Here is a 115106-nt window from a genome sequence, read left to right as displayed (position 1 = left end):
CTCGCGGTGATCTTCCTTGTGAACGCCGATCAGCTCTCGGCGCTTGCCACGCTCGCAAACTACGATAAGCGGACGCAGGACAACGTCAAGCTGCTCTTCGGTGCGGGCTGTGCACAGGCGGTGCTCTATCCCGTGACAGAAGAGCAGGAGGGCGGCACAAATTGCTTCATTGGGCTGACCGATCCGTCGGCCAGGAAGTGCATTCCGAAGGATGTGCTGTCCTTCAGCATACCGTACAGCCGATTCCTGGAAATGGAGCGCGAGGCGGAAGGAAGCTTCCTCACGAAAGAAACGTGGCAAAAGATTGCGATTCGCCTCGATGGATGAGGATTCTTGAGGAGAGGAGGCGGTTGATTCGCATGACGGCAGAAGAATTGAGTGGCGCGAGAAGTGGCGCTGAAGGCAGTTTCTCGCGGTTTGGCTGATGTGGTATAATAAGGGCGAGAATTGAGATTGCGAAGGAGCGATACTATGAAAAAGATTATTATGTTGACGGCATTGATGGCGCTGGCGCTTTTTGCAGGCGGCTGCGGCAGCGGGCAGGCAGCGCAGCCGCGCCAGGTGTCGGCGGCTGAGGCGCAGAAGATGATGGCATCGGAGAAGGACTATGTCATCGTCGATGTGCGCACAAAGGGCGAATACGCTACGGGGCATATTCCAAAGGCGATCAACATCCCGAATGAAAGCATCGACAAGACTCCGCCTGCAGAGCTTAAGGACAAGAATCAGCTGATCTTCGTCTACTGCCGCAGCGGCAAGCGCAGCCATGATGCGGCGCAGAAGCTTGCCGCCATGGGCTATAGAAACATCGTCGATTTCGGCGGCATCATGGACTGGCCGGGCGAAGTGGTGACGGATTGAACGATTTGCTGCGCAAAAGGCGAGATGGCCGCGCGATCATGTGATTTGAGGAGAACTAAGATACGATGACGATATTGGAAGCTGCACGCCGCAAGGCGGAGCAGGGGGAGAGGCTGAGCCTTGCGGATGCCTTGGCGCTCTACGAGGAGAACGACCTTCTTTTTCTCGCGGATGCAGCACGGCAGGCGAAGGAACGCGCGAGCGGCAGGAGCGTCTTTTTTAATGTGAACCGCCATATCAATCTGACGAATATCTGCACGTCGGGCTGCCCCTTGTGTGCCTTTCAAGTGGAGGAAGGCGAGAGTCGTGGCTACGTGATGGAGGAGGCGGACGTCGCGCACGTCCTTGCCGAGGCGAAGAAAGTCAAGCGGCTCGGCGAGATCCACATCGTCTCGGCGCTTCATCCGACGAAGCCTTTCGACTACTATCTCGGCGTTGTGCGCCAGGTCAAGGCGGCTCTGCCCGATGCCGACATCAAGGCGTTTACGCCCGTCGAGATCGTGCATTTTGCCGAGATGACGGGAAAGAGCGTCAAGGAGGTGCTCGCCCTTTTGCAGGAGGCAGGGCTTTCTTCGCTCCCGGGCGGCGGCGCGGAGATTCTCGCGGATCGCGTGCGCGCGATCATCTGTCCGAAGAAGGCTACGGCCGCCCAGTGGATCGAGACGATGAAGGCCGCGCACTCTCTCGGCATACGCACGAACGCGACGATGCTCTACGGTCATGTGGAGACGATCGAGGAGCGTTTGCAGCACCTCATCACTCTGCGCGACATCCAAGACGAGACGGGCGGCTTCCAGGCGTTCGTCTCCTTCCCCTTTCATCCCGCGAATACGCAGCTTGCGAAGGACTATGCGCTGGAGCGCGTCGGCTCGTGGGAGGACATGAAGATGATGGCGCTCTCGCGCCTCATCCTCGACAATATCCGTCACATCAAGGCGTTTTGGATCATGCTGACGATGCCCGTGGCACAGCTCGCCCTGGGCTTCGGCGCGGACGACCTCGACGGCACGATCGGCGAGGAGAAGATCATCCATGCGGCGGGCGCCAAGACGGGCACGGGCATCACGCGCGAAAGGCTCTGCCGCATCATCCGCGAGGCGGGCTACGAGCCTGTGGAGCGCGACACATTCTATCACGCGTTGGCGAGCACAGAGGGGGAAGCGTAATGCGCCTGACGGAAAAGGAGGGAGAGGCTCTTCTCCTCGCACAAGATCCGATCGCGCTCGGCCGCGAGGCTGATGCCGTGCGGCGCGCGCGCTACGGCAACCGCACGACGTTCATCGTCGACCGCAACATCAACTACACGAACATCTGCCGCAACGAGTGCAGCTTCTGCGCCTTCTACCGCCGCTTGGACGCGGCAGACGCCTATCTGCTCTCCTACGAGGAAATTCTCGAAAAGGCGCGTGAGACGGTCGAGGCGGGCGGCACGCAGCTGATGATTCAGGGCGGCCTGCATCCGGAGCTGGGTCTTGCCTATTACGAGGAAATGCTGCGCCGCCTGAAGCGCGAGTTTCCCATGCTGACGATCCACTCTTTCACGGCGACGGAGATCCTCTACTTCGCAGAGAAGGCGGGGCTTTCCGTCGAGGAGACATTGAAGCGGCTGCAGGCGGCGGGACTCGACAGCCTGCCGGGCGGCGGCGCAGAGATCCTCGTCGATCGCATCCGCAAGAGGATTGCGCCGAAGAAGATCATGACCGACGATTGGCTGCGCATCATGAAGACGGCGCACACGATCGGCATGGAGAGCACGGCGACGATGGTCATCGGCTTCGGCGAGACGATGGCCGACCGCATCGAGCACATGGAGAAGGTGCGCCGCCTGCAGGACGAGACGGGCGGCTTCCGCGCCTTCATCACATGGACGTTCCAGCCCGGCCACACGGAGCTTGGCGGCGAGAAGACAAGCTCGTGGGACTACTTGACGACGCTGGCTCTGACGCGCCTCTACCTCGACAACATCGCGCACATCCAAGGCTCGTGGGTCACGCAGGGCGAGCGCATCGGGCAGTTGACGCTGGGCTTCGGCGCGGACGACCTCGGCAGCATCATGCTCGAAGAAAACGTCGTCAAGGCTGCGGGCACGCGCTACGAGATGTCGATTCAAAAGATGGTGCGCCTGATTCAAGGCGCGGGCAGAGAAGCCGCGCAGCGCGATACGGAGTACCGTGTTTTGAAAACCTTCAGCGAAAGGAGCGAATAAATGGCACAGCAAGAAATTCCCGCCGCATCGTTCGGCGTCGTCGGCGGATCGGGCACGCTTTCGAGCGATTTTCCCGCGCGTCTTCCCGATGAGGATATAGAAATTCTCGCCGACAATCTCATCTTTGACACGCCCTACGGCAAAAGCCCCGCATTCCGCCTGTTCTCGGTCGGCGAGGTGCGTGCTCTCTCGTGCCGCATGCACGGCTGGCGCTCGGGCGTGACGCGTGCCGACGCTTCGCGCCAAGTCTTCTGGGTGTTCCGTGAGGCCGGCGTCGTGCGCGTCCTCTCCGAGGGCGGCGTCGGCACGGCGAATCATTTGCTCGATCCGCGCGATTTTCTGATTCCCGACGATTATCTCGACCTCTCGAACCGCAAGGACGTCATGCTCGACGGCAGGTATCTGCTCATCATGCGCGATGCCCTCTGCCCCGAGCTTCGCGCTTCGCTTCTGGCGGCGACGAAGAAGCGCTTTTCGGGGCGCATCTTCGACCGCGGCATTTATGCGTGCACCGACGGACGCCATTTCGAGAGTCCTGCCGAAGTCGCCATGCTCAACGGCCATGCCGACATCATCGGGCAGAGCATCTGCCCCGAAGTCTATCTCGCGCGTGAGATCGGCGCGTGCTACGCGGGGCTTTACTACGTAGTGAACTACGGCGAGGGCATCCGACCCAAGTGGTCGTACGGCACGATGAAGGACATCTTCTACGACGACGCGCCGATGATCGGCGAGGTGCTCGCAGAAACGATTCGGGAAACAGCGGCGAAGGAGCGCCATTGCGAGTGCCTCGCGCTTCGCAAGGAAACGCTTCTGAAGGACGTCTACAACGAGGCGTCGGCGAAGGGTTAGGGGCGTGCGGAATTTCTCCGCGCCTCCTCCAGGAAAGGGAGGGCTTCTCCTTTGGACATCAAGGTCGTGGCGTACTTTTTGGGGCGCATCGCGCAGGCCGAGGGGCTGATTTTCCTCGTGCCGCTCGCCGTTTCCCTGTGGTACGCTGAATCCTCTCGCTTGCCGCTCTTCGCTGCAGCCCTCTTGAGCGCGGCGGCGGGCACGGCGCTTCGCCGCGCCGGCAAAGAGCCGGGCGAGCGCCTGACGCTTCGCGAGGGCATCGCCATCACGGGCGGCGGCTGGCTTCTGGCGACCTTCCTCGGCATGCTGCCGTACCTTCTGGGCGGCTATCTCGGCTACCTCGACGGCGTCTTTGAGAGCATCTCGGGCTTCACGGGCACGGGCGCGACCGTCGTCGACGACATCGAGGTTCTGCCGCAGGGCGTGCTCCTCTGGCGAAGCCTCACGCATTGGCTCGGCGGCCTCGGCATCATCGTCATCTTCATCGCTCTTTTGCCCGCGACGGGGCAGAGCGCCATCACGATGTACAACGCCGAATCGAGCGCCCAGGGATCGGAGCGCGTGCTGCCGCGCCTCAAGAACCTCACGAGCGTGCTCTTTCGCATCTACGTCGTCCTGACGGGCGCGGCGTTCCTCGCCTTCTTCGCCTGCGGCATGAACGCGCTCGACGCCGTCAACCATGCGATGTCGACGATCGGCACGGGCGGCTTCTCGACGTACAACGCGAGCGCCGCGCATTTCAAGAGTCCTGCCATCGAGCTATGGATGTCGCTCTTCATGTTCATCGCGGGCGGCAGCTTCGGCCTCTACTACCGGGTTTACAAGAAAGGGCCACAGGTGCTGTGGCGCAACTCCGAGTTCAAAGCGTACCTCGGCATCGTCGGCGGCGCCGTGCTGCTCATCGCGGCGGATCTTTTCTACCGAGGGCTTTACAACGTGCCCGACGCGTTGCGCTTCGCGCTCTTTCAGGCGACGTCGCTCTCGACGACGGGCTTCGTTTCCGCCGATTACGAGCTTTGGCCGGGCTTTTCCAAGGGCATCTTGATTCTTTTAATGCTCACGGGCGGCTGCGTCGGCTCGACGGCGGCGGGACTGAAGATCGCGCGCATCCTCGTGCTCTTTCGCATGGTGCGCACGATCGTGCTGGAGAAGCTTCACCCGCGCGTCACGACGCCCGTGCGCATCAACGGCGCGAGCGTCGACGAGGCGACACTCCACCGCACGGCGGTCTTCTTCTTCCTCTACGTCCTCTCCATCGCCTTTTTCGCCGTGCTCATGACGGCGGACAACATCAAGACCTTCGACGCCATCGGCATCAGTGTGACGACCGTCGGCTGCGTCGGTCCTGCCTTTGGCATTGCGGGCGCGACGGAGAACTACGCGGGACTATCCGACTTTACGAAGGGCATCCTGTGCTTCGCCATGCTGCTCGGCCGGCTCGAATTCTTCACGCTGCTCGTCATGCTCTATCCGTCGTTCTGGCGGTCGAAGAAGAATTGGTGATGGGAGGAAATTCGCTGAAAAGCAAGCTCGAAGATTTCATGCCGGAGGCAAAACGACCTGCGATTGGACAATCCTTTCCAGCTCTTTCAGCTCGACGTCCTGCAGATACATCCATCGCCCTGCCCTTTTCGCTTCGGCGACGGACGTATCGACCTTTTGATAATAGGCTTTCACTTCTTCGTAGTAGTCGAGCCACGTATCTTCCATATCTTCCTCGCTGAAGATGTGCCACTTGCACCAGCTGGAAAGCTCCGGATGCTTTTCGGCGATCAGCGCGAAGCACGCTTGATTGTCCTTGATGACCTGCGCCTGTCGGCGTTCGTCCGTGCTCGTCGATATGCCGCTGCCGTACTCGTACCAGATGAGGTTGTGATTCCAGAAGCCGATGTCGATGCCGTCGGCGATCATGAGGGTGTAGGCGCGGTCTTCGAGATGAACGACCTTGCCCAGCAGGGGCTTCGTGTACTGCATGAGAAGCTTGCGGCGCGTCATAAAGGCGGCGCCGATCGGATAATCCTGACATAGAAGATGCGCCCTTCTTGCTGCGGCGAAGTCGTTCCTTTCATACGGTTCCAAATTCCGCGGATGCATTTCGTCCAATATATGATACTGCCCGCCCTCTTCACGATAATAGCAGGCGCGTCCGAAGGCGGCCGGATACCCGCTCGCTTCCATGAAACGGAACATGTCGGCCAACACATGGTCGCTGTACAGGTAGTCGCCGGGAGAGATGTTCTTGATGTACTTCCCTCGTGCATGGGAAAAGGCGCGGTACACATTGTGTACGACGCCTTGATTTTTGGGTGCTTGAAGAATCTTGTAGGTTGTGAACCCCCGAGAAGAAAAATAATCTTTGATGGCCTTCCTTGGGAAATCTTCCGAGCCGTCATCGGCGATGACGATCTCGAACGAGCAGCCCTTCTGCTCAACGACGGAGGCGAGCGTCCTTTCGAGCTTCAGAAAATCAGACCGATAGGTGAGAACGCAGACGGACACATCGAAATGCGCATCGTCCCCGCGCGCTTCGTCGCGGGAAAAGATTGCCGCATCGCCGCCGTAAAGGATTCGCGGCTGCGTTTCGAGGTGGTTCAAGAGGCGCAGCGAACGCTCTTCTCTCGTGAGGATCAAGACGTCCGCCAGACGAAGCGCGGCAGAAGACAGCGCCGCCTCACTTTCGAAGGTCAGTACCGCCGGCGCGTCGTCGCCGAGCGCGTCAAGCGCTTGACTGAACTGCGCCAGCGGCTCTTGAACTCCTTCTGCGGCGGACAAGTCAAGCAGCAGCGCCACGTTGTCTGCCGCGCAAAAGATTTTGACGTATCGATCGAATACCGTGCGCCATACGGCTTCCGGCGCTTGGAAGTCCGGCAGGAAATAGTAGAGCCGTATGCCTTCTTTTTTCAGGTTTTGAAGAGTTTCTATCATTTCGATTCCTTTCCCTGCAGGTTTGCCGCTCATGCAAGACGTTCTGACTTCCATCGTAATCCATACGGCGGCAGAAAGCAAGGGCGAAGTCAAAGGAGGATCTATGCAAAGCGTCATCTTGAAGAGCCGACTGCTGCGGCTTTACGATCATTTTGCAGCCGAGGGTGATGCGGCGAGCGCACGCAAGGTGCGCCAGCTTGCCGAAAAGCTCGTGCGCGGCGAATTCGGCGTCGCTTTCTGCGGTCATTTTTCGGCGGGCAAGTCGCGCATGATCAACCGCCTCCTCGGCGCGATGCTCCTGCCGTCGAGTCCTATACCGACGAGCGCGAACCTCGTCTACGTCAGGCACGGTGAAGAGTACGCCGAGGCACGCTTCCGAGAAGGCAGGCCGCGCCGCTACCTCGCGCCCTACGACTACGACCTCGTGAAATCGTTCTGCCGCGACGGCACGGCGATCGAGAGCATCGAGATCTCGACGGCGGCCGCATCTCTTCCTGCGGGCGTCGTGCTCATGGACACGCCGGGCATTGACTCGACCGACGCCGCGCACCGCCTGGCGACAGAGGAGGCGATCCACCTCGCCGACCTCATTTTCTACGTCATGGACTACAACCATGTGCAGTCGGAGGAGAGCTTCCTCTTCACGAAGTCGCTGACGGAAGCGGGAAAGCGCGTCGCGCTCGTCATCAACCAGATCGACAAGCACCGCGAGGAGGAGCTTTCCTTTGCCGCGTTTGCTGCCGGCGTCAAGGACGCTTTCGCCGCATGGGGCGTCGCGCCCGAGGCGGTCTTCTTCACCTCGATGAAGGACGAGGCGCATGAGCACAACGACTTCAAGACGATGCAGGCCTTTCTGCGCGATGCGCTCAAAAATCGTGCGGCGTCGCTCGAAGAATCGATCGCCCGCTCTCTCGAAAAGATCTGCGCCGATGCCGTAAGCCGCGAGGAAAAAGCAGAGGAGAAGGGGCTTGCCGACGCCCGCCACGTGCTCGAACCTCTGTCGGTCGCGGAGCGCGACGCGCTCCGGGCGGGCAGCCGCGCCTTGGAACAGGAGGCGCAGAGTCTGCGTGAGGACGGACGCGCCGCCTTCAACGAAGGGATCGAAAAGATCCTCGCCAACGCCTACATGATGCCGTACGAGGTGCGCGAACTGGCGCGTCTTTACCTCGAAGCCTCCTCGCCCGGCTTCAAGGTCGGCTTCTTCGGGCGCGGCAAGAAGACGGCGGCGGAGCGTGCTGCCCGCCGCGAACGCCTGTGGCAGGCTCTCGTGGAGAAGGTGCGGCTGCAGGTCGATTGGCACATCGCGACGTATCTGAAGGATTTTGCGCGCGACCGGCACATCGAGGGCGGGGTGGCCGCCGCCTTCGCCGAGAGTTTCACGGCTCTGCCTGAAGAAGATGTGCTGGAAAAGAATCAAAAGGAAGGCGCGAGCACGAGCTACGACGGCAGCTATGTGCTGAACTACACGGCCGCGCTCGAAAAGGCGGTCAAAGAGTGCGCGCGCGCGCGTCTCGCCGCCGTCGGTGACGATCTCCTCTCACGTATGGAGGAGCGGAACGGCGTGCGCCTCGCCGCCATCGAGGCAGAGCTTTCGGGCATGGCCGAAGAAGTCGCGGCGCTCTTCGCCGTGCGGCAGGCGAAGAAGCGCGTCCAGGCGAAGCGGGAAGCCTTGGCGAAGCTTCTCGCGAGCGAGGAACGCACGGACACGACAGACGCTGCGCTCTTCACGCTCGCGCCGCAGGCGGTCGAGATCGTAGAGGGCGACGGCACGCCGAGCGCGGCGGACAACGCGGCAGGGCGCGCGGTGCAAAAGGACGCGCCGGCCGAGGAAGCGTCTCTGGCGGCGGAAGCAGAGGAAATGCAGGCGGGCGCTGCCGCTTTGCCTGCCGATGACGCCGCGCGGGCAGACCTTGCGGCATGGGCGCCGCGCCTTCGCCGCGCGGGCGAACTCGTCGCGGACGTGCCGGGGCTTTCGCGGCTCGCCGAAGAGCTCTCCCTGCGTGCCGAGCGGCTCGAAGGGCACGGCTATCTCGTGACGCTCTTCGGCGCGTTCAGCGCGGGCAAGTCGTCCTTTGCGAATGCGCTCCTCGGCGAGAACCTTCTGCCCGTCTCGCCGAACCCGACGACCGCCGTCATCCAGAAGATCCTGCCCGTGACGAAGGAAAAGCCGCACGGCACGGTGCGCGTCCACCTGAAGGACGAAGCGATGCTGCTCGCCGATCTGAACCGCGCCCTCGCGCCCTTCGAGCGCGAGGCGAAGACTCTCGCGGAAGCGCCCGCTCTCGTCGAGGACGTACTGACGAGAGCGAGCGACCTGCGCCAGCAGCAGGCCTTCCTGCGCGCTTACGAGAAGGGGCGCGCGATGTTCGAGGGCAAGGCGGGCGCGTGGCTCGACTGCACGCTCGAAGACTTCGCCGCCTACGCGGTCGACGAGGACAAGGCGTGCTTCGTCGAGGAGATCGAGATCTATAGCGACTGCGACCTCACGCGTCCGGGCGTCACGCTCGTCGACACGCCGGGCGCCGACTCCATCAACGCGCGTCACACCGACCTCTCCTTCCGCTTCATCCGCCAATCCGACGCCATCCTCTTCGTCACGTATTACAACCACGCCTTTTCCCATGCCGACAGCGAATTCCTCGTGCAGCTCGGGCGCGTCAAGGACGCCTTCGAGATGGACAAGATGTTCTTCATCGTCAACGCCATCGACCTCGCTGAGAGCGAGGAGGACGCGAGCGACGTGCTCGCCTATGTGCGCGCGAACCTCTCGCGCTTCGGCATCAAGAGGCCGCGCCTTCATGCCGTATCGAGCCTTGCGATCCTCAAGGAAAAGCTCGCGGGCGAGCATCGCGGCACGCAGTTCGAGACCGCTTTCCACCACTTCATTTTCCACGACCTCGCAGGTCTTGCCGTACGTGCCGCCGAAGGCGACTATGCGCGTGCCCAAACGCTCTTGAGCCGCCTCATCGAAGAGAGCGAGGAAAGTGCCGAGAAGAAGGCCGAGCGGCGCGAATCGCTCGAAAAGAACGCGGCGCGGGCGAAGGACATTCTCGAAAAAGAGAGCAGCGAAGGCATCGAAAAACGCGCTGCGCAGGAGCAGGCGGAGCTTCTCTATTACGTCGCGGAGCGCGTCTTCCTGCGCTATGAGGACATGTTCCGCCTGAGCTTCAACGCCGCGACGCTCGGCCGCGAGCACGGCAAAGCGAGTCTCCAAAAGGCGATGAAGGAGCTTCTCGCGAGCCTTGGCTTCGACCTCGCGCAGGAGATGCGTGCGACCGCCGTGCGCTTGGAGCGCTTCCTCGCCAAGCGCGGCAAAGAACTGCAGGAGACGCTGGCAAAGACGCTCTCCGAGGGCGAGCGCGACTTCTCCTTCGGCGTGGAAGCGACGGAGTTTGACTTTGACCTCTCGTTTCCGGCGGCGTTCGCCGACGTCGAGCCGCAGGTCTTCTCTAAGGAGCTTGCACTTTTCAAGAGTCCCGCACAGTTCTTCGAAAAGGGCGGCAGCAAGATCATGGCGGAGGCGCTCAAGGAAAGGCTTCGCCCCATGGTCAGCGCCTATCTCGAAAGAGAGGGCGCACGCCTCGAAGAGCGCGTGCTTTCGGGCAGCCGCGCCGTATTCGAGGCGGCGCTCGCCCATGTGCGAAGGGAAGCGCAAGGCTACTACGAAGGCCACCGCGCCGCTCTGGCGGGCGGGCTTTCGGCGGCGAAACTGCGCGAGATCCGCGCGAAGCTCTGAGAAGGTGCGCGGCTCGTTTCGTGCAAAGCCCGCAGAAGATGCGAACATTCGCAAGGAGGTGCCAGTATGGCCAAGAAGGCAGTCCTGCTGATCCTCGCCGCCCTCGCGCTCCTTTTTGCAGGCTGCGGCGACGAGAAAGGCTTCATCGACTTTACGCGTCATGCGTCCGCGCCTGCCGCACCTGCTGCAGAGCGCCCGCTCGTCATCGCCTTCGCGCCTGTCATGAGTCCCGAGGAGACGCGCCGCCCCTATGAGCGCATGACCGCCTACCTCGCCGAGAAGCTCGGCCGCCCCGTCACCATGGTGCAGAAGCGCGGCGCGGCGGAGCTTGATCAGCTCGTCGCGGCGGGCGAAGCCGACGTCGCCTTCCTCTCGACGGGCGCTTATACGGCGTACCGCGGCCACGAGCCGATCGAGCTTCTCGCCATGGTCGAGACGAAGGGCACGATCCTCTACCGCACCTTCGTCATCGTCGCCGCCGACAGCGAAATCGAGGACTTCGCCTCGCTCAAAGGGCGCGTCTTCGCCTTCGTCGATCCGCTCAGTCATTCGGGCAGGCTCGCCGTCGATTACCGCCTGCTCGAAGAAGGGCTGACGCCCGAGCAGTATTTCGGGCGCATCTTCTACACGCACCACCACGACAAGTCGATCTGGGCGGTCGCCAATCACCTTGCCGATGGAGCGAGCATCGACAACCAGATCTATGAGCATATCGAGCAGACGAATCCGCAGCTCGCCGCGAAAGTGCGCATCATCGACGAGCTTGCCGTCGCTCCGACCGGCCCCGTCGTCGTGCGGCAGAACCTCGCGCCCGAGGAAAAGGAGCAGCTTCGCCGCATCTTCTATGAGATGGCGGACGACGAAGCCATGCGTCCCGTGCTGCAGTCGGCGGTCATTGACCGCTTCGTGCCGCCCGACGGCGGGCTTTACGAGCCTCTCAGGCAGAAGTTTCTCGCGCACGAGCGCCTTTCGGGAGAGTGACATGGAAAAGCAAAGCCTGACCGTCCGCTTCAACATCCTCCTCGTCGGCAGCGTGCTGCTCTGCGGACTCCTGCTCGGCGCGTTCTTCCTCGTGACCCTGCGGGCGACGCTGATCGAAGGGCTGAACCGCTCGGGGCGCGAGATCGCCTCGGCGCTCGGCGCGGTCATCGCGAGCGACATCCTCCTCGACGACCGCTTCACGATTTCCGACCAGTTGGAGCGCACGCTGGAAAAGAATCCCGAGGTGCGCTACATCCTCGTGACGTACCCCGACGGGCGCATCCTCGCGAGCACCTTCGCCGACGGCCTGCCCGAAGGACTGCTGCCGCTTCGTGAAAAGGACGATTTGGAGCCGCATATTTACAGCAGCACCGATGGGCCGATCCGCGAGATCCTCTATCCGATCGACGACGGCATCACGGGCTATCTGCGCATCGGCCTCACCGAGCGCGAGGCGCGCGCCCTCGTCGAGCGGCGCGGCTTCGAGCTTTTCCTCGTGCTTCTCGCGCTCGCGCTCCTCGCGACGTTCCTCGCGACGCGCTACGCGAAGCTCTTCGGCGCATTGCAGCAGAAGGAACGGCTTCGCCTCTGGCTCATCGGCCAGCTCTTCTCGGCGCGTGAGGACGAGAGGCGGCGCATCTCGCGTGAGCTGCACGACGAAACGAGCCAGTCGATGGCTTCGATCCTCGCCTACTTGCGCATCCTGCACGGCAAGCTCACGACGCCCGAGCAGCGGGAACTGCTGCAGGAGGCGCGGGAACTGACGAGCGAGGCGCTGCAGGGCCTGAAGCAGCTCGCCGTCGATCTTCATCCGCCGCTCCTCGAAGACCTCGGCCTCCTCGTTGCCATTGAGAAGTACATCGACACCCTGCGCCGCACGCACGAAGATCTGACCGTGCGATGGGAGACGCAAGGCGATTTCACAGGACTTGACCGCACGCTCGCACTCGTCATCTATCGCTCCGTACAGGAAGGGCTGACGAACATCGTGCGCCACGCACACGCACGCGAGGCGAGCGTGAAGCTTCGTGCGACGGCAAAGGAAGTATGCGTGGAAATCGCCGACGACGGCGTGGGCTTCGAGAAGGACACGGCGGAGAGGGCCCGTCTCGACCGCCACCTCGGCCTCGTGAGCATGAAAGAGCGCGCCGAGCTTCTCGAAGGCAGCTTCGCCGTCGAGAGTGCGCCAGGCGCGGGCACGCGCCTTTTCCTGTGCCTGCCGCGCAAGAAGGGAGGAGAAACGTGATGGAAAATAAGAACGAACCGCTGCGCATCCTGCTCGCCGACGATCATCGCGTGCTGCGCAAGGGCCTGTCGCTGCTTCTCTCGTCCGAGGAAGATTTCAGCGTCGTCGCCGAAGCGTCCGATGGCGAGGAAGCGCTCGAAAAGGCCGCCGAGACTCCTGTCGACATCGCGCTCCTCGACCTCTCGATGCCGCGCATGGGCGGCCTTGAGTGCCTGCGCCGCCTCAAGGCGATGCAGCCTGCCGTGCGCGTCCTCATCCTCACGATGCACAGCGAGCGCCAGTACGTCTGCGAGTGCCTGCGTGCGGGCGCGAACGGCTATTTGTGCAAGGACACGCTCGACGCCGAACTTTTCCGCGCCCTGCGCACCGTCGCTGCAGGAGGACGCTACCTCGGCGAGCGCGAGGCGGAGCTTCTGATCGACGGTGCGCTCGAAGAGCCTGCCGCCCCCGCCGCGCTTTCCGCCAGGGAGCGCGAAGTCCTCGAACTCATCGTGCACGGCTACTCGCTCTCGACTATTGCCGATAAACTCTACCTGTCGATCAAGACCGTATCCACCTACAAGACGCGCCTCCTGCAGAAGCTCGACTGCACACAGAACTCGGAACTCGTCGACTACGCTCTCAGGCACAATATATTGGGGAAGAAATAAAAAAGGCTGCGCATACGTCGGATTCGACGATGCGCAGTCTTTTTATATACCATGAGACTCGCATACAAAAAAGAGCCGCCGCACAGAATCCTGTGCAGCGGCTCTGCCGTTCGTTCCAGCTTAGAAGAAGTATTCGAGGCGGGCGAAACCTTTCTTCTGCCCGGTTTTTCCTTCAGGCTCTGCCGAGTAGATCTGATCGCCGTCAAAGTAGATGAGCGTGCCGACGATGTTCTTGGCAAAGGTGTACTCTGCACCAATCTCCCAGCCCTTCGTGTTCCACATCGCACCGTCGAAGGTCGGGGCGATTACTGCAGCACCGCCGAGGTAGCGGTATGCAAGGTGGAGTCCGAACGTACGCGGGTTCTCCGGCTCTGCACCTTTGTAGGCAAGCTCGATATTGTAAGCTTTCAGATGCTCGTCCTTGATTCCGACAGATTCATCGCTCGTGTTCTTCCAATAGCCGCCCGAAAGAGCGACCGTGCTCTCGGGGCGCCACTCTACGCCGAGTCCCCAGAAGTTGCACGTTTCGTCCAGTCCGGCGATGTTATGGATGAAATCCTTGTTCCTCATGCGCACATAGTCTGCGCCGACATGAAACTTCTCCGATGGCTTCCATTTGAGGTTCACCATCTGCACGTTCGCCCAGCTTCTGCCCGTAAAGCCTAAACCTCGTGCTTCTTCCACTTCGTCACCCCAAGCGGAATGTGCGAGGTCGTAGCGTCCGACGAAGAGCGTGCCTGAGAACGGCTGATCTGCGCCGAAGGTCACGGCGGCACCGGAAAGATCGTCATCGATGAGGACGCCCTGCTCCGTAAATACGGGCATCTTGCCGGCATCGATGACCGTCGTGCCGTATGTGCCTTCAACGTAGGCTTGCTTGAGCGACACACGGCTGTCATGGTCGTCATCGGACGAATCCGTACTGGGATTCCACATAGAATCGAGGCGAGCCTTGACCTTCCAATGGTCGTTGACCGTAGCTTCCGGCTCTAAGCGGAAGAGGAGTTCATTGTTCGTCTGCGCGCCGCCTTCATACTTACCCATGAATTCTCCGCCGGTCTTCTCATACGTATAGCGCAGTTCACCCGTCCACTTGACATTGTCGACACGGTCTTCGAGGTTCGCGACGCGCACGCCGAGGTTGTTCAACTCTTCGCTGAATTCAGCGGCGAGGCGGTCGATCATCGCCTTCTGCTGGGCGTTGACCTGGTCTTCCTTCGCCATGGCTTTGGCGACCATCTGCGCCATCTCGTAGCGCGTGATCTCGTTCTGGCCGCGATACGTACCGTCGCCGTAGCCCTCGATGACGCCGTCATCGGCGAGCTGTGCGACTGCGTCGTACGCCCAATGATCGGCAGGGACGTCGCTGAACGGGTTCGCCGCCGCAAAGGTCGTCGAGGCCGCACCGACGACGAGTGCCGTCGTCAAGGCGGCTGTCAGAGACTTCTTCATGAGAAACTCCTCCTTTGAAATAGATGGAACTCGACTGTGGTCAGACCATCCGGGGGAGCTTCCGAGTATCCACGTTCCCTCAAGAATATCCTCACCTACGGTCTACCTATTGATAATAATAATATATATCTTAAGTAGGTGCAAGAAAAATTTAAAAAATATTCATATTCTATCCTGAAGTCCCAAACTATGTCGAGAGTGCGACCGATGGAGCAGGTTTCGGCAAAATATGCGGCTGAGTATCCTTCCGAATAAGATGGCAGCAGCCCCCGACGTTGCTTTTCCAACGTCGGGGGCTGCTGCCGTGTGTCCGATCCTCACTCGGAGATCGCGGACACCCTGCTTTCCGCTGCCTGCATTTCTACCTCGTAATCCGTGACGCCCCGCGCGATGGCGCGTGCGAAGACGTCGGCCTTCTCCGTGAGCAGCCGCGCCTCGGGCAGATAGTCGATGAATGCCATTTCGACGAGGACGGCGGGCATTGCCGTCGCGTGCAATACGATGAGTTCGGGACGCTCCTTGACGCCGCGATCGGTCGTGCCGAGCGATGTCGTGATCTGCCATTCTATGGCGCGCGCGAGCCGCTCTGCCTTGCCGCCGCGCGCGTAGATGAGCGTCTCCGTGCCGTGCGCCTCGCCGTCCGCCGCGTTGCAATGCAGGCTGACGAAGATGTCGGCGCACCACTTGTTCGCCTCATCCGTCACGGCGGCATTCCAGCGCTCAAGATGACGGCTCTCCCAAGCGAGATTGTCACTCTGCATGAGGAAGACCTCGATGCCGACAAGTTCCAAATAGAGCTTCACGCGCTCGCCAATGTCGGCGGCGACGTCACACTCTCGGAGGCCGAGTTCCGAGTTGACGGCGCCGCTGTCGTACAGACGGTCGTGCCCTGGATTCAAAAATACACGCATCTTTCCCACTCCTTTTCTCATGGCATCTTTCGAGGCTTTTATCCAGCGAAAGTATCTTCTTGCGTTTCGCGGGCATACATGCAGCAGAAAAGGAGGATATATCTCTCTCCCTTACAAAAATTCCTAGATCTTTTCTTCGTATATAATATGCAGTATAGTCCTATATATTCTTCCCTCCTTGCATCAGCTGAAGGCCATGTGATCGCATACAGAAAGAGCCGCCCTATGAAAGCATTCTCGCTTTCATAGGGCGGCTCTTCTATTTCCCGTAATTTACGCTTCGTCCTGCGGCTTCGCGTTCCAGACGAGGAGTGCGAGCAGCGTCGAGAGGAGCGCTGCGCCAACCCAGAATTCGGTGGCATAGCCGAAGTCGTAGATCTTCTCGCCGCCGACGGTCGTGATCGTCATGAGCTTGCCCGTGACGAACTCCTGGATCGCGGCGCCCGCGTAAGACAGGAGACCGATCATGCCCATCGCTGCACCCGTGACGCGCTTCGGCACGATATCGACTGCCATGAGTCCGCCCATGTAGCAGACGAGCGCGCCCATCGTGAAGCCGTAGAAGGTCATGCAGAAGAGGTCGGTGTAGAACGACTGCGGCGCCCAGACGAAGCCCGCGATCGAGGCCGTGTAGAGAAGGCCGTAGATGAGCGCCGGCATGTTGCGCTTCGAGTGGAAGAAGCGGTCGGAGATCCAGCCGCAGAGAAGTGCGCCGAAGATACCCGCGACCTGCATGTACGCCATGACGCCCGCCGCGCCCATGATGTCGTAGCCCTTGGCACTCGTCAGATAGACGACGCCCCAGCTCTCGACCGCGTAGCGTGCGATGTAAACGCAGAGAGACGAGAGACCGAGAATCCAGACGGCGGGGTTCTTGACGACGGCGTTCCACTGCATCGAGCCGACGGAACGCGTCTTTTCCGCATCGACCTGCGCCTGCGTCTTCTCACCGTAAAGAACGGCGCCATTCGGCAGGCCGCGCGTTTCAGGACGGTCGCTCATGCCGAGGTAGATGAAAATGGTGCCGACGAGCGAGATGAGTCCGGCCGCGATGAAGCCCATCGACCAGCTGTAGGCGCTGACGATGGCCGCGATTGCGAAGTAGGCGAACGACGAGCCGAGGTTGTGGCTCGTGAACCAAACGCCGTAAAGCGTGCCGCGCATACGGTTGCTGAACCATTGGTTGAGCGAAACGATCGACGGTCCTGCGCCGTAGGACTGGAACCAGCCATTGATGCCCCAGAGCACGGCGAGCGGCACAAACGAGTTCACGAGGCCCATCGCCGCCATCGTCACGGACGACATGAAGAGACCAAAGGCGAAGAACCGCTTGTTGTTCATGCGGTCGGCAAGGAAGCTGTTCGTGAACTTGCCAAGACCGTACGTTACGAAGAAGATCGAACCGATGATACCGACCTGTGTGGGATCGACCGCACCCGACGCCAAAAGCGGCTTCTTGATGACGGAATAGCTCTGACGGATGATGTAGTAGAAGGCGTAGCCGATCGTGATGGAAGCGAAGACGCGCCAGCGCAGGCTGTAGAAGATGCTCTTCGCCTTCTCCGCATCCTGCATGGGCGGCGCATCCGGCGCCGTGAGGAAAATTTTGTTGAGGAAAGCAAGCATGAATGAATCTCCTTTCTTGGAATCGAAATGTTCTTGCTCAGTATTATTTCATATAGAGAAAGGGAAAAGTAGCGGAAAAAATCTGATTTTCTTGTAGGAATTCTGCTGACACGCAAAAAGTCCCCAAGGCTGCCGCCTTGAGGACTCTTCTTGTATCTAACATGGTATCGTTACAACTTTCCTGCTGCTTGCAGAACATCCGGCTGACGGTATGCAATCCGTCACCGCCCCAGAAGCCGTGCCTGCTCTTCGAGTCGAGCGACGCGCTCGGCAGTCGCGGGATGCGTGGAGAAGAGGTTCACGAAGGCCTGGCGCGAGCCGGCGAGCGGGTTGACGATGAAGAGATTGCTCGTCGCAGGCTGCGCCTCGGCCTCGCGCATCGGCGGCATGGACTGTACCGTGCCGGAGATCTTTTCGAGCGCCCGCGCGAGATAGCGCGGATTGCCGCAGATCTCGCCGCCCGACTTGTCGGCGTCGAACTCTCTAGAGCGCGAGATCGCGAGCTGGATGAGCGTCGCCGCGAGCGGCGCGACGAGGACGGCGAGAAGCGTGCCGACGATGCCGCCCGCCCCCTCGTCGTCGTCCGAGCGGCCGAAGATCGCACTCCACTGCGCCATGTAGGCGAGCATGGAAATCGCGCTGCCCATGGCGGCGGCAATCGTAGAGATCAGGGTGTCGCGGTGTTTGATGTGCGAAAGCTCATGCGCGAGCACGCCCGAAAGCTCTTCGCGGCTTAACATGCCGACGATGCCGCGCGTGACGGCGACGGCGGCGTGTGAAGGGCTGCGCCCCGTCGCAAAGGCGTTCGGCGTCATAGATTCGACCAGACAGACCTTCGGCATGGGCAGCCCCGCGCGCGCGGCAAGATCTGCTACAAGATGATAAAGTTCGGGCGCTTCCCTCTCCGTCAGCGGGCGCGCGCCGTACATGCGGAGCACAATGCTGTCGCTGAACCAATAGGAGAAGAAATTCATCGCCAAAGAGACGACGAACATCAGTATCGCGCCGCCCTTGCCGCCGATCGCGCCTCCCAAGACGACGAGAAGGATCATCATGAGCGCCATCAAGATCGTTGTTTTTATCGTATTCATAGAGAAGACTCTCCTTTCCCTATACGAAAAAGACCCCACCCCGGATACGGGACAAGGTCTCGCTTGCATATATATGCCGCGCACCGTGCGTCCGGCGGACGCCGCAGAATCGCGGCTGCTCCTCTGGAAGATACAAGAAGCGCTGATAAAATGAGAGCGCCCAGATATGTGAAGACGGGGGGCCAAATTTATCAGGGATTCCTATAGGACTATTATAGCAGAGGAGCAGGATTCTGACAAGCTGTTTTCGTCAATCCGTCACATATCGGTACGCGCCTCATGCTCGGCTTTGCCCGTGACGAGTTCGGCGGCGCAGTGCTTGACGACGAGGAGCGCGAGCGTCATCAGTGCGAGCGCGAGGAGGAGCTGCAGGCCGTCGACCAAGAAGACGAAACCACCGTTCATAAGTTTGCCGACGATGCCATAGACGCTCATGACGAGCGCCGACATCGTGACGAGGAACATGAAGGTCATGGGGACGTAGAGCATCCAGCCCTTGCGTTCCGTCGTGCGCAGAAAGACGGCGATGGAGATGAGGACGAGGGATGCGAGCAGTTGGTTCGCCGCACCGAAGAGCGGCCAGATGCTCATGTAGCCCGCGAGGCACAGCAGATAGCCGAGCGCGAGCGTGATTGCCGTCGCGACGTACTTGTTGCGCAGAAGCTTCGCGGCGGCGCCTTCCGACTCGCCCTCCGACGGTGCAAGAAGCTCCTGGAAGGACATGCGTCCGATGCGTGCGACGGAATCGATCGTCGTCATGGCGAGCGCCGAGACGCACATCGTCATGATGCAGGCGGCGACATGCTTCGGCAGGCCGAACTCCACGAAAAATCCCGAGACAGCGCCCGCGAAGATCTGGAACGGCGTGCCGTCCGGCAGATGCCCGCCCGTTGCCGCCGAGCAGACGATGACGAGGGCGACGACGCCGAGAAGCGATTCGACGAGCATTGCGCCGTAGCCGACGGGCAGCATGTCACGCTCGTTCTCGATGGATTTCGAGCTTGTGCCCGAAGAAACAAGGCTGTGGAAGCCCGAGACAGCGCCGCAGGCGATCGTGATGAAGAGAATCGGGAAGAGCGACTGCCCCTTGACCTCGAAGGCGACGAAAGCGGGCATCTCGATGACGGGATTGGCGATGAGCACGCCGAGGACGGCGCCTGCGACCATGCCGAGGAGCAGGAAGACGCTCAGGTAGTCACGCGGCTGCATCAAGAACCACATGGGCAGGACGGCGGCGATGAAGCAGTAGGCGAAGACGACGTAGCGCCAAACCGTCGCATCGAAGTAGAGCGGATAAGAAATGCCGACGGCGAGCATGGCGACGATGAGCGCGATAGCGACGAAAAACTTCACTGCGCCCGAGGGCTTCATGCGGCGGATGAAGAGTCCGAAGCCCATCGCCACGAAGATGTAGAGCATCGAGATTGAAGCCGCCGCCGCATTCGGTACGGCGAGGCTGCCGTCCTTGGCGAAGCCGTTGAACGTGTTCGCGACGATGTCGGCGAAGGCGGCGATGACGAGAAGCGTGAAGAGCCAGCAAAACAACAGGAAGAGGCGACGCCCCGTCTTGCCGATGTACTGCTCGATGAGCATGCCCATCGAGCGTCCTTCGTTGCGCACGGATGCATAGAGAGCACTGAAATCCTGCACCGCGCCGAAGAAGACGCCGCCGACGAGCAGCCAGAGGAACGCCGGAAGCCAGCCGAACATGGCGGCGATGATGGGGCCCGTGACGGGGCCTGCGCCCGTGATGGAGGAAAATTGATGCGCAAAGACGGTGAAGCGCGAGGCAGGCGCATAGTCCTGCCCATCCTCGAATCTCTGCGCCGGCGTCGCGGCGGTTTCATCGATGCCCCACGTTTTCACGAGCCACCGTCCGTAGATAGTGTAGGCGGCGAGAAAGACAACGATGGCGCACCCGACAAGCATCAGTGCATTCATGATGAATCCTTCTTTCCTTAAAGATGAATGAATATGTATGAAGGATAATATAGCACGCTTTGCTTCATGTGTCAACTTGTAAACTTTCCCAGCAGATATCGAAATCAACGATTCTTCTTAACATTCCCACCTTTACAATCTTCTTCCCTTTGCAGTATAATCAAAACGTAATATTTCTTCTGTTGGGGAGGTATGGCTGAATCCAGCAATTCCCCGGAAAGGAGGTTTTCGCTGTCATGAAAGACGAAATTTTCGGTGTACTCCAACGCGTCGGACGCAGCTTCATGCTGCCCGTTGCCATCCTGCCGATCGCCGGCATACTCTTGGGACTCGGCGCGTCGTTCACGAACGCCACAACCATCGAGACGTACGGCCTTACCGCCGTACTCGGTGCAGGAACGCCGCTTCACGCGCTTCTCTCCATCATGGCGAGCGCGGGCAGCACGATCTTCGGCAACCTGCCGATCATCTTCGCCGTCGGCGTCGCCATCGGCATGGCGAAAGCGGAGAAGGAAGTCGCCGCGCTTTCTGCCATGATTGCTTTCTTCGTCATGCACACGGCGTGCAACGCCATGCTGAAGATCGGCGGGCAGATCCTCGCGGACGGTACGATCGCACCCTCGGTGCTCGAAGGCACGATCGCGCCGAGCTGCGGTATCCTGTCGTTTCAGATGGGCGTCTTCGGCGGCATCATCGTCGGCATCGGCGTCGCTTGGCTGCACAACAAGTACCACAAGATCGTGCTGCCGAACGCGCTGTCGTTCTTCGGCGGCTCGCGCTTCGTGCCCATCGTCTCGACGATCGTCTTCCTCTTCGTCGGCATCGCCATGTACTTCGTCTGGCCGCTCGCACAGCAGGGCATCTTCGCGCTCGGCGGCCTCGTGACGGGCACGGGCTACATCGGCACGCTGATCTTCGGCATCATCAAGCGCGCTCTGATCCCCTTTGGCCTGCACCATGTCTTCTATCTGCCGTTCTGGCAGACGGGCGTCGGCGGCTCGATGATGATCGACGGCCAGCTCGTCCAGGGCGGTCAGAACATCTTCTTCGCCCAGCTCGCTTCGCCCGATGTCACGCATTTCAGCTCGGATGCGACGCGCTACTTCTCGGGCGAGTTCATCTTCATGATCTTCGGCCTGCCGGGCGCGGCGCTCGCCATGTACCGCTGTGCGCGTCCCGAGAAGAAGAAGGTCGCGGGCGGCCTCCTGCTCTCGGCGGCTCTGACCTCGATGCTCACGGGCATCACCGAGCCGATCGAGTTCTCCTTCCTCTTCGTCGCACCCGCGCTCTTCGCCGTGCAGGTCGCGCTCGCAGGCGCCGCCTACATGATCGCGCACATCCTCAACATCGCCGTCGGCCTGACATTCTCGGGCGGCCTCCTCGACCTCTTCATCTTCGGCATCCTGCAGGGAGAGGCGAAGACGGGCTGGATGTATATCATCCCGGTCGGCGTCGTCTACTTCTTCCTCTACTACTTCATCTTCTCGTGGATGATCCGTCACTTCGACTTCAAGACGCCGGGCCGCGAGGATGACGACGAGGAGACGAAGCTCTATTCGAAGGCTGACTATCAGGCGCAGCAAGGCGCGGCGGGAGCAGCGTCCGGCGCGGGCACATCCGATGCCAAGAGCGCGGCAATCGCGCGCGGCCTTGGCAGCAAGAGGAACATCACTTCCGTCGACTGCTGCGCGACGCGCCTTCGCTGCTCGGTCGCGGATTCCTCGCTCGTCAACGAGAAGCTCTTGAAGGCAACGGGCGCCGTCGGCATCATCGTCAAGGGCACGGGCGTGCAGGTCATCTATGGCCCGCAGGTCGCCGTCATCAAGTCGAATCTTGAGACGTACCTCGAAACAGCGCCCGATGTCGAGCCGGAAGCGATGGCCGCTGCAGAGCCGACGGAAAACGCCGCAGAAAAAGCTTCTGCGACAAACGTGCCTGAAGAAAACACCTCGTCGCAGGAATCGGGCGCGCAGGAAGCGTCTGCCAGTGAAACTGCCGCACACACGCTCTTCACGCCCGTCGCAGGCACGGTGCATCCGATCGAGGAAGCGCCCGACGAGGCATTTGCGGGCAAGATGATGGGCGACGGCTACTTCGTCTACCCGACGGAAGAGACGGTCTACGCGCCCGAGGACGGCGAGGTCGTTTTCGTCTTCGACACGAAGCACGCGATCGGTATGAAGGCCGCTGACGGCACGGAATATCTGCTGCACATCGGCGTCGACACCGTCGCGCTTGGCGGGCAGGGCTTCGAGGTCTTCGTCGAAGGCGGCCAGAAGGTCAAGAAAGGCGACCGCCTCATGACCTTCGATGACGCCTACATCAAAGAACATGCGAAGTCCGACGCTTGCCTCGTCATCTTCACAGGACTCGGCGAAGGAAGAGCCGTAAGCCTCACGAAGACAGGCGCAGCCAAGGCGCTCGACGAGGTCGGCAGCTGCTGAGCCAAATCAAAGATTCACTAAAAGACAAATGGACGCCGAGCGCGCCCTTCCACGGGCGCGCTTGACATCCATGCACGAAAATCTATAATGGCAAAAGAAAGGTTGAAATCATACGCAAAATACACGAAAGGCCCCGAAGAATCGCATGCGATTCTTCGGGGCCTTTCAATGACATCAAACGTCCTGCGCTGCGGCGTTCTCTACGGCCTGCTTCAGCAATCTGTCGAATTGGCGGCATTCCTCTGGGGAGAAATCCTGCACTAAGATCTTGTACCAGTCGTCCATCGTCTTCTTCAGCACCTGCTTCACGGTCTGTGCCTTCTCCGTCGTGCGCAGCACATAAGCGCGGCGATCCTTGTCGCTGACCGTGCGGCTCACATAGCCGGCACGGACAAGCCTCGCCACGGCGCGCGCCGCCGTCGTCTTGTCGATCTTCACCATATGCGCCAAAGTTTCCTGATTGATCCCCTCATGATCGAGGAGGTGCAGCAAGAATACATACTGCCCGTTGCCCAGACCATACTTCTTCAACTTCTCGTTAAAATAACTCTGGCTATACCGATAGATCAAAGCAATGATCGTTCCCATATCGCTTGGCTGCAAAGCAGACCCTCCCCTGCAGTAGGATATAATACCCATTTCTAAAAATCTACTTTTCCCACACCAGCGGAAAAGCACTATTCCTAAGTAGTATTATACTACGATTTTCCAAGAAAATCCACCTTGTCCCGCAAAGTTTTACGATCCTCTAAAATTAGCGTGAAAGTCCAAGAAATCAAGCCAAAGACGCAGACGGATGGGGGAACTTTGTCTTTACTCCCTATAATTTCGAGCGTTTTCAGCATCAACTTTCATCGCACAAGCATGATCTCCCAGGGTATCCGTGCGTTCCAACGGGTCGGGTACGACAAGAGACTCATAGAGGACGAACGGATCTATATCAATGCACTGCGCCGTATCGCGCGTCCCCGTGGCATCCCATGCCGCCGTGCCGTTCAAAAGCGGCGAATCCGATACCCTGCGGCCTTCTTGAGGCGGTTCATGATGGCGAGTCCCAGGCCGCTTTCGTCAAGAGCTTCGCCGAGGATGAAGTCAACCTTTTTTTCATCGAAGGCGCGAAGGGCCTCGTAGAGATGCGCAGCGATGGCACGCACGTCTTTTCTCGCACCGAGACGCACGACGAGGTTTTCTGCCGCCTCGCCTGCGAGCGCCGCCGCCGTCTCGTCCGTCACGATGAGGCCGACCGCCTTGCCCGCCGCTTCGGCGAGCGCCGCGCGGAAGGCGGCGGGCAAGGCGGCGGGCGGGGCGGCGAGCAAGGTCAGCGGCGCTCGCGGCGCATAGTGCGTGTACTTCATGCCGGGCGCTCGCGGTGCAGCGACCGTATGCACGCCAGCCGTCTCGCCCGCTTCCGCGCCGTTCGCCGCCGCAGGGCACACCGTGCCGACAGCCATCTGCGCCGCACGCTCCTGCGCGGCGAGTCCCGGGTCGAGGCGCACGTCAGCGACGACCTCTTCGAGCATCTCGCGCGTGATGGCGCCGGGGCGCAGGATGACGGCGGCCTCGCCCGTCACATCGACGATCGTCGACTCGACGCCGAAGCGACAAGGGCCGCCATCGAGGATCAGCGGGATACGCCCTGCGAGATCGTCGAGCACTGCCTCCGCCGTCGTCGGACTCGGCCTGCCCGACGTATTGGCGCTCGGCGCGGCGAGAGGAAAGCCCGCCGCGCGAATCAGCGCGAGTGCGGCGTCGTTTTCCGGCATGCGCACGCCGACCGTCGCGAGGCCGCCCGTGATGCGATCGGGCACAGCGGCGCGACGGCGCAGCACCAAGGTCAGAGGGCCGGGCGCAAACGCCGCCAGAAGATGCTCCGCCATCTCGGGCACGTCGAGAGCCACTTCGCCGAGCATGGCACGGTGCGCGATGTGCAGGATCAGCGGATTGTCCGAGGGTCGTCCCTTCGCCTCGTAGATCTTCGCGCAGGCGGCAGCGTCGAAGCCGTTCGCGCCGAGTCCGTAGACCGTCTCCGTCGGAAAGGCGACGACCTCGCCCGCGCGAAGAAGATGCGCCGCCTCCTCGATGGCGGCTGCTGTCGGCGGCAGAACCTTTGTTGAAAACACAGACATTTCCTCCCCTGTCCGGCGAATCGCGCACCTCGCCGCCGCACCTTCCACAAACGGTGCAAAAAGGCGTGCGCCTTCGCATACAAAAAGCGCCGCTTGCGCGGCGCAGCCTCATTTTCTCCACAGCACAACGACGCGCTCGATGCCCGCGAGATCCGGCAAGATCTCGACATCGCCCCAAGGCTCTTTCGCCAAGGCGCGAATCTTCTGCGCCTGGCCGATTCCCGCCTCCACGGCAAGGAAGCCGCCCGCCCGCAAATACTGCGGCGCCGCCTCGACAAGACGCGCGTAGAAGTCCATGCCTTCCGCGCCGCCCTTGAGCGCGGTCATAGGCTCATAGCTGCGCACCTCAGGCGCGAGGCTCTCAATGTCGGCATCGGGGATGTAGGGCGGGTTCGAGAGGATCGCATCGTATGCCGCATCGCCAAGCGGCGCGAGAAGGTCACCCTCATGGAAATGCACGCGCGCGGAGAGTCCCAGCCTCTCGGCATTCTCCCTTGCGACGGCGAGCGCCGCGCCCGAGACGTCAACGGCATCCGCCGCGACGTCTTCCGAAGCGTACTTGAGCACGGAGAGCGCAATCGCGCCCGTCCCCGTGCCGATGTCGGCGAAGCGCAGGGACTTTTTTCCATTCTCCGCCAGCCGTCCCAATCTCTCGATGGCCGCTTCCACAAGGATCTCCGTATCGGGACGCGGAATCAGCGTCGCCCTCGACACGGCGAAATCAAGCCCCATGAACTCGCGCCTGCCCGTGATGTAGGCTGTCGGCACGCGCCGCGCACGCTCGGCGACCGCCTTGCGAAACGCCGCAAGCTCTTCTTTTTCCAGCGGCTCATCGAAATGGACGTAGAGGTAGATGCGCTCTTTTTTGAGCACATGCGAAAGAAGCACTTCGGCATCGAGACGCGGCGTCTCGATGCCCTTTTCCGTGAAGTAGCCCTGTGTCCACGAGAGGATCGAGCCGATCGTCCAGACTTCGTGCGCCATCACTGGGCCTGCCTGAGCTTTTCCGCTTGATCCGCCGTGATCAGCGCGGCCAGAAGCTCATCCAAGTCCCCGTCGAGCACAGCCGCGAGCTTGTGCAGCGTCAGACCGATGCGGTGATCGGTCACGCGCCCCTGCGGGAAGTTGTAGGTGCGTATGCGCTCGCTGCGGTCGCCCGAGCCGACCTGGCTCTTGCGGTCAGCGGCGACCGTCGCCGCCTGCTCCTCGCGCGCCGCCTCCAAGATGCGTGCGCGCAGGACGCGCATGGCCTTCTCCTTGTTCTTGAGCTGCGACTTTTCGTCCTGGCACTGCACGACGATGCCCGTCGGCAGATGGGTGATGCGGATCGCCGTTTCCGTGCGGTTGACGTACTGGCCACCCGCGCCCGAAGCGCAGTACGTGTCGATGCGCAGATCGGCGGGCGCGATCTCGACCTCGACTTCCTCGGCCTCAGGCAAAACCGCGACCGTCACGGCGGACGTGTGGATGCGCCCGCTCGACTCCGTGACGGGCACGCGCTGCACGCGGTGCGTGCCGCTCTCGTACTTCAAAAAGCTGTATGCGCCCGTGCCGTCGACGGAAAAGGAAATCTCCTTGAAGCCGCCGATCTCCGTCGCGTTCTTGTCGATGACGTCGACGCGCCAGCCGCGCCGCTCGGCGTAGCGTGCGTACATGCGGAAGAGGTCGCCCGCGAAGAGCGCCGCTTCCTCGCCGCCGACGCCGCCCCGGATCTCGACGATGACGTTCTTCGCATCGTTCGGATCTTTGGGCAGGAGCAGGATCGGCAGCTCGCGCTCCAACGCCTCCAGGCGCGGGCGCAGTTCGGCGATCTCGTCCTCAGCGAGGCGGCGCATGTCTGCGTCGGGATTGTCGTCGAAGATCGCCTTCGCCTCCGCAAGCCCCTCGCGCACCTTCTTGTACTCGCGGTACTTCTCCACGACGGGAGCGAGCTGTGCGTGCTCGCGGCTCAGCTTTTGCCACTTCGGCATGTCGGCGAGCACTGCCGGATCGCTGATCAGCGACTCAAGCTCGCGATATTTTTCCTCTACGGCATGGAGCTTGTCCAGCACGTCGCATCTTCCTCACTTTCCTTCGCCCGCAGCAAAAGCGGCCGCAGGCGTTTCGTACACAGCCGTTTCCGAATCCGCCGTCTTGCGATAATCGGCGCTTCCCGCAGGAATCTTGTCCTCGGGCAGCGCCGCCTTCAGCGACTCGATCGCAACTTCGAGCATCGAAGCGTCCGGCTCGCGCGTCGTCAGCCGCTGCAGCCAGAGTCCGGGCAGAGAGAGCGCGTGCACGAAAGTGTTCTTACTTCTGCCTGCCAGGCGGATCGCCTCGTAGGAGATTCCCGCGACGACGGGCAGCAGCACGATGCGGCTCACGATGCGCAGCCAGAGATCGGGCCAGCCGAGGAAGGCGAAGACGAAAATGGAGACGAGCATGACGATCAGGAGGAACGACGTGCCGCAGCGCGGATGGAAGCGCTCGAACTTCTGTGCATTCTCCGCCGTCAGTGGAAGCCCCGCCTCGAAGCAGAAGATCGTCTTGTGCTCTGCGCCGTGGTACTGGAAGACGCGCTGAATGTCCTTCATGCGCGAAATGCCCCAGATGTAGGCGAGAAAGATGAAGAGGCGCAGGAAGCCCTCGGCGAGGTTCAAAAAGATGGGATCGTCCGACCACGCATGGAAGAGTTTGGCCGCTCCCGTCGGCAATGCGATGAAGAGCACGGCGGCGAGCACGAAGGCGATGGCAATCGTGCCCGCCAGCTCCTTGTCGGAAAGCTGCTCTTCCTCCTCGCCCGCCATCTTCGCCGACCACGAAAGCGAGCGGATGCCGATGACGAGGGACTCTACGAGCGCGACCGTGCCGCGCAGGAAAGGCTTCTTAAAGACGGGGAAGCGGTCGGAGAAGGATCGCACCTCCTTCGACTCGACAGAGATCGCACCGTCGGGCGTGCGCACTGCCGTCGCCGAACGTCCGGGTCCACGCATCATCACGCCCTCGATGACCGCCTGCCCGCCGACCATGAGTTTTTCGTCCAAAGAATTTCCTCCTCCATAGGTAAAGAAGGGGCAGGGCATTTCTGCCCTGCCCCAGCACCTTACTGCTTGCCGTAGCGCTTGTTGAACTTCTCGATGCGTCCGCCGGCAGCGACATCGCGCTGGCGCCCCGTGAAGAACGGGTGGCACTTCGAGCAGACATCCACGCGCAGTTCCTTCTTCGTCGACCCCGTCTTGAACGTGTTGCCGCAGCCGCACGTCACCGTTGCCTCGAAGAATTCCGGATGAAGCCCTTCCTTCATTCCTATACACCTCACTTTTTCCCAGACGGGTAATGCATTCAAGCGAACTATGCGCTCGCTTGGTCCGACCTTCCCCCATCGCTGGGTCAAAGCCTTCTGCGGGCATACGCCCACCGTTTCATCATTATAGCACAGCCTATCGTACGCCGCAAGCGAAAATCGCGAGAAACTTTCTCACGCGCAGGCGTGCAAGGTCGCTGTGCAACGCGGAACATTCTTAAATCGTGTAGACGCGGATCGCGTTCGTATTGCCCTCTTCCGACTTGATGCCCGACGTGATGATCGTCAGATCGCCGCGCTCGACGCAGCCCTGCTCGACCGCCGCCGCCGTCGCATTCGCGATCATCTCGCCCTCGTCAGGCCAGATCCCCGCCGCCTTGATGGGATAGACGCCCCAACGCAGATTGAGCTGGCGTACTGCCTTCGCGTCAGGCGTATAGGCGACGATGAGGGACTTCGGGCGGTAATGCGAGATGATGCGCGCCGTATAGCCGCTGACCGTCGGCGTGATGATCGCGTCAGCATTCAGCTCCATCGCCATCTGCACTGTCGCATGGGCGACCGCACGCGTGCGCGACTTGAGGTCTTCAAGGCCCGTGCCCTGATACATCTTCTTGTAATGCAGCGAGGACTCCGCGCGAAGCGCGATCGTCGCCATCGTCTGAACCGCTTCCGCCGGATAGTCGCCGCTCGCCGTCTCGCCCGACAGCATGATGGCATCCGTGCCGTCAAGGATCGCGTTCGCGACGTCCGAAGCCTCAGCGCGCGTCGGACGCGGGTTCGTCGTCATCGATTCGAGCATCTGCGTCGCGACGATGACGGGCTTGCCAGCCTTGTTGCACTTCGCGATGATCTCCTTTTGAATCAGAGGCACATCCTCGGCCGGGATCTCAACGCCGAGATCACCGCGCGCAACCATGATACCGTCCGAGACCTCCAGGATCGAGTCGAAGTTCTTCACGCCCTCAAGATTTTCGATCTTCGGGTAGATCTCCATCCTGCCGTTGTGCTCTTCGAGCAGCTTGCGGATCTCCTTCACGTCGTCAGCACGCTGGATGAACGACGCCGCGATGAAGTCCATGTCCTGCTCGATGCCGAAGAGGATGTCATTCTTGTCCTGCTCCGAGATCGGCGGCAGCCCGAGGGGAACACCTGGAGCCGCGACGCGCTTTCTCGTGCTCATCTTGCCCGAGTTCAAAATCGTCGTCACGATGTCCTTGCCCTGGATCTTCTCGACCTTCAGCTCGACGAGTCCGTCGGAAAGGAGCAGCTTGTCACCAGGCTTGACCTCCGTGTAGAGCTTCTTGTGATTGACCGAGCACTTCGTCTCATCGCCCGGCGCATCGTCGTACGTCAGCACGAACGGTTTCCCCGCCTCAAGCATGACCGAGCCGTCCTTGAATTCGCCGAGGCGCATCTCCGGCCCTTTCGTGTCGAGCAGCAGAGAGACAACGCGCCCCGTCTTCTTCGCCGCCTCACGCACACGGGTGATGCGCTTCAAATGCTCGTCATGCGTACCATGCGAAAAGTTAAAACGCGCGACATTCATACCGTTCTCGATGAGCTTCTCCACCATGCCCGGCGCATCCGTCGACGGCCCCTGCGTGCAAACGATCTTCGTCTTCTTGTTAAGCATACTTCATCCTCCATCCATGCATACAAGATATTTTCGTGCTTTTATTGTACTACGATTTCTTAGAGGCGGCAAGCCCAAAGGGCGCAGGCGCCTCTAAGAAATCGTTGTCCAGCGACGCTGGGCTACGAGTCCTTTCTCCTCAGCCCGGCAAGCCCGATAGGGCGCAGGCGGGCTTTAGATTTCGTTGTCCAGCTCCGCTGGGCTACGAATCCTTTTCCTCAGCCCGACAAGCCCCTATCCTTAAAACTTTCCAAGAATCTTCCTTCCCTGCCCCCATAGTCGCATAATATCAAAAACTATGCTATAATGGCGCAAGAAAATCGCGACCATCATCCCAGAGAAGAATTATCATCTTGCAAGAAAAGAGGCACACCGATGAACGAAGTCATGGAAACAATCAAGAAGCGGCGCAGCGTGCGCGCCTTCCTGCCGACAATGCCGCCTGCTGATATCGTGCGTGACATCGTCGAGGCGGGGCTGTATGCGCCGCGCAGCATGGGCAGCGAATCCGTACGCACGATCGTCATCACGGACAAGATCATGCGCGAAAAACTCGTCGAACTGAACTGTCAGATCGGCCATTGGAAAAAAGGCTTCGATCCCTTCTACGGTGCGCCTGTCATCCTTCTCGTCATTGCAGACAAGGACGATGTGAACTATCTGTGCAACGGCAGCATCGCCATCGCCACGATGATGCTCGCCGCCGAATCGCTCGACATCCATACATGCTGGATTCACCGCGCCAAGGAAGAGCTGGAGCAGCCGCTCGGCCAGGAGATTCTCTCTCGCGCCGGCATATTCTTCCGCCCCGGCCAATACGTCGGAATCGGCCATCTCGCGCTCGGCTACGCCGCGGGTGACGTGCCCAATCCCGAGCCGCGCAACGAGAGCCGCATATCCTACATTAGCTAGGAATCGCAGACTAGACGGCCATCCCGGCACGATCCCCCATCCTGCCGTAGGAAAAACATCCAAAACTCGCTGAATGGAGGAAATACGATCATGGTCAAACGTGAGAAGCGGGAGTTCTTGCTCCTGCTCATCTTTGGAGCAATCATCTTGCTGACGGCGAACGGCAGCCTTGCCATCACCGATCCCGTCGAATCGAACTACGCGCTGACTGCGAAGGAGATGGTCGCCTCCGGCGACTACCTCTCGCCGCGCATCTTCGGCAACTATTGGTACGACAAGCCCGCCTTCTTCTATTGGGAGATGATCGCCTCATGCCTCATCCTCGGCGTCAATGAGTTCGCACTGCGCTTCCCGAGTGCCGTCATGGGGCTTTTGAGCCTCGCGCTCCTCTACTTCTTCACGCGCCGCCTCTACGGACATCGGACGGCACTCCTTGCGGGCGGCCTCTTCGCCAGCTCCGTCGGTTTCTGGTACGTCGGCAAAGCAATCATCACGGACATGACGCTCTTCTTCTTCATGAGCGCGACGCTCGTCTTTTTCTACCTCGGCTACGATTCAGGAAAACGTGTGCGCTACTACGCTGCCTTCTTCTTTGCAGGGCTCGCCGTCCTCACGAAGGGGCCAATCGGGTTTCTCCTGCCAGGACTCCTGCTTGCCGTCTACCTCGTGCTCCGAAAGGATGCGAAAGAGCTTCTTCGCCTTCGCTGGGGCGGCGGCATGGTCATCTTCCTGCTCGTTGGCGGCAGTTGGTACTACGCCATGTACAGCCTGCACGGTGCAGACTTCCTCAGGACGTTCTTCGGCACGCACAATTTCCTGCGCGCGACCGTCTCCGAACATCCTGGACAGAATGTTTGGTACTATTACATCCTTCTTTTCCTCGCGAGTTTCTTCCCATGGTCCTTTCCACTCGTCTGGTATACGGCAAAAAAAATCTGGCAAGAGCGAGGAGCCGCCCTTCGCCGCGCCTTCGCGGAAAAGGACACGCTCTTCCTACTCGTCTGGGCGCTCGGCACGATTCTCGTCTATCAGTGCATGGCAACGAAGTATCCGACCTACACCTTCCCTTCGATCTTCCCCATCGCCATCCTGGCGGCGCGCCTCCTCGGCGGTTTCGACAGGAAGCGCATGAGCATCTTCATCGCTGCCTTCGGCGTCTTCTATCTGACCCTCTTCGTCCTCGTCGCCGTTCCCATGTGCCGAGAGAGAAGCGGCGCACCCGCCGCTGCTCTCGTACACGATCTTCCCGCGCACATACCCGTCATGAGCTACCGCGAACACACGTACAGCGTCGGCTGCACGTTCTATTCGGACAAGGCCATATATCTGCTGACAACGCGTGAAGATGTCGAGCGAAACACACCAAAGCCAGGCACGTGGACGGCGACGAACATCATGCCCTTTTACGCCGTCGAGGATCTTTCAGCACTCAGCGAATTCTATGTCCTATGCCCGAAAGGAACGCCCGTAAAAGAGGATTTCGCCGCCCACACCAATCTCGAAGGACACAAGTTCACGTTGTGCGACAGCAACGAGACGGACGAGCTCTGGCATATATCGAGCGTGAAATAGACGCGTCTTTATAGCGCATCTTACGAAAACAGCCCTGCGGCATGCCGCAGGGCTGTTTTCTGTTCCAGTGAAAGGAGACAGCACGAACTTGACCGCTGACGAATTCCTACGACACCCTTTCTCCTACGCTTCGACGATCTTCACGCCGCTCGATGTGCCGAGGCGCGTCGCTCCAGCGGCGAGCATCGCCTCAGCATCCGCACGGCTTCGGATGCCGCCCGCCGCCTTGACGCCCATCGTCTCGCCCACGCTCTCGCGCATGAGACGCACATCGGCCGCCGTCGCTCCGCCCGTGGAAAAACCCGTCGACGTCTTGACGAAGTCCGCGCCCGCCTCCTTCGCGAGAAGGCACGCACGGCGCTTCTCCTCGTCGGTCAAGAGGCACGTCTCGATGATGACCTTCGTCAGCGCCTTCCCTCCCGCCGCCTGGACGACGGCTTCGATGTCCGCTTTCACATAGGCGTCATCGCTATCCTTAAGCCTGCCGACCGCGATGACCATGTCCACCTCGTCCGCGCCGTCCGCGACCGCCTGCTTCGTCTCGAACGCCTTGACTGCAGACAGTGTCGCCCCCTGCGGAAAACCGATGACCGTGCACGTCTTGATCCCGGTATCCCGAAGCGCCTCAGACACATACGATACCCAGATCGGACTCACGCAGACCGAAGCGAAATGGTACGCCTTCGCCTCCTCGATGAGCTTCGCCACATCCGCTCTCTGCGCATCCGTCTTAAGCAGTGTATGGTCAATATACTTTGCCAATCCCATAATCTTGCCTCCCTATACAAAATCTCCCATATTCAGAGTGTACCATGAAGCCCCGAGAAGTCAAGCCGAAGGCGCAGGCTGATCGGCTAGGCTTCTGTAAGGGCGGCGCACAATGTCCACAAAGTGGACGTTTGTGCGTGTAGCTTACCATGAAGCCCCGAGAAGTCAAGCCGAAGGCGCAGGCTGATCGGTTAGGCTTCTGTAAGGGCGGCGCACAATGTCCACTTCTCATGCAGCCAGATCGAGCGGATGCCGGGGCTGTGCTCCTGGCAGATGTAGAAGGCGAGCACGGCGTCTGCGCTATTGTAGAAATAGCCGCAGACGGGCGGCGCATTGTGCCCGCATTCGGGCTTCGGGATATAGCCGTAGACGGCTTCCAAGTCCTTAAGCGTGCTGTCGAGATGGATGCCGCTCGGCGTCTCGATCATCTGCGCCTCATTGGATGGCCTTTGGCTGTACTTGTTCACGTTGTTCACGCCGAGATGCACGCTGATGACGCGGCAGGCATCGCCTTCATCGCGGTACTGCACGACGAGGGAATCGCCGTAGTCACAAGCGAAGATGTGGACGGTCGTGCCGCCCCACTTCTTCACGCCGTCCGCGATGTGATCGCCTTCGCCGTAGACGGCCTCGACATCCTCCATCGTATCGCCGAGGCGGATGCCGCCGAGCTCCATCTCCTCGTCCGAGAGCCTGGCTGCATCGCCTACGGCGGGAAGAAGGAGCAGTGCGAGGAGAAGCGTGAAAAAGACTGCTCTGATTTTCATGTTGTTCTTCCCCTTTCTCTGTTGAATCTTGACGAATCCTGGTCTTTTTATATTTTTCTATAAGGATAGCATAAAATCCTTTCGTGCAATCTGCTGCAAATGACAGTTCGATAAGATATAGTCAGAAATATTATCCATGACTATAAAATGTCAAAAGGGGAGATTCGCTGCAAGCAAAACTCCCTGCCGCCGCAGCAACTTTTTGCTGCGGCGGCAGGGAGCGCCTATTTCCTTCGCCAGCCCTGATAGTCGGCGACACCGAGGATCTCTTCGGCGCGTCGGATGTCATCGGTACGCGGCTCGCGCGTCTCGGGCAGCGGGTAGGGAATATGGAGTTTTTCATACTTCGCTCGCGCCATGGCATGATAGGGCAGAACCTCGAAGCGCTCGACGTTTCCGAGGCTTCGGACGAAGCGTGCGAGGCGGTTGAGTGAAAGCGCATCGTCCGTAAGGCCGGGCACGAGGACGTGGCGCAGCCATACGAGCTTTTTTTCTTCGGCCAGATAGCGTGCGAAGTCGAGGATGTTCTCGTTGCGTCTGCCCGTGAGCGCTTCGTGCTTCTCGGGATCGATGTGCTTGATGTCGAGCAGCACGAGGTCGCTTGCGGCCACGGCGCGAAGGACGGCGTCGTCCGTGCGCGAGAACGGTTCGCCCGCCGTGTCAAGGCAGGTGGAGACGCCCGCCTCTTTTGCGAGGCGGAAAAGCCCCGCGACGAAGTCCGCCTGCACGAGCGGCTCGCCGCCCGAGACGGTGATGCCGCCGCCGCCCTTCCAATAGGGGCGAAATCGCAGCGCAGCGGCGAGCACGGCTTCGGCGCTCTTCTCCTCCGCCCCCGCAGCGCCCCATGTCTCGGGGTTGTGGCAGTAGAGGCAGCGCAGGCGGCAGCCCGCGAGAAAGACGATGTAACGAAGGCCGGGGCCGTCGACCGAACCGAAGCTTTCGACGGAGCAGATGCGGCCGAGCGGCACGCCGTCACATAGCCTCATGGAAGGTACGTGCGATGACGTCCATCTGCTGCTCATGCGTGAGGCTGATGAACTTTACGGCGTAGCCCGAGACGCGGATCGTGAAGTTCTGATATTCTTCCTTCTCAGGATGGTCGACGGCGTCGAGCAATTTCGCGCGGTCGAATACGTTGACATTGAGGTGGTGCGCTCCCTGCGTGAAGTAGCCGTCGAGCACGCGCACGAGCTGATCGATGCGCTCCTCTTCCGTGTGGCCGAGCGATTCGGGCGTCATGCTCTGCGTGTTGGAGATGCCGTCGAGCGCCCATTCGTAGGGCAGCTTCGTGACGGAGTTCAAGGAGGCGAGCAGCCCCGACTTTTCCGCACCGTAGCTCGGATTCGCGCCAGGCGCGAGCGGCGTCCATGCCTTCCTGCCGTCGGGCATGGCGCCCGTGTACTTGCCGTAAACGACGTTCGAGGTGATCGTGAGGATCGAGGTCGTCGGCTCGGAGTTGCGGTAGGTGTGGCGGGCGCGAACCTTCTCGATGAAGGTCTTCAAAAGCCAGCGCGCGATGTCGTCGGCTCGGTCGTCGTCGTTGCCGTAGCGCGGGAAGTCGCCCTCGACCTCGTAGTCGACGACGTAGCCGCGCTCGCTGTAGACGGGACGCACGCGCGCATACTTGATGGCGGAGAGCGAGTCGACGACATGCGAGAAGCCCGCGATGCCCGTCGCGAAGGTGCGGCGCACGTCGGTGTCGATGAGCGCCATTTCCGCCGCTTCGTAATAATATTTATCGTGCATGTACTGGATGAGGTTCAGCGCGTTCACATAGACGGAGGCGAGCCATTCCATCATGCGGCTGAACTTCGCCAGCACATCGTCGTAGTCAAGCACGTCCGCACGCACGGGCGCGAAAGCCGGCGCGATCTGCTCGCCCGTCTTCTCGTCGATGCCGCCGTTGATGGCGTAGAGCAGGCACTTTGCAAGGTTGGCGCGCGCGCCGAAGAACTGCATTTCCTTGCCCGTCTGCGTGGCGGAGACACAGCAGCAGATCGAATAGTCGTCACCCCACGCGGGCTTCATCACGTCGTCGTTCTCGTACTGGATGGAACTCGTGTCGATGGAGATCTTCGCCGCATAGCGCTTGAACGATTCAGGCAGAGCCTCGGAGTAGAGCACCGTGAGGTTCGGCTCGGGCGCAGGACCCATGTTCTCGAGCGTGTGCAGGAAGCGGAAATCGTTCTTCGTGACCATGGAGCGCCCGTCCATGCCGATGCCTGCGACTTCGAGCGTCGCCCAGACGGGATCGCCCGAGAACAGCTCGTTGTAGCTCGTGATGCGCGCGAACTTCACCATGCGGAACTTCATGACGAGGTGGTCGATCAGCTCCTGCGCTTCAGCTTCCGTGAGCTTGCCTTCCTTCATGTCGCGCTCGATGTAGATGTCGAGAAAGGTCGAGATGCGCCCGACGCTCATCGCCGCGCCGTTTTGCGTCTTGATGGCTGCGAGATAGCCGAAGTAGAGCCACTGCACGGCCTCCTGCGCCGTCTGGGCAGGACGCGAGATGTCGAAGCCGTAGATCGCCGCCATCTCCTTCATGCCGCCAAGCGCACGGATCTGCTCGGCCACTTCCTCGCGCAGGCGGATGACGTCGTCGGACATGACGCCGTCCGCACCGATTTCTGCATGGTCGGCCTTTTTCGCCTCGATGAGGTGATCGATGCCGTAGAGCGCGACGCGGCGGTAGTCGCCGACGATGCGCCCGCGGCCATAGGTGTCGGGCAGTCCCGTGATGATGTGGCTGTGGCGTGCGCGGCGAATCTCCGGCGTGTAGGCGTCGAAGACCGCCTGGTTGTGCGTCTTGTGGTACTTCGTGAAGATTTCGTGCAGGCGCTCGCTCGGCTCGTAGCCGTAGTTCCTGCACGACTCCTCCGCCATCTTGATGCCGCCGTAGGGCATGAAGGCACGCTTCAAGGGCTTGTCCGTCTGCAGACCGACGATTCGTTCCAGATCTTTGAGTGACTCGTCGATATATCCCGCGCCGTGCGAGGTCAGTCCCGAAACGATGTCCGTGTCCATGTCGAGCACGCCGCCCTTCCGGCGCTCGGCACGCTGCAGCTCCTGCAGCTTCTGCCAGAGGCGGTTTGTCGCCTCCGTCGGCGCAGCGAGGAAATCTTCCGCGCCGTCATAGGGCGTGTAGTTCCTCTGCACGAAGTCGCGAACATTGATCTCCTCCTGCCAAAGTCCGCCGTTGAATCCCTGCCACTCTGCCTTGGTCATTGGAAAACCTCCCGTCTGCGCTGCCGGCTTTCCTGCGGCAGCCACACATCAGTGTTACATTCCATGTTCTAATCATACTATAACGGGAATTTTCGCGCAAATACATTTTATACACAGTTGCATAAATTATGCTTATGTCTCTGAATACAAAAGAGCTTCACGAGATTCTCGGGAACACAGGAGAATACTGGATTTTCCAAGACCGAATCATTATGACAAATGCAGGATGATAGATATTCCATTTAGCAGAAACCTATGGTAGAATAAATATGAATAATCCATTCGCTCGAAGGGAGCGTCTCGAATGAACATCAAGTACATCGACCACATCGTCATCACGACGCAGGATCTCGCGCAATGCCTTGCCTTCTACGAAGGCGTGCTCGGCATGGAGCATCGCGAAAGGAACGGCCGCCATGCGCTGCATTTCGGCAATGCGAAGTTCAACATCCATGTGCAAAAGGGCGAGTTTCAGCCTGCCGCAAAGCATCCGACCTGCGGCAGTCTTGACCTCTGTCTGATCGCCGACGGCCCGATTGACGACATCTGGCGCGAGCTTGAGGCGAAGGGCGCACCCATCGAACTCGGCATCGTCGAGCGCACAGGCGCAAAAGGGCGCATCGACAGCATCTATCTGCGCGATCCCGACGGTAATCTCGTGGAGATCAGTGTATATCCGCAGGGATGAGCGGCAAAAAATAAAACTTTTTCTTTTTGACCTATTGACTTTTTGACTTTTATGTGTATAATAAGAATCAGAAGGTGAGCAAAGAACACCTTCGGTAATGAAAACAATAAACGACGGCACAGAGAACCGTGCCGCCGCATGAATTTCAAGGAGTTGATTGTTATGTTTGGACTGGTACCTTTTGCCGGACGTCATGATCTCGCAGAGCGCAGCAGCGCGAATCCGTTCGCACTCTTCGACGCGATGCGCGATTCTTTCTTCCGCGACGGCTTCCCCGCCGCGAACTGGGGCGCTGCCGCTTTCAAAGTGGACGTCAAGGAGATGGACGATCACTACGAACTGACCGCCGATCTGCCAGGCATGAAGAAGGAGGACGTCGCTCTGCACTATGAGAACGGCTATCTGACCGTCGCCGCCTCGCACGACGAATCGAAGGACGAGAAGGATGAGGCGGGCAATTACATCCGCCGCGAGCGCCACACGGGCGAAGTCAGCCGCTCGTTCTACATCGACGGCATCGACGAAGCGAACATCCACGCGGAGTTCAAGGACGGCGTGCTGCAGGTGAAGCTGCCGAAAGCGGCGGGCGAGCCTCAGCGCAAGCAGATTGAGATCCACTGACGCAAGGATCTGCTTCGGTTGATGTCCGAACGTGCGTCCTGAAGGTTTAGCGTAAAAGGCGATCCGTCGACTCGAAAGAGTCGGCGGATCGCCTTTGTTATTTAGAGACGTGTTATTTCACATCCCCTTTTCCTATATCATTTTGCATCCGTACTCTTTTCACGCGGCTTGTCGATCCAGTCCTTGACGGGAAAGAGCGTCGAGGAAAAGTTCGCCTCGTCCATCAAACGGTCAAGTTCAAAGAGCGCGAGGATGCGCGCTGTGCCGCTCCTCGTATACTCACCGTTGTAGCCGCGCGAAGCAGGCAGATCGATGACGAGATCGCGCTCGCGGTCGTAGCCGATGAGCTGCAGACTGACGTAGCTGTGCAGGATGAGGTCACCCTTCCAGTTGCGGTAGGAGGACTCCCCGTAATTTGTGACGACGAAACCCGCGATGTAGTCGGCGTCCGTCGCCTTCGCAGCCTCGCGCACACACTCCTCAAGCTTTCCCTTGCCGTCGTAGATGATCTTCATCGCCTGCTGCACGCCGGCGTCGTCTGCATAGACCACGGCGTGCAAAGTCTCATTGAGTGGCACATGAAAGTCGCGCACAAAACGTGACTTCATCTCCTCGATGACCTCGGGCGGCATCGAGCGCGGCACGACAGGACGCAGCAGCACGATATGACGCTGGCCGACCGGCGCGGGAAGCATCTCTTTCCCGGACGCCGCCTTTGGGGCGGCCGCGCTTTCTGTCGGAGATTTTGCGTCAGACCCCTTTTCGGCGGCCACAGCTTTGGCAGCCGCATTCTCGCTGGCTGCGACCTTGACGGCAGAAGCCGCCGCACTCTCTGCCGCATTTGCAGGCAAAGGAAGAAGCGCCGTGAGAAGGACGAAAAGAAGAACGCGCGTCAGAATCCTTGCAAGACCGTGCCGCATGGCATTCTCCTCAGTCCCTCGATGAGGAATGCTCGCCTTCGGACGCCGCGACGACGACAGCGACAGCGCCATCGCCCGTGACGTTGAGGCATGTGCGGATCATGTCGAGGATGCGGTCTATGCCGGCGACGAGAGCAAGGCCTTCAAACGGCAGCTGTGCCGCCTGCAAAACCATCGCGAGCATGATGAGACCCGCGCCCGGCACGCCTGCTGTACCGATGGAGGCGAGCGTACCCGTGAGGACGATCATCGCCATCTGCTGGAACGTGAGATCGATGCCGAAGACGTTCGCGATGAAGAGCGAGCACACGCCCATGTAGAGCGCCGTGCCGTCCATGTTGATCGTCGCGCCCAGAGGCAGGACAAAGGACGAGATCTTGCGCGAGACGCCGAGCTTCTCCTCGCAGTTCTTCATGTTGACCGGCAGCGTGCCCGAACTGGAACACGTCGTGAAGGCGAGCATCATCGCTTCCGACATGCCGCGGAAGAACTTCACGGGGCTCATCTTGCCGAAGACGGAAGCCATCGTTGAGTAGACGAGAACCGCGTGGATGACGCTGCCGATGAAGGAGCAGACGATGACGGAAAGGAGGGGCAGCAGCACCTTCGGCCCGTTCTTTGCGACAACGGGCAGGAGGAGCGCGAAGACGCCGTACGGCGCAAACGACATGATCATGCCGATCGCCTTGTAGCAAACCTCGGCGCAGGCGTCAAAGAAGTGGATGAGCTTCTCGCCGCGTTCGCCGCCGACCTGCGTGATAGAGACGCCGACGAAGAGCGCAAAGATGATGACGGGCAGGATGTCGCCCTTCGCCATCGACGCGACAGGATTCGTCGGGATCATGTTGACGAAGACCTGCATGATGGACGGCGCTTCCTTCACCTCGGGTGCCGTGCCGCTCATCTCAAGCCCTACGCCCGGATGAATGACGCCCGCCACGGCGAAGCCGATGACGATGGCAACCGCCGTCGTAAAGAGGTAAATGCCGACAGTCTTGGCGCTGATGCGCCCGAGCGTCTTCGTGTCGCCGAGGCTCGTGACGCCGACGATCAGCGACGAGAATACGACGGGCACGATCATCATCTTGATGAGGTTGATGAAGATCGTACCAATCGGCGCAATCCACCAGTTGATGAAGCCGATGTACTCTTCGCCCACGGCAAGTCCGACGACGACCGCGAGGATGAGTGCGATGAAAATACGTACAGAAAGATTCAAGGTTTCCACACCCTTTCATAAAATATAGATATTCAAGAGCAATTCCTCCAAGAGGGTTTCCTCGTGGAAAAGCGCGGAACTGTCTTCGTGCCACTTCATTATAACAAATTCTGTCGCCTGCGTCTAATCGACCGGGAATACCATCGTACCGCGTCTTGCAGGGCGAATCACCTAGCCTGGAGCCAGCTGCAGGACGGCGTCTCTCCCGCTTAGGCGATATTGACGCCCGTGACGCCCTCGATGCGGCTCACGGCTTCAACGAGCGCGACACCCTTGACCTTCGCGTGGTTGAAAAGCTCGAATTCCAGCACGAGAGCATGATCGCTGTCATGCGAGCGCATCGTTTTGACCGTATGCACGGTGAGGCTCATATCCTCCAGGCACTCGTTGATGTGCACGATCTGGCCGGGCAGGTCGCGTGTGAAGACCGTCAAGAGGATGTGGTTATCGTGCAGCACCCACTCGTCGATGCGCGAAAGCGCGCCGAGCGTCACGAAGACGAGCCCCGTCGCCAGAAGAGCCGCCGTGTAGTAGCCGCCGCCAACGGCGAGGCCGACGCCCGCGACGACCCAGAGGCAGGCGGCCGTCGTCAGTCCCGTGACCGTCAGCCCCTCCTTCATGATCGCGCCCGCACCTAAGAAACCGATGCCAGAGACGACCTGCGCCGCAAGGCGTGCAGGATCGGCATTCGTCCTGCCCTCGACGCCCTGATAGATCGCCGTCGAGATGAGCATGACGAGGCACGAGCCGAGGCACACGAGCATATTCGTACGAAGCCCCGCCGACTTGCGGCGCGACTGCCTCTCGTAGCCAATGACACCGCCGAGGACACACGAGAGCGTCAGCCGCAAGAGTATTTCCCATTCGGATACCATAGGCCCTCCTTCCAAGATGGATGTTTCCCCGACTTATCCCCAGTTTTGTCCACTTTGTGCATAAACCCTGTGGAAAATTCGCCGATTTCTCAAGAAAATCAACAATCAATCGCTCTGTGCAAAACTTATCCACAAGATTGTGGACAGTGTGGATAACGAAGTAGGCACAAGATATGTCCATGCCGTTTGAAAAAACGCCGCTTTCCCGTATACATTCCAGCCATCTTTTTCTGCAAACGTGTATCAGATGATGCCGATGAAATGCTGCACGATGAGCGAGACGACGGCGACGGCGATCCAGCAGAAAAGCCCGAGCGTGATGGGGCGCACGCCGTTCTTTAAGAGAGCGGCGAAATCCGTATTGAGACCGATGGCGCTCATGGCGAGCACGATGGCGAACTTGCCCGCTTCCCCGAGGAAGTGCGAGAGCGCTTCGGGCAGGACGCCCGTCGTATTGACGATGGAAGCGACGACGAACCACAGGATGAACATGGGGAAGATGCGCTTGAGGCTGAATCCCTTGCCCTCCGACTTGGAATCGCGTGCCGCTAAGAGCGCGAAGGCGAGGCACACGGGTACGATGCACAGCGCACGCGTGAGTTTGACGATCGTCGCATAGCTGCCTGCCTCGTGGCTGTAGGAGTAGCCAGCCGCAACGACGGACGATGTATCGTTGATCGCCGTGCCCGCCCACATGCCGAAGCCGAGGTCACTCATGCCCATGAAGTGCCCGAGGAAAGGGAAGATGAATACGGCGATCACGTTGAAGAGAAAAATCGTCGAGATGGAAAAGACAATATCTTTGTCCTTCGCGCCGATGACGGGCGCGACCGCCGCGATGGCCGAGCCGCCGCAGATCGCCGTGCCCGCGCCGATGAGCGTCCGCGCATCACCCTCGACACCCAAGAGCCTGCCCGCGCCCCAAGCGACGAGAAATGCCGTCGCGAGCGTCGATGCCATGACGGCGAGCGACTGCGAACCGACCGACAGAACATGGTAAAGGTTCATCTCGAAGCCCAAGAGGATGATGGCGTACTGCAGGATCTTCTTTCCCGTGAAACTGATGCCCGCCTCGAAGTTCTTCGGGCGCGCAAGGCGCGCGAAGCACATACCGAGAAGAATACCGAAGACAGGGCCACCGATGATGGGGAAGAACTTCCCGAGGACATAGGCGGGAACGGCGAAGAGCAGAGCGTAGGCGATTCCTCGCAAATATTCGCTTTTCATGATGGAAAAACATCTCCTTTAACTGAGAAAACCAAGCGGTCAAGCCGAAGGCAAGACCGTGCAGCTTGCAAAAGTCGCCGCACGATTCGGAAAACACGGCATCTTCTTTAGTGTACTATGAAAGTCCAAGAAGTCAAGCCGAAGGGCAAACTTTCATTAAAAGCAGCGCACAATATCCACGAAGCAGTATTTTCTTCATTATTGCTTCTTTCTATCTGGAAAAGATTGCAATTTGACACTCCCAGTCAAAGATGTTATTTCGGCTGGCTTGATGTCGTCGTGGGAGGACTCAATGCGGCTTCTGGCTACACAGTCGTGCGCGATATGTTCTTGACAGCCGGAGACAATCCCGTCGTGCAGAATGCCATGTACGGCAGGCAGAACGACACGGCTGACCGCCCTGTAGATGAGCGTGCGGTCGAGTTGGTCAACGATGTACTCACGTCTTTGATCGAAAAGGGCGACTACGTCCTACGCAACAACTCCCTGCCCTTCCGCGCCAAGGTGACAGCAAACGAGGCATTCAACGCCAACTGCGACTTCAGCAATTTCATCTGCGTTTTCGACGGCGCTGTGAAGGCCTGCGGCTACAGCCGCGACGAGGTCGCCGCGCTGCTCGGTCACGAGATGACACACGGATACGACCAGCACATCGCCAATTCGCAGGCCAAGCATATCCTCTCCGGCTTCATCAACGACATGGCAGGACAGGCTCTCGCAAACAGCAATCTCGGTGTCGGTGCGGTGCTTTCTGACGATTGGCTGAACTTCCTCGCCGTCAAAAATATCGATCTGCCGAACGAGAAGGCTGCCGACCGAAATGGTTTCTATGTCATGGCGAGTGCCGGCTTCAATCCTGGCGGTGCGGCAGCTCTGATGGCACGCATGTCATACTACACGGAGCACAGGAGTCAGTTCGAAGACTTCTTCCGTCCTGACGAACATCCCGATACGCGCAACCGCCTCAAAGACATGGCGGCCCTGCTCACGACGTACGGTCTTGGTCACACGGAAGTCAAAAATGTCAATGACGTCTATTTTGACAACCATCTCTTACTGATCGCCGAACCAAGCGGCGCACAGGACGCTGAGGAAATGGCCTATCTGATCTCTGGTGGCATAGCCAAAGGCTTCCACGATCATCGTCTCTTCGCCGATTGGAATTTCCGCACAACAACGGACGGCAAAGTCGATTTCCTCGATGATAATCCCGTATACAAGCCGCTGAAGGACGCCCTGAATAACGAACTAGGACTTGGCGAGCATTTTCGGAGCCTAGTAGAACGCGCTTACAATAACGACAGCAAAAACGGCGCGCGCGAGAAATTTCTCAAGGAGGAGATGGATCGCAAACGCAAAAATGAAGAATTCCGTCAGAAACTGGCTGCCCAAAAGCAAGATTCCCCAGACAAGGCGCTCAACGGCACAACATATATGAAGCTCGGGCTCACGGATCTGGCGGAAAAAGAGTTCTTGCGGTCAGGAAAGCTCGATGCGCAGAATCCCGCCGCCAAAAGCGGCATGGCGACCGTCCTGAGCAAGCGTGGCGACTTCGACGGTGCCTTGCGCTTAGCAAACGAGGCGATCGCGATGAATCCAAATCTCGGTTCGAGCTATGTATCACGCGCTTTGGTCTATAAGGATCAAGGCGACATGGACAGTGCCCTCAGTGACTGCAACCAAGCATTGAAAGCCGGCCAGAAAGACTCCTACGCCTATAAGGTAGCGGGCGATATCTTCAGTGCGCAGGGAGCAACGGAGAGCGCATTGATCGAATATAAAGCCTATCATGAGGCCGTATCCAAGGCGATGGATATTCCTGCCGAGTATATGGCGCGACTGAAATAAGAGGAATCCTTATGCGAAAAAAGAAACTTTGCGGCTTGGGACTGACCGCGGCATTCTGCACCCTTCTCCTCGGCGGTACGTCCGCACCTGCATCTGTCGAGGCAAACCAGAAGGTCTTCCGCACCGTGACGCCCGAGGACAATGCGCGTGCACAAGCCTTACAAAGTCAAGCTGATGAGGCGCGTCTCGCCGGCGACTATGCGAGAGCCATTGACCTCTATACGAAGGCGATCCATATCAACGAGCGGCTCGGCGGCTATGACGGACGCGCCTATTGCCGTTTTCTGCTCGGCGATTACGATGCCGCCGAGCGCGACGCCTTGACGGCGCTCTACAATCGGAGCGCGGACGATCTCATGAAAGCAGGCATCAGCGGTCTCGCCGAGTATGTGCACGGCATGTGTCTCTATAAAAAGGGGCACTACGAGGAAGCCGAGCACGACCTCAAAGCGGTGCTCGGCACACGCTACGCGAGCGATGAGGTTACGACGGCCTATGCAGACTGCCGAGAAAAGGCGGAGGCAGCGAGAGAAGCCGCCATGCTAGAAAAGTTCCGCACCTCTTCCGCCGCCTTTGCCGCGAAAGTACAGACCGAACTGTCGAACGGCAGCCTGCGCGCCTACGATGCGACGCGCGGCGAAATAGGCTGGTGGCGCGACGACGCATCGCGCGAGCTCTTCGAGACGACGATGATGCGCCCGGACGATGTAAGTTCAGACGAATTCCTGCACAGCTTCACACAGTACCTGTGGATCCTCACCTTTGAAAAAAATACATATCCCGACATGGTCGTGGCGTTCATTCCTCGCCATAGTGTATATAGCACAGCGGATCAAGAGATGCGCAAGGATGACGTCTTCGTGACGGAGGTAACGGGCGCAGGAAGCAGCCAGACGATCGATACGCTGCATGCGAATACACGCTTGCAGTATCGCTACAGCATAGGCAAGGGGCGTTTCCTCAACAATATGAACACGGATTCGTTTACTTGGGAGTCTCTCGCAGCGGAGAAAGAGCGCCGCATCAACGAGGAGGGCTTCCATTTCGGAGTAAGTATCGGCGAGCGTTGGGACATCCAAGTTGACCGGAGAATCAGCCCGACCGAATACTATGTTTCCATCAACTATGGAAATCCTGTAGAGGTTGGGTATGTCACAAGGTTGAATCCAGACGGTCGAGCCAGTCAGCCCAGCGAAGTCACCCAAGTTAATGAAAATTGGCGACCGCCTACGCACGGTTATTTGCGCCGCATAGACCAACGTCTTCCTCCGCTGTAGATTCGACCCCCTTCGCCAACACCGCCGCGCACTTTCACCGCTCACCTTTCATAGCGGCGAAAGTGTGCGGCTTCTTCTTTGCTCAGACGGACGACGACGCGCGTGCCGCGCTCATCGTAATCCGTCTGAAGGACCCGCCCCGCCTCGTGCAGGCGCGTGACGGCTGCGTTCTCCGTAAATGGGATATGAAGCGTAAGCTCAACCTCGCCCGTGCGGAAGAATGAGGCGATCTTTTCCTGCAGGTCGGCAAGCCCCGCGCCCGTCCTCGCAGAGATGGCGCAGCCCTCGCGACCGCGCAGGAGGCGCGGGACGGCGGGCGGCAGAGGCGCTTCTTTCAAGCATGGCGTCTCGCCTCCAGAAAAACCTCTCGTCGCGTCGCCTCCCGCAACCTCGTGCCTCGCATCGCTCATCGTATCGACATGCGCCGTCTCGCTACTCGTGTCACCCGCGCCGTTCGTCAAGCGATCGAGCTTGTTCAGCACATAGAGCATGGGCTTTTCGGCGACGCCAAGCTCCTTGAGGACTTCAGTGACAGCCTCGATCTGGAACTCTGCAGCCTCGTTCGACACATCGACGACATGCAGCAGAAGGTCGGCTTCGACGACCTCTTCGAGCGTTGCGTGAAAGGCCTGTACGAGCGTATGCGGCAGCTTCTGAATGAATCCCACGGTGTCGGTCACGAGGATTTCGCGGCCGTCCGCAAGCCGAAGAGAGCGCGTCGTCGGGTCGAGCGTCGCAAAGAGCTTGTCCTCAGAGAAGACATCTGCGCCCGTCAAGGCGTTCAAGAGCGTCGACTTACCAGCGTTCGTATAGCCGACGAGGGCGGCGACGGGGATGCGTGCGGCGCGGCGGCGCTCGCGATGCAGCAAGCGCTCCTTCTTGAGCCGCTCGATCTCGCCCTCGATGTCGTGGATGCGACGACGGATGCGGCGACGGTCGACTTCGAGCTTCGTCTCGCCGGGGCCGCGCGTGCCGATGCCGCCGCCAAGCCTTGAGAGCACGAGTCCCTGCCCCAAGATGCGCGGCAAACTGTACTTCATCTGCGCCAGCTCGACCTGCAGTTTGCCCGCCGCCGTGCGCGCTCTTTGCGCGAAGATGTCGAGGATCAGCGCCGTGCGGTCGAGAATCTTCACGCCGAGCGCCATTTCGAGATTTCTCTGCTGCGACGGCGTAAGCTCATCGTCAAAAATGACGAGCGTCGCACGCTCGTTCTGGATGAACATCGCCATCTCCTCGACCTTACCGCGCCCCAAAAAGAGCGCCGTGTCGGGCTTCGCCTTCTTCTGGATGAACGTGCCGACGACGGTCGCTCCCGCCGTGCATGCAAGCTCCGCCAGCTCGGCGAGCGAATCCTCCGTCGTCCACAGAGCGCCGGTCATGGGCGCCGCGATCCCAGCGAGCACGGCGCGTTCCTCCTCATCGTCCGTCGCCTGCGTACGCTCCCTTGAGAGACGCTTGTTGATGCTCTGGATGAGCGGCGTCAGCCGGATGCGATTCAGATGATCGGCGCGCATAGGGCCGAAAAGCTGCACTTCGAGCGTGCCGTCCTCTTCCTTCTCACCCGTGAAGAAGCCGAGGCAGCCGACGCTCTCGCCCGAGAGCCGCCCGATGGCCGCCATCGCATCGAAGCGCAGGCGGCGAAGCGACGAGATGTCGGGATCGCTGAGCTCCGTATCGCCGCTCGGGTGCGTATGGATGCAGCGCACGCCCGAAAGACGCACCTCCGAGCGGGCATCGACGGCGGGCAAATCGACCGTCCATGTGTTGCCGACAGAAATTTCGATGATGCGCCCCTTGCGGTCGACGTAGACGGCGACCTCACGCCCGATCTCCTCCGTAACGGCGATGAGCCTCTCGTTCAGCTCCTTCGTCGAGAGCTGCCCGACCGGCACGCTTAGATCGTAGAGGCTCTGCAGTTCTCGCATGATATGCGGCTTGAGATTCTGAATCTCGCCCTGGATTCTTTTGTCCTTCATGACGCCTCACCCTCGATTGACGATATTCTGGATCTGCTTGAGTGTAATGGAGATCGTGCCGTCCTCACCGCGGCGGAACTCGACGAATTCCGTGTTGTCGAAGTAGTCCGTCGGGATCACAAGCTCGATGCCCGTGTCCGTCTTGAGCTTGTGATTCTTCATCTTCTTGAGGATGGATTCCTTGTCCATCTCCACGGGCGCAGCGAATCCCGCTTCCTCGATCGCCCGCTCGTAGTCCGCCTGCATGGCGGGATTGCCCTTGAATACCTCACGGCCGACCTCGAAGGGATTCACTGCATCTTTTTCGGCAAGCTCTCCCGCGACGAAGGATTTGACGGCAGCCGCTGTCTCCACGGCATCGCCGCCGTAGGCTTCGGCAACCTTCTTCGCCGTATCGCTCGCCTTCTTCAAAGCCTCGCGCGCCGAAGGCGCCTGTCCGCATTCCAAGACAAGCTCGGGCAGAACGAAGATGGCATTGCCGTCGACGCTGTAGCGCTTAGCGCGCACATGGGTGGCAAATGTCGAAAGATCGATGAAGGCGAACTCATCCATCGTCGCCGAAGCGCTCGGCAAAAGGGAGCCGCATGCCGAAAGCTCTGCCGAAAGCCCGCTCTCCGTATCGACGACGGCAGGCGAAAAGCCTGCATGGCTGCGGCAGAGGAAAATCACAAGCTCGCGCCGCTCATCTTCGTGCACCTCAAGCACGAAGAGCAGCATGCTCGCCGCCTCCGCCGCATGGGAAAACGCACGCAGAAAGGATTCCGCCAGCGTGCGCGAAAAGGCGAGGAAATCCTTCTCGCCTGCAAGGTAAGCGACGATCTCCTTCCTGCATTCGCTGTTCTCGTAAAATGTCCCCGCCTTCTTATCAGGACTCTTGCAGCTCTTCTCGATGTGCGCGAGAAGGTATTCGCTCGTCTCGCCCGTAAGCGGCAGCTGCGCCGCCGAAAGAAGCGAAGAGCCCGCCGCGTCGAGGATATGAAGCGCCGCCTTGTCGATCGTGGTCATATTGCACCGCCTTTCGGAGAACGACCCGAATCCCTCTGGCCTCCCCCTTTATCGTCCATCATCATTCTATCAGAAAATCTTAGCATCGCCTATAGAAAAAAGAAGGATTTCCAATCATCGACGGGGAATTATAATAAAAGGGTTTTCTCTGCAGAGCGTACGGCAGAGAGCGGGCGGTCGTGGATTCGCCCCGCACACGATACAGCGATTCCAGGGAACGGGAGAGATTATGCCATGGAAAAGGAGCATGTGACAACAGGCAGGAAGGTCTACCTGGGCAATCATTCCATTGAATATGAAGCGTTCATCGCCGAGCCACGTCTGATCGAGGTCGATCCGATGGAGTGGCAGAAATATATGTCGGAGCAAGCGAAGCGGCGCTTGAAGAAGGCCGAGGCGAAGGCGCGCAAGAAAGCTGAAGCGGAAGAGGCAGCGCGTCGAGCGGAGGAGGAAGAGCGAAAGCGCGAGGAAGAAGCGGCAGCCAGGGCGGCAGCAGGGGAATCTGCATCTGCTGAGGAATCGCCTGAAGACATCGCCGCACGCATCGCGGGAGACAGGACGCAGGCGCAGGAAGACATCCTGGACATCGCCAAGCATACGGTCGAAGAAGAGCCTCAGGCGGAAGACGTCGCTTCGCGCATCGAGCGCGAGCGGCGCGAGCGTCAGGCGGCGCTCCTCGATCTGGCGAAACAACAGCAGCAGTTGGCGGCAAAGCGAAACCGATGATCGAAAAGCAGCCTTTGCAAACAGAGCGCTTGGACTCTTCTTCAACCAACTACACGCGCAGATGCCCACTTTGCAGGGATCGTGCGCTGCTCTTACATGAAAAGTCCATCGATCTGCCTCCCTGGGCACGATCTCTTTGATTTTCACGGCAAATCATCAGAAAATCTTGACAAGTCAAACCATTTGCTGTATAATGAAGGCAAGCAAAGGGGGAAAAGGAAGCCGGCGGATGAAGTGACCGGTACCTGCGCTTGATGGGGGCGGTCAAAGAAAGCCTCCGCGGACTTGGAAAGGAGGAGAATCCGATGGGACGGTGAGTCTCGAAAAAAGTCGGATGAGAACTGAATGATGAAAGAATCGTGCCTGAACGAATAACCGCCGCGCGAAAGCGCGGCGGTTATTCGTTCTTTGCATTTGCATCAATAAATCGCAACAATCCAGGCAGGCACAGCGCGATGACCGCCATCTTTTCACATGTCGGCCATGCGTCCAAGGAGGTTCAATCCCGCTTCGCTATTCCAGCAGTTCGCCAAGATTTTTCATGATCTTCACATGCGGCAGCGCCTCGAAGGCAGCTCTTTCCGTCGTACCCGTGAGCACGGCGGCGAAGTCGACGCCAGCAGCCTGCGCCGCTTCGGCATCAACCAAGTTATCCCCCGTGTAGATGACCTCGGACTTTGCCGCGCCGAAGCGGCGGCAAGCGGCGAGAATGCCTTCGGGCGAGGGCTTGAACGTCTCGACGTCCTCGCAGCCGATGACGAAGTCGAGAAGATGCGTGACATTTTCAGCGATGAACTTCTCCATGATGCGATGGCGCGTCTTCGTCGAGATGATGGCGGTCTTCGCGCCTGCCGCACGCAATTTTTCGAGGAGCGGCAGCGTCTCGGGATAGAAATGCGTATTCGGCGTCATCTCCTTGTCGGCCTCTTTGCGGTAGCTGACGAGGAAACGCTCGCATTCCGCCGCCTCCTCGATGCCCGCGATGCGACGGATCGCTTCGTCCATCGGCAGCCCGATCGTGCGGCGGATCGCCTCGTCGGGCACGTCGTCATAGCCGAGCCGCTTGAGTGTCGTATGAAAGCAGCCTGTGATGCCCTTTTCCGAATTTGCAAGCGTATAGTCAAAATCAAACAGATAATAGTGGTATTTCATTCATTCACCTCAAGCTCTTTCTGCAGCCGCCTCTTCCTCGGGGTACTTGACGCCCCAGGCCTCCCGCAGCTTCGTCATGACCTCCATGACGCCCCGCGTATAGTCGAGGCGCATCTCGTTTCCTTCCCCGCGGACGGCGCGCTCCATCGCGAGAACCTCGTAATCCAATGCTTTTTCTGTCTCGCCCGCCGCAACATCTTCTCGGCGTCCATCCGCCGCCCAGATGATAGAAGCGCGATCGGCACGCGGATAGTCGCAGATCTCGATATATGCGTCGTCGAAGGAGAACACAGCTCGCTTGGGCTGCTTGGCATGAAGGGACAGCGTGATGGCGGCCATTTCCTCGACGCTATTCTTAAGCACAATGACCGCCTGCTCGTCGACGCCGCTCGGTGCAAGACGCGCCACAGAGACGATTTCCTCAGGGTTTTCCGCGAGGAAAAAACGTGCGCAGGACAAAGCGTAGACACCGATGTCAAGGAGTGCGCCGCCCGCGAGACGGAGATTGAAGAAGCGGTTTTCCATATCGTAGGGCTTATAACTGCCGAAGCTCAGCTGCGCGAGACGAAGCGCGCCGAACTCGCCCGCCTCGATGCGCGAGGCAAGCGCACGATAGAGCGGCATGTGGTAGATCGTCATCGCCTCGGCAAGGACGAGTCCCTTCTCCTCAGCGAGGGAGGACGCCGCCGCAAGCTCGTGCACGTTGAGCGTGATGGCCTTTTCCGCGAGCACATGCTTGCCCGCGGCGAGCGCCTGTATGATGTAGGGCGCATGCGTATTGTGCGGCGTCGAGATATAGACGATGTCAATGTCCGGGTCGGTGAGGAGAGCCGCCGGCGTATCGTACTCTTTTTCTATGCCGAACTCTGCCGCGAAGTTCCTCACCTTCTGCGGCGTGCGCCCCGCTGCAGCGCAGAAGCCGCATCCGAGCCGCTGCAGCGCCTGCGCCATTTCATGCGCGATCGTGCCGCAACCGATCGTCGCCCAGCGGCAAGTTCTCTTCTTTTCCATAACATACACCCCTTCAAACGAGCATTTCCAGCAAACGCGCAATCCATAGTCCGAGCGGTGTGCCGATGATGTGTCCGATGATCGCCAGGAATATGCCGACGGGGATCAAAGCGCCGGAATACAGGCTCGCGAGGATCGGCGCTGACGCTGCGCCCCCGATGTTCGCCATCGAGGATATGCACAGCGTGAACATGTCGAGCCGGAAGATGCGTGCGATCAATGCCATGAGAAGAAAGTGCACGCCGAGGATGATGAAACCTGCGAGCACCCAGGCGGGCGCATCGCCGAACTGCAGCAGGGATGTGCGCGAGGCGATGAGCGCGATGAGCGAGTAGAGCATCACGTTTGCGACCTCCATGGAGGCGGCAATGCGCCCAAGCGGAGAAAAGGCGGCGATGAGTCCGGAGGCCGCGATGAAGAGAATCGTCCAGATGGATTGCGTGAAAAAGGGCATGGCAACGTAAAGCAGGGGGCCGAGATCTGCGCCGACAGAGGCGACGAAGAATGACGTGCCAATGATCAAAAAGATTCCTTGAAAAGAAATATCTCCCGTCCGCCTCGCATCATCGTCCTCGATCGCCTGCGATACGGCGTCCAGCTTCGCCGTATCCGCGCCTATCCAGCGATTGAAGCGCGGGGCAAGCGTGACGAGCCATAAGAGGAACATGACCCAGATCGTATAGTCGATAGAGTCGACAATGAACGCACCCTCCATGTCGATCGTTGGAATGTGCAATGCAGTCTGGATCTCCATGATGTTGTCGTAGCCGCCGATCCATGAGCCGGAGAGTGCACCGAGCGTCATCCACGCGTTGACGCCGAGCTTCTCCCCCATGATGAGGAAGGCGACAACGAACCCGGCGGCTATCGTGACGGTCGCAGAGAAGAAGCCAAGGAGCATGCGCGGCCCGATGCGAAAGATCTTGCGGACGTCCGAGCGCAGGAGCATCGTGAAGATCATCGCATAGGTCAGGATCGCCGAAAGCTCGCGATAGACGGGCTTCGTCGCCGTCATGTTCCAGATGCCGAGCGTAGCGAGCAGCATCGAACCGATGTAGATGAAGACGACGCCGGGGACGAAGCGAAAGACCGCCCACCCCGTCACCCTTTCGGCAGCAAGAATCACGGACGCGAAGAACACAAGGACGGAGACATAGGAAAGTCCGTCGGTGATCATCAAATCCCTCCCTTTTTGCAAAAGCGTCGGTATACAGAACTCCCTGCCAGTATACCATAAGGAAAGCGCCCGGACTACTCGCCTTTCGTACAAATCCAAAAAAAGCGCCGCACAGGCGCCTCTTTTGGTCAAGTATTGAGAATTCATGCACACCCCGCACATGCGGGAGACGTGCCAGACAGCATCAAGAACGTACGGGAAGCTTCAACATCGCCGAGCAGCGCTTCCTTGAGAGTCTCACTGCAGGTTGATTCCGTGAATCTCTTCGGCAAGGCGCTTCAGTGCCTCGACCGTGCGCACGCCCGGCGTGATCTCCGAGAGTTTCACCTTGAGGAAGTGGTTTTCCTTGACGGCCTTGACATTCGCAAGCTGAGGATTTTCCTTGATAGCGGCGACCTTCTTCTGGAAGTCGTCATCGTTCCGTATGCCGTTGCTGTAGTCGGCAATGATGATGTACTCGGGATCTGCAGCGACCACGCTTTCCCATGTCGTCGCCGCCCATGTCTTGTCAACGCCGGCGTCCGCCATGACATTTTCCGCGCCGATAAGCTTGAGGATATTCGTCGTGTAGCCCTTGTAAGCAGTGAAAGGCTTGCCGTCCGAGGCGTCGTAAATGAACACGCGCTTTTTCGGCAGATCCTTGATCTTTTCCTGCACGTCTGCGAGGATCTTCTTCTGCCCGTCAACCCATTCCTGCGCCTTCGGCTCGACACCGAAAATCGCGCCAAGCTTCATCATGTCGTCAAACACGGTATCGAGGCCAGCATCGAGCTTCTGCATCGAAGACGGGATATAGATGGGCACGCCCTGTGCCGTAATCGAATCTGCGGGAATGCCGCGCTTCGTGAAAGGCACCTCCCAACCCGTTGCGAAATCGGGCTTTTCTGCCATGAAGGTTTCGTAGGACGGCCACTTTTCCGCGAGCACCTTGACCTTGTCATAAGACGCCTGCAAGGGCGGGTAAATGTCTTCCTCCTTCATCGCCGTGCCGACCATCTTGTCCTCAAGACCGAGCGCGAGCATCATTTCCGTCGTCGCCTGCGACATCGAGATGGCGCGGCTCGGCGCCTTTTCCACCGAAGCCGTCACTTCCTTCCCGTCGAGCGTTTCCGTCCATGTGACGGGATAGCCCGCCGCCTTTCCTTCCTCCGCCTTCTTGGCGTCATTGCCGCAGCCGGCGAGCGATGCGAGGAGCAGGGCGGCGAGTCCTGCCGCAGCCGTCTTCTTCAGCCATTTCTTCATAAAGATCCTCCTTTGATATATACCCTTGACGCAGCACTTGCCGCGACCATACGACTCATGCAAGGAAACGCTGAATGTATCAGTGATTCTTCAATAATTCAAATAGACGCGCCCGTTCTTCTCAAATCGCACGAAGGGCACGCCGAAGATCTCTTCCAAAAGCTCCGTGCGCATGACGACCCCCGTCTCCCCTTCTTCTCGTATGCGACCGTCCTTCATGACGACGACGCGGTCGGCGTACTGGGCGGCGAGCGACAGGTCGTGCAGCACGAGGACGATCGTTCCGCCGTAGGCGCGCAGCGTATTCATGAGCGCGACCTTGTAGCGGACGTCGAGGTGGTTCGTCGGCTCGTCCATAAGGATGAGTTCAGGCTTCTGCGCGAGAACCTTGGCGATCATGACGCGCTGGATCTCGCCGCCCGACATGCTGCCGATACGGCGCTTCGCCATCGCCTCGATGCCGACCTCGCGCATGGCAGTGCGAGCGATCTCGTAGTCGGCTTGCGTGTAGTCGCGAAACTGCCGCTTGTAGGGGAAGCGCCCCATGACGACGACGTCCTCGACAGCGAAGTCCGCGATGGTTTCGCGCTGCTGCGGCAGCATTGCCGCCTTCAAGGCGTAAGCGCGCGGCGAAATCTCGCTGATGTCTTCGCCGCAGAAGAAAACGTGACCGGGCGCAGCACGATTCTTCCCGAGGAAGGACATCAAGGTGCTTTTTCCCGATCCGTTTGCACCGAGGATCGCCGTGATCTTTTCCGCAGCGAAGTCGATGGACACATCATCGAGAATCGTTTTTGCGCCGACAGCGAAAGACAAGTTCCTGACCGAGAGCATGTCAATAGCCTCCGTACTTGCGGCTGATGATCCACAAGAACACGGGCGCACCGAGTCCCGCCGTCAAGATGCCGATGGGAAGCTCTTCGGGGCGGAAGGCGCTTCTCGCGAGCACATCGGCCCAGACGAGGACAATGCCGCCGAAAAGAGCCGTGAACCACAGGAGCACGCCGTGCTTCGGCTCGCCGAAGAAGCGCGCCGCATGAGGGATGATGAGCCCGATGAAGCCGATGATGCCCGAGAGCGCCACGACGACCGCCACGACGGCGGACGAAAAGAGCACGATGAGCCGCTGCAGGCGCATGACGGACATGCCGAGATGACGCGCTTCCTCCTTGCCGAGCAGGAGGATGTCAAGCTCATGGCGCAAGAGGTAGATGAAGAGCATGAGCGCCGCAAGCGACGCCGCCATGACAGGCACCGCCTTCCACTGGATGCCCGTGAGGCTGCCCATGAGCCAGAACATGGCGCTTCGCACCTGCGCCTCGTCCTTCGCCCCGTAAATCGCGAGCATCGTCAGGGCGGAAAAGAGCGCCGAGACGCCCATTCCCATGAGAACGAGGCGCACGGGGCTGCCGCCCCTCCCCGTCAGAAAGATCACGAGCGCCGTCGAAAGCGCCGCGCCGAAAAAGGCGCCGACGTAAATGCCATAGCCAAAAAGCTGCTGCGCCAGTCCCGAGACGATGCAGACGACGGCGCCTGTGCTCGCTCCCGCCGAAACGCCGAGAATATAGGGGTCAGCAAGATAATTCTGCGAGACCGTCTGCATCAAAAGCCCCGTGAGCCCCAAAGCGGCTCCGGCAAGCGCCGCGAAAAGGATGCGCGGCAGGCGGATGTCGAAAAGAATCATCGCATTCTTCGACGACTCTCCCGAAAGAGCCGCAGAGATCTCGGCGAAGAGCGTATCCGTCGGCAGCGTCACCGAGCCGAACCCCAACGCGAGCACAATGCTGCAAATGAGCACGAGAAGTAAGAAAGCCGCACGCAGTTTCAATGATTTCATCGGTATCCTTTCGTGTTGCCAAGCATCGAAGTCCTATCGCTTGGCAGAACGCTCCGCTGTCTTTAACGGCGGAGCGTATACGTTTCATTTCGCTAAGCTTAATCATACCTAAGAAGAATAGTCTTGTCAATACGAACGTGTCGACAGCACATACTTGCGCCCGCGCTTCTGCCCGACAGCTCGCAGCCGGTCTTCGGCGATAATATGGCGCAACTGCAGGATCCGGGCGCTGCTTAAGTCAGCGAAGTCAGCATTCGGTATCATCTGCGCAGAAAAATGGTTATTTGCAATGATCGCTTCCTTGACGAGCAAGCCATATCCGCACTCCCGCAAAGCAAAAGCCTCACCTACTAACACAAAAAAAGGAATCGGCAAACAGCCGATTCCTCACTTGTCGAGATGGTGGAGACGAAGGGGATTGAACCCTCGACCTCTCGGATGCGAACCGAACGCTCTCCCAGCTGAGCTACGTCCCCATGTCGTACTACGCAATTGTACTGCATATCAAAAAAAAATGCAAGAAGAAAATCATATTTTCCCAATATACCCAAGAAAAAATAATATATTTCCCGATGAAGCAGGAGAATTTTATTAGAAGTCGAAGAAGATGTAGAGCTGAAGGACTATATTGGAGTGCAGAGATGCGGAAGGAATCGCAGCTCTGCAGGAAAGGACGTGAAACCATGAGTCTGACAAGAAAATGTCTGCTCTTTCTCCTGACCGCCTTGGGGTGTCTCCTCTTGGCGGGCTGCGGCTCTTCCAGTCTCGGGGGATCGGGCAAGGTGATCTACGCGAACCACAACGATGACGACGCCTTCGCCATGCAGCTCAAGAACACTTTTGCCGAGAAGGCGAAATCGGCAGGGCTTGATGTGGAATTTCTCGACGCCAAAGGGGACAGCAATCTGCAGATCGACCAGCTGAACGAGGCGATCAGCAACAAGGCGGCCGCCATCGTTCTCCTCGCGATGGATGGAACGAGCATCGTGCCTACGGTCGAGAAGGCGCGTGAGGCAGGAATCCCCGTCGTCATCATGAACCGCGACGTGAACGATCCGAAGGTGATCGGCGCGCTCTCCGATGACCGCGAGGCCGGCCGAATGCAGGGTGAGTTCATGGCAAGCCATCTGCCGCCGAACGCCAAAATCGTCTACCTGATGGGAGAAAGCTCCTTGCCCGTCGCCGTCAAGCGCTGGGAAGGCTTCAAGGAAGCGTGTCTCGACAAGCGCCCCGATATCAAGCTCCTCGCCTCCGTTGACGGAAGTTGGAGCAAGGCGGAAGGAATGAAGGCCGTGACGCTCTGGCTGAACTTCTTCCCGGAGATCAACGGCGTCGTCGCGGCAAACGATGAGATGGCCTTGGGCGCGATTCAGGCCTTGAAAGCGGCGAACCGCCTCAACGGCTGCCTCGTGACGGGCGTCGACGCTACGCCTGCAGGCCTCGCAGCAGTCGAGGCGGGCGAGCTTTCGCAGACGGTCAAGCAGGACGCCGAGGGACAGGCGGCGGGCGCAGTCACGCTCGTCCAAGGCTTCCTAAACGGCAAGGCGCCAACCGAGAGCCTTGACATTCCGTTCACGTCCATCACACGCGAAAATGTCGCGCAATTCGTGAAGTAAGGGGGCTGGGAAATATGAGCAATTTTACTTTGGGCAGCGAAATCCTGAAGGATTACAGCGTAAAGACGAAGGTCGCGATCCTTTCCGTCTTCCTCCTCCTCACCGTGGCGCTCGTTGCCGTCGTCGGCATCTATTCGAGTCATTCGGCAAAGCAGGCGCTCGACGAGATGTATCACCACAACTTGATGACGACACAGTATCTGAACGATGCGAACAACCGACTGCGCAGCATCAACGTCAACGTATCTTACATCGTGCAGCAGAACTTCACGCAGGAGAATCGTCAGATCCTCCTCGATGACATCGCGGGCAACCTCGCAGGCATCCGGCACGATGTCGATGAAATCAAGAAGATGAAGCAGAGCGATCGCACGAAGGAAGCACTCTCCGCGCTCGACAAGGATCTCGATGCGGCGGACGCCGCGGTCAAGGCCGTCGGCACACTCGGCACAGCGCCTGAGGACAAGGCCGAAGCGTACAATCAGCTCTCCTCCTTGACGGCGATCAGCGCCAACATGCAGGTTCTGACACCGGACAACGTGTTCCAAGGCAAGCAGCTCTTCGAGGAGAACAACATCCAGTATGCACGCACGCTGAAGATTTTCGCCGCGATCATTCTCATCAGCTTGATTCTCGGCATCCTCATGTCGCGCATCATCTCGAACAACATCTCAGCGCCCTTGAATACGTCGATCGACCACCTCAATGCTGTCGCGACAGGCGACTTGGACCGCGAAATTCCGGCCGCACTGTCGAACCGCGCCGATGAGATCGGTGTCGTCGTCAAGGCCCTGATGAAGATGCAGGGCTTCATGAAGCAGGTACACGAGGAAGCCGAGAAGACGGACGCTGTCGTTGGCGAACTCGAAGCGATGATCAACGCAATGAACAACGAAACGCAGGACATGTCCGCCGTGACAGAGGAGATGTCAGCAGGCATGGAAGAAACGGCGGCCTCGACGGCGAGCATGCAGCAGGTCAGCGGCCACCTGAGCGAAGAGATCCAGCACACCGTGCAGGAAATGAAGAAGAGCGAGGCGTACACGCGTGAGATCGCCGTGCGCGCGACCGATCTGAAGGCGAAGATGGAGCAGTCGCAGGAAGCTTCAAACCGCGTCTACGGCTCGACGAAAACCTCCGTGGAAGACGCCATCGAAGCCGCGAAGGTCGTGCAGGAGATCGAGACGCTCACGCAGGCCATCACGGACGTCGCCGAGCAGACGAACCTCCTCGCGCTGAATGCGAGCATCGAGGCAGCGCGTGCCGGCGAGCAGGGACGCGGCTTCGCCGTCGTCGCCGGCGAGGTCGGCAAGCTTGCCGAACAGTCGCAGGAAACGGCGGAGAGAATCAAGAACCTCACAGGCCAGGTCATGGGCGCGATGGAGGCCCTATCGAAAGGCGCCTTCGACCTCCTGCACTTCATCGATGAAGACATTCGCAAGGACTATGAACAGATGGACGAGACTGCCGTGCAGTACAAGGAAGACGCAGAATTCTTCCACAGAACGGCCAAAGGCAGCACAAAGAGCTCCGAAGAACTTCTCGCTTCCGTGCGCAACATGAACCAGTCGATGGACGAGATCGGACGCGCGACGCACGAGAGCGCCGACGGCAACACGCGCATCGCCGAGAACATCGTCGGCATGGCGGAACGGTACGCCGACATCCTCGAAAAGGTCCAGGGCTTCAAGGAAGGCACGGAACGCCTCAAGAATCTTGTGACGGCGTTCTCCAAGTGATTTCTGAATCTGCAGGCAAAAACCCGCTCTTTCAAAACCTCCACTTCGTTTCTCCCCAAAAGAACAGCAAGCAAAAAGACTGCCGTGCACCGAAGCGCGGCAGTCTTTTTGTGCGTGTGATTTGCGCGAGTTGGAGTTGGTAAGGGACGCTTCTCAGAGCGCCTTGGCGACGGCTTCGCCGAGATCTTCGCAGGCCTTCACGCCGTCGTCATCGGGCGCATTCTCGACGATCACGCCGTCGGAGACGAGCTTGGCACCGGCAGCTTTCGTGCGCTCCACCCAAGCTTCCATCCAGGCGCCCGAACCCCAGCCATAGGAGCCAAAGAGTCCGACAGGAACGCCCGAAAGCTTCTTCTCCGCTTCCGTGAAGAACGGCTCGAACTCGTCCTCCTCCAAGACCTCATCACCCATGGCAGGGCAGCCGAAGAGGAAGCCGTTGTAGTCGGCCATCTTGTCTGCGCTGAAATCGCCGACCGTGAAGAGCTCTGCCTCAGCGCCGCCCTTCTTCGCGCCCTCAAGGACGGCTTTCGCCATCTCTTCCGTGTTGCCCGTGCCGCTCCAATATACAACCGCTACTTTTCCCATGTCAAAGACCTCCTGATGATTTTTTCTTGCTGTAAAGAACTGCTGACCGTCCCTGCGCACTAGACCGCTTCCAAAAGCTCCGCCATCGGCGTGCCGCGCCCCAGACGCGCACAAAGGCGCTCCGTGCAGTCCGTGTATCGCTGGAAGAGAGCGCGCGTCTCCTCCTCGTTCGCGTAGACCTTCCAATAGCCCGCGCAAGCGAAGTCGCGTCCCTTGTTCTCGATGAAGCCCTCCACGTCCTCCGGCGGATAGCCGAGGAAGAGGCCGACCTCATGCGGGAAGCTCTTCTGGAGTTGGATGCGCATGGAAAGATACTCCAAATGCGCTTCGATCGCATCACCTGCACGGTAGCCGAATCGCGCCAAAAGCGCAAGCACCGCCGGCTGCTCCAAGATACGTTCGAGGAGCTTCCTGCGGTAGAAGAGCATGAGGACATACTCCTCACCCTCCGTCAAGCGGACGGGTGTGATGCCTTTGCACTCGAAGCATGTCGCATACGATTCAAGAAGCGCATCGAAATCCTCGAATCGGCTCTTCTGAAAAGAAACAAGGCTCGCAGGCTTGATTCCCGCGAACGTCGGCGCACAGTGGAAGCAGAGCATACGCTCGAAACCATCCTTACCCAAAATCATCACCTCCAGCAATGTATGTATAGAATAGCACATATGGTAATGATTTTCAATACATAAAATAAAACTTTTCCCAACAAATGAAAAAGGCGTCTCTGCACCATCCTTCTATGGTGCAGAGACGTCCATCTCCATGACTTTGTCCCGTCCAAAGAAACACGGACGGATAGGCTTAGAGCGACTTCGCCAGCGCTTCGCCAAGTTCCTCGCATGCCTTGAGCCCGTCATCATCGGGCGCATTCTCAACGACAAGGCCGTCACTTACGAGCTTCGCGCCCGCCGTGCGCACGCGTTCCGCCCACGATTCCATGAAGGCGCCGCCGCCCCAGCCATACGAGCCGAAGAGTCCGACCGGCACGCCCGAAAGCTTCGACTCCGCTTCAACGAAGAACGGCTCGACATAGTCCTCCTGCAGCTCCTCCGAACCCGTCGCTGGGCAGCCAAAAAGGAAACCGTCATAGCCCGCCAGATCGTCAACTTTGAAATCCTCGAAGCGCTTGAGCTCCGCGTCCGCGCCGCCCTTCTTCGCACCCTCAAGGACAGACTTCGCCATCTCTTCCGTATTACCGCTGCCGCTCCAATATACTACCGCAACTTTTTTCATGAAAAAACCTCCCATGTTCTCTTTGCTAAAAAATTTTATAAATAATCATTCTCATATAAGTATAGCATCTTTATCTGCTGTCGTCAACTTCTCCCAACCCTTTGGATTTCCGAGAGAAGCTTCCATATCTCTCATATACATATATGGTCAGAAAAAGAACAGCGTATCCAGCAAGACAAAAGATCCCGAAGCCATCGCGCGATGGCTTCGGGGCTTTTCTGCGAACGTCTCAGTCCTGCGTCTCGTCTTTTTCCACATGCTCTTTCCAGCTGTCGCTCTCGGCGCTCGGATCAGCTACGGCTTCCGCCACATAGGCGCTGACGGCGTCGAAGTTCCTGCGCACGCCCGATTTCGTGTTGCGATAAGTCACAGCGTTCTTCTTGTTTACGCCGATATTTGCCGCTTCCTTCTCCGCGTCGATGTTCGCGCCGAGGTAGATGAAATCCCAGCCCGCCTTCTCTTGCTTGTCGGAAATCATCTGTTTGACTTTCTCGCGCGTGAACTCCTCGCTGGCGTTCTCCAGGCCATCCGTGATAATGACGAAGACGACCTTCGTATCCTTGTTCTCGATGCCCTCCGTGCGTGCAACCTTGAGGATCGTCGAGCCTACGGCGTCCAAAAGCGCCGTCGTGCCGCCGACCTCGTACTCCTTGTCCGTCAGTGGCTTGATGCGCCGGATATCTTCACGGCTATAGATCGTATCGATCTTGTCGTTGAAGAGAACTGTCGTGACATTGACCTTTGCATCGAGCTTTTTCTCCTTCTCGATCATCGAATTGAAGCCGCCGATCGTATCCGACTCCAACCCCGACATCGAGCCGCTCTTGTCGAGCACCATCACGAGTTCCACGCGCGCAGGCTTCTCCTTGGCCGCCGCTTCGGCGGGTAGAGCAGATCCCAGGAATGCACAAAGTGCAAGCGTGAGAAAGGAAAGCGTCCATTTTTTCCACATGTTCAAGGCCTCCTCTTTTCCTATAGTCTTCACTACTTTCATTATAGCGTATTTTCCTTTGAGGCGATACTGCCCTATATAATAGACTGGTGAGAAATCCCCCGCTGCAGGCCGGTGCCTGCGGCGGGGGATTTCTACTGTCCGTGAATCGCGTCAATCGAAGTCGGTATCGCTCTTCAAGATCGTGCCGTCGGTGGCGCGCAGGTCATACTCGTACTCTTTAGCGCCGCTCTTCAGCTCGATGGAGTAGACAAGCTCGCTCCTCTTTGTGTGCAATTCCAACTCATAGCGATCAAGATCGTCCATGGAGAGACCTGCGTCTTCCAGTGCGATTCCCATCGCCTGTGCGTCGTCGATCACATTGTAGTCGCTGATGATGAGTTTCGTGCGCGTGTGCTTCCACGACTTTTCCCGCACGTCGATGATCTCACCCGTCTTGGCGTCGAAATCGATGTCCACGCCACCCGCGTTCGTCTCAAGCTCCACGCGGTAGGTCGGCATGTAGCCGCGCCCGTCGAATTTGATCTCATAGTTCGTGAGATCGCCCTCGTGAAGTCCCGACTCGGCAATCGCCTGAACCTTGATCGTGTCGTAGCTCACGAAGTCGGCCGTCGCTGCTTCAGCGACGGAAAGGAGCAGCGAATCGCTCCCCTTCGCTACGGGAGCAGCGACTGCAGCAGTCCGCAGTGCAGGTGCGTGAAGCGTTGTCTGCATCTCGAAAATCCCCACGCCGAGCGCGGCGAGCGCACCGACGGTCAGAGCGCCGGCTATGGGAGCCGCGATCCACCATTTTTTCATCTTTATCGTCTCCTCTCATCGTATCCATTCACTTTCGCTATTTCAACATGTTCAGTATACCATGCTGCGCTAAAAGGACGATAACAGACAGATAAACAAAAGATAAACTATTTGTATCGATTCGCTGCGTAAGCGTCGTGCAGCTTCTGCATGAAAATACCTGGCTGCAAGCTCAATGGTTCGCCGCCGTGTAGATCTTCAAGGCGAACGCACGGTCGACGGAGTGGAATGTGCCTACCGTCTTCGTGCCATTGGCCGTCACATTGTCGGCGAGTGCTTCCAAGGCGCCGTGCTCCAAGATGCCCGTCGGAAGTTCTCCGAGCGAGATCGGCAGCTTGAGCGAGCGGAAGAATTCCTCCGTCCTGCGGATGCCCGCACGCGCCCGCTCCTCGGCAGAGCCCGCATCGACGCTCCAGACCTTCTCGGCAAAGCGCGCGAAACGCTCAGGGCGATCTTCGTAGACGGCACGCGCCCACGCGCCCCAGAGAGCCGTCAGGGACTCGCCGTGGTTCGTGTCGTAGCGTGCCGACAGCGCATGACCGAGCTTGTGCACGGAGAAATCCTTGTCGCGGCCGAGTCCCGTAAGTCCGCAGTGCGAGATCGTGCCGCACCACATGATCTCGCTCATCGCCTCGTAATTTTTGTGATGTGCGAGGACGATGGGCGCATACTTCGCGACACTCTGCAAGAGCGCTTCGGCGAGGAGATCGGTGAATTCGTTGCCTTCCGTATGCGTCATGTAGCGCTCAAGCGTGTGCATGACGATGTCGGCGATGCCCGCCGCAAGCTGCGGCGAGGATAGGGAAAAGGCCAGCTCGGGGTTCAAAATGGCGAAGGCGGGGCGGTTGAAGGGCGACGGCAGTCCCGCCTTCTCGCCCGTCTCTTCGTTCGTCAGCACGGAGGAATCGCTCGTTTCGCTGCCCGCCGCAGGAAGCGTCAAAATGACGCCAACAGGCAGGCTCTTTTTGAGCTCTTTCTTACCCGACCAGAAATCCCAGATGTCGGTATCAGGATTTGCCGTGCCATGCGCGATGGCCTTCGCCGTGTCGATGACGCTGCCGCCGCCGACGGCGAGAAGGAAATCCGCCTCGAAGTCCATCGCTTCGCGCACGGCCTCACGCGCAAACGAAAGGCGCGGATTCGGCCGCACGCCGCCCCGGACGGAGAAGGCAAGACCCGCCGCCGTGATGACGCGTTCGACGCGCGCGAGCAGCCCGCTCTTGATGACACTGCCGCCGCCGTAAACGATGAAGACGCGATGTGCGCCGTACTTTCGAAGAAGCTCCGCCGTGCGCTCTTCGACGCCGCGGCCAAATACGATCTCTGTCGGACAATGAAAAGAAAACTCCTGCATGTTCGTACCTCCCCATCTTCAATGCTGCAAAATTCCTGCACGGTGCAGGCGGTCAGAGATAAAAGCTGCACGCCTCTGACCTCGAATCAGATCCAGCTCGGCTCTCGGCGCGAGGGAGAGATGGGCGGCGTGAGGAACTCCGGGCGGTCGCTGTCTTCATCGCTCCAATCATCCCAGCCATCCCAGTCGCTCCAATCGCCCCAGTCATCCCAAGGCGTTCGGTCATCGGGCGAGCCGAGAGCGCCTGAATCGCCCGGACTGCTCTGGCCCATGCCGATGCCGTCCGCGGCCTTCTTTTTCGCCCGCCAGGTCTTGTCCTGCCAGCCGCCCTTCAACCGGAGCAGAAAAGGCTCCGCCTCGCTCTTGCTGTTTGAGACGATATAATCCGGGATGCCGTTCGCATCATAGACGTCCCGCTTGCCACGCAGATACAGGACGCAGACGAGCTGCGCCTTCTTGAGATCCGTCTCGCCCGACGGCAGATAGCAAAAGGCGATATCGCGCCAAGCGCCCTGTTCGCCAAAGCGCGCCACGTCGTAGATCTGCGCGATTTCGAGGAACAGCTCCGCCGCATCCGCGAGCTGCTTTTCATCCGTCAGGAAAACGGTATCGACATCGCCTTGGTAGCCGAGATGCACCGCCTTCTCCTCGGGCGTGATGAAGCGCAGGCCGCGCTTTTTCGCGCACTCCTGCACCTTGTCGTTGAGCCGGTCGAGGCAGCGCTCTGGGTAGTCGGTATAGTAGGAGCGTCCGCCCGGCAGGAGGATGAAGGGGATCGACGCATTGATGGGCGCAACCTTCGCATGCGCGGTGAACGTGAAGTCGCGCTCCTTGTCACGGAAGGCGTAGTCGACCCGCTTCCACGGCTTCTCCTGCGTGACCGTCTCGCCCAGATATTCAAGCTCGACGGGAAAATCGTACTCCGCCTCAATTTTTTCGCGCACCTCGTAGGCGGAATAAGGCTCGCTGTTCTCATCACAGCCGCCCGTGAAGAAATAATATATGCCGTAGACTCCCAAGCCCACAAAGAGGAAAAACGCCGCAAAGCCGATCGCAATCGCCAGCTGCGCGTCCTTTGGCACATTCATAGGCTTCCTCCTCTCCATCGTTTGTGAATTGTTGTCTCCATTATACGTTTTCTTATGGTGCAGCGTCAATATACGGCTTGTCCGCTGCAGGCACCTGTTGCTGTACGCAGGGCGGCAAACCGCAGCTTACATATAAGCAACAAATATAGCATACGCTGGGCGGCAAAGACGATGAACGGCAACCCGATATGCAAAAAGCCCCTAAGCTGCAAGCTTAGGGACTTTTCACTTTGCCGTCTCAGAATGTCATATTCACGCCGCCGCGCCAAATCCTGCCATCGTAGGCGAGAGCATCGCTCTCTTTGTCGAAGATGTTGTCAACGCCGAGGTAGGCGCTGAAATGATCGTTGATCTTCTTGCTGACGACGAAGTTCAGGATGCTCAGGGAAGCGTCCTTGGAAATCGTCCTTGCCATCCTACCGCTGCCGACCTGCTCCTTGTAACGGTATCCCACTGTCCAATCGTTCCAAAGCGTCGCGTTCCAACCATGCTTCTGATCTTCGTAGCTGAGCTGCAGGCTCGCCTTGTGATAGGGACGATAATCCAGACGCTTGCCATCGCCATCACGTGCATCAAGGTAGGTGTAGAGACCGCGCACGGAGAAGCCATTGCCGAGCGCTTGCCTTGCTTCCAGTTCGATTCCTTGTAAAATCGCCTCTTTTACATTTTGATATTTTATGTGCATAAATCCAATCGGAGGCGGTCCCGGATGGATGAGCGTATAGTGATCGAAGGTGCCGTTGATCAAATCACGGACTTTGTTATGGAAATAGGTGATCTTACCGAAGGATTTGTCCTTTTCCAGTTCAAATCCCAAATCAAAATTCAACGCTGTTTCTGGTTTAAGGTTGGGATTGCCATGCAACCAAGGTTTATTAGTTCTGCCGCCTGGCATACCTGGCCAATCCAAGTAAAGTTCGCTCGCTGTCGGTGCGCGGTACGCCGTACCGATGTTCGCCTTGAAGCGCAGATCTTTATTGATCTTATATGTGGTACCGAGTTTTCCCGTCACTTTGCTGCCGAAGGAACTGCTGTAATCCCAGCGTATGGACGGAATGAGCAGCCAGTCAGGGCTTGCGAGCCACTCGTCCTGTACATAAAGCGCGGCGTATCGCACGGAGTTTTTGCCAAACGGGCTTATGATACCTTGACGTGATATGGAACCGCTGCCCGTCAAGCGCGTACTATCGTAGTCCTCTTTGCGATATTCACCGCCAAAGGTCAGCAAGTGATTGTTCGTCAGCTGCAAGGAGCGTCTGCCATCGAAAATCAAGGATTTGAAGGTCATATCATCAAAGCCGAGAAAGTTGCTGTTCGCTCTGTCCCGCCGTTCTTGATCCTTATGAAAGCGGGTGTAGTAAACTTGCGCCTCATAGTCGCCGCGCTTGTCGCGCCCCGCGTACTTGACGCCTGTCGCTACGCGCATCTGGTCATAGTCTGCACCTTGGTTATCCATCTCTCTGGCGTAGAGGTCTTCTTTCATGTAATCGAAGAAGACATCCAGCCACTTGTCCTTTGCCACGTCCATGCGGCCTTCAATGTTGAAAAAGTACCTCTTGCCAAACTGATTGCTTGTGGCATTGGTGCCACGTTCGCGATAATCCGAGAGCTTGAAGCTCGTCGAGAGATTCCATTTGCCTTGCTTTCCCGTGTCGTAGCGAATGCCGCCATCTGCGCGGCGCGTCGTCCAATCTGCCGTGACGGTGGTCTTCTGCTCGTCCGCTTTCTTGCGGATGATATTGATGACGCCGCCGATGGCTTCCGAGCCGTAGAGTGAGCTCGCCGCGCCACGTACGATCTCGATGCGTTCGACATCGTCTATATTGATACGATCAAACTCATAGGCGTTCATCGTGGACGATGTATCTTCTGATCGCACACGCCGCCCGTCGATGAGGATTAATGTTTGATTTGTCTGTGCGCCGCGAATGGAAACTTGATTTCCCACCATACCCGTCTCCGTTGTATCGAGGCCGATGGCGAGCTGCAGCGCCTGTCGCACGGATTCTGCGCCCATCTTGTCGATGTCCTCGCGCGTGATGACTTCGACGGAGCTCGGCGTTTCCTTGACTTCCTGCTTCGTCCTCGATGCCGTGACGACGACTTCATCCGTCTTGATGTGCGTCGTTTCCTCCTGCTTCTTCTCCGCCGCCTGCACGGGGACGCTCATAGCGGCGAGGATGGCTGCTGTCAGCAGCAGGCTTTTCTTCTTCGTAATTCTCTTCAGCATTACTCCATCTCCTTATCCTTGTATTTCTATGAGACATATAGATACAAAGGTCGCAAGGGGTGAAAAATATCTCTACCCTGGCAAGCCCAGAAAAACCTTCCTTATTTCGACTGTGGATACATGATGTCAGCGAGTACCTCAAGTGCATCCGCCGCACGCACGCCTGGATTGATGGCGAAGAGTTCGTAGGGCAGTACATAGACGCGCCCGTTCTTCACGGCATCGACGTCCGCCCATGCTTCGCTCTCCTGCAAGTCACGGCGCATCTTCGGCTCAAGCGTTTCCGTTGGGCCGTGCACGATGGCGAAGATGATCGAGGGGTTTTCGCGTGCGACGAACTCCATGGAAAGCGGCAAATAGCCGCCGTCGCCTTCAGCGTGGTCGGCGATGTTGCCGCCGCCGAGCAGCTCGATGAGTCCGCCCGTGAAGCATTTCTTCGTGCCCATGTTGAAGCTCTCGGGCGAGCCGAAGACGAGCAGGCTCTTGGGCGGTGTGCGCCCTGCGGCGCGTTTTTCAACCGTCGCGAGCTTGTCCTTGATCGTCTGTACTTCTTTGGCAGCCGCTTTCTCATCTCCCGTGAGCTTGCCATAGAAGGTCAGCGCATCGAAGAGCGAGGGCACATCGTCGAGTGCCTGAATGTAAATGGGAATGCCCGCATTGCCGAGCGTCTCTTCGAGATCAGTGTGGAAGGGAACGTTCGTGCCAATAACGAGATCGGGCTGCAGGGAGAGGATCTTCTCGATGTCGGGCTGGTGGATGATGCCGACTTCCTCGGCCTGCGCCGTCTTCTCCTTGACCGTCTCCGACAATGCCTGCGAGGTCGGCTTGCCAACGACGAAGTCTGCGCCGCCCGCTGCGACGAAGAGATCGAGGTTCGAAGCGTTTAATATGACGACGCGCTTCGGGTGGGCGGGCATGGTGACTTCGCGCCCCATGCTGTCCTTCGCCGTCAAATCCTTGGGCTGCGGCGCTTCCTGCGCACGCGGCAGGAAGATGAAGACGACAGCCGCCGCGAGGCACAGGAGCGCGATGATGATACCAAACTTTCGCATAGAAACCTCCTTGATGTAGAATCGTAGAAATCAACTCGAGAAAGCAAGAATAAAGCCAGCGTTTCCCAAGGAATCACTGATAAATTCAGCCACCCATCTTCACGCATCTGCGCTGTCCTCTCGTCGTCGACAAATCCTCGACGTAGCACCGCTACGCCTCCGGTTTACACTGAAACCCCAAGAGGTCAAGCCGAAGGCGCAAATCGATTGGCTGGTTTCAGGTAAGGGCGGCGCACAATGTCCACAAAGTGGACGTTTGTGCGTGTAGCTTATCTCCTCGATAGATACAGCGCATCTGCGCAAATCTGGGCGACTTCATTTTATCAGCGGTTCCTAAAATTCCTGATACCGTTTCATGCGCCAGACGCCCCAACCGAAGGCAAGCGCCGTCAAAATCGCAAGCACGACGAACGACGAGAGCGCACCGCCGTCCCAGCCGTCTGCCTGCAGCAGCGCATTCGTATGGGCAAGCGGCAGCAAGGAAACGAGCCTCTGTACGATCTCGGGCAAATTGGCGATGGGGAAGAACGAGCCACAGAAAAACGTCATCGGCGTGATGAAGAAGTTGATGATGACGGAAAACTGCTCCTGCCCGCGAATGGAAAGGCCTACAGCGACGCCGAACGCCGCAAAGCAGAACGCCGTGAGCACGAGTCCCACGAAGCCCGGCACGGCGAGCAGCCGAATGTCGAAGAAGAGCCAGGCAGCAAGGAAGACCGCCGCCCCTGCGAGGATCGCTCGCACGGCGCCCGCAAGTGCGATACCGAAGACGATCGAGGCATCGCTCACGGGACTCATGCGCAGCACCGAGAACGTGCGAAAGTAGAAGCGTGCGGCGCTGACCGAGATCGCCGTCTGCTGGAAGCCGTTCATCATGACGGTGATGGCGAGCATCCCTTTGGCGAGGTAGGCGATGTAGCCGCCCGTGACTTCGACGGCGCTGCCGAGTCCCCAGCCGAAGGCGAGCAGGTAGATCATCGGAAAGAGCAGCCCCGAGAACAGGTAGCCCAAGCCGCCGATACGATGGACGAGCATCGCCATCTCGCGCCGAAATACTGGCCAGAAATCAAGCGCAGTCACGAACACTCCTCCTCATGTGAGAGGCGCAGGAACGCCTGCTCAAGATCTTTTGCATCGCCTGCCGCCGCGCGTATGCCCTCTGCCGTATCGAGGGCGCGCAGTCTGCCCGCGCGCAGGAAGGCGATGCGCCCGCAGAGTCTCTCCGCCTCTTCCATGTAGTGTGTCGTGAGGAGCAGCGTCTTTCCTGCATCGCGCAGCTTGCGTATGAGCGCCCAGACCTCGTGCCTGAGATCGGGATCGAGTCCCGCACTCGGCTCATCGAGGAGCAGAACGCCGGGATCGGTCATCGCCGCACGCGCGATGACGGCGCGCCGCTTCATGCCGCCCGAGATCTCTTCAGGACGCTTATCAAGAAAGTCCGAGAGGTGATACCGTTCAGCTGTCTGATGAACCATTTCTTTGGCATCGTTGATACCATAGAGCCGTGCGTAAGCGAGCAGGCTCTCTCCTATGGTCAGCTCGCTCTCCAGCGTATTCTCCTGCGGCACGAGTCCGATGAGACGGCGAAAGCGCACGCTGCGCTTCGCCGCATCCTCGCCGCATACATGAATCGTGCCAGCATCGGGCCTTGCCAGTCCAGCGACGAGGCGGATGAGCGTCGTCTTTCCCGCGCCGTTCGGCCCCAGAAGCCCCATGACCGTGCCGCTTTCCACGTCGAGCGTCACGTCTTCGAGGATTTTTTTCCCTTTGCGGCTGCATGAGACGTTCGCGATGACGACTGCCGTATCCTTGCTCATACGGCTTTCGCTCCATCGGCAACGCGCTCGGGCAGACAGAGCTTCGTGCACCTGCCCGCAATCGTCACGTCGCGAACGACGCTCTCGACGCCGTAGAGCTCACGCACGAGGTCTTCGGTGAAGACCGCCTCGGGCGCACCGTCGGCGAGCACTCGCCCATCGTGGATGGCGATGATGTGGTGGCTGTAGCGCACGGCTTGATTGAGATCGTGCAGCACCATGACGACAGTCAGCCCCAAGGACGCATGGAGTTTTTCCACAAGCTCCATGAGCGCCAGTTGGTGACGAATGTCGAGATATGTCGTCGGCTCGTCGAGAAGCAGCACTTCGGGCTGTTGCGCGAGCGCCATGGCGAGCCGCGCACGCTGGCGCTCGCCACCCGAGAGCGCGAGAATCGGTCGCTGAGCGAACTTCTCCATTCCCGTTCGCGCCAGGGCCTCGCGACACGCCTCGCCGTCCTCCTTGGAAAAGGAATCCCAGAACTTTCGATGCGGCAGGCGTCCCATGCGCACAAGCTCCATGACCGTGATGTCGCCGGGCGGCTCAGCGCTCTGCGGCAGGAATGCGACCTTCTGTGCGACCTCGCGCTCCGTCTTTCGCCACAGATCCTCGCCCATGAACTCGACGCGCCCCGCACGCGGCTCCAAAAGGCGGGCGAGCGCCTTCAGAAGCGTCGACTTGCCCGAGCCGTTCGGCCCGATGATCGCGGCGATTTCCGCACGGCGTATGGAGGCCGTGACTTCATGGACGATCTCCGCCTTGCCGTAGCCGAGCGAAAGGCCGCATGCCTTCAAGATTTCTGCCATCGTCTCACTCCCTTCGAAGCCCCTTCTTGAGCAGATAGAGGAAGAACGGCGCACCCAAAAACGACATAAAGACGCCGATGGGGATCTCGACGGGGGCAAACGCCATGCGTGCCGCCGCATCGGCGCCTGCTACAAGAACAGCACCCCAGATGGCGGCGGCGGGCAGCAGGTAGTCGAAATCCGATCCTGTAAGAAGCCGCACCATGTGCGGCACGACGAGCCCGACGAAGCCGAGCATGCCCGCCGCGCTCACGGCAGAGGCGGCGAGCAGGGCGGCGAGCACGAGCAGCACGAGCCGCGCACGCGCCACATGGACGCCAAGGCTTCGCGCCGTCTCCTCGCCGAGCTGCAGGGCGTTGAGCCAGCGGCTGCCGAGGAGCGTGCCCGCGATGCCGACGAGCGTGTAGGGCAGAACCATTTCCACATGGCTCCAGCTGCGCCCCGCGAAGCCGCCCGCCATCCAGTTCACCGTGCCCTGCACGCGGTCGGAGTAGAAGACCATCAGAGCCGTCATCGCCCCGCCGAAGAACGCCGCGATGGCGACGCCCGCGAGCACCATGCGCATCGGATGCACGCCGTTGTCCCACGACAGCGCAAAGACGAGCGCGACGGCGATCATCGCGCCGACGAAAGCGCCGAGCGGCACGAACTTGACCTCTGCGGGGAAGAGGATCATGATGCACATGGCGGTCAGTCCCGCGCCCGCCGACACGCCGATGATGCCGGGATCGGCGAGCGGATTCTTCAATATGCCCTGCAGGATGCAGCCGGCGAGCGCGAGGTTCACGCCCGTCAAAGCGCCCGTGATGATGCGCGGCAGGCGGATGTGGTAGAGGATGCGATAATCCTCGGGCGTGCCGTTTCCCATGAGTGTCGGCACGATGGCCTCGGGCGCGATGTGCACCGCACCCGCCGAAGCGCTGACGATGAGCGCGGCGACGAGTGCGACAAGACCGAGGGCGATGGCGATTCGCCTCTTTTTTGCCCGCGGATGCACTTCTGCCGGAAGGATTTTTTCCAATACTTCCATTAATTCACCTCATTTATATATATTATTATTCTCATTAGTAGAAGAAAAGAAAAGGAAGTCGTAACACGAACTTCCTATAGTTATTTTCATATTTAATAACATTTTGCATTTACGTTGGTATCTTATCATGAAAATATCAGGAGGTCAAGCGAAATTGCAATCCGCTCAGAAACTAGCTGCGCCCCCTTCTCTGCATCGAATTCCCTATCTGCGAGACTATGGTGTGACGCAGGGAAGTATGCTATACTTGATGCGTTGCCGCCCCTAGACATGGCAATGGAAAGGGGGTGTACTGGTGACTCTAACCGCGTTTCTTCTCTCCATCATGGCTGGCGTGATCGCCAATCGCATCAGCAAATGGCTCGATGAGAGAGCGCATGACGGCGACGAGCCTAGGGATTAAGCCCACCTGCAATAAGGGAATAGAAAAGCCCCCAAGACCGCAACTTGGGGGCTTTTCGTGTACTGGTTGTGACTCTAATCACGTTTGCCGACCTTAGTATAGCATATTCAACTGTTCATGTGCAAGGTAAACTTCCAGGACATATGTTCAGCCCTTCTTTGCATCAGAAAATATCGTTCGCACAGATGATTGTCTGATCGCGGTTCGGGCCGACGGAGACGATGCCGATGGCGACACCTGTGACGGCGGAGAGGCGTTCGAGGTATCTCCTTGCCTTTTCGGGCAGCTTCTCGTAGTCACGGCAACCCGAGATGTCTTCCTTCCAACCTTCGAATGTCTCGTAGACAGGCTCGACCCGCGCGAGGACGTTGAGGCTCGCGGGGATCTCGTTCAGCGGCTTGCCGTCGAGCTTGTAACCCGTGCACATCTTGATCTCGTCAAAGCCGTCGAGGATGTCAAGGCGCGTGATCGCCATGTAGTCGAGACCCGAGAGCTGACCCGCATAGCGCACGACGCAGGCATCGAGCCAGCCCGTGCGGCGCGGCCTGCCCGTAACGGTGCCAAACTCATGGCCGGCTTCACGGATCTTGTTGCCGATGTCGTTGATCTGCTCGGTCGGGAAGGGGCCTTCGCCGACGCGCGTGCAGTATGCCTTGACGACGCCGACGACCTTGTCGACGCGCCTGGGCGCGACGCCCGCGCCGACACCTACGCCGCCTGATACTGGGTGCGAGGCCGTGACGTAAGGGTATGTGCCGTAGTCGATGTCGAGCATCGTCGCCTGCGCACCCTCGAAGAGCACCTTCTTGCCAGCGTCAAGTTCCTCGTTCAAGAGAGCGATGGTATCGCAGATGTAGGGTTTCAGGAGATCTGCATAAGCTTCGTATTCTTCGAGGATATGCTCGTAGGAGAGCGGCGCATGACCGTAGATCTTTTCCAGTTCCTCGTTCTTGATCGCGAGGTTTTCCTTCAGGCGCTTCTTAAACTCCTCCGGCTCGATGAGATCGCAGACGCGGATGCCGATGCGGTTCATCTTGTCCATCGTGCACGGGCCGATGCCGCGCTTTGTCGTGCCGATCTTCCCCTCGCCGCGCGCTTCCTCGGCGAGACCATCCATGATGCGGTGATACGGCAGGACGAGGTGCGCGCGGTTCGAGATGCGGATGCCCGACGTGTCGATGCCGCGTTTCTGCATCTCGTTCATCTCTTCGAGCGCGACTTCGGGATCGAAGATGACGCCGTTGCCGACGACGTTCGTCTTGCCGTGGTAAAGGATGCCCGAGGGCAGGAGACGCAGCTTGAACTCCTCGCCCTTGACGCTGACGGTGTGTCCGGCATTGCTGCCGCCCTGATAGCGCACGACCGTATCGGCCTTCTCTGCGAGGTAGTCGACGATCTTTCCCTTGCCCTCATCGCCCCATTGCGTGCCTGTAACTACTACTGCTGACATAGCGATTCTCCTTCTCTATACGAGGTTTCAGCTTCCGATGTGTGCGCTGAAGCCGTAAAAACGCCTTCGGCTCAGAGTCCGAAGCGCTCGAAGATCTTGTCGATGTGGCGCAGGAAGTATTGATAATCGAAGCAGTTGTCGATTTCTTCCTTCGTCAGATACTTCAAGATGTCCTCGTCCTTCTCGACATTCGTGCGGAAGTCTTCGCCTTCCATCCAACGCTTCATGGCATTCCGCTGCACCCACTTGTAGGCATCTTCACGGAGAACGCCCTTGTCGACGATGGCGAGCATGAGGCGCTGGCTGTAGATGAGACCGCCCGTCTTTTCCATATCGGCGAGCATGGCCTCGGGATAGACGAGCAGCTTGTCGATGATGTTCGTGAACTTCTTCGTGCAGTAGTCGACGTTGATCGTGCTGTCGGGCAGGATGACGCGCTCGACGGACGAATGCGAGATGTCGCGCTCATGCCAGAGCGTGATGTCTTCGAGCGCCGCGACTGCATTGCCGCGCACGAGACGCGCCATGCCCGAGATGCGCTCGCAGGTGATGGGATTGCGCTTGTGCGGCATGGCGGACGAACCCTTCTGGCCGGGAGCGAAGTATTCCTCCGCCTCGCGGATGTCCGTGCGCTGCAGGTTGCGGACTTCCGTCGCGAACTTTTCGAGCGAGCTTGCGACGATGGCAAGCGTCGTCATGTACTCGGCATGACGATCGCGCTGAATGACCTGCGTCGCGAGGCGCACGGGCGTGATGCCGAGCTTCTTGCATGTGATCTCCTCGATGCGCGGGTCGATGTTTGAATAGGTGCCGACGGCGCCCGAGAGCTTGCCGACGGCGACGATCTTCTTCGCGTGCTCGACGCGTTCGATGTCGCGCTCGACCTCGGCGCTCCACAGAAGCAGCTTCAAGCCGAAGGTCATCGGCTCTGCGTGGATGCCGTGCGTCCTGCCGATGCACGGCGTGTGCTTGAACTCGACGGCGCGGCGGCGCAATACTTCGAGGAGCTTCTTAAGATCATCGATGATGATGTCGGCAGACTTCTTCATCATGATGCCAAGTGCCGTGTCCTTGACATCGCTCGACGTCAGTCCCTTGTGGATGTATTTCGAGTCCTCGCCGACGTATTCCGCGACGTTCGTGAGGAAAGCGATGATGTCGTGGTTCGTGACCTTTTCGATCTCCTTGACGCGCGGCAGGTCGAACTTCGCCTTGGCGCGGATGTTCGCGGCGGCTTCCTGCGGGATCTCCCCAAGCTCCGCCATGGCCTCGCAGGCTGCGATCTCGACTTCGAGCATGGTCTCAAACTCATGCTGCAGCGTCCAGATATTGCCCATTTCAGGATTCGTATAGCGTTCTATCATGGATGCGATTCCTCCTGTCATAGAAAGCGTGCTGAACCTTTGCAGCACGCCGATTCTCCTTGCCTATCATAGCATTTTAATCGCTTCACTGTCAATTCCGCCAGCGCGAGAAAGGCAGGCGCATGAGGCTTGCGTTTAGGTAGCGGCTGTCGTCGGAGACCTCTTCGCCGAGCCAGGTCGGATGCTCGAACATCTCGTCCGCCGCAGAAAGCTCGATCTCGGCTACGACGAGGCCTTCATTCTCTCCCCTAAAGCAGTCGATTTCCCATGTATGCGCACCGCATCGCTCCAGATAGCGGCGCTTTTCAATCCATGGACGCTCGCAGAGGGCGAGCATGGCGCGTGCGTCCGCCGTTGGGATCTCGTACTCGAATTCCAGTCGTTCGACACCCTTCGTCGGCCCCTTGACGGTCAGATAGGCGCGGTCTCCCGCCAGGCGCACGCGCACGGCGCGCTTCTTATCCGCTGCGAGGTAGCCCTGCGCGATCTCGATTCCTTCGCCCTTCGGCTGCCAAAGCTCCCTATGGACGAGGAACTTGCGCTCGATTTCTTTTGCCATATTGCCTCCCAACTCAAAGGAAAGAGCCGCTGCAGGAAGTCTCTCGGACTCGTGCAGCGGCTCTTTTTGCATTACATCAGGCTGAACTTATGTCCAACCACAGGCTTGCTGCAAGCGGCAAAGTCCCGCCTTCAGCGCGCACCAACGATGAACTCGACGAGGTAGAGCACGATCGGGATCGTCACGCAGAAGATGCCGATGAAGTCGATGTAGACGCCCGTCTTGATCATCTTCGTGATGGGCACATAGCCCGACGCGTAGACGATGGCGTTCGGCGGCGTCGACACCGGCAGCATGAAGCCGAGCGACGAGGAGAGCGCGATGCCGACCGCGACGGGAATCGGGCTGAAGCCCGCCGCCAGGGCGGCCGTGACACCCAAGGGACCGATCATGTTCGTCGCCGCCGTGTGCGACGAAAGCTCCGACAGGAGAAGCGCCATGACGGAGAAGATCGCGACCATCATGAAGAGCGACGGCTCGCCGCCCATCCAGCCGACGATGCAATCGCCGACCCACGTCGAAAGACCCGTCTTGTACATCATGCCACCCATCGCGAGACCGCCGCCGAAGAGGATCAGCGTGCCCCACTCGATGCCGGCGGCTGCGTCCTTCCAGTTCAGCGTGAACTCGCGCTCCTTCCAGTTGACGGGCAGGAAGAAGAGCAGGAGAGCACCCGCCATCGCGGCAATCGCCTCGGGGAAGAGCTTGCTGTACATCTTGAGAATCGGCGAATCGGGGCCGAGGGCAATGTTCAGGATGCCCGGCGTGACCCAGAGGATGACGGCGACGCAGAAGCCGACGAGCGTATTTTTCTGCGCACGCGTCCAGCCGCCGAGAGCGCGGCGCTTCTCGGCGATGAATGCCTCTGCACCGTCGATGCGCTTGACGTCGGCGGGGAACATGTTGACGAGAATCAGGTATGCGATGATGAAGTAGACGACCATGGCGACGAAGCCCCAGATCATCCATTCAAAGAAGGAGATGTGGATGCCGGCCATCTGGTCGAGGAAGCCGAGCATGATGATGTTCGGGGGCGTACCGATCGGGGTCAGGACGCCGCCGATGGAGCACGCATAAGCCGTCATGAGCATGAGACCCGTGGCGTACTTGTATTCGTGCAGCTCGATCGTCTTGCCGTTCGCAGCGAACATCTCCTTGATCGCTTCCAGAAGGCCGAGCGCGATCGGGAACATCATGGCCGCCGTCGCCGTGTTGCTGACCCAGCCCGAGCACAGTGCGCAGGCGAGACCGACGGCGAGGAAGATGCGCCTGGGGTTCGATCCGACCCAGGACATCGACAGGAGCGCGAAGGCGAATTTTCGGTCGAGTCCGTGCATCATCATGCCCTTGGCAATGATGAAGCCGCCCATGAAGAGGAAGATCATGGGGTTCGCGAATGCCGCATAGGCGTCCTTCGCCCCCACGACACCGCAGATGACGGCGAGCGTCGGCCCGAGGAGCGACGTCACCGGGATGGGGATCGGTTCTGTGATCCACCAAAGAGCGATCAGCGTCATGATCGCCAGGAGCTTGTGCGCCGGAAGCGGCAAGTCGGGAATCGGCGTGATCATGACGAGAATGGCGCAGATCGGCCCGCAGATCATGCCGAAGGTACGCCTTTTCCGGTCAAACGCCAGTTCGGCCTCGTGAATCTTGTCGCTTTGGCTTTTTGTTTCCGTACTCATTTACTAACACCTCCATTGCTGTTTGGGAAGCACTGATAAGATGTACTGGATTTATCAGCGCTTCCTTTCGAAGAACGGCATGGAGCACCCGTTCCATAACCAAAGGCTATTGACGCATAGCACTCTGGAATCGTCACGCTTTTATGATAATATAAATTAGATGATTTTACAATAGGAAAGAGCGACTTCGAGAGGAAATAATAACCAAAAAAATCCTCTGCTTCACGTTCACATGCTCATGCGCGGGTGTCGCCCCTCCTTTTTCGTGAAATCCTCCTAATTCCGCCCAAAATGGAAAAATATCATTTGCGTAAAGAAACAAGACCTTTTATAATAGGAGAAACACCTTGCAGGCGAGGAATCGCCCCATGCGTGCCGCGTTCCTTTTGCTCGGCGCCTGTACGGACGTCCGCTTTGTAAAAAGCGGACGCCGCCTTGCTGGAACTTGATATGAAAAATGCTGAAAAGAAGGTATGATCTTGCAGAAAAATTCTCCGCCTCCTGCCGTGCCGAAAAAGAAGCGGCGCATCTGGCCTTATGTCGCCGTCGTATTCCTCTTTTTTGCCGCCGCTGCGGCGGGTGCGCTCTTCGCTTCGACGAGCCTCCTGGACAAGGAGAAGCCAAAAGCGGACGAGGAGCATCTCCTGACCGCAAAGGACAAGTCGACCATCATGATCATGGGCGTCGACCAGAGAGAAGACGACGTCGGCCGCTCCGACACCTTGATGGTCACGATGATCGATCCGAAGAAGAACAAGGCAGCGCTCCTTTCCGTGCCGCGCGACACGCGCGTGAAGATCAAGGGGCATGGCTACGACAAGATCAACGCCGCTTACGCCTACGGCGGACATAAGCTCAGCGAGAGCACGGTCGAAGACCTCTTGGGCGTGCGCATCGACCACTACATCATCATCAACACGCACTCCTTCCAACGCATCATCGATGCCTTGGGCGGCATCGACATCAACGTGGAGAAGCGCATGTACTACGAAGATCCGTGGGACGACGACGGCGGCCTCCTCATCGACCTCAAGCCCGGCATGCAGCACATGGACGGCAAGACGGCTGTGACCTATGTGCGCTACCGCGACGAGGAGGGCGACATCGGGCGCATCGAGCGCCAGCAGAAGTTCATGAAAGCGGTCATGGAAAAGCTCACGTCACCCGCCATCATCACGCGCCTGCCCTCCGTCATCAAGGAGGTCATGGATTCCATCGAAACCGACCTCTCCTTCCGCCAAATGCTTGAGTTCGCGGGCACTCTGAAGGAGGCGCAGAAGAATGGCCTCAAGACCGACATGGTGCCAGGGCGTCCGCTCTACATCTCGGGGATCAGCTATTGGATTCCCGACATCATGAAGCTTCGCCAGACGGTCGCCAACACACTCGACATCGATGTCAACGCCTCGATGCGCGCCGCCATGGAACGTGAGAGCCACGAGTACGAAAGCTCGATCCCCGCGGGCGCAACCGAAGTGCCTGCAAGCGACACCTCCATCGGCCGTCCCAAGCGCGAAAGTTCGGGCAGAAGCGAAAGCTCCTCGAAGAGTTCGACAAGCCGCGAGGACGCGGACGAGAAGGAGTCGAAGAAGGGCGGCAGGGATCGCTCGTCGTCCGCTTCGTCAACAGAGAAGAAAGGCGCGGCACAGGACGCAGACGATTCGCGCACGCGTACGGAGGCGAAGTCTTCGGGCGCATCGCCCGCGGCGACGCCCTCTGCTGCACCCACCCCCGGTGCCGAGACGCAGAAAACGCAATGATGCTCCCCATACGAAAGGGGCTGTCGCACAAATCATGTGCAACAGCCCCTTTTTCGTGCGCAAAAACGCTTTTATTGAACTGCGCGATTCCCCTCACCGTACAATATGCTTGCCGCCGTAATAATGCGTATTCCAGTAGTCGCCTGAAAGTTCGTCGATGCGCACGCCCTTGCTCGTCGATGCGTGGATGAACTTGCCGCCGCCGAGGTAGATGCCGCAGTGCGACGCGCCCTTTTCGTAGGTCTCGAAAAAGACGAGGTCACCCTCTTCAAGCTCCGCCGTCTTCGCACTTTTCCCGAGCTTGAACTGCTCATCCGCCGTGCGCGGCAGCGTCATGCCGTTCTCCTTGAAGACGTACTGCAGATAGCCCGAGCAGTCGAACGCCTTCGGTGTTGTACCACCGAATTTGTACGGCGTGCCGATGTACTTCTTCGCCGTCGCTATGACGGCCGCCACCTTGGCCCGCTGCAGGAACGGAGCGCTCTCGGGCGCTTTTTTTATGCGCGGTTCGAGCGCGGGGACATTCTCTTTGCCCGGCGTTTCCGCCGCTGTATTGTCGGCAGGTTTCGCACCAGGAAAGGCGATAGAGCCGCCCTGCGCGGGCTTTGCGGCGGGCGGCGCAGGGGCGGGTGAGGCATCTCGTGCAGGCTGCTTCTGCAGGCGGCTCCATGTCTCACGATCGACGACGCCCGTTTCCTTGAGGCTCTGGGCGCGTTGGAACGCAAGAACCGCGCTCTTCGTGCGGCTGCCGAAGATGCCGTCCGGTTCATCGCTGAGATAGCCCGTGCGCTTCAGTTCCTTTTGCAGTTTGAAGACGTCGTGCCCATGGGAGTTTTCCGAGAGGATCGGCGCGGCCAAGGCCGTGCCCGCCGACAAGAATACGGCAAGTCCAAAAGCAAGAAAGACTTTGCGCAAACGACGTAGACGCATACCATCCCATCCTTTCCACGCAGCGACAATCGCCTAAAATATGTCCGTTACGTCTTTTCATATCTGTGCTTTCAAGTATACTGTAAAACTCCGAGAAGTCAAGCCTGAAGGGTATCGGTCGAATGAAAGTCCTTTGTCCTTAAAGGAAAGAATTCTATAAGATTTACAAAACGTGTGGCACGTGTTCCAGCGTCTCTGTCCCAGGCTTGACGGATACGCAGGCGAGTGTTACGATTCACAATGAGAAGTCTTGGACGCATGGCAGTATTTCAAGGAATCGGAGATGAAATAGCTCTATCTGATCGATGCTGTAAATTCCCATAGAAAAGCCGGAGAAGAATTTTCTTTGAAAAAATCTTTTTTTGTTCTATAATGGAAGAAAGGCTGTTTCACAGCGGTAGGGATTTATACTCGTCTCAAACTGCAGCGGCCGGATAGGAGTTTTACCGATGAAAAGCACCGACATGAGAAGAAAGCGCTCGCTGAAAGTCAGCGGAGCGCACCCTATGGAAACTTTGGACATTCCTCAGCCGATGCCGCAAGAAGCGAGGAAAGATACAAAGGAACGGGAGGAAGCGTGCAGAGAGGCGATACTGCGTGTCTTCTTGGAAACGACAAACATGATCGCTTACCGCTACGAAGTAGCGAAAGACGAAACGACGCTCTGGCAGGCCGCTCCTGGAGAAGAGATGAAAGAAGCGCACAGGGCGAATTTCTACGACTATTTTACCAATGAAGTGCTCGCCGATGCCGACCAGAGCGAGGAAGTGCTCGCACGCTTGACAGACGCCTGCCGGAGGATTCGCGACGATGTCGTCGAGTATCGGGTCAAGACGAAAGACGGCAGTCCGCTTTGGCGCCGTACCTCGTATCACAGCTTAGCGACAGAGGACGGACAAGTCTATGCAGTCGTCGGGCTCATGGAGGACCTACACGATACTACACATATGATGGAACGCCAGGAAGCGCAGCTGAAACGCGATCCGCAGACGAGACTCTTTGACCGCGAGGGGCTGGCGCTTCTCATCAATCATCAGCTCATGAATCTCTTGCGCGGCGAAAAGGGCGTGCTCTTCATCGTTGGTATCGACGACTACGAGAAGCTTTGTGAAGCGTTGGGCGAGTCGGCATGCAACGGCTACATCGGCACGCTCTCAGACTCCGTTCGTGCAGATTTCCGAGGCGTCGATATCTTCGGGCGCGTCAAAAGAGATGAGATCGCCGTCTTCATCTCGGGCCGCATCTCCATCGATATCATTGAAAAGCGTGCGCAGCGCATTCTCGATCTCTTTCTGCGCGTACAGCCGCAGGATCATACGCCGGTATCATTCAGTATGGGCATATCGGTCACAGGATCGCCTACAGAGACGTTTGATCATATGGTCAGTGAGGCAGAAGAGGCTATGCTGTCAGCGCGCAGGTTCGGGCCAAACCGCTGCCGCATGTACGACGAAATCAAGGGATGAGGTTTATTCTTGACATGAAAAAAGAGGGGCTTCCCAGCGGAAGCCCCTCTTTTTCTGTCAGATCTGCTGGCGTTCGTTTGTGATCGGCATGCCCGAGATATGAGCGTGCAGGATCTTCCAGCCTTCCTGCGAGGTGCGGCGGTACGTCTGGCTCGTGCGTCCCTTATGCTCGATCTCCGTGCCATCGGAGCGCAGCTTGCCGTGAAAGTCCCATGTGTACATGGCAATCGCCGTATCGCGGTAGACTTCGATCTCGAGGTCGCGGAACTCGAAGTGACGCTCCGTGTAGAGCTTCTGCAGGCGATCAATGTAGAAGTGCTGCCGGATGTTCTCCCAGCCGATGTCATCCCCGCGCGGGTGCATCATGGACGTCTTCGGTCCTGATTGCCAGATGCTGTCTGCAAGCGCCGTGTTTGCATCATTCAGCGTCTTTTTGTAGAGATCGACGAACTGCTCTACGATCGCGGCGTCTCCTTCACGAACTGTCATGGACGATTCCTCCTTTGGATGGGGAGAGTGACCGTATGGAGTAAGAACCCCGTTCGGGGCAAAGGGTCACACTTCCCGCTGTTGAAATTTTCCACAATCATCTGTTTTTATTTTACCATGAAAATCCAAGAGGTCAAGTCCGAAGGGCGCAGACTGATTGGCTAAGCTTCGGTAAGATATGTTATACTAGCATTGACGTGTCTAGCCCTCTATAGACTTTAGCGCAGAAGAATCATTCCCATGGTCATCATCCAGGTTGCTGATGAAGAGCCATTGCCCGAATGCGCCACATGAAGGAAAGGGAAAATCTCATACAATGAAAACACCGCTTCACTATCAAATTTCCGAATACGACTGCGGACCAACATCCATGCTCAACGCCATGAGCTTCCTCTTCTCGCGAGAGGAACTGCCGCCCGAGATCCTGCGCAATACGATGCTCTACTGCCTCGACTGTTACGGAAAGGAAGGGCATCCGGGCAAGAGCGGCACCTCGTGCATGGCGATGATGTTCTTGTCGAACTGGCTCGACAGTTTCGGCAAGGCAGGTCTGCTCCCTGTATCGAGCTGCTATCTCCGCGGTGAAGAAGTATTCATCGGCGAAGGCAGTCGACTCAACGACACACTGTGTCGCAAAGGCGTCGCCGTCGTGCGCCTGTGGTTTGAGGTCGAACACTATGTACTCATGACGGGCATCGAGGATGAGGAAATCCTGCTCTTCGATCCCTATTATCAGGAAGAGCCATTCAAGGGTGCAGAGTCTTCTGTGCGCATAGATCTGAAGCATCCCCTATGGTACAACCGCCGCGTCCCTTTCTCCTTCTTCAACCGTGAGACGCAGGAGCTGTACGCACTCGGGGAGAAAGATACGCGCGAAGCCGTACTGCTCTTCAACAATACGACGAAGCTCACGGCAGAAAAATCCATCGAATACTTCATCTGAACGACTGTCCGACCGCATCAAAAAAAGCCGCTGTATGTCCGAAAGGTTCATGCAGCGGCTTTCTTTACGCTAAGTTCTGAGAAGCCATGTCATAAGGGCGCAGGTTTTCATTTTTTCTCCGCCTTCGTCGGTGGTTTTAGCTGCGCCGCCATCTTCGACGGCGATTTCGCCGAAGCGTCTGCGGAAGACACCCGTTCCTGCAGCGGTTTTGCCGCGGGCTGCGGGTGCACTTTCAGCTCGATGCCGGCGCGCGGATTCATCTCGCTGCGCCCCTTGAAGATGCCGCCGTCCTCGATCTGGAAAGCGTTGACCTTGACATCGCCGATGAGCTGCCCTGCGCTGTGGATCGTCAGTCCCTCTTCCGTCTGCGCGTTGCCATGCACCGTGCCCGATACATCAAGTGAGCGCGCAGAGACGTTGCCCGTGACCATGCCCGTCTCCCCGACGATCACGGAGCCGGAGAGTTTCAGCTCGCCCTCGATCTCTCCGTCGATGCGCAGATTCCCTGTGCCGCTGACCTCGCCATGAATCTTCGTGTTCTTGCCGATGATCGTTTCTATATCGCCTGAGGCGGAACTGTCATCGCGCCTTTTCATCACACCAAACATAGACTCCCCACTTCCTATAGATAGCTTGCCGGATTCACCGTCTCGCCATTGACATGGATCTCATAGTGGACATGCGGCCCCGTCGAAAAGCCCGTGCTGCCCATATAGGCGATCACATCACCGCGCTTCACATGCTGTCCCTCGTGCACTACGACTTCGGACGCATGACCGTAGCGCGTGAGGATGCCGTTGCCGTGGTCAATATCGACCATGTTGCCGTAGCCGCCTCCATTCCAGCCAGCCGTCGTCACGACGCCGTCTGCCGTCGCCACGATGGGCGTCCCCATATCGTTGGCGATGTCGATGCCTGGATGAAAGTCCGTACCGTTCCAACGCCAGCCGAAGGGTGACGATATATCGCCCGATGTCGGCCAGCCCGAAGGGACATTGCCCGGCACGCTCGTTCGTGCCATCTTATCCTTTTCGGCCGCTCGCTCCGCCGCTTCTCGCTGCTGCTTCTCATATCTCGCTTCAAGCTTCGCGAGGCTTTCGCGCCTCTCAGGCAAACCGCGCGACACCGCATCGAGTGCACGTCGCACCTGCGAGACTTCCGCTGGCACAGCTGGCCCACCTTGCCCCGTATGCTTGGCAGACTCGTCCGCCGCCCCCTCATCGAGCAGACGGCGCAGCGTCTTCTCGCGTTCTGTGAGCTTTTCCATCTCGCTCTGCAGATTTTGCGCCTCCTTGGCAAGCTCCTTCAGCTCCGCCTGGCGGCCCGTCTCAGCAGGCGTCTCCGCCTTCGCGTCCGACACGCTGCTCCAAAGGCTGTACGATACATAGCCGAATCCCGCCAGCAAAACCACACCAAGAGCTGCCAGAGCGCACGCCAGAAGCTTCAGCCTCCGAACCGAGAAGCTGTAGCTTCGCACTGTCTCACCCTGGTGCGGGATGACCTTCAGCGTATACTCACGCTTGTCCGGCTTCTTTCCTTTCGTATTCAAGCCATGATCCCCCAACAATTTTGAAGAATAATACTACTTTTACTATGAAGCCCCAAGAGGTCAAGCCAAAGGCGCAGACCGATTGGCTAGGCTTCTGTAAGGGCGGCGCACAATGTCCACGAAGTGGACGTTTGTGCGTGTAGTTTTCTCATACAGTTATCATTATAGCATAGAAGAAAAGAGAAGATCAAACGTTTTAGGTCGCAATTTGGAGAAGGAAGCCGCATGAGCAACATCTATGGTTACATTCATGTATCTAGTATGAAGCCCCAAGAGGTCAAGCCGAAGGCACAGACCGATTGACCAGACTTCAGTAAGGGCGTGAGGACATATGTTCGGCATACCTCCTTGATGATGCCATTGCAGGAAACGAACAGAAAATAAAACAGGCATAGCCAGTTTTACGGACTGGCTATGCCATATTTTTTTTGCAAAAGCGGTATCCGTAAAGGAAGTTATCAAACGTTCACTTTATGGACACTGTATGCTGCCCTTAATGAAACGGAAAACTGTGTAGGCAGACATGACGTATAGGTTGCATCCTATGGTATAATAGAGAAAAATCGTTGAACTGCGACAAAGGAGGCGCCATGAAAATTCTGATTGCCTTGAGAACAAACGAGCATCATAAGGAACAGCTGCAAAGAAATGCGACGGGGGCGGAGCTTCTTTTCGTGCCTGCTGATCAGGTGCGTGAAGAAGACCTCGCCGATGTTGATGCCATCATCGGCAACGTACCGCTGGAGCTTCTGCCTGCAGCGAAGAAATTGCGCTGGTTGCAGCTCAATACGGCAGGGGCAGACACCTACTGCAAAGAAGGCGTGCTCAGGGACGATGTCCTCCTAACGAATGCGACGGGAGCCTATGGCCTTGCGCTTTCCGAGCATTTGCTCGCACAGCTCCTCGCGATGATGAAGAAGCTCTATCCCTACTATGACAACCAGAAGAAGGGAATCTGGCACGATGAAGGGAGCGTCACCTCGATCGAGGACGCGACCATCTTGATCCTCGGCGCAGGCGACATCGGTCGTGCCTTCGCGCGTCGCGTCAAGGCGCTCGGCGCTTACGTCATCGGCGTGCGCCGCCGCGAGGGAGCGAAGCCCTTTGGCATCGACGAGATGGGCACGATGGAAGAACTCGATTCTCTGCTCGCACGTGCGGATGTCGTCGTATCGGTTCTGCCAGAGACAACGGCGACGAGGGGCGTCTTTGACAAAAAGCGCTTTACTGCGATGAAAAAAGGCTCCTACTTCCTGAACATCGGGCGCGGCAACGCCGTCGTCACGGAAGATCTCATCGAAGTGATGAAGGAAGGGCATCTCGCAGGCGCGGCGCTCGACGTCACAGATCCCGAGCCCCTTCCCGCCGATCACTCGCTCTGGCATACACCGAATATTTATATAACGCCGCATATCTCGGGCGACGATCACCTGAGCGCAACACAGGACAAGATCGTTCAGATCGCTGCGAGAAATCTTGCAGCATTCATGCAGGGCGTACCACTCGAAAACCTCGTCAATCGCACGACAGGATACAAGGACTGAGGAGGGATACGATGCGTCAATGCATGGACATGGAGAACCTGCACCGCAGGCTCAGAAAGATTCGCGGACAGGTCGAGGCTCTCGACCGCATGGTCGAGGAGGAAATTCCATGTGAGGATCTTCTCTCACAAATCAATGCTGCAAAGGCTGCGCTGCACAAGTGCGGTCAGATCGTGCTCGAAGGCCACATCCAACACTGCGTGAAAGACGGCATCGCCCACGGCGATGCGGAAAAGACGGTCGAGAGCTTCACCAAGGCGGTCGAACGCTTCGCCAATATGGGATGAGGCTTTGTGAACGTCAGCTGTACCCTATGGGCTTGATTTGCGGAACGTTTTCACATACGACTTTGGCATACGGATTAAAGCGAATACCGAGAACGACCAGTTGTTTCTACTTCTTCTCGCCGAATTGCGCGAGAGCTTCGGAGAAGTCCTCTACGAGTTCGACCGCGCCCGTGTATTCGCCGTTCTCGTCGTAGATGGCGAGATAGCGCACGCCGACAGGCTTGCCCTTGATATAGCGGTAGATCTCCATGCGATCGCGCTTCTTCGCCTTGAAATCGGCGACGAGCTGCTCGATGATCGGCACGATGTTGGCGGGATGGCAGTTGTAGACCTTGCTGCCCAAAGCGATGCGCGGGCGCGCGAAGACCTGCCCGGGATTCGAGAAGAAGCGCAGCATCTCGTCCTTGTCGATGTAGGTGATGTCGACGGGCAGGAGGTTCAAGATGGCTTCCAGTTCCTTGCAGCCGATTTCGCCCGTCGATAGCCGGACCTTGCCCGAGGCGATCATCTTGCGCTCTTTCGCTTCTGCCTCCGCAACATAGGCATCGCCCTCCGCCCACTTCGGTGCATCCTTGATGAACGCGATGCCGAATTCCGGCATGTCACGGTAAATCATGAGCCAATCTTCTTCAGAGAAGAAGCGCAGCGTCAGCGGGAAGAGGATCTTCTCTTCCTTGTAGATCATGTCACGGATGCGCTGGAAGAAGGCCAAATAGCGCTCCTCCTCGCCGCCGATTCCATCGCCGAGCGACTTCATGAGTGCGCGAAGCTCCGCCTTGATCTCGTCGTCGACGCCCCACATGACGCCCGAAGGACCCGTCACACCGTAGCGGTAGAGAAGTGTCATGAGCAGCGATTCCTTCTTGCCGTAGTGCGAGTAGATTGCGTGCAGTTCGCCGAGGCCACGGCTCAAGCCGGGGACATCGTTTGCCTCCAAAGTGGCGACCAGGCGATCAAGGAGTTCGGACAATCCCTTGTTTTCGAGGTTCAATACCGTAAGCGGATGCCCGTCGGGCAGATCCTGCACTTCGGGTGCGGCGTCCGCAGCGGGCGCTGCGCCGCCAATATGCCCGTGGAAGAGCGCCGAGTGTACATCGCAGAGCTTCTGCACCTCGTGAATCGGCGTGCCGCCTTCGATGAGCTGCTGCTCGGCAGCGGAAATTTCCTCGGCCGAAACGCTCGCGAAGTCCTTGATGAAATCTTTCCGTACCGTCTCCAGCGACTCGCCTGCCGAAAGGCGCTGCAGGAAACCCTTGAGCACAGCCGCGCGTCCCGTAGCCTCTCCGTCCGCCACGCCTGCCGCAGCAGCCGCATGGGTGCAGCCGCAGCCGCCTTCGCCGTGCACATGGGGATGCGTCTCGTGCGTACCGCAAGAGCTGCACGCGTGCGCCGCAGCAGCTTCATCCTGCTTGATCGTGAAGCCGCGCGCCTCCAGTTCGCGCACGACATCTTCCAGCTTCATTCCTTTGATCGCCACACCCTTGGGCACGGTCATGACGCGACCCATGACATTCAAGACCATCGGATTCGTGATCTCCTTGAAGCCGATCTCCGCCATTGCCTGCTGAAACTCCGGAAACTCCTCGACAAGTTCCGCCACCGTTTTATTGAAGTCCAATTCCTTTTTCATATCGATCTCTCCTGTTCCAAATCTGAATGCGTTTCTCATTGCTGTCATTATAGCAGATAGGGATTGCGCTTGTCGTCATATTTGTTACGGGTTTGGGAGCAGCATTGGCTTAGTTTGATATTGACAATGCCTATGATGCATGATATCCTTTCCAGAAGGATTGTTATGAAAAAATAAAAATTCTATATTTGGGTCAGGTGTCGCAAGACTTAATAGAGAAGCCGGTCGAAGCCGGCGCGGTCACGCCACTGTAACAGGAAGCACACTGCAAAATGCCACTGAGGAAACTTGGGAAGGTGCAGCCGTGCGATGAACTGGAGCCAGGAGAACTGCCTGATCAGCAATCACCGTTTGAACCTGCGAGCGATGGGGAGGAGATTTTGGCGGTAGCAAGCCCACGGCCTTTTGCTAGGCCGAGGCACAGCGTACAGCCATTGACGGAAGTTTTTGCGCAGCCCCTCCTTTTGCGCACGAAAGGAGGGGCTGCGTTTTATTTTTGGAAATTGTGCGTGTAGTTTACTAGATGAGGAAAGGGAGTTCTGCAAAATGAATCCATGGAAAAAGAAATGCCTGACGCTTGCCGTCATCTGTTCCGTTGCGGGAACAACCCAAGTGTATGCGGCGGAAAAGAGTGCTGAGGCGACGAACACAGCAGTTGATTCGACGACGGTATCTACGGAAGCTTCATCTGCGGCGGAGGGGCATGACCTCGGCGAGACGACCGTCACGGCGACGAGGGTCGCGGAACCTGTCAACAAAGTTCCCGCCAACGTCACCGTCATCACGGCGAAAGAACTTGAAAAGAGGCATGTCTTCAGTTTGCGCGAAGCACTTGCGAGGGAGGCAGGCGTCTATGTTGCGCCGACGGCAGAAGTGAAGGATGGCTTGGATCTGCGTGGATTTAGCAGTCCGAACATCCTTGTCATGTACAATGGACAGCAGCTCAACACGGCCTTTGACGGCGGCGTCAATTGGGATTCCATCCCGCTCAGTGACATCGAGCGCATCGAGATCGTGCGCGGCGCCAGTTCTTCGCTCTACGGTGGTCATGCTGTCGCCGGCGTCATCAACATCATTACGAAGAAACCGAAAAAGCCGGAGAATCCCGAGCAGCAGCTCCTTCATGGCAAACTCGAAGCCTCTCACGGCAGCAACAACACATGGCAACGTGGCATGCAGGTCACGGGCGGCGACGGTAAGCTCGACTTCCGTCTCGGTTACGAAAAACGTACATCGGATGGCTGGGTTGGGCACTATGCCACGACGGACGAGTGGTATGATACAGGCGTTACTCCAGATGCGACGGGCGTATTTCCGAAGCTTTCTGATGGTGAATATATCGTAGGCAGCCGTGGTGCAAGAAAAAAATCAAGTGAAAATGTCTTCTTTGACATGAATTACGACTTTGATGCCAACCGTTCGCTCAGCTACACCTATATGCACAATTCTTATAAGTATTCTTACCATGACCCCATCACTTATTTGCGTGATGCGAGCGGAAATCCTACATTTTCTGGGACGGTACTCTTGCCGAATGGCAATTATATCAGCGTCTCGCCAGGGGATTTTCTCGGCTATATGGGAAAGCGCGAGCAAGACGTCCACAAATTGCGCTATGAGGATAAGAAAAACTCTTTCACGGCGAACATCGGCTACAGCGACACCACGAAGGATGGTTATTCCGGTGCCTCGCGGCGCGCTACAAGCATCGATTGGACGGGATTGGGAAACCGAGCGGAATATCCTACGAAGAACTACAATATAGAAGCGCAAAAGAAATGGACGATTAAGAATCATACGCTGCTTGCAGGCTTTGCATGGATGAAAGACAAGATGCGCTATCGTGCCGTTGATCTTCATCATTGGAAGGATTGGAGTTCAGAATATGGCGATCCATACGCACAGAGCGGTGGATCCATCATCTCCACAGCTCTTTTCGTGCAGGATGAGTTAGAGCTTGATCCGCGTTGGCGGCTGCAGGTCGGTCTGCGTTATGACCGCTTCGATAAGAAGGATGGCTATTCCTACATCGATGATGTACGCAAAGATTATGAAGACACGGCCTTCAATGCCTGGAGTCCAAAATTCGCTGTGACCTATGAGCCGCAAAAGGACACGATGATTTATGCCAGCTTTGGCAAATCATTCAATCCGCCGTCGATTTATCGTCTTTATCGCCGTGCGGGAGACGACCCGCGTTCCATCAAGGCCAATCCTGATCTGACGCCGGAAAAATCTACGACGTACGAACTGGGAATGAAACAGAAGATCAACAAGAACACCTCATATGGTTTGACGTTCTTCCGCGTGGATACGAAGGATAAGATTGCCATCGCTACGCGCAACGGTATCAGAGCCTATTACAACATGAATGAAGCGATGATCAAGGGGATAGAGTTCGACGTCAAGCATCGTCTGAGCCGCGATTGGCGGGCATATCTGAACTACACCTTTGAATCAGGCGAATATACGAGCGGCGGCGATACGTACCGAGATTGGGATTTGCCGAAGCACATGGCAGGCTTCGGTATCGACTATACGCGCGGGAAGTTCGGCGGTGTCCTTGATGCAAGGTATGTGGCCGCAAGGCAGGATGTTGATACAACTACTGGTGAATACGGCTCAGAGGACAGTTTCTTCACTACGAATCTCTACTTGACGTATAAGTTCGACGACAGCTTCAGACTGCAGTTCGGCATCGATAACCTCTTCAATCGGCACTTCTACGCGAATGAAGCAGCGAGCGATAGAACCTACTCTCTCGGTGCGATGTATTCCTTCTAGAGAAGCGCGGATAAACCCAGCAGGGCTTATCATATCTGCACCACGAAAGGACACTTCATGAGACTCATCTATCGTCTGCATCGCTGGATCAGTGCCGTATGTGCGTTCTTCTTCCTGCTGCTCGTCTTGACGGGACTGCCGCTGCTCTTCAACGGCGATATCGCGCGCTGGAATGCGCTTGAAAAACGACCTGCCTTCGGCGAGACATCCTCTCGTGTGCTTTGGGCAGAAGCGGCAAAGGGATTGGAGCGGATCGAGCGCGAGAATCCCGGGCGTAGGGTGCAGTCGATTTCCGCCTATCCCGAGCGCGGGCTTCTCGTCTATCGATTCTCGCGCACCGGCGGATACGGCGTGTCTGCGCTCGCCTATGCGCCGCAGCAGGACGCGCTTGTGCCTTGGCGGAGCGGCGGCGTCAAGTCGCCTGCGCTCGCTGCCTTCATGGGCTGGATGCATCACCTGCATCTGCGCCTCGCCCTGGGGCAGGGCGGCATGATCTTCCTCGGCGTCATGTGCTTCTTGAGCTTCCTGTCGATCCTGGGCGGCATATTCCTATATCCGTCCTTCATGAAGCGGCGGCTTTTCGGCGGTATGCGAGGCGGCACATCGGCGGGCAGTTTTTTCGATTGGCACATCTTCCTCGGCATCATCACGGCAGTCTGGGCGGCGCTCTTGACCTTGAGCGGAATCGCCATCGTCTTCGGCATGCTCGACTACAGCAGCTATGCTGAGGATGTGATGGCAAGTGTGCCGCAGAGGGAAAGTGCGCCGCCCGCCATAACCTTCGCTGAGATGATTGCTTATGCAGAGGAGCATTTTCCCGCCCAGGAGATTCTCTACCTCGACGCTGCCGAAGGATCGACACCCGCCGCATTGACGCTGGCGGATGCCGAGAGACCGCAGATGTTTCGCGGGCAGGACGTCTACCTGCTGCGCACGGCGGGCGGCGAGATCGAGAACTTCACGAAGCCCTTGCCGCGCTGGCTCGTCTTTTGTGATGCCGTGCGCGATCTGCACCTGCACAATCATTCGACGATGTTCCTGAAGATCATCTGGGCGGTTCTCGATCTGCTTTGCGCCGCCGTCATCGTCACGGGCTTTTGCGGCTGGCTGCAGAGAAGCCGCCGCAAAAAGGAGAGACCGCCCGTGCTCGCGCCCCATGCGGCGGCGAAGGCTGTGCCGTGGAAGGCGCCTGCGCTCTTCGTCGCGCTCTCCCTCGTCGCCATGGCCGCGCCGCTTGGCGATACGCTTGCGGGCAATATCGTGGGATCTGCCGCGTGGCTCGCGCTCTTTGTCGGCGCTTTCGTGCTGTGGCAGCGCAGCAAGCGGTAGAAAGAAAATGGCAACTTCGTCCATGCGGCGGAGCTGCCGTTTTTCATTTGGAACAGAATATGTGCGACTGGACCCATCTTTTTCTTAAAAACACTTGACAAACTTTCTCGACCTCGCTATAATGGCCATAACGATTAAATAATCACTTAATCATTAAGGAGGAACTCCCATGAAAAAGAGCTACAAGATCGAAGTCGAGTGCGCGAACTGCGCTCAGATGATGGAAGACGCAACGAAGAAGATCGAGGGCGTAAAGGACGCAACGGTGAACTTCATGGCGCTGAAGATGAAGGTCGAATTCGCCGACGGCAGCGAGCCGGCTGAAGTCATGCCGCGCGTCTTAGAGGCCTGCCGCAAGATCGAAAGCGACTGCAATATTGAATTCTGAGCCGTCCAAGAGGCAAGTCCGAAGGACGCAGACGATTGGGAAACGGCTCGAATGCGAAAACGTCCCAAGAACGCGAGCTGCAAGCGAAGCGTGATTGGTTGACGTTGACCGCTTCTGAGCCGTCCAAGAGGCAAGTCCGAAGGACGCAGACGATTGGGAAATGGCTCGAATGCGAAAACGTCCCAAGAACGCGAGCTGCAAGCGAAGCGTAATTGGTTGACGTTGACCGCCCAGAGTAGGATTCAACATCACGTCGCCAGAAAGCAGGTATTTTCGTGAACAAGAAACAAAAAAGAAATCTCATCCGCATCCTTCTGGCGGCCGCCTTGATGATCGTCTTGAGCCAGCTGCCCGTGGCGGGTCTGCCGCGCTTCTTCCTCTACGTCGTGCCGTACCTCATCGTCGGCTATGACATCATCATCAAGGCAGCGAAGGGCGTATGGAATCGTCGTCCGCTCGACGAAAATCTCCTGATGTCGATCGCGACCATCGGCGCGATGGGGCTTGCTCTCTACGAGGATGGCGACTATGTGGAAGGCATCGCCGTCATGCTCTTCTACCAGGTCGGCGAATGGTTTCAAAGCTATGCCGTCGGCAGAAGTCGCAGAAACATTGGCGAGCTCATGGACATCCGCCCCGACTACGCGAATGTGGAAGAGGATGGAAAGCTTATACGCCATGACCCCGACGAAATCGAAATCGGCACGGAGATCGTCGTGCAGCCGGGCGAGAAGATCCCCATTGACGGCATCATCACGGATGGCGCATCGACGCTCAATACGAGCGCACTGACGGGCGAGAGCCTGCCGCGCGACGTAGAGAAGGGGCACGCCGTCTTCAGCGGCTGCATCAATCTCACGGGCGTCTTGAAGATTCGTACGACGAAGGAGTTCGACGAATCGACCGCCTCGAAGATTTTGGAACTTGTCGAGGATGCCAGCGCGCGCAAGTCGCGTTCGGAGACGTTCATCGCACGTTTTGCGCGCGTCTATACGCCGATCGTCGTCGCGGCCGCCATCCTCCTCGCCATCGTGCCGCCCGTCGTGTGCCTCGCCGCGCTCGATGCCGCGCCCGACTGGGGTACATGGATTTACCGCGCCCTGATCTTCCTCGTCATGAGTTGCCCATGCGCACTCGTCGTCAGCGTTCCCCTGAGCTTCTTCGCGGGCATCGGCGGTGCGAGCCGCGAGGGCGTGCTCGTCAAGGGCGCGAACTACCTCGAAATGCTCGCCGAGGTCGACACCGTCGTCTTCGACAAAACGGGTACTTTGACCCGTGGCGTCTTCGAGGTCAACGCCGTGCATCACAGCACGATGGATGACAAAAAGCTTCTGGAGCTTGCCGCGCTCGCCGAGAGCGCTTCGTCGCATCCCATCAGCCGCAGCCTGCAGCAGGCTTACGGCAAGGAGATCGACCGCTCGCGCGTCACGGACATCGCGGAGATCGGCGGTCTCGGCGTGACGGCGAAGGTCGACGGTATCGAAGTGGCCGCTGGCAATGGCAAGCTCATGGAGCGTCTCGGAATTGAGTACCGCCCGTGTCACCATCCGGGCACAATCGTGCAGATGGCAGTCGCAGGTGAGTACGCCGGACACATCGTCATCTCCGATGCGCTCAAACCGACGTCGGAGGCGGCGATCAAAAGTCTGCATGAAGCGGGCGTGAAGCGCGCCGTCATGCTCACAGGCGACGCGCATGCCGCCGCTGAGAAGGTCGCGGCGGAACTCGGCATAGACGAGGTCAAGAGCGAGCTTCTGCCTGCCGACAAAGTGCAGGAGGTCGAGCGCCTGCTCGCGGGGAAAACGGCGAAGAAGCTCGCTTTCGTCGGCGACGGCATCAACGACGCGCCCGTCCTCAGCCGCGCCGACATCGGCATCGCCATGGGCGCGATGGGCTCCGACGCTGCCATCGAGGCCGCCGACGTCGTGCTGATGGACGACGATCCGCTGAAGCTGCCGAAAGCGATCCGCATCGCGAGAAAGTGTATGGCGATCGTGCATCAGAACATCGTCTTCGCCATCGGCATAAAGCTCCTGTGCCTCGTGCTCGGCGCCGTTGGCATCGCCAACATGTGGTTCGCCATCTTCGCTGATGTCGGCGTCATGGTTCTCGCCGTCTTGAACGCGCTGCGCGCTCTCTTCGTGCGCAAGATGTAAGCCGTGAGTATCGGGCGATCGGAACGAGAATCATTCATATTAAATAAATAGGGATTGACGGTATTTACCGTCAGTGTTATGATACAGGAAAATACATATCTACAAACTATTCTATGAGGAGGAATTGCCATGGAATTGAAGGGTTCCCAGACCGAAAAGAATCTTTGGGCGGCATTTGCCGGTGAGTCACAGGCCTATACGAAGTACGGTTACTATGCATCGCGTGCGAAGAAGGACGGCTTCGAGCAGATTTCGGCGCTTTTCACGGAGACTTCGGGCAACGAGAAGGAGCATGCGAAGATCTGGTTTAAGCTCGTCGCGGGCATCGGCACGACAGCGGAGAACCTTGAGGCGGCCGCTGACGGCGAGCACGAGGAATGGACATCGATGTATCCCGAGTTTGCCAAGGTCGCAAGGGAGGAGGGATTCACGAAGATCGCGAATCTCTTCGAGGCCGTCGCAAAGATCGAGAAGGAGCACGAGGAGCGCTATCGTCTCTTGCTCGCGAACGTCAAGGATGAGAAGGTCTTCAAGAAGGACGAGAAGATCATCTGGCAGTGCCGCAACTGCGGCTACGTCTGCGAATCGCCGCAGGCACCGCAGGTCTGTCCTGTCTGCGCCCATCCGCAGGCATATTTTGAACAGCTCAAGAAGAATTATTGATTCAGCGCGTCCTGCAAAAGGAAACGGGGCTGCTGCACGTCCATTTCGTGCAGCAGCCCCGTTTTTTAGCTGTATGATCGCGCGCCGACTATACCCGCGTGCTGAAGTTTGCCACATAGCCGAGCTGAGCGGCGTGGTCGTGGAAGAAGTCGAACATCGTCGTGAACATATCGCGGTTCTCCTTCTTCATGGCGTTCGTCATGATCTTCAACGCGCCCTTCGCGCCTTCGTCGTGCAGGATGCCAGGTGGGTCGAGGAGCGTCATATCGCCATGCTTCTGCTCCGTACGGAAAGCATGCTTCTCGATCGTTTCCTTCCAGCCTGCAAGCGTCAGCGGCTCGACGTGGACGTTGATCGCCTTGGAAAGCCCGGCCATAAGCTCGTGCTGCACCTTCGGGTCTTTCTCTCGGAAGACGACGTCGTGCGTCAGAAGGACGCCGCCGGGCTTCAGGACGCGCGAATACTCCTTGAGCGCGCGTTCCTTGTCCTCACCGATGAGCATCGTAAGCATCGCCTCGTTGATGACGACATCGAAGCTCGCATCCTCGAAGGGAAGCGCGAAAGCGCTACCGTTGACGACGGAGAGTTTGTCTTCGAGCTTCTTTTTCTTGATATTTTCACGCGCTTTTTCGAGCGCCGCCTCATCGAGGTCTATGCCGACGACTTCGCAGCCGTACCGCTCGGCGACGAGGATCATCGTCGTCCCCATGTTGCACGCAACTTCAAGAACTTTGGACGACGGCTCGATCTTCGCCTTCTCCAAGAGCCAGTTCGTTGCGTCGATGCCGCCCGGGCGCAGCTTCGTCTTCCCCATTCTCGCCAAAAAGGTATGTCCTGCTTCACGCATGATCGTCATCTCCTTTATATAATAGGCAGTTATCTCTATTGATTCTCATTATAGTAAGGAAAAGACAAAAAGTCAACAGTTTTCCTATTGAATTTATATGATTTTTACATCTGTGCCGAAAGCGCGGCGCAGAAGCTGTCCGCTTTTTACGACAGGACTCAAGCGCGTGCAGTAGACGTTCTTTCTTGCTATAATAAACACAGCGTTTTCTCAAGACGAGAGAATGGTGTGCGATACAGGGAGGAGTACCCCACAATGAAACCATACGAACAGTACATGTTGATCAGCGACCTTGACGGTACAATCGTGCCGCATGGGAAGGCGATTTCTGCGGCGAATGCGGAGGCGATTCGCGCTTTTGTCGCGGGCGGCGGCCTTTTTGGCATCGCGACGGGGCGCACGCCCGAGGCGGCAGGCGGCTATGTCCGTGGACTGCCGATCACGGCGCCGAGCATCTTCTTCAACGGTTCCATGCTCTACGACTGGCAGGCGCGGAAGGTTCTCGCGCAAAGAAATTTGCAGGGCGCAGAAGACTCGCCCAATATCTGGCCGCGCTTCGCCGCCGAGTGCTTGAAGATGTTTCCGCAGGCGTGCGTCGAGGTCTATACGGAAGAAGCCTGCTGCATCGTCAGCCCTGAAGAGAACGACGATCCGCGGCTCGTTCGGGAGTTCTATCGCTGCCGGCATATACCTCTTGCCGACGTTTCCGACATGCAGCGGACACCGTGGCTCAAACTCCTCGTCTGCGATGCGCCGCCCGCACTGCACCGTGTGGAGCGTCTTGCGAAGAACTTCGGCACAGCGAGTCTCAGCCACCACTTCTACTCCGAGGCCAATTATTATGAGTTCGTCGCCCAAGGCGTATCGAAGGGCGCCATGATCGAAGAGATTCGAGGGCTTCCCATCTGCCGAGGAAGGCGCATCATCGCCCTCGGCGACTACCTGAACGACCGGGAGATGATCGAGCTTGCCGACATCGGCATCGCCTCGGGCAACGCGCATGAGACCATCAAGCAGGCTGCCGACTTCGCGGGCTGCCGGGCGGAAGATGATCTCGTCGTTTGGCTGCTCGCGCATTTCGCTGAAATCACGGCACAGAAAAGCGCGGATTGATGCGCCGGCGTCCTTCCGCCTTCCTGCGCTCCGCGCCGATCATCTTTGCACAGGTCGTGCTGCAAAACTGCCGCATCATGCAAAAATCCCTGCCGTCAATCGGACGGCAGGGATTTTTCTTCAAGGGTGACCTTTGAGAGTAAAGGCGAAGGGCAGCAGTTCCTCTTTGGTCACGACACGACGCTTTCCCGCGAGGTTGGCGAGGACGATGCGCTCGACGGCGAATTCGGCGATGACCTGGCGGCACGCGCCGCACGGCGAGCACGGCAGCTCGCCGTCTGCAACGACGGCGAGCGCCGCAAAGCGCTGGACGCCCGCAGCGACGGCGCTGAAGATGGCGGTGCGCTCGGCACAGTTCGTCAGGCCGTAGGAGGCGTTTTCGATGTTGCAGCCCAAGAAGACGCGCCCGTCGGGCGCGAGCGCCGCCGCGCCGACGGCAAAGCCCGAATACGGCACATAGGCATGGGCGCGCGCTTCCTTGGCAAGCTCGATGAGAGATTCATCGTCCATCTGCGCCGCCCTCCTTCTCTTCACGTCTTGCCATGGCGGCGCGGATCTCAGCGAGGAGCGCGTCGCTCATGACGTCTTTTGCCGCTTCCTCATGCGCCCTTTCGGCGTGGCCGAAGCTTTCCTTCGTGACGCGCGCGAAGATGCGCGGGCGCTTCTCGGGCGGCTCGGCTGCGATCTCAAGGGCGCGGGTATAGCAAGCGGCTGCAGATGCGAGCCGGCTTTCATCGTTCGTGCAGAGCACGGCAAGCGCCTCTTTGGTTTCGATGGCTTCGCCCGTCTTTTTCAAGATGCAGATGCCTGCCGCATGGTCGATGACGCTTTCCTTCGTCTCGCGCCCCGCGCCGAGCATACAGGCGGCCTGACCGATCATTTCGGCGTCCATGTGCGTGATATAGCCCGCCCTCTCGGCGAGGATTTCCAATTGAAACGCCGCCTGCGGCAGTTTTTTGGGATCGTCGAGGCAGGAAGCGTCACCGCCCTGCGCCTCGACCATCGCGGCAAAGGTGCGAAAGGCGCTGCCGTCCTCGATGGCCTTCTCTGCAAGCTCTTGGCACTCGGCGAAGTCGCCGCGCCCGATGAGGCGCAGCATGTCGGCGGCGAGCGCGAGGCTGACCTCCCTGAGGTCGGCGGGGCCTCTGCCCTTGAGCACTTCCATGGCTTCGGCGACTTCGAGCGCGTTGCCGACGGCAGATCCCAAGGGCACGTCCATGTCGGTGATGATGGCAGATGTCTTTCTTCCCGCACCCTCGCCGATGGCGACCATGGCACGCGCGAGGGCGAGCGCGTCGTCGAGCGTCTTCATGAAGGCGCCGCTGCCCGTCTTGACATCGAGCACGATCGCCGCGCTGCCCGCCGCGAGTTTCTTGCTCATGATAGAGGCGGCGATGAGCGGAATGGAGTCGACCGTCGCCGTGACGTCGCGCAGCGCATAGAGCTTTTTGTCGGCGGGTGCAAGCTCGCCCGACTGCCCGATGAGGGAAAGCCCCGTCTGTTCTATGACGGCGAAAAAGTCTTCGCGCGAGAGCGTCGTCTGAAAGCCCGGAATGGATTCGAGCTTGTCGACGGTGCCGCCCGTGTGGCCGAGGCCGCGCCCGCTCATCTTGGCGATGCGCCCGCCCGCCGCCGCGACGATGGGGCAGGCGATGAGCGTCGTCTTGTCGCCGACGCCGCCCGTCGAGTGCTTGTCGACCGTGGAGCTGCCAAAGGCCGAGAGGTCGACCTCGTCGCCCGAGGCCGCCATGGCGAGCGTAAGCGCGCGCATCTCCTCCTCCGTCATGGAGCGAAAGCAGATCGCCATGAGCATCGCCGCCATCTGATAGTCGGGAATCTCGCCTTTCGTGAATCCCTCGACCATGGCGCGGATCTCGCTTGCAGCAAGCGGCTCGCCGCGCTTCTTCTTCGTGATGAGATCATACATGCGCATGGAGATTCCTCCCGGAAACTAGAAAGAGAACGGCACGAGGCCGGAGAGCCAGCCCATGAAGCGCATCGTCCAGCCGAACCACATCATGACGCCGAGCGCGACGAGCGAGACGCCCGCGATCTTTTGCACGGCAGGCAGGAAGCGGTAGAGCGTGCGCACGCGCTTTTCGAGTCGCTGCCAGAGGAGCGCGAGCACGAAGAACGGCAGGGCGAAGCCGAGCACGTAGAAGCCGAGCAGCCAAAGCCCCTCGACGACGGTCGCGCGGCTTCCCGCATAGATGAAAATCGCCGCAAGGATCGGCCCCGTGCACGGCGTCCAGCCGACGGTGAACGACATGCCCAGGAGGAACGAGCCGACGACGCCCTCCGACGGGCGATGCAGGAACGGCCGCCACTCACGGTAGAGGAAGCGCGGGCTGATGAGTCCCGAGAGGAACAGCCCCAAGAGCGCGAGCACGACGGCCCCCGCCTTTTCCAAAAGCGCGAGATGACCTGTGAGAAACTGCCCGAGCACCGTCGCCGTCGCGCCGAGCGCGAGAAAGACGACGGCGAAGCCTGCGAGGAAGGCCGCGACGTTGCGAAAGAGCGCACGTCCTGCCGCAGCGGGCGGTGCCGAAGCGCCTGCCGCGCTGCTTGGAGCTGCTGCACCGCTTGAAGCCGCCGCGCCGCTTGAGCCTGCGAGGATCAGCACGAAGGTCGGCAGCATCGGCAGCACGCACGGCGAGACGAAGGAGATGACGCCGGCGAGAAACGCCGCGCCGAAGGAGATTGCTTCCAAGGGAAAACCTCCTACTTCGCCGCGCGCGTGAGCGCCGTTTCCAGCTCCGCCGCCGTCGTTCCGCCGATCTTCTTCAGCAGGATCTTGCCGTCCCGGTCGATGACGTAGGTCGTCGGAATGGCGCGAACCTTATAGGTGTCCGCCGCCTCTCCCTTGAGGTCGAGAAGCACGGGCATCGTGTAGCCGTTGTCCTTGAGGAACTTGTCGACCGTGTCCTTCGGCTCCTGCAGGTTGACGGCGTAGAATGTGACCTCGCCTTCATGCTTCTTGGCGAACTCGTTCAGTTCGGGCATCTCGGCGCGGCACGGCGGGCACCATGTCGCCCAGAAGTTGATGACGTAGAGCTTCTTGTCCATGGCGGCGTTGATCGCGACCTCCGAGCCGTCGAATGATGTCGCCTTGAAAGGCGGCGCCGTCCCGTCCACGCCCTCTGCATCCATCGCCTGCTCCGCCTTGGCTTCCGCCGACTTGCCCGATTCCTCCGCCTGCAGGCCGCAGCCCGTCATAAGAAAGAGCGCGAGAAGAGCGCCGATCAGACCTTGCATCGTTCGTCTTGTTTTCAAAGTAAATTCCTCCCTTGTGATTCCATAGGCTCACAGTCCCGAAACAGGACTCTTCTCAGCGACCTACGTCGCGCCGATGTTTCCATTTCTCTCCATAACGTTCATAGTACTATTCTACGGAGGAACGTTCTCAAGGTCAAGGCGAAGAAGATGAGAATAGGAGATTTCATATACTTTTCATGTACTCGTATGCTACAATAGCTTTAGGAGAATTCGTTCCGTAAGAAAGAACGTGTCTGCAAGAGAAAAAGGAGCAATACCATGGCAGAGAAAGCAAAAGTTTATTTCACTGATTTCCGCACGGACGTCGGCACGAGCCTGACGAAGAAGCTGCAGCGTCTGTGTCTTGCGGCGGGCCTCAAGACGATCGAGCTTGAGGGCCGCTTCGTCGCCATCAAGATGCACTTCGGCGAACTCGGCAACCTCGCGTTCCTACGCCCGCAGTATGCGAAAGCCGTCGCCGACCTCGTGAAGGAGGAAAAGGGCATCCCTTTCCTGACGGACTGCAACACGCTCTATCCGGGCAGCCGCCGCCATGCGCCCGAGCATCTCGACTGCGCGAACATCAACGGCTTCAACCCGACGACGACGGGCTGTCAGATCATCATCGGCGACGGTCTGCGCGGCACGGACGAACTCGAAGTGCCGATCAAGAACGCCCGCGTGTTGAAGACGGCGAAGATCGGCCGCGCCGTCATGGACGCCGACGTCTTCATCAGCCTCACGCACTTCAAGGGGCACGAGCAGACGGGCTTCGGCGGCGCGATCAAGAACATCGGCATGGGCTGCGGCAGCCGCGCGGGCAAGATGGAGCAGCATTCGTCGGGCAAGGTCGGCGTCCACGAGGAGCTTTGCCGCGGCTGTCGTCGCTGCGCGAAGGAATGCGGCTCGGACGCGATTTCCTACGTTGAGAACAAGGCGGTCGTTGACAAGGAGCTTTGCAAGGGCTGCGGTCGCTGCATCGGCTCGTGCACGTTCAACGCGCTCTACAACGAGGTCTGGGACGCCGCCGACATCCTCGACCGCCGCATGGCGGAGTACGCGCAGGCCGTCTGTCAGGACCGCCCGTGCTTCCACATCAGCATCGCGCGTGACATCTCGCCGAACTGCGACTGTCATGGTGAAAATGACGCGCCGATCCTGCCCGACATCGGCATGTTCGCCTCGTTCGATCCCATCGCGCTCGACCAAGCATGCGTCGACATGGCGCTCAAGGCGCAGCCGATCCGCAACAGCAAGCTCGGCGACCACCTCGCCAAGCCCGATTGGCATCATCATCACGACCATTTCCTCGACTCGAATCCCAACGTCTGTTGGGAAGAAACGCTCGTGCACGGCGAGAAGATCGGGCTCGGTACGCGCGACTACGAGCTCATCACACTGAAATGATTTGCACCGCCGCGCCGAATGCGTTAAAATAAGGCAAAGGGTGCAAAAAGCCAAGGGAAGCCCGTGCAGATTCGCACGGCGGCGGCTCCCTTGGCTTTTTTTGTGCATACATCTCAAGAGGAGGAGTTTCCTTGCGCATTGTCATAGTCGGTGCGGGAAAGCTCGGCTACAGCATCGCCGAGTTGCTCGCGAACGAGGAGTTCGATGTCGTGCTCGTCGATCAGGACGAGACGCGGCTCGAAGCGGCGAAGAACACGCTCGACGTGCTGACGGTCACGGCGAACGGCGCCAGCCCCATCACGATGAACGATCCCGACATCCGCTCGGCAGACATCCTCATCGCCGTGACGGCGGGCGACGAAGTCAACATGGTCGCGTGCATCCTCGCGAAGAAGCACGGCATCACGCACACGGTCGCACGCATCCGCGACATGCAGTTCCTTTCGGAAGAGAAGGAATACCTGAAGGAGAACTTCGACATCGACCTCATGCTGAATCCCGAACTGATTACGGCGCGCGAGGTCTATCGCATCCTCATGACGCCCGCCGCACTCGACGTCGAGGATTTCGCAAGCGGCAAGGTGCGCCTCTTCGAGACGAAGGTGACGCGGCATTCGCCCCTGGCAAACATCCCGCTGAAGGATCTCGAAATGCCCAAGGCGATCCTCGCGGGCATGATCTTCCGCGACCAGCGCATGATCATTCCGCACGGCGACGACTGCCTGCTGCCGCACGACAACGCCTATTTCATCGGCGATCCCGTCGAGATCCAGAAGTTCAGCCAGACGTTCGTGCATCGCGATGCGAGGCGGCTTGAGCACGTCATGATCATCGGCGCGGGGCGCACGGGACGCTTCCTCGCCAAGATGCTCGACGAGGCGGACGTCGCCGTGAAGATCATTGATACCAATCGTGAACGCAGCCGACTGGCAGCGGAGTCGCTCGAAAACGGCCTTGCCATCTGCGGCGACGGCACGGACATCGATCTCTTGACGGAAGAGGGCGTCGCGGACGCCGATGCCGTCGTCTGCCTGACGGAGGACGACAAGCTGAATCTCATGCTCGCGCTTTTAGCCAAGCATCTGGGGGCAAAGAAAACGGTCGTGCGCGTCGCGCGCGGCGAATACGTCGCCCTCATGGAAAAGGTCGGCGTCGACATCGTCCTGCCGACGCGCCTCTTGTCCGCCTCCGAAGTCCTCGCCTTCGCGCGGCGCGGCGGCGTCGTTTCGGTATCATTCCTTGAGGGCGCGAAGGCGGAGGCGGTCGAGGTCATTGTGCAGGAAGGCGCACCTGTCGCGGGGATTCCTCTGATGAAGGCGCATCTGCCGCGCGAATGCCTCGTCTGCGCCTATGTGCGCGGCGATGAAGCCGTGATACCAAACGGCGCTTCGATTCTTCTGCCCGGCGACCGAACCATTCTCTTCATCCGGACGGGATTCGCGCAGAAGGTCATGAACTATTTCAAGGGCAAGGATTGATATGGACGCGCGCATCGTTTCTTTCCTGCTCGGGCGCATGGCATTTTTAGAGGGCGCGGCTCTCTTTCTCGCCTTCGGCCTCGCGATCTTTTGGGCGGACGAACACCCGCTCGTCTTCGGCGTGCCCGCGGCGCTCTCCTTCGTCCTCTGGCGCGTATTCTCGCATCTATCCAAGGGGCATCGTCACACGATCGGCGTCACGGACGGCGCCGTCTTCCTCTTCGCCGCATGGCTCCTGAACTCGCTTCTGGGTGCGCTGCCCTTTTTCCTCACAGGCGAGCTTTCCGCCGCCGATTCCTTCTTCGCGAGCGTCGCGGCATTTACGACGACGGCGCTCCTCTTCACGCCGACGGGACTCGAAAGCTCCCTCGGCTTCTGGCAGATCTTCCAAGGATGGATCGGCGGCATGTACTTCCTGTGCCTCCTCGTCACGATCATGCCGCAGGTCGGCGGCTGCTTCGGTCTGACGCTCTCGGTGCAGCAAGGCACGAACTTCAGCCCTCTCCTGCGGCGCATGAATGCGGCGGCGCGAAAGATGGCGCTCCTCTACGCCTGCCTGACGCTCCTCACGCTCGGACTCTTCCTGCTCGCAGGCGAGAGTTTCCTGTCGAGCACCGTGCTCGCCTTGACTTCCATATCGACGACGGGACTCGACCCGCGCGGCCTCGTGCTGAAGGGAAGCGGCATCACGACGGAGCTCGCGGCAGAAGCCGCGATGCTGCTCGCGGGCGTGAACTTCCTCCTGTGGCAGCGGGCGGCGGCGCGGCGCAATGTGCGTGCACTCTTCGCCGATGCGGAACTGCGCTTCTTCCTCCTCGTCGTCTTTTTGGGGGGCGCGGCGCTCGCCTGCTACCTCGCCGTCGTCGGCGTCTACGATGTCGAGCACAGCCTTCGCATGGGCTTCTTCCATGCCATCTCATTCGCGACGACGACGGGCTTTGCCGCCGCGCCGCTTGCCTCATGGCCGACCTTTCCTCATGCCGTGCTTCTTCTTCTCGCCACGCTCGGCTCTTCGGTCGGTGCGGTCGGCGGCGGCTTCAAGGTGATGCGCCTCCTCGTGCTCATCAAGATGGCAAAGGCGGAGATTCTGCGCACAATCCACCCGCGCATGATCGTCAACATCAAGATCGACGGCAAGTCCGTGCCGCACAAACTCTACGGCAGGATCTTAAGCTTCTTCTTCCTCTATGTCGTCGTGCTGATTCTCGCGACGCTCGGCCTCGCTCTCGCTCACATCGACACCCTGCCCGCCATGGGCTTCGCCGTCGGCTGCCTGTCGGGCACGGGCACCGTCGTGACTCTCCTCTACGGCGGCAAGGACTTCCTGCTCCTGCCCGGCTGGGTCAAGGTCTTCGCGGGCTTCTTGATGATCCTCGGGCGGCTTGAAATCTTCTCCTTCTTGATCCTGCTGCGTGCAGGAATCGATCGGCTGCACAGGCGGCAGTGGTGAATTCACTCGAACGCGCGTGCCAAAGCCTCAAGACCCTTCGTGAGCGTCGCCTGCGGGCAGGCGATGTTGATGCGCTGGAAGCCTGCGCCGCTCTTGCCGAAGATCGCGCCGTCGTCGAGCCAGAGGCGAGCCTCGTCGATGATCTTTCGGTCGAGCGCCTTCGCTTCAAGACCGTAGGCACGAAAATCGAGCCATAAGAGGTAGGTGCCCTCCGGCTCGACAAGCTGCACCTTGGGCAGGCGTTCGGCGAGGAAGCGCTTCGTGTGCGCAATATTCTGCTCAAGGTAGGCGAGAAGCGCATCGAGCCACGCGCCGCCCTCGCTGTATGCCGCCTGCGCGGCAAGAAGGCCGAAGATATTCGGTTCGTCATAGCCTGTGCTGTAAACTTCCTTGCGGAAGGTATGGCGCAGGCTTTTTTCCGTGATGAAGATGTTCGAAAGCTGCAGCCCTGCGAGGTTGAACGTCTTGCTCGGCGCGGTGCAGGTGATCGTCCGCGCCGCAATCTCGGGCGAGAGCGAGGCAAAAGGCGTGTGCTTGTGGCCAGGGCGCACGAAGTCGGCGTGAATCTCGTCGGCGACGACGAGAACGTCGTACGCGAGGCAGATCGCGGCAAGACGCTCCAACTCTTCGCACCGCCAGACGCGCCCGACGGGGTTGTGCGGGCTGCAGAGGAGCAGGAGCTTCACCTTATGCATCTTGATCTTTTCCTCGATGTCGGCGAAGTCCATGCAGTACGCGCCGTCCTCGAAGAGCAGCGAGCTTCGGACGAGCGTGCGTCCGTTGCCCTCGATCGTGCTGAAAAACGGGTAGTAGACAGGCTCGGTCACGAGTACGGCCTCGCCCGGTGCAGTAAATGCACGCACCGCCATGGAGAGCGCGAAGACGACGCCCGGCGTCATGACGAGGGAGTCCTTGCCTGGATTCCAGCCGTGGCGCGTGCTGAACCATTGTTCGAGCGCCCTATAGTAGTCCTCCTTCGGACGCGAATAGCCGAAGATGCCGTGCTCGGCGCGTCGGCGAATGGCATCACGCACCGCCTGCGGCGCACGAAAGTCCATATCAGCGACCCAGAACGGCAGAACGTCCTCGGGATAGCCGCGCTCGACGGCGAAGTCGTATTTGAGACTGTTCGTATGACGGCGCTCGATGATTTCATCAAAGTCGAAATGGTTCATGGAAGAAGTCTCCTTTTTCTTTGGTTTGCGTGGAAAACTTTCATCTTTTGCTTAGCGAGATGCAAGTTTTGCCTCATTTCCTTTTGTTTTCGCCCGGCTGCCCTCTTATTCCTGCAAGGCCTGCTGCAGATCGGTCTTGAGGTCTTCGACGTCCTCAATGCCGACGGAGAGGCGCAGGAGTTTGTCGTCGAGTCCCGTGCGTTTTAAGAGCGCGGCAGGCATTTCAGCGTGCGTCTGGGCGATCGGATACGTCAAAAGGGTCTCGACGCCGCCGAGGCTTTCAGCAAAGGCGATGAGGTGCAGCTTGCCGAGAGCCGCCTTCGCGAGTTCGGCGGAACGCACCTTGAAGGAGATCATGCCGCCCGCGCCGCTCGCCTGCTTCTGCTGCAGCGCATAGCCCGGATGGTCGGCGAGTCCCGGGTAGAGCACTTCGGTGACTTCGGGCAGCGTGCCGAGCCACTGGGCGATGGCGAGCGCGTTCTCTGCCTGCCGCTCGACGCGCACGCCGAGCGTCTTGATGCTGCGCAGCATGAGCCACGAGTCGAGTGCCGAGAGATTCGGCCCTGCCGATTTGGCGAGCAGTTCGATGCGCTTTGCCTGCGCGCTCGTCGCATCTTTGAGCACGAGGAAGCCTGCGATGACGTCGTTGTGTCCGCACAGGTACTTCGTGCCGCTGTGCAGCACGATGTCCGCGCCGAGCGTCAATGGCTTCTGGAAATGCGGCGAGAGGAAGGTATTGTCAACAGTGAGCAGGGCGCTGTTTTCGTGCGCGAGCGCAGCGAGTGCCGCGATGTCCGAGATCTGCATCATCGGATTCGACGGCGTCTCGATGAAGACGAGCTTCGTCTCGGGACGCATACGCTTGCCGACGAGCGCGAGGTCGCGCACGTCGACGTATTCGAAGGTGATACCATAGCCTGCAAAGACTTCTTCGGCGAGGCGCACCGTACCGCCGTAGAGGTCTTCGCTCATCAAGACGTGATCGCCCGCCGAAAGAAGAGAGAAAACGAGCTGCACCGCCGCCATGCCCGAGGAAAGCGCCCAAGAGCGCCCGCCGCGCTCTAGGCGCGCCACCGTCTTTTCGAGAGATTCGCGCGTCGGATTCGCCACGCGTCCGTAGTCGTAGCCCGTGCTCTCGCCGAAACGCGGATGACGGAACGTCGCCGACAGGCAAATCGACGGACTGATCGCCCCCGTTGCATCGTAGGTATGACAGCCGTGCACTTCAAGCGAATGGTCTTTCATGATTCTTCCCCCAATATACTATTCATATTGATATACTATGATTTACTATTATAGCATAGGAAGAAGATTTGCGCCACAAGATAATGCAACGCTTGCAGGGCGCGGCGATAGGCAAAGAAAAAGAGAGCCGGACAGCTCTCTTTTTCTTTGCCAAACCGCAAGCGGTATAAGGTTCATGCGACAACAGATCGCTGGAACAACGCCAACCAGGCTGAGGAGTTTCAATACCGCAAGCGGTATGAGGTCACATGCGACGGCAGCGCTGTTCAAGGACAAGGATTTTTCCCGCGCGTTTCAATACCGCAAGCGGTATAAGGTCACATGTGACTCTGTGTCTGGGAAGCCGCAGAAACAGAAGGCTCAAATTGAGGTTCTTCTGTAGTTCGTACAATAGCATGGTTTCTCCTTTTTGTCAAACAAAAACGGCGTCCCATTTCAGGCGAAACGGGACGCCGCTGAATATATGTCCTGAAAGCTCAGATATAGACGCGCGGTACGCGCGGCGCGATGAGGCACGGGATCTCGTAGTTGATCGTGCCAAGCCAATCGGCAACATTGTCGGCACTCAGGGTCGCCGAGCCGAAGAGCGTGACTTCCGTGCCTTCGGCGACTCCTTCGATATCGGTGACGTCGATCATACACTGATCCATGCAGATGCGTCCGACGACGGGAGCGGTCTTGCCGAGAAGTTCGACGTGCGCCTTGCCCGAGAGGGCGCGGATGTAACCGTCGGCATAGCCGAGGGGGAGCGTCGCGATGCGGCTCTTTCGCTTAGCGCACCAGGTGCAGCCGTAGCCGATGGCAAAGCCTTCGGACACGTCTTTGAGAAACAGCACGCGCGCCTTGAGCACCATCGCAGGGCGAAGCGGCGACTTCTCGCGTACGGCGTGTGCGACTTCTTCGCTCGGGTACATGCCGTACTGGATGATGCCCGCACGCACCATGTCGAGATGCGCTTCGGGCATTTGGAGGATCGCCGCGCTCTCGGCGATATGACGCAGCTTCAGATGAACGCCCGCCTCTTCTATGGCTTCCGTGGCACGCAGGAAGAGCGCAAGCTGCCCTCTTGCGTGCGCCTTGTCTCGGACGTCCGCCATGGCGAAGTGGGAGAACGCGCCCTCCAGCTCAATATTCGGCAGGGCGGCGATGTCACGCGCAAGTGCGGGCGCTTCTTCGCTCGTGCAGCCGATGCGTCCCATGCCCGTGTCGATGGCGAGGTGCAGCTTCGCCGTCTTTTCCTGCGCGAGGGCTTCGGCGGAAATCGCTCTGGCGAGCGCGAGATTCGCAACGGTCTGCGTCACATCGAGGGAGACGGCTTCGGCGGCTTCAAGAGGGTCGATGAGTCCGAGGACGAGGAGCGGCGTCCCAATCCCCGCGCGGCGAAGCTCGGCGGCTTCTGAGAGCGTGGCGACGGCGAGGTACGCCGCGCCCGCCGCGATCGCCTCCTTCGCGACGGCGAGAGCGCCGTGCCCGTAAGCGTTCGCCTTGACGACGGCGCAGAGTTTTGCGCCGCCACAGAGCGCCTCGCCGATCACGCAGTAATTGTGCCGGATCGCTTCGAGACTGATTTCAGCCCATACGGCACGCTTGCTCATGGGAAAGCCCCCTTCGCTTTGATGGTCGTGCCGTTCCCTCACGGCTTTTCGATGACTTCCACGCCGCCCATGTAGGGGACGAGCGCCTTCGGTACGCGCACGGAGCCATCTTCCTGCTGATAGTTTTCGAGGATCGCCGCGACCGTGCGCCCGACGGCAAGCCCCGAGCCATTGAGCGTGTGGCAGAACTCGGGCTTCGCCTTCGGCTCGCGGCGGAACTTGATATTCGCGCGGCGCGCCTGATAGTCGAGGCAGTTCGAGCACGAGGAGATCTCGCGGTAGGTGTTCTGCGCGGGCATCCAGACTTCGATGTCGTATGTCTTTGCCGACGTGAAGCTCATGTCGCCCGTGCAAAGGAGCACGACGTGATAGGGAATCTCCAAAATACGCAGCACGTCTTCCGCCGCATCGACCATGCTTTCGAGTTCATCCCAAGAGTCTTCGGGCTTCGTGAACTTGATGAGCTCGACCTTGTTGAACTGGTGCTGGCGAATGAGGCCGCGCGTGTCGCGCCCCGCGCTGCCAGCTTCTGCACGGAAGCATGCCGTGTAGCTCGTGTAGCGCTCGGGCAGTTTCCTGCCGTCGAGGATTTCGTCGCGGTGATAGTTCGTCGTCGGCACTTCCGCCGTCGGCACGAGGTAGTAGTCGAGGCCTTCGAGTTTGAACATGTCCTCGGCGAACTTCGGCAGCTGTCCCGTGCCGATCATGCTCGCCTCGTTCGCGATGTAGGGCGCGAGCATTTCCGTGTAGCCGTGCTTCGTCGCGTGCAGATCCATCATGAAATTGATGCAGGCGCGTTCGAGCCGCGCACCGAGTCCCTTGTAGAAGGTGAAGCGTGCGCCCGTGACCTTCGCCGCACGCTCGGCGTCGAGGATGTCGAGATCAGCGCCGAGATCCCAGTGCGCCTTCGGCTCGAAGGTGAACTTTCGCGGTTCGCCCCAGCGGCGCACTTCAGGGTTCTCCGTGTCGTCCTTGCCGACGGGCACGTCGTCCTTCGGCATGTTCGGGATGTTCAGGAGGATGGTGTGCAGCTCGTCTTCCACCTCGCGCGTCCGAGCGTCGAGATCGGCGATCTTCCTGCCGACCTCGCGCATTTCGGCGGAGATCGCCGTGACGTCCTCGCCCTGCTTCTTCTTCGCGCCGATCTCCTTCGACACGCTGTTGCGCCGCGCCTTCAGTTCTTCCGCCTCCTGCAGGAGAGTGCGGCGCTTCTCCTCAAGCTCCTTGAAGCCGCTCAGTTTCAGCGGGTTACAGCGCTTTTCGAGCATCGCCTGCACCTCGTCGATATGATCCCTGACAAATTTGATGTCCAGCATGTCGAATCCTCCCATTGGCAGAAAATATCTGCCACAAATCGTTTTATTTTCGTATTATAGCACAGGCGGGGCGCTTACGGCAAAGTTCCTATGACGACAAAAGGAGCTATGGGGAAAATACTTTCGCATTTCCCCACAGCCCCTTGGAAAATCAGCCGCTATTTGACGACGAGCACAGGGCACTTCGCCTGCTCGACGATGTACTGGCTCACGCTGCCGAGAAGCACGCCCTTGACAACACCGAGGCCGCGGCTTCCCATGACGATGAGATCCGTGCCGCTGTGCTCCGCGAAATCGAGGATGGCGACGGCGGGCGAACCCGTCTCCGAGAACGCTTCCTTCTTGATGCCCGACGGCACCATCTGCATGGCGCGATCGAGAATCACGTTGCCCGCCTTCGTGACCGCTTCAAGCACCACGTCGGACAAGCAGGCATTGATCGCGAGCTGGTTGATATTCGCGATGTAGAGGAAGTTCAGCTTCGCCTCGCAAACCTCCGCGAGCTTGATCGCCTCCGCTACGGCGCGATCCGAGCCTTCCGAACCGTCAATGGGGACGAGAATGTTCTTCAACATGGTATAAACCCTCCTTCTACCAATAGCCTTTGTCAAAGCTGCGCCATGCGCCGCCCTTGACTCATTTGGCAATGAGGACGGCGCATTTCGCCTCCTCCATGACCTCCTGGCTCACGCTGCCCAGCAGGAAACCTGTGACAGGAGAAAGCCCCCGGCCACCCATGATGATGAGATCGTGCCCGTTCGCCGCCGCGAATTCCACAATCTTGCGGGATGGCATGCCGACCACCACATGACTCTCGGCATCCAAGCCAGCAGGCAATTCCTTCCGCGCTTCTTCCAAGACCTCCTCGGCGGAAGATACGCCCTTCGCCATCACGCTCAAGGGAAGCCACGACGGATGATCAGGATCGCCGTCGGTCTCCCTCTCGAAATAGGACACGAAGAGGATGTCGATATGCGCTCCGACCGGCTCTGCGAGCTTCACCGCCATCTCCAACGCCTTCTTGGAATGCAGCGAGCCGTCCACCGGCACAAGGAACTTCATCTTATCCTTCACCTTGGCACCTCCTTCCACCATGGTCTGTCTTTCTACCTGTATAGTTCGTGAAAGAGAGGGAAAATCCTCTCCCTTTTTAGAAATTTTTTGGAAATTTTTCGTTGATTTTCGCTGATTTTCCTCTGCACTTCAAAGCAAAAACCTGCCAATCGCACCCTTCGCGTGATATAATAGAAACGCAAACAAACACGTCAATTCGAGGGGAATGCGTTGTACGAAAACGTCCATACCCTTGACCATGCGCAAAACATGCGATTGGCATGAATCTAGGAGGAATTCCATGAAGAAGAACTCACCGGCGAACGATATTTCCGCCATCCTGCAGGAAACGACCATTGCCGGCGTATATGAGGCGGCACGTACCCTGGACGGCGTAACGAAGAAAACGCAGCTCCTCGACAGCCCCTTTTTTTCCGCATTGAGCCAAAACGACGTCTATCTGAAGCCCGAGAATCTTCAAAACACCGGCTCATTCAAGGTGCGCGGCGCCTACAACAAGATCGCTCATCTGACGGATGAGGAACGCGCCAAGGGCGTCATCACCTCGTCCGCCGGCAACCACGCGCAGGGCGTCGCGCTCGCCGCTCAGCGACTCGGTGTCAAAGCCGTCATCTGTATGCCCGCCACGACGCCTCTTCTCAAGGTCGAGGCGACGCGCTCCTACGGCGCTGAAGTCGTGCTCGCGGGCGACACCTTCGACGACGCCTACAGGCGCTCACTCGAATTGCAGGCGGAAAAGGGCTATGTCTACGTCCATCCGTTCAACGACCGCGACGTGCTCTTAGGGCAGGGAACGACGGCGCTCGAAATCATCGACGAACTGAAGGACGTCGATGCCATCCTCGTGCCGATCGGCGGCGGCGGCTTCGCCTCGGGCGTGGCTTTCGCGACGAAATCCGTGCGTCCCGAGGTCAAAGTCATCGGCGTCGAGCCTATGGGCGCCGCCTGCATGGCTGCCTCCTTCAGCACAGGGCACGTCTCGACGCTGCCCTCTGTCGAGACAGTCGCCGACGGATGCGCCGTGAAGACGCCGGGCGACCTCACCTTCGCCTTCTGCCGCAAGTATCTCGACGACATCATCACCGTCTCCGAGATGGAGATCATGAGCGCCCTGCTCTTCCTCATCGAGAAGCACAAGCTCATCGCCGAAGGCGCGGGCGTCCTCTCGCTCGCGGCGCTCACACGGCTGCCCTTCCAAGGCAAGAAGGTCGTGTCCATCCTCTCGGGCGGCAACATCGACATCTCGACCATATCGGCGCTCATCAGCAAGTCCCTCATCGCGCGCGGCCGCATCTTCTGCTTCGCCGTGCAGCTGCCCGACAAGCCCGGCCAGCTTCTCAAGGTGGCGGAAATCGTCGCGCGTGAGCACGCCAATGTCATCAAACTCGTCCACAACCAGGCGAGCGTCACCGACAGCTTCCAGCAGGTGCAGCTCGAAGTCACCGTGGAGACGCACAACCGCGAGCATATTGAAAGACTGACCGCCGCCTTGGAAAAAGAGGGTCTGCCCGTCACAAAGATTTATTAACGCAGTTCCCGTGCGTGTAGCTTATGAAGGAGACTTTGCCTTATGGAAAATTACCTTGCGGCGCTCGCGACCCATACAGGCCCCCTGCTCGCCATCTTTTTCGCCGCCTTCCTACAGGCGATCACGGGCTTCGGACTCGTCATCGTGGCGGCGCCCCTCTTGATGTTCTTCTACGATCCGAAGATCGTCGTGCCCGTCATGCTGCTTCTCGCATGCTCAGGCAACACCGTGCAGGCCTATTTGATGCGCAAGAAGGCGAACCTTCCTCTGATCGGTCACCTCGCGATCGGTGTCTTGCTCGGCATCCCCATCGGTTTTTTCGTCTTCGACTATGTATCGAGCGACACCTTGAAGGTCTGGATCAGCACCGTCGTCTTCCTCTCGCTCCTCATCATGCAGATCTCGCATCGTCACATCCCGGAATCAAGGCGCAACACGATCATCACGGGCATGTGCTCGGGCTTCTCCTCCATGACGACGGGCATGGCGGGACCGCCGTTCCTCATCTACCTCGCCTACACGAAAATGAGCGCCGAAACCTTCCGCGCCACATGCTTCGTCTTCTTCCTTTGCTGCAACTCGACGTCGCTCATCGGCTACCTGATCGGCGGACACCCGCTGACGGCTGCCGTCCACGAGTTCATCTACCTCCTTCCCGCCCTCGCCGCAGGACTTTCCCTCGGGCACGTGCTCGCGCGCTTCATTCCCACAAGCCTCTTGCGCCGCCTGATCTTCTTCGTCCTCTATGCCACTTGCATTTACACGATCTGGAGCGTCGTATCGAAGGGGTAGCCAAACAAAAAAGAGCCGAGCTTTGACTCGACTCTTTTTTCGTTTACAGCTCAGAAATCAGAGATCCGCCTTCCAAAGACCGTGCAAATTACAGTACTCGTAGACCGCGACCGGCTCATCTCCCTCGGCGAGGAAGAACACCGCCTCAGGCTTGTCCTCGGGCGTCAGATGACAGATCTGCGCTCCCTTCTTCGTCTCAAGGTGAATCCACGAGATCAGATGCTCAGGCGTCATCGGATGCGCGACCGAACCGACGACGACCGTGACCTTGCGCGCCGCCTTGTCGTACGTCGCTACGGGCACATGCTTCTCCTGCGCTGCATCCGTCGTGTTCGCCTTCAGTTCCTTCAGATCCTCGCCGCAGCAAGACAGCTTGCCGCCGCCGTCATGAATCAGACCGACGATATCTCCCGACTCCTTGCAAATGAAAAACCTCTTTGCCATAATATCTCCTCCTTCAAGATAAAAAATCCTGTTTATATTGTAGCATATCACATCTTCTACGGCTATATTTTTCTCGCATTCACAATTCCTTGTATCCAGGCGGCACTGGTGCGACGATACTCACGAAGATGAAATCTTCCTCGCCCGTATTGCGCAGACCGTGACACGTCCCCTTGCCCGTGATGATGAGGTCGCCTTTCTCGACGGGAACCTCCTTGCCAAGCTCCGGAAAGAATATCCCCTTCCCCTGGATACAGACCCAGAAGTCATCACCAGCCGGATGCTCATGCGCCTTGACCTCCTGTCCAGGCTTCACGAGCCAGACCGAACCGCTCGTCGAATCCGTTGTGTAGAAGACCGTCTTTGTCGCCTTGTCGCCTGCCTTCGCCACCTCGTGAATCTTCCAATGACGCGTAGAAAAATCCTTGGTTACTTCCATCTTTTCCGAACCTCCTCTTTCTGCTTAAATAATCCTTCTATGTTTGGTATCGCCACAGATATAAACTGTCTTGATACAATATTGTAACATGTCTCATCTTCTACGGCTATATTTTTCTTGCATTCACAATTCCTTGTATCCAGGCGGCACTGGTGCAACGATGCTCACAAAGATGAAATCTTCCTCGCCTGTATTTCTCAGGCCGTGACACGTCCCCTTGCCCGTGATGATGAGGTCGCCTTTCTCGACGGGAACCT

103 protein-coding genes, 1 tRNA gene, 1 pseudogene and 1 riboswitch (1 of these 106 running past the window's edge) are annotated in these 115106 nt (G+C 58.8%); of the genes and pseudogenes, 37 read left to right on the top strand and 68 right to left on the bottom strand.

Annotation, left to right across the window (positions count from 1 at the left end):
- The 6 genes from RWS31_RS09590 to RWS31_RS09565 form a co-directional block, all read left to right on the top strand.
- Nucleotides 1-327: the 3' portion of a DUF169 domain-containing protein gene (locus tag RWS31_RS09590; RefSeq protein WP_314597875.1), read on the top strand. Its footprint begins 399 nt before the window's first position; only the last 327 of its 726 coding nucleotides appear in the window; its start codon lies off the left edge, out of view; its stop codon occupies nt 325-327.
- A gap of 144 nt (nt 328-471) precedes the next feature.
- Nucleotides 472-861: a rhodanese-like domain-containing protein gene (locus tag RWS31_RS09585; RefSeq protein ID WP_314597873.1), complete on the top strand. Its 390-nt coding sequence runs from the start codon at nt 472-474 to the stop codon at nt 859-861.
- 65 nt (nt 862-926) lie between these two features.
- Nucleotides 927-2027 carry an aminofutalosine synthase MqnE gene (mqnE, locus tag RWS31_RS09580; RefSeq protein ID WP_314597870.1) on the top strand — a complete coding sequence of 367 codons (1101 nt, stop codon included), beginning with the start codon at nt 927-929 and terminating at the stop codon, nt 2025-2027.
- The gene (gene mqnC / locus RWS31_RS09575; protein ID WP_314597868.1) at nt 2027-3067 is read left to right on the top strand and encodes a cyclic dehypoxanthinyl futalosine synthase; all 1041 of its coding nucleotides are present in this window, start codon (nt 2027-2029) and stop codon (nt 3065-3067) included. Before mqnE ends, mqnC begins: the two co-directional genes overlap by 1 nt.
- The gene (locus RWS31_RS09570; RefSeq protein WP_314597867.1) at nt 3068-3919 is read left to right on the top strand and encodes an MTAP family purine nucleoside phosphorylase; all 852 of its coding nucleotides are present in this window, start codon (nt 3068-3070) and stop codon (nt 3917-3919) included.
- Nucleotides 3920-3970: 51 nt separating this feature from the next.
- Nucleotides 3971-5422: a TrkH family potassium uptake protein gene (locus RWS31_RS09565; RefSeq protein ID WP_314597865.1), complete on the top strand. Its 1452-nt coding sequence runs from the start codon at nt 3971-3973 to the stop codon at nt 5420-5422.
- A gap of 36 nt (nt 5423-5458) precedes the next feature.
- On the opposite strand, the gene RWS31_RS09560 is transcribed toward RWS31_RS09565, so the two are convergent.
- Entirely contained in the window at nt 5459-6844 is a 1386-nt protein-coding gene (locus tag RWS31_RS09560; RefSeq protein WP_314597863.1) for a glycosyltransferase family 2 protein, read from the bottom strand.
- Between the two features lie 103 nt (nt 6845-6947).
- Between RWS31_RS09560 and RWS31_RS09555 the strand changes: the two genes are divergently transcribed.
- The 4 genes from RWS31_RS09555 to RWS31_RS09540 all read left to right on the top strand — a co-directional run bounded on the left by RWS31_RS09555 (nt 6948) and on the right by RWS31_RS09540 (nt 13457).
- Nucleotides 6948-10580 (top strand): dynamin family protein, encoded by a 3633-nt coding sequence (locus RWS31_RS09555; RefSeq protein WP_314597861.1) that lies wholly within the window; start codon nt 6948-6950, stop codon nt 10578-10580.
- 66 nt (nt 10581-10646) lie between these two features.
- A complete protein-coding gene (phnD, locus tag RWS31_RS09550) occupies nt 10647-11561 on the top strand; it encodes a phosphate/phosphite/phosphonate ABC transporter substrate-binding protein (RefSeq protein ID WP_314597860.1) in 915 nt (304 codons plus the stop codon).
- Between the two features lies 1 nt (nt 11562).
- Nucleotides 11563-12807 (top strand): ATP-binding protein, encoded by a 1245-nt coding sequence (locus tag RWS31_RS09545; RefSeq protein WP_314597858.1) that lies wholly within the window; start codon nt 11563-11565, stop codon nt 12805-12807.
- Nucleotides 12807-13457, top strand: a complete 651-nt coding sequence (locus RWS31_RS09540; protein WP_314597883.1) for a response regulator transcription factor — start codon at nt 12807-12809, stop codon at nt 13455-13457. The genes RWS31_RS09545 and RWS31_RS09540 overlap by 1 nt, the downstream gene beginning before the upstream one ends.
- Before the next feature lie 120 nt (nt 13458-13577).
- Here the strand turns inward: RWS31_RS09540 and RWS31_RS09535 are convergent, their stop codons facing one another.
- The 5 genes from RWS31_RS09535 to RWS31_RS09515 form a co-directional block, all read right to left on the bottom strand.
- Nucleotides 13578-14909: an S-layer homology domain-containing protein gene (locus RWS31_RS09535; RefSeq protein ID WP_314597855.1), complete on the bottom strand. Its 1332-nt coding sequence runs from the start codon at nt 14907-14909 to the stop codon at nt 13578-13580.
- Between the two features lie 317 nt (nt 14910-15226).
- Nucleotides 15227-15820, bottom strand: a complete 594-nt coding sequence (locus RWS31_RS09530) for an N-acetylmuramoyl-L-alanine amidase (protein WP_314597853.1) — start codon at nt 15818-15820, stop codon at nt 15227-15229.
- A gap of 273 nt (nt 15821-16093) precedes the next feature.
- Nucleotides 16094-17446, bottom strand: coding sequence for an MFS transporter (locus tag RWS31_RS09525; protein ID WP_314597851.1), 1353 nt, complete (start codon nt 17444-17446; stop codon nt 16094-16096).
- Nucleotides 17447-17667: 221 nt separating this feature from the next.
- On the bottom strand, nt 17668-18537 hold the full coding sequence (htpX, locus tag RWS31_RS09520; RefSeq protein WP_314597849.1) for a zinc metalloprotease HtpX: 870 nt from the start codon (nt 18535-18537) through the stop codon (nt 17668-17670).
- A 258-nt stretch (nt 18538-18795) separates the two neighbouring features.
- Nucleotides 18796-20478 carry a carbon starvation protein A gene (locus tag RWS31_RS09515; protein WP_314597846.1) on the bottom strand — a complete coding sequence of 561 codons (1683 nt, stop codon included), beginning with the start codon at nt 20476-20478 and terminating at the stop codon, nt 18796-18798.
- A 236-nt stretch (nt 20479-20714) separates the two neighbouring features.
- Here RWS31_RS09515 and RWS31_RS09510 point away from each other — a divergent pair, with 236 nt between their 5' ends.
- Nucleotides 20715-22922, top strand: a complete 2208-nt coding sequence (locus tag RWS31_RS09510; RefSeq protein WP_314597844.1) for a glucose PTS transporter subunit IIA — start codon at nt 20715-20717, stop codon at nt 22920-22922.
- A 174-nt stretch (nt 22923-23096) separates the two neighbouring features.
- Here RWS31_RS09510 and RWS31_RS09505 read toward each other — a convergent pair whose 3' ends face one another.
- From RWS31_RS09505 to pyk, 7 genes are all read right to left on the bottom strand, one after another.
- Nucleotides 23097-23525, bottom strand: coding sequence for a MarR family transcriptional regulator (locus RWS31_RS09505; RefSeq protein WP_314597842.1), 429 nt, complete (start codon nt 23523-23525; stop codon nt 23097-23099).
- A gap of 392 nt (nt 23526-23917) precedes the next feature.
- The gene (locus tag RWS31_RS09500; RefSeq protein WP_314597840.1) at nt 23918-25048 is read right to left on the bottom strand and encodes an L-threonylcarbamoyladenylate synthase; all 1131 of its coding nucleotides are present in this window, start codon (nt 25046-25048) and stop codon (nt 23918-23920) included.
- 108 nt (nt 25049-25156) lie between these two features.
- The gene (gene prmC, locus RWS31_RS09495) at nt 25157-26032 is read right to left on the bottom strand and encodes a peptide chain release factor N(5)-glutamine methyltransferase (RefSeq protein WP_314597837.1); all 876 of its coding nucleotides are present in this window, start codon (nt 26030-26032) and stop codon (nt 25157-25159) included.
- Nucleotides 26032-27099: a peptide chain release factor 1 gene (gene prfA / locus RWS31_RS09490; RefSeq protein ID WP_314597835.1), complete on the bottom strand. Its 1068-nt coding sequence runs from the start codon at nt 27097-27099 to the stop codon at nt 26032-26034. The genes prmC and prfA overlap by 1 nt, the downstream gene beginning before the upstream one ends.
- A gap of 12 nt (nt 27100-27111) precedes the next feature.
- Nucleotides 27112-28056 (bottom strand): DUF1385 domain-containing protein, encoded by a 945-nt coding sequence (locus tag RWS31_RS09485; protein WP_314597881.1) that lies wholly within the window; start codon nt 28054-28056, stop codon nt 27112-27114.
- A gap of 74 nt (nt 28057-28130) precedes the next feature.
- The gene (gene rpmE, locus RWS31_RS09480) at nt 28131-28331 is read right to left on the bottom strand and encodes a 50S ribosomal protein L31 (RefSeq protein WP_006193323.1); all 201 of its coding nucleotides are present in this window, start codon (nt 28329-28331) and stop codon (nt 28131-28133) included.
- Nucleotides 28332-28548: 217 nt separating this feature from the next.
- Nucleotides 28549-29967 carry a pyruvate kinase gene (pyk, locus tag RWS31_RS09475; RefSeq protein ID WP_314597832.1) on the bottom strand — a complete coding sequence of 473 codons (1419 nt, stop codon included), beginning with the start codon at nt 29965-29967 and terminating at the stop codon, nt 28549-28551.
- Nucleotides 29968-30342: 375 nt separating this feature from the next.
- Between pyk and RWS31_RS09470 the strand changes: the two genes are divergently transcribed.
- Nucleotides 30343-30879: a nitroreductase gene (locus RWS31_RS09470; protein ID WP_314597830.1), complete on the top strand. Its 537-nt coding sequence runs from the start codon at nt 30343-30345 to the stop codon at nt 30877-30879.
- Between the two features lie 90 nt (nt 30880-30969).
- Nucleotides 30970-32451 (top strand): glycosyltransferase family 39 protein, encoded by a 1482-nt coding sequence (locus tag RWS31_RS09465; RefSeq protein ID WP_314597828.1) that lies wholly within the window; start codon nt 30970-30972, stop codon nt 32449-32451.
- A 123-nt stretch (nt 32452-32574) separates the two neighbouring features.
- Here RWS31_RS09465 and deoC read toward each other — a convergent pair whose 3' ends face one another.
- The 4 genes from deoC to pflB all read right to left on the bottom strand — a co-directional run bounded on the left by deoC (nt 32575) and on the right by pflB (nt 37211).
- A complete protein-coding gene (gene deoC, locus RWS31_RS09460; protein WP_314597826.1) occupies nt 32575-33219 on the bottom strand; it encodes a deoxyribose-phosphate aldolase in 645 nt (214 codons plus the stop codon).
- A gap of 191 nt (nt 33220-33410) precedes the next feature.
- The gene (locus RWS31_RS09455; RefSeq protein ID WP_314597824.1) at nt 33411-33986 is read right to left on the bottom strand and encodes a hypothetical protein; all 576 of its coding nucleotides are present in this window, start codon (nt 33984-33986) and stop codon (nt 33411-33413) included.
- 224 nt (nt 33987-34210) lie between these two features.
- Entirely contained in the window at nt 34211-34972 is a 762-nt protein-coding gene (pflA, locus tag RWS31_RS09450; RefSeq protein WP_314597822.1) for a pyruvate formate-lyase-activating protein, read from the bottom strand.
- Entirely contained in the window at nt 34959-37211 is a 2253-nt protein-coding gene (gene pflB, locus RWS31_RS09445; protein WP_314597820.1) for a formate C-acetyltransferase, read from the bottom strand. The genes pflA and pflB overlap by 14 nt, the downstream gene beginning before the upstream one ends.
- A 304-nt stretch (nt 37212-37515) precedes the next feature.
- On the opposite strand from pflB, the gene RWS31_RS09440 reads away from it, so the two are divergent.
- Entirely contained in the window at nt 37516-37899 is a 384-nt protein-coding gene (locus RWS31_RS09440; protein WP_314597818.1) for a VOC family protein, read from the top strand.
- 162 nt (nt 37900-38061) lie between these two features.
- Nucleotides 38062-38520, top strand: a complete 459-nt coding sequence (locus tag RWS31_RS09435) for an Hsp20/alpha crystallin family protein (protein ID WP_314597817.1) — start codon at nt 38062-38064, stop codon at nt 38518-38520.
- Between the two features lie 137 nt (nt 38521-38657).
- Here RWS31_RS09435 and RWS31_RS09430 read toward each other — a convergent pair whose 3' ends face one another.
- The 4 genes from RWS31_RS09430 to RWS31_RS09415 all read right to left on the bottom strand — a co-directional run bounded on the left by RWS31_RS09430 (nt 38658) and on the right by RWS31_RS09415 (nt 42761).
- Nucleotides 38658-39440 carry a hypothetical protein gene (locus RWS31_RS09430; protein WP_314597815.1) on the bottom strand — a complete coding sequence of 261 codons (783 nt, stop codon included), beginning with the start codon at nt 39438-39440 and terminating at the stop codon, nt 38658-38660.
- A gap of 10 nt (nt 39441-39450) precedes the next feature.
- Entirely contained in the window at nt 39451-40668 is a 1218-nt protein-coding gene (locus tag RWS31_RS09425) for a dicarboxylate/amino acid:cation symporter (RefSeq protein ID WP_314597814.1), read from the bottom strand.
- Nucleotides 40669-40868: 200 nt separating this feature from the next.
- Nucleotides 40869-41534, bottom strand: coding sequence for an MgtC/SapB family protein (locus RWS31_RS09420; protein ID WP_313972855.1), 666 nt, complete (start codon nt 41532-41534; stop codon nt 40869-40871).
- A 243-nt stretch (nt 41535-41777) separates the two neighbouring features.
- On the bottom strand, nt 41778-42761 hold the full coding sequence (locus tag RWS31_RS09415) for a YeiH family protein (RefSeq protein ID WP_314597812.1): 984 nt from the start codon (nt 42759-42761) through the stop codon (nt 41778-41780).
- 279 nt (nt 42762-43040) lie between these two features.
- Between RWS31_RS09415 and RWS31_RS09410 the strand changes: the two genes are divergently transcribed.
- Both RWS31_RS09410 and RWS31_RS09405 read left to right on the top strand, forming a co-directional pair.
- A complete protein-coding gene (locus RWS31_RS09410) occupies nt 43041-44609 on the top strand; it encodes a M48 family metalloprotease (RefSeq protein ID WP_314597810.1) in 1569 nt (522 codons plus the stop codon).
- A gap of 11 nt (nt 44610-44620) precedes the next feature.
- Nucleotides 44621-45886: a tetratricopeptide repeat protein gene (locus tag RWS31_RS09405; RefSeq protein WP_314597807.1), complete on the top strand. Its 1266-nt coding sequence runs from the start codon at nt 44621-44623 to the stop codon at nt 45884-45886.
- A gap of 41 nt (nt 45887-45927) precedes the next feature.
- Here RWS31_RS09405 and hflX read toward each other — a convergent pair whose 3' ends face one another.
- Together hflX and RWS31_RS09395 are read right to left on the bottom strand one after the other, a co-directional pair.
- On the bottom strand, nt 45928-47862 hold the full coding sequence (gene hflX / locus RWS31_RS09400; RefSeq protein WP_314597805.1) for a GTPase HflX: 1935 nt from the start codon (nt 47860-47862) through the stop codon (nt 45928-45930).
- Nucleotides 47863-47868: 6 nt separating this feature from the next.
- Entirely contained in the window at nt 47869-48867 is a 999-nt protein-coding gene (locus tag RWS31_RS09395) for a nucleoid-associated protein (RefSeq protein ID WP_314597804.1), read from the bottom strand.
- Nucleotides 48868-49101: 234 nt separating this feature from the next.
- Here RWS31_RS09395 and RWS31_RS09390 point away from each other — a divergent pair, with 234 nt between their 5' ends.
- Entirely contained in the window at nt 49102-49593 is a 492-nt protein-coding gene (locus RWS31_RS09390) for a hypothetical protein (RefSeq protein WP_314597803.1), read from the top strand.
- 513 nt (nt 49594-50106) lie between these two features.
- On the opposite strand, the gene RWS31_RS09385 is transcribed toward RWS31_RS09390, so the two are convergent.
- The 8 genes from RWS31_RS09385 to RWS31_RS09350 form a co-directional block, all read right to left on the bottom strand.
- Nucleotides 50107-50745 (bottom strand): HAD-IA family hydrolase, encoded by a 639-nt coding sequence (locus RWS31_RS09385; RefSeq protein ID WP_314597801.1) that lies wholly within the window; start codon nt 50743-50745, stop codon nt 50107-50109.
- A 9-nt stretch (nt 50746-50754) separates the two neighbouring features.
- Nucleotides 50755-51756, bottom strand: coding sequence for a Gfo/Idh/MocA family oxidoreductase (locus RWS31_RS09380; protein WP_314597799.1), 1002 nt, complete (start codon nt 51754-51756; stop codon nt 50755-50757).
- 13 nt (nt 51757-51769) lie between these two features.
- Nucleotides 51770-52933: a DUF819 family protein gene (locus RWS31_RS09375; RefSeq protein ID WP_314597797.1), complete on the bottom strand. Its 1164-nt coding sequence runs from the start codon at nt 52931-52933 to the stop codon at nt 51770-51772.
- A 237-nt stretch (nt 52934-53170) separates the two neighbouring features.
- Nucleotides 53171-54175, bottom strand: a complete 1005-nt coding sequence (locus RWS31_RS09370) for an ABC transporter substrate-binding protein (protein ID WP_265070544.1) — start codon at nt 54173-54175, stop codon at nt 53171-53173.
- Between the two features lie 90 nt (nt 54176-54265).
- The gene (locus RWS31_RS09365) at nt 54266-55009 is read right to left on the bottom strand and encodes an ABC transporter ATP-binding protein (protein ID WP_314597796.1); all 744 of its coding nucleotides are present in this window, start codon (nt 55007-55009) and stop codon (nt 54266-54268) included.
- Nucleotide 55010: 1 nt separating this feature from the next.
- Nucleotides 55011-56012, bottom strand: coding sequence for an iron ABC transporter permease (locus tag RWS31_RS09360; RefSeq protein WP_009645848.1), 1002 nt, complete (start codon nt 56010-56012; stop codon nt 55011-55013).
- A 126-nt stretch (nt 56013-56138) separates the two neighbouring features.
- Nucleotides 56139-56324 carry a hypothetical protein gene (locus tag RWS31_RS09355; protein ID WP_314597794.1) on the bottom strand — a complete coding sequence of 62 codons (186 nt, stop codon included), beginning with the start codon at nt 56322-56324 and terminating at the stop codon, nt 56139-56141.
- A gap of 88 nt (nt 56325-56412) precedes the next feature.
- Nucleotides 56413-56488: transfer RNA gene (locus RWS31_RS09350), tRNA-Ala, on the bottom strand.
- Between the two features lie 207 nt (nt 56489-56695).
- Between RWS31_RS09350 and RWS31_RS09345 the strand changes: the two genes are divergently transcribed.
- Nucleotides 56696-57628, top strand: a complete 933-nt coding sequence (locus tag RWS31_RS09345; protein ID WP_314597792.1) for a sugar ABC transporter substrate-binding protein — start codon at nt 56696-56698, stop codon at nt 57626-57628.
- Nucleotides 57629-57642: 14 nt separating this feature from the next.
- Nucleotides 57643-59367, top strand: coding sequence for a methyl-accepting chemotaxis protein (locus RWS31_RS09340; RefSeq protein ID WP_314597790.1), 1725 nt, complete (start codon nt 57643-57645; stop codon nt 59365-59367).
- A 153-nt stretch (nt 59368-59520) separates the two neighbouring features.
- On the opposite strand, the gene RWS31_RS09335 is transcribed toward RWS31_RS09340, so the two are convergent.
- From RWS31_RS09335 to RWS31_RS09275, 13 genes are all read right to left on the bottom strand, one after another.
- Entirely contained in the window at nt 59521-59952 is a 432-nt protein-coding gene (locus RWS31_RS09335; protein WP_314597788.1) for a flavodoxin, read from the bottom strand.
- Nucleotides 59953-60011: 59 nt separating this feature from the next.
- Nucleotides 60012-60584 (bottom strand): DUF3793 family protein, encoded by a 573-nt coding sequence (locus tag RWS31_RS09330; RefSeq protein WP_314597786.1) that lies wholly within the window; start codon nt 60582-60584, stop codon nt 60012-60014.
- Between the two features lie 169 nt (nt 60585-60753).
- Nucleotides 60754-61185 carry a flavodoxin gene (locus tag RWS31_RS09325; RefSeq protein ID WP_314597785.1) on the bottom strand — a complete coding sequence of 144 codons (432 nt, stop codon included), beginning with the start codon at nt 61183-61185 and terminating at the stop codon, nt 60754-60756.
- 229 nt (nt 61186-61414) lie between these two features.
- Nucleotides 61415-62137, bottom strand: a complete 723-nt coding sequence (locus RWS31_RS09320) for a VWA domain-containing protein (protein WP_399553750.1) — start codon at nt 62135-62137, stop codon at nt 61415-61417.
- A gap of 153 nt (nt 62138-62290) precedes the next feature.
- Complete coding sequence (locus RWS31_RS09315) at nt 62291-62935, bottom strand: PepSY domain-containing protein (RefSeq protein ID WP_314597781.1); 645 nt, start codon at nt 62933-62935, stop codon at nt 62291-62293.
- Between the two features lie 172 nt (nt 62936-63107).
- Nucleotides 63108-64289 (bottom strand): iron-containing alcohol dehydrogenase, encoded by a 1182-nt coding sequence (locus tag RWS31_RS09310; protein ID WP_314597780.1) that lies wholly within the window; start codon nt 64287-64289, stop codon nt 63108-63110.
- Between the two features lie 86 nt (nt 64290-64375).
- Nucleotides 64376-65377 (bottom strand): hypothetical protein, encoded by a 1002-nt coding sequence (locus RWS31_RS09305; protein ID WP_314597779.1) that lies wholly within the window; start codon nt 65375-65377, stop codon nt 64376-64378.
- 238 nt (nt 65378-65615) lie between these two features.
- A complete protein-coding gene (locus RWS31_RS09300) occupies nt 65616-67607 on the bottom strand; it encodes a TonB-dependent receptor domain-containing protein (protein WP_314597777.1) in 1992 nt (663 codons plus the stop codon).
- A 101-nt stretch (nt 67608-67708) separates the two neighbouring features.
- On the bottom strand, nt 67709-68659 hold the full coding sequence (locus tag RWS31_RS09295) for an ABC transporter substrate-binding protein (RefSeq protein ID WP_314597775.1): 951 nt from the start codon (nt 68657-68659) through the stop codon (nt 67709-67711).
- 333 nt (nt 68660-68992) lie between these two features.
- Nucleotides 68993-69739, bottom strand: coding sequence for an ABC transporter permease (locus RWS31_RS09290; protein WP_314597773.1), 747 nt, complete (start codon nt 69737-69739; stop codon nt 68993-68995).
- Nucleotides 69736-70476: an ABC transporter ATP-binding protein gene (locus tag RWS31_RS09285; protein WP_314597772.1), complete on the bottom strand. Its 741-nt coding sequence runs from the start codon at nt 70474-70476 to the stop codon at nt 69736-69738. The genes RWS31_RS09290 and RWS31_RS09285 overlap by 4 nt, the downstream gene beginning before the upstream one ends.
- On the bottom strand, nt 70473-71282 hold the full coding sequence (locus RWS31_RS09280) for an ABC transporter ATP-binding protein (RefSeq protein WP_314597771.1): 810 nt from the start codon (nt 71280-71282) through the stop codon (nt 70473-70475). The genes RWS31_RS09285 and RWS31_RS09280 overlap by 4 nt, the downstream gene beginning before the upstream one ends.
- 4 nt (nt 71283-71286) lie before the next feature.
- A complete protein-coding gene (locus RWS31_RS09275) occupies nt 71287-72312 on the bottom strand; it encodes an iron ABC transporter permease (protein WP_314597770.1) in 1026 nt (341 codons plus the stop codon).
- A gap of 295 nt (nt 72313-72607) precedes the next feature.
- Between RWS31_RS09275 and RWS31_RS09270 the strand changes: the two genes are divergently transcribed.
- Nucleotides 72608-72715 (top strand): nitrate reductase, encoded by a 108-nt coding sequence (locus tag RWS31_RS09270; RefSeq protein ID WP_265070561.1) that lies wholly within the window; start codon nt 72608-72610, stop codon nt 72713-72715.
- Between the two features lie 163 nt (nt 72716-72878).
- Here the strand turns inward: RWS31_RS09270 and RWS31_RS09265 are convergent, their stop codons facing one another.
- The 4 genes from RWS31_RS09265 to RWS31_RS09250 all read right to left on the bottom strand — a co-directional run bounded on the left by RWS31_RS09265 (nt 72879) and on the right by RWS31_RS09250 (nt 77773).
- A complete protein-coding gene (locus tag RWS31_RS09265) occupies nt 72879-74165 on the bottom strand; it encodes an adenylosuccinate synthase (protein ID WP_314597769.1) in 1287 nt (428 codons plus the stop codon).
- Between the two features lie 71 nt (nt 74166-74236).
- Nucleotides 74237-75529, bottom strand: coding sequence for an adenylosuccinate lyase (gene purB / locus RWS31_RS09260; RefSeq protein WP_294176443.1), 1293 nt, complete (start codon nt 75527-75529; stop codon nt 74237-74239).
- A gap of 91 nt (nt 75530-75620) precedes the next feature.
- Nucleotides 75621-76088 carry a CYTH domain-containing protein gene (locus RWS31_RS09255; RefSeq protein WP_314597767.1) on the bottom strand — a complete coding sequence of 156 codons (468 nt, stop codon included), beginning with the start codon at nt 76086-76088 and terminating at the stop codon, nt 75621-75623.
- Nucleotides 76089-76219: 131 nt separating this feature from the next.
- Entirely contained in the window at nt 76220-77773 is a 1554-nt protein-coding gene (locus RWS31_RS09250; RefSeq protein ID WP_314597765.1) for a DASS family sodium-coupled anion symporter, read from the bottom strand.
- A 473-nt stretch (nt 77774-78246) separates the two neighbouring features.
- Here RWS31_RS09250 and RWS31_RS09245 point away from each other — a divergent pair, with 473 nt between their 5' ends.
- The gene (locus tag RWS31_RS09245) at nt 78247-79533 is read left to right on the top strand and encodes an LCP family protein (RefSeq protein WP_294176434.1); all 1287 of its coding nucleotides are present in this window, start codon (nt 78247-78249) and stop codon (nt 79531-79533) included.
- Between the two features lie 93 nt (nt 79534-79626).
- Here the strand turns inward: RWS31_RS09245 and RWS31_RS09240 are convergent, their stop codons facing one another.
- Nucleotides 79627-80463 (bottom strand): NlpC/P60 family protein, encoded by an 837-nt coding sequence (locus RWS31_RS09240; protein WP_314597763.1) that lies wholly within the window; start codon nt 80461-80463, stop codon nt 79627-79629.
- A gap of 506 nt (nt 80464-80969) precedes the next feature.
- Between RWS31_RS09240 and RWS31_RS09235 the strand changes: the two genes are divergently transcribed.
- On the top strand, nt 80970-81929 hold the full coding sequence (locus RWS31_RS09235) for a diguanylate cyclase domain-containing protein (protein ID WP_314597760.1): 960 nt from the start codon (nt 80970-80972) through the stop codon (nt 81927-81929).
- Nucleotides 81930-81986: 57 nt separating this feature from the next.
- Here the strand turns inward: RWS31_RS09235 and RWS31_RS09230 are convergent, their stop codons facing one another.
- Nucleotides 81987-82418, bottom strand: a complete 432-nt coding sequence (locus tag RWS31_RS09230) for an AtzH-like domain-containing protein (RefSeq protein WP_314597758.1) — start codon at nt 82416-82418, stop codon at nt 81987-81989.
- A 316-nt stretch (nt 82419-82734) separates the two neighbouring features.
- On the opposite strand from RWS31_RS09230, the gene RWS31_RS09225 reads away from it, so the two are divergent.
- Nucleotides 82735-83361, top strand: a complete 627-nt coding sequence (locus tag RWS31_RS09225; protein WP_314597756.1) for a peptidase C39 — start codon at nt 82735-82737, stop codon at nt 83359-83361.
- Between the two features lie 107 nt (nt 83362-83468).
- Here RWS31_RS09225 and RWS31_RS09220 read toward each other — a convergent pair whose 3' ends face one another.
- Together RWS31_RS09220 and RWS31_RS09215 are read right to left on the bottom strand one after the other, a co-directional pair.
- Nucleotides 83469-83969 carry a polymer-forming cytoskeletal protein gene (locus RWS31_RS09220; RefSeq protein ID WP_314597754.1) on the bottom strand — a complete coding sequence of 167 codons (501 nt, stop codon included), beginning with the start codon at nt 83967-83969 and terminating at the stop codon, nt 83469-83471.
- Between the two features lie 14 nt (nt 83970-83983).
- Nucleotides 83984-84910 (bottom strand): peptidoglycan DD-metalloendopeptidase family protein, encoded by a 927-nt coding sequence (locus RWS31_RS09215; protein ID WP_314597752.1) that lies wholly within the window; start codon nt 84908-84910, stop codon nt 83984-83986.
- A gap of 590 nt (nt 84911-85500) precedes the next feature.
- Here RWS31_RS09215 and RWS31_RS09210 point away from each other — a divergent pair.
- Complete coding sequence (locus RWS31_RS09210) at nt 85501-86454, top strand: D-2-hydroxyacid dehydrogenase (protein ID WP_314597750.1); 954 nt, start codon at nt 85501-85503, stop codon at nt 86452-86454.
- 11 nt (nt 86455-86465) lie between these two features.
- Nucleotides 86466-86741 carry a metal-sensing transcriptional repressor gene (locus RWS31_RS09205; protein ID WP_009645791.1) on the top strand — a complete coding sequence of 92 codons (276 nt, stop codon included), beginning with the start codon at nt 86466-86468 and terminating at the stop codon, nt 86739-86741.
- Nucleotides 86742-86847: 106 nt separating this feature from the next.
- On the opposite strand, the gene RWS31_RS09200 is transcribed toward RWS31_RS09205, so the two are convergent.
- Nucleotides 86848-88371 (bottom strand): DUF438 domain-containing protein, encoded by a 1524-nt coding sequence (locus tag RWS31_RS09200; RefSeq protein ID WP_314597748.1) that lies wholly within the window; start codon nt 88369-88371, stop codon nt 86848-86850.
- Between the two features lie 178 nt (nt 88372-88549).
- A riboswitch (cobalamin riboswitch) is annotated at nt 88550-88723 on the top strand.
- Between the two features lie 194 nt (nt 88724-88917).
- On the opposite strand from RWS31_RS09200, the gene RWS31_RS09195 reads away from it, so the two are divergent.
- The 5 genes from RWS31_RS09195 to rbr all read left to right on the top strand — a co-directional run bounded on the left by RWS31_RS09195 (nt 88918) and on the right by rbr (nt 95691).
- Nucleotides 88918-91155, top strand: coding sequence for a TonB-dependent receptor (locus RWS31_RS09195; RefSeq protein ID WP_314597746.1), 2238 nt, complete (start codon nt 88918-88920; stop codon nt 91153-91155).
- Nucleotides 91156-91212: 57 nt separating this feature from the next.
- Nucleotides 91213-92484: a PepSY-associated TM helix domain-containing protein gene (locus tag RWS31_RS09190; RefSeq protein WP_314597745.1), complete on the top strand. Its 1272-nt coding sequence runs from the start codon at nt 91213-91215 to the stop codon at nt 92482-92484.
- A gap of 169 nt (nt 92485-92653) precedes the next feature.
- Nucleotides 92654-92872, top strand: coding sequence for a cation transporter (locus tag RWS31_RS09185; protein ID WP_006193255.1), 219 nt, complete (start codon nt 92654-92656; stop codon nt 92870-92872).
- A gap of 275 nt (nt 92873-93147) precedes the next feature.
- Nucleotides 93148-95028 carry a heavy metal translocating P-type ATPase gene (locus RWS31_RS09180; RefSeq protein ID WP_314597743.1) on the top strand — a complete coding sequence of 627 codons (1881 nt, stop codon included), beginning with the start codon at nt 93148-93150 and terminating at the stop codon, nt 95026-95028.
- Between the two features lie 129 nt (nt 95029-95157).
- Entirely contained in the window at nt 95158-95691 is a 534-nt protein-coding gene (gene rbr, locus RWS31_RS09175) for a rubrerythrin (protein ID WP_006192533.1), read from the top strand.
- Between the two features lie 88 nt (nt 95692-95779).
- Here rbr and RWS31_RS09170 read toward each other — a convergent pair whose 3' ends face one another.
- The gene (locus RWS31_RS09170) at nt 95780-96538 is read right to left on the bottom strand and encodes a class I SAM-dependent methyltransferase (protein ID WP_265070589.1); all 759 of its coding nucleotides are present in this window, start codon (nt 96536-96538) and stop codon (nt 95780-95782) included.
- A 255-nt stretch (nt 96539-96793) separates the two neighbouring features.
- Here RWS31_RS09170 and RWS31_RS09165 point away from each other — a divergent pair, with 255 nt between their 5' ends.
- Nucleotides 96794-97651: an HAD family hydrolase gene (locus RWS31_RS09165; RefSeq protein WP_314597738.1), complete on the top strand. Its 858-nt coding sequence runs from the start codon at nt 96794-96796 to the stop codon at nt 97649-97651.
- On the opposite strand, the gene RWS31_RS09160 is transcribed toward RWS31_RS09165, so the two are convergent.
- From RWS31_RS09160 to RWS31_RS09140, 5 genes are read right to left on the bottom strand one after another with little or no spacing between them, the layout of a single operon-like run.
- Nucleotides 97626-97775, bottom strand: a complete 150-nt coding sequence (locus tag RWS31_RS09160) for a hypothetical protein (protein ID WP_314597736.1) — start codon at nt 97773-97775, stop codon at nt 97626-97628. The genes RWS31_RS09165 and RWS31_RS09160 overlap by 26 nt on opposite strands.
- Nucleotides 97772-98161 (bottom strand): cytidine deaminase, encoded by a 390-nt coding sequence (locus RWS31_RS09155; RefSeq protein WP_314597734.1) that lies wholly within the window; start codon nt 98159-98161, stop codon nt 97772-97774. Before RWS31_RS09155 ends, RWS31_RS09160 begins: the two co-directional genes overlap by 4 nt.
- A complete protein-coding gene (locus RWS31_RS09150) occupies nt 98151-99584 on the bottom strand; it encodes a thymidine phosphorylase (RefSeq protein WP_314597732.1) in 1434 nt (477 codons plus the stop codon). Before RWS31_RS09150 ends, RWS31_RS09155 begins: the two co-directional genes overlap by 11 nt.
- Before the next feature lie 18 nt (nt 99585-99602).
- On the bottom strand, nt 99603-100361 hold the full coding sequence (locus RWS31_RS09145) for a cytochrome c biogenesis CcdA family protein (protein WP_314597731.1): 759 nt from the start codon (nt 100359-100361) through the stop codon (nt 99603-99605).
- Nucleotides 100362-100372: 11 nt separating this feature from the next.
- On the bottom strand, nt 100373-100924 hold the full coding sequence (locus RWS31_RS09140) for a TlpA disulfide reductase family protein (RefSeq protein ID WP_314597730.1): 552 nt from the start codon (nt 100922-100924) through the stop codon (nt 100373-100375).
- Between the two features lie 261 nt (nt 100925-101185).
- On the opposite strand from RWS31_RS09140, the gene RWS31_RS09135 reads away from it, so the two are divergent.
- From RWS31_RS09135 to RWS31_RS09125, 3 genes are all read left to right on the top strand, one after another.
- Nucleotides 101186-102313, top strand: a complete 1128-nt coding sequence (locus tag RWS31_RS09135) for a DUF362 domain-containing protein (protein WP_314597729.1) — start codon at nt 101186-101188, stop codon at nt 102311-102313.
- A gap of 131 nt (nt 102314-102444) precedes the next feature.
- Nucleotides 102445-103791, top strand: a complete 1347-nt coding sequence (gene trkA, locus RWS31_RS09130) for a Trk system potassium transporter TrkA (protein ID WP_314597728.1) — start codon at nt 102445-102447, stop codon at nt 103789-103791.
- 1 nt (nt 103792) lies between these two features.
- Nucleotides 103793-105241 (top strand): potassium transporter TrkG, encoded by a 1449-nt coding sequence (locus RWS31_RS09125; RefSeq protein WP_314597727.1) that lies wholly within the window; start codon nt 103793-103795, stop codon nt 105239-105241.
- A 2-nt stretch (nt 105242-105243) separates the two neighbouring features.
- Here RWS31_RS09125 and RWS31_RS09120 read toward each other — a convergent pair whose 3' ends face one another.
- The 6 genes from RWS31_RS09120 to RWS31_RS09095 all read right to left on the bottom strand — a co-directional run bounded on the left by RWS31_RS09120 (nt 105244) and on the right by RWS31_RS09095 (nt 111646).
- Nucleotides 105244-106416 carry a MalY/PatB family protein gene (locus RWS31_RS09120; RefSeq protein WP_314597725.1) on the bottom strand — a complete coding sequence of 391 codons (1173 nt, stop codon included), beginning with the start codon at nt 106414-106416 and terminating at the stop codon, nt 105244-105246.
- Nucleotides 106417-106521: 105 nt separating this feature from the next.
- On the bottom strand, nt 106522-107661 hold the full coding sequence (locus RWS31_RS09115; protein WP_314597723.1) for a PLP-dependent aspartate aminotransferase family protein: 1140 nt from the start codon (nt 107659-107661) through the stop codon (nt 106522-106524).
- Nucleotides 107662-108137: 476 nt separating this feature from the next.
- On the bottom strand, nt 108138-109256 hold the full coding sequence (gene alr, locus RWS31_RS09110; protein WP_314597720.1) for an alanine racemase: 1119 nt from the start codon (nt 109254-109256) through the stop codon (nt 108138-108140).
- A 38-nt stretch (nt 109257-109294) separates the two neighbouring features.
- On the bottom strand, nt 109295-110572 hold the full coding sequence (gene serS, locus RWS31_RS09105) for a serine--tRNA ligase (RefSeq protein ID WP_009645778.1): 1278 nt from the start codon (nt 110570-110572) through the stop codon (nt 109295-109297).
- A gap of 158 nt (nt 110573-110730) precedes the next feature.
- On the bottom strand, nt 110731-111147 hold the full coding sequence (locus tag RWS31_RS09100; protein ID WP_006192601.1) for a universal stress protein: 417 nt from the start codon (nt 111145-111147) through the stop codon (nt 110731-110733).
- A gap of 61 nt (nt 111148-111208) precedes the next feature.
- On the bottom strand, nt 111209-111646 hold the full coding sequence (locus RWS31_RS09095; RefSeq protein ID WP_009645881.1) for a universal stress protein: 438 nt from the start codon (nt 111644-111646) through the stop codon (nt 111209-111211).
- 280 nt (nt 111647-111926) lie between these two features.
- Here RWS31_RS09095 and ilvA point away from each other — a divergent pair, with 280 nt between their 5' ends.
- Together ilvA and RWS31_RS09085 are read left to right on the top strand one after the other, a co-directional pair.
- A complete protein-coding gene (gene ilvA / locus RWS31_RS09090) occupies nt 111927-113174 on the top strand; it encodes a threonine ammonia-lyase (RefSeq protein ID WP_314597718.1) in 1248 nt (415 codons plus the stop codon).
- A gap of 42 nt (nt 113175-113216) precedes the next feature.
- Complete coding sequence (locus RWS31_RS09085; protein WP_009645777.1) at nt 113217-113966, top strand: sulfite exporter TauE/SafE family protein; 750 nt, start codon at nt 113217-113219, stop codon at nt 113964-113966.
- A 57-nt stretch (nt 113967-114023) separates the two neighbouring features.
- Here RWS31_RS09085 and RWS31_RS09080 read toward each other — a convergent pair whose 3' ends face one another.
- From RWS31_RS09080 to RWS31_RS09070, 3 genes and pseudogenes are all read right to left on the bottom strand, one after another.
- Nucleotides 114024-114410 carry a desulfoferrodoxin family protein gene (locus tag RWS31_RS09080; protein ID WP_009645875.1) on the bottom strand — a complete coding sequence of 129 codons (387 nt, stop codon included), beginning with the start codon at nt 114408-114410 and terminating at the stop codon, nt 114024-114026.
- Nucleotides 114411-114489: 79 nt separating this feature from the next.
- The gene (locus RWS31_RS09075; protein ID WP_006192606.1) at nt 114490-114849 is read right to left on the bottom strand and encodes a cupin domain-containing protein; all 360 of its coding nucleotides are present in this window, start codon (nt 114847-114849) and stop codon (nt 114490-114492) included.
- Nucleotides 114850-114972: 123 nt separating this feature from the next.
- Nucleotides 114973-115106: pseudogene (locus tag RWS31_RS09070) on the bottom strand (cupin domain-containing protein); the annotation flags it as partial.

This window comes from uncultured Selenomonas sp. (assembly GCF_963528755.1).
GTDB lineage: Bacteria > Bacillota > Negativicutes > Selenomonadales > Selenomonadaceae > Selenomonas.
Note: the sequence above shows the minus strand (reverse complement) of the source record. Positions and strands in the feature narration are given on the sequence as shown.

Coding starts and splice junctions, on each gene's coding strand:
- RWS31_RS09585 (WP_314597873.1), top strand. CDS start 472: ATGAAAAAGATTATTATGTTGACGGCATTGATGGCGCTGGCGCTTTTT.
- mqnE (WP_314597870.1), top strand. CDS start 927: ATGACGATATTGGAAGCTGCACGCCGCAAGGCGGAGCAGGGGGAGAGG.
- mqnC (WP_314597868.1), top strand. CDS start 2,027: ATGCGCCTGACGGAAAAGGAGGGAGAGGCTCTTCTCCTCGCACAAGAT.
- RWS31_RS09570 (WP_314597867.1), top strand. CDS start 3,068: ATGGCACAGCAAGAAATTCCCGCCGCATCGTTCGGCGTCGTCGGCGGA.
- RWS31_RS09560 (WP_314597863.1), bottom strand. CDS start 6,844: ATGATAGAAACTCTTCAAAACCTGAAAAAAGAAGGCATACGGCTCTAC.
- RWS31_RS09555 (WP_314597861.1), top strand. CDS start 6,948: ATGCAAAGCGTCATCTTGAAGAGCCGACTGCTGCGGCTTTACGATCAT.
- phnD (WP_314597860.1), top strand. CDS start 10,647: ATGGCCAAGAAGGCAGTCCTGCTGATCCTCGCCGCCCTCGCGCTCCTT.
- RWS31_RS09545 (WP_314597858.1), top strand. CDS start 11,563: ATGGAAAAGCAAAGCCTGACCGTCCGCTTCAACATCCTCCTCGTCGGC.
- RWS31_RS09540 (WP_314597883.1), top strand. CDS start 12,807: ATGGAAAATAAGAACGAACCGCTGCGCATCCTGCTCGCCGACGATCAT.
- RWS31_RS09535 (WP_314597855.1), bottom strand. CDS start 14,909: ATGAAGAAGTCTCTGACAGCCGCCTTGACGACGGCACTCGTCGTCGGT.
- RWS31_RS09530 (WP_314597853.1), bottom strand. CDS start 15,820: ATGCGTGTATTTTTGAATCCAGGGCACGACCGTCTGTACGACAGCGGC.
- RWS31_RS09525 (WP_314597851.1), bottom strand. CDS start 17,446: ATGCTTGCTTTCCTCAACAAAATTTTCCTCACGGCGCCGGATGCGCCG.
- htpX (WP_314597849.1), bottom strand. CDS start 18,537: ATGAATACGATAAAAACAACGATCTTGATGGCGCTCATGATGATCCTT.
- RWS31_RS09515 (WP_314597846.1), bottom strand. CDS start 20,478: ATGAATGCACTGATGCTTGTCGGGTGCGCCATCGTTGTCTTTCTCGCC.
- RWS31_RS09510 (WP_314597844.1), top strand. CDS start 20,715: ATGAAAGACGAAATTTTCGGTGTACTCCAACGCGTCGGACGCAGCTTC.
- RWS31_RS09500 (WP_314597840.1), bottom strand. CDS start 25,048: ATGTCTGTGTTTTCAACAAAGGTTCTGCCGCCGACAGCAGCCGCCATC.
- prmC (WP_314597837.1), bottom strand. CDS start 26,032: ATGGCGCACGAAGTCTGGACGATCGGCTCGATCCTCTCGTGGACACAG.
- RWS31_RS09485 (WP_314597881.1), bottom strand. CDS start 28,056: ATGGTCGGCGGGCAGGCGGTCATCGAGGGCGTGATGATGCGTGGACCC.
- rpmE (WP_006193323.1), bottom strand. CDS start 28,331: ATGAAGGAAGGGCTTCATCCGGAATTCTTCGAGGCAACGGTGACGTGC.
- pyk (WP_314597832.1), bottom strand. CDS start 29,967: ATGCTTAACAAGAAGACGAAGATCGTTTGCACGCAGGGGCCGTCGACG.
- RWS31_RS09470 (WP_314597830.1), top strand. CDS start 30,343: ATGAACGAAGTCATGGAAACAATCAAGAAGCGGCGCAGCGTGCGCGCC.
- RWS31_RS09465 (WP_314597828.1), top strand. CDS start 30,970: ATGGTCAAACGTGAGAAGCGGGAGTTCTTGCTCCTGCTCATCTTTGGA.
- deoC (WP_314597826.1), bottom strand. CDS start 33,219: ATGGGATTGGCAAAGTATATTGACCATACACTGCTTAAGACGGATGCG.
- RWS31_RS09455 (WP_314597824.1), bottom strand. CDS start 33,986: ATGAAAATCAGAGCAGTCTTTTTCACGCTTCTCCTCGCACTGCTCCTT.
- pflA (WP_314597822.1), bottom strand. CDS start 34,972: ATGAGGCTATGTGACGGCGTGCCGCTCGGCCGCATCTGCTCCGTCGAA.
- pflB (WP_314597820.1), bottom strand. CDS start 37,211: ATGACCAAGGCAGAGTGGCAGGGATTCAACGGCGGACTTTGGCAGGAG.
- RWS31_RS09440 (WP_314597818.1), top strand. CDS start 37,516: ATGAACATCAAGTACATCGACCACATCGTCATCACGACGCAGGATCTC.
- RWS31_RS09435 (WP_314597817.1), top strand. CDS start 38,062: ATGTTTGGACTGGTACCTTTTGCCGGACGTCATGATCTCGCAGAGCGC.
- RWS31_RS09430 (WP_314597815.1), bottom strand. CDS start 39,440: ATGCGGCACGGTCTTGCAAGGATTCTGACGCGCGTTCTTCTTTTCGTC.
- RWS31_RS09420 (WP_313972855.1), bottom strand. CDS start 41,534: ATGGTATCCGAATGGGAAATACTCTTGCGGCTGACGCTCTCGTGTGTC.
- RWS31_RS09415 (WP_314597812.1), bottom strand. CDS start 42,761: ATGAAAAGCGAATATTTGCGAGGAATCGCCTACGCTCTGCTCTTCGCC.
- RWS31_RS09405 (WP_314597807.1), top strand. CDS start 44,621: ATGCGAAAAAAGAAACTTTGCGGCTTGGGACTGACCGCGGCATTCTGC.
- hflX (WP_314597805.1), bottom strand. CDS start 47,862: ATGAAGGACAAAAGAATCCAGGGCGAGATTCAGAATCTCAAGCCGCAT.
- RWS31_RS09395 (WP_314597804.1), bottom strand. CDS start 48,867: ATGACCACGATCGACAAGGCGGCGCTTCATATCCTCGACGCGGCGGGC.
- RWS31_RS09390 (WP_314597803.1), top strand. CDS start 49,102: ATGGAAAAGGAGCATGTGACAACAGGCAGGAAGGTCTACCTGGGCAAT.
- RWS31_RS09385 (WP_314597801.1), bottom strand. CDS start 50,745: ATGAAATACCACTATTATCTGTTTGATTTTGACTATACGCTTGCAAAT.
- RWS31_RS09380 (WP_314597799.1), bottom strand. CDS start 51,756: ATGGAAAAGAAGAGAACTTGCCGCTGGGCGACGATCGGTTGCGGCACG.
- RWS31_RS09375 (WP_314597797.1), bottom strand. CDS start 52,933: ATGATCACCGACGGACTTTCCTATGTCTCCGTCCTTGTGTTCTTCGCG.
- RWS31_RS09370 (WP_265070544.1), bottom strand. CDS start 54,175: ATGAAGAAATGGCTGAAGAAGACGGCTGCGGCAGGACTCGCCGCCCTG.
- RWS31_RS09365 (WP_314597796.1), bottom strand. CDS start 55,009: ATGCTCTCGGTCAGGAACTTGTCTTTCGCTGTCGGCGCAAAAACGATT.
- RWS31_RS09360 (WP_009645848.1), bottom strand. CDS start 56,012: ATGAAATCATTGAAACTGCGTGCGGCTTTCTTACTTCTCGTGCTCATT.
- RWS31_RS09345 (WP_314597792.1), top strand. CDS start 56,696: ATGAGTCTGACAAGAAAATGTCTGCTCTTTCTCCTGACCGCCTTGGGG.
- RWS31_RS09340 (WP_314597790.1), top strand. CDS start 57,643: ATGAGCAATTTTACTTTGGGCAGCGAAATCCTGAAGGATTACAGCGTA.
- RWS31_RS09335 (WP_314597788.1), bottom strand. CDS start 59,952: ATGGGAAAAGTAGCGGTTGTATATTGGAGCGGCACGGGCAACACGGAA.
- RWS31_RS09330 (WP_314597786.1), bottom strand. CDS start 60,584: ATGATTTTGGGTAAGGATGGTTTCGAGCGTATGCTCTGCTTCCACTGT.
- RWS31_RS09325 (WP_314597785.1), bottom strand. CDS start 61,185: ATGAAAAAAGTTGCGGTAGTATATTGGAGCGGCAGCGGTAATACGGAA.
- RWS31_RS09320 (WP_399553750.1), bottom strand. CDS start 62,137: ATGTGGAAAAAATGGACGCTTTCCTTTCTCACGCTTGCACTTTGTGCA.
- RWS31_RS09315 (WP_314597781.1), bottom strand. CDS start 62,935: ATGAAAAAATGGTGGATCGCGGCTCCCATAGCCGGCGCTCTGACCGTC.
- RWS31_RS09310 (WP_314597780.1), bottom strand. CDS start 64,289: ATGCAGGAGTTTTCTTTTCATTGTCCGACAGAGATCGTATTTGGCCGC.
- RWS31_RS09305 (WP_314597779.1), bottom strand. CDS start 65,377: ATGAATGTGCCAAAGGACGCGCAGCTGGCGATTGCGATCGGCTTTGCG.
- RWS31_RS09300 (WP_314597777.1), bottom strand. CDS start 67,607: ATGCTGAAGAGAATTACGAAGAAGAAAAGCCTGCTGCTGACAGCAGCC.
- RWS31_RS09295 (WP_314597775.1), bottom strand. CDS start 68,659: ATGCGAAAGTTTGGTATCATCATCGCGCTCCTGTGCCTCGCGGCGGCT.
- RWS31_RS09285 (WP_314597772.1), bottom strand. CDS start 70,476: ATGAGCAAGGATACGGCAGTCGTCATCGCGAACGTCTCATGCAGCCGC.
- RWS31_RS09280 (WP_314597771.1), bottom strand. CDS start 71,282: ATGGCAGAAATCTTGAAGGCATGCGGCCTTTCGCTCGGCTACGGCAAG.
- RWS31_RS09275 (WP_314597770.1), bottom strand. CDS start 72,312: ATGGAAGTATTGGAAAAAATCCTTCCGGCAGAAGTGCATCCGCGGGCA.
- RWS31_RS09265 (WP_314597769.1), bottom strand. CDS start 74,165: ATGTCAGCAGTAGTAGTTACAGGCACGCAATGGGGCGATGAGGGCAAG.
- purB (WP_294176443.1), bottom strand. CDS start 75,529: ATGATAGAACGCTATACGAATCCTGAAATGGGCAATATCTGGACGCTG.
- RWS31_RS09255 (WP_314597767.1), bottom strand. CDS start 76,088: ATGGCAAAAGAAATCGAGCGCAAGTTCCTCGTCCATAGGGAGCTTTGG.
- RWS31_RS09250 (WP_314597765.1), bottom strand. CDS start 77,773: ATGAGTACGGAAACAAAAAGCCAAAGCGACAAGATTCACGAGGCCGAA.
- RWS31_RS09245 (WP_294176434.1), top strand. CDS start 78,247: ATGATCTTGCAGAAAAATTCTCCGCCTCCTGCCGTGCCGAAAAAGAAG.
- RWS31_RS09240 (WP_314597763.1), bottom strand. CDS start 80,463: ATGCGTCTACGTCGTTTGCGCAAAGTCTTTCTTGCTTTTGGACTTGCC.
- RWS31_RS09235 (WP_314597760.1), top strand. CDS start 80,970: ATGGAAACTTTGGACATTCCTCAGCCGATGCCGCAAGAAGCGAGGAAA.
- RWS31_RS09230 (WP_314597758.1), bottom strand. CDS start 82,418: ATGACAGTTCGTGAAGGAGACGCCGCGATCGTAGAGCAGTTCGTCGAT.
- RWS31_RS09225 (WP_314597756.1), top strand. CDS start 82,735: ATGAAAACACCGCTTCACTATCAAATTTCCGAATACGACTGCGGACCA.
- RWS31_RS09220 (WP_314597754.1), bottom strand. CDS start 83,969: ATGTTTGGTGTGATGAAAAGGCGCGATGACAGTTCCGCCTCAGGCGAT.
- RWS31_RS09210 (WP_314597750.1), top strand. CDS start 85,501: ATGAAAATTCTGATTGCCTTGAGAACAAACGAGCATCATAAGGAACAG.
- RWS31_RS09205 (WP_009645791.1), top strand. CDS start 86,466: ATGCGTCAATGCATGGACATGGAGAACCTGCACCGCAGGCTCAGAAAG.
- RWS31_RS09200 (WP_314597748.1), bottom strand. CDS start 88,371: ATGAAAAAGGAATTGGACTTCAATAAAACGGTGGCGGAACTTGTCGAG.
- RWS31_RS09195 (WP_314597746.1), top strand. CDS start 88,918: ATGAATCCATGGAAAAAGAAATGCCTGACGCTTGCCGTCATCTGTTCC.
- RWS31_RS09190 (WP_314597745.1), top strand. CDS start 91,213: ATGAGACTCATCTATCGTCTGCATCGCTGGATCAGTGCCGTATGTGCG.
- RWS31_RS09185 (WP_006193255.1), top strand. CDS start 92,654: ATGAAAAAGAGCTACAAGATCGAAGTCGAGTGCGCGAACTGCGCTCAG.
- rbr (WP_006192533.1), top strand. CDS start 95,158: ATGGAATTGAAGGGTTCCCAGACCGAAAAGAATCTTTGGGCGGCATTT.
- RWS31_RS09170 (WP_265070589.1), bottom strand. CDS start 96,538: ATGCGTGAAGCAGGACATACCTTTTTGGCGAGAATGGGGAAGACGAAG.
- RWS31_RS09165 (WP_314597738.1), top strand. CDS start 96,794: ATGAAACCATACGAACAGTACATGTTGATCAGCGACCTTGACGGTACA.
- RWS31_RS09155 (WP_314597734.1), bottom strand. CDS start 98,161: ATGGACGATGAATCTCTCATCGAGCTTGCCAAGGAAGCGCGCGCCCAT.
- RWS31_RS09150 (WP_314597732.1), bottom strand. CDS start 99,584: ATGCGCATGTATGATCTCATCACGAAGAAGAAGCGCGGCGAGCCGCTT.
- RWS31_RS09135 (WP_314597729.1), top strand. CDS start 101,186: ATGGCAGAGAAAGCAAAAGTTTATTTCACTGATTTCCGCACGGACGTC.
- RWS31_RS09125 (WP_314597727.1), top strand. CDS start 103,793: ATGGACGCGCGCATCGTTTCTTTCCTGCTCGGGCGCATGGCATTTTTA.
- RWS31_RS09120 (WP_314597725.1), bottom strand. CDS start 106,416: ATGAACCATTTCGACTTTGATGAAATCATCGAGCGCCGTCATACGAAC.
- RWS31_RS09115 (WP_314597723.1), bottom strand. CDS start 107,661: ATGAAAGACCATTCGCTTGAAGTGCACGGCTGTCATACCTACGATGCA.
- alr (WP_314597720.1), bottom strand. CDS start 109,256: ATGAGCAAGCGTGCCGTATGGGCTGAAATCAGTCTCGAAGCGATCCGG.
- serS (WP_009645778.1), bottom strand. CDS start 110,572: ATGCTGGACATCAAATTTGTCAGGGATCATATCGACGAGGTGCAGGCG.
- RWS31_RS09100 (WP_006192601.1), bottom strand. CDS start 111,147: ATGTTGAAGAACATTCTCGTCCCCATTGACGGTTCGGAAGGCTCGGAT.
- ilvA (WP_314597718.1), top strand. CDS start 111,927: ATGAAGAAGAACTCACCGGCGAACGATATTTCCGCCATCCTGCAGGAA.
- RWS31_RS09085 (WP_009645777.1), top strand. CDS start 113,217: ATGGAAAATTACCTTGCGGCGCTCGCGACCCATACAGGCCCCCTGCTC.
- RWS31_RS09080 (WP_009645875.1), bottom strand. CDS start 114,410: ATGGCAAAGAGGTTTTTCATTTGCAAGGAGTCGGGAGATATCGTCGGT.
- RWS31_RS09075 (WP_006192606.1), bottom strand. CDS start 114,849: ATGGAAGTAACCAAGGATTTTTCTACGCGTCATTGGAAGATTCACGAG.